Annotated in this window: 104 protein-coding genes, 1 rRNA gene, 1 other RNA gene, 2 pseudogenes and 3 riboswitches (2 of these 111 only partly in view); of the genes and pseudogenes, 74 read left to right on the top strand and 34 right to left on the bottom strand. The window is 47.0% G+C overall.

The features are described from left to right. The 9 genes from ACBP55_RS37030 to ACBP55_RS36990 all read left to right on the top strand — a co-directional run. Positions 1-839, top strand: partial view of an S-layer homology domain-containing protein gene (locus ACBP55_RS37030; protein ID WP_464648536.1) — the 3' end only. It extends 1,522 nt beyond the left edge of the window; only the last 839 of its 2,361 coding nucleotides appear in the window; its start codon lies off the left edge, out of view; its stop codon occupies positions 837-839. A 209-nt stretch (positions 840-1,048) separates the two neighbouring features. Next, positions 1,049-2,305 carry a threonine ammonia-lyase IlvA gene (gene ilvA / locus ACBP55_RS37025; RefSeq protein ID WP_464648535.1) on the top strand — a complete coding sequence of 419 codons (1,257 nt, stop codon included), beginning with the start codon at positions 1,049-1,051 and terminating at the stop codon, positions 2,303-2,305. 61 nt (positions 2,306-2,366) lie between these two features. Next, positions 2,367-2,455: riboswitch (cyclic di-GMP riboswitch) on the top strand. 86 nt (positions 2,456-2,541) lie between these two features. Next, the gene (locus ACBP55_RS37020) at positions 2,542-4,080 is read left to right on the top strand and encodes a putative bifunctional diguanylate cyclase/phosphodiesterase (protein WP_464648534.1); all 1,539 of its coding nucleotides are present in this window, start codon (positions 2,542-2,544) and stop codon (positions 4,078-4,080) included. Between the two features lie 257 nt (positions 4,081-4,337). Further along, positions 4,338-5,411, top strand: a complete 1,074-nt coding sequence (locus ACBP55_RS37015; protein WP_464653561.1) for a BMP family lipoprotein — start codon at positions 4,338-4,340, stop codon at positions 5,409-5,411. 129 nt (positions 5,412-5,540) lie between these two features. Continuing rightward, entirely contained in the window at positions 5,541-7,082 is a 1,542-nt protein-coding gene (locus tag ACBP55_RS37010) for an ABC transporter ATP-binding protein (protein ID WP_464648533.1), read from the top strand. Then, entirely contained in the window at positions 7,075-8,154 is a 1,080-nt protein-coding gene (locus tag ACBP55_RS37005) for an ABC transporter permease (protein ID WP_464648532.1), read from the top strand. The genes ACBP55_RS37010 and ACBP55_RS37005 overlap by 8 nt, the downstream gene beginning before the upstream one ends. Before the next feature lies 1 nt (position 8,155). Further along, entirely contained in the window at positions 8,156-9,139 is a 984-nt protein-coding gene (locus ACBP55_RS37000) for an ABC transporter permease (protein WP_464648531.1), read from the top strand. 109 nt (positions 9,140-9,248) lie between these two features. Next, positions 9,249-10,133, top strand: a complete 885-nt coding sequence (locus ACBP55_RS36995; RefSeq protein WP_464648530.1) for a cache domain-containing protein — start codon at positions 9,249-9,251, stop codon at positions 10,131-10,133. Next, positions 10,075-10,530: a methyl-accepting chemotaxis protein gene (locus ACBP55_RS36990; protein WP_464648529.1), complete on the top strand. Its 456-nt coding sequence runs from the start codon at positions 10,075-10,077 to the stop codon at positions 10,528-10,530. The genes ACBP55_RS36995 and ACBP55_RS36990 overlap by 59 nt, the downstream gene beginning before the upstream one ends. 119 nt (positions 10,531-10,649) lie before the next feature. On the opposite strand, the gene ACBP55_RS36985 is transcribed toward ACBP55_RS36990, so the two are convergent. Continuing rightward, positions 10,650-11,414, bottom strand: a complete 765-nt coding sequence (locus ACBP55_RS36985; protein ID WP_464648528.1) for an SDR family oxidoreductase — start codon at positions 11,412-11,414, stop codon at positions 10,650-10,652. A gap of 265 nt (positions 11,415-11,679) precedes the next feature. Next, entirely contained in the window at positions 11,680-12,537 is an 858-nt protein-coding gene (locus ACBP55_RS36980; RefSeq protein WP_464648527.1) for an AraC family ligand binding domain-containing protein, read from the bottom strand. A 231-nt stretch (positions 12,538-12,768) separates the two neighbouring features. Between ACBP55_RS36980 and ACBP55_RS36975 the strand changes: the two genes are divergently transcribed. The 3 genes from ACBP55_RS36975 (at position 12,769) to ACBP55_RS36965 (ending at position 16,646) form a co-directional block, all read left to right on the top strand. Continuing rightward, entirely contained in the window at positions 12,769-13,950 is a 1,182-nt protein-coding gene (locus ACBP55_RS36975) for a galactokinase (protein WP_464648526.1), read from the top strand. A gap of 1 nt (position 13,951) precedes the next feature. After that, positions 13,952-14,938: a UDP-glucose 4-epimerase GalE gene (galE, locus tag ACBP55_RS36970; RefSeq protein ID WP_029197515.1), complete on the top strand. Its 987-nt coding sequence runs from the start codon at positions 13,952-13,954 to the stop codon at positions 14,936-14,938. Positions 14,939-15,068: 130 nt separating this feature from the next. Further along, on the top strand, positions 15,069-16,646 hold the full coding sequence (locus tag ACBP55_RS36965) for a UDP-glucose--hexose-1-phosphate uridylyltransferase (RefSeq protein WP_464648525.1): 1,578 nt from the start codon (positions 15,069-15,071) through the stop codon (positions 16,644-16,646). Positions 16,647-17,268: 622 nt separating this feature from the next. On the opposite strand, the gene ACBP55_RS36960 is transcribed toward ACBP55_RS36965, so the two are convergent. The 3 genes from ACBP55_RS36960 to ACBP55_RS36950 all read right to left on the bottom strand — a co-directional run bounded on the left by ACBP55_RS36960 (position 17,269) and on the right by ACBP55_RS36950 (position 19,102). Continuing rightward, positions 17,269-17,883, bottom strand: a complete 615-nt coding sequence (locus tag ACBP55_RS36960) for a GNAT family N-acetyltransferase (RefSeq protein WP_464648524.1) — start codon at positions 17,881-17,883, stop codon at positions 17,269-17,271. Further along, a complete protein-coding gene (locus ACBP55_RS36955; protein ID WP_464648523.1) occupies positions 17,873-18,418 on the bottom strand; it encodes a hypothetical protein in 546 nt (181 codons plus the stop codon). Before ACBP55_RS36955 ends, ACBP55_RS36960 begins: the two co-directional genes overlap by 11 nt. Before the next feature lie 78 nt (positions 18,419-18,496). Further along, positions 18,497-19,102: a TetR/AcrR family transcriptional regulator gene (locus ACBP55_RS36950; RefSeq protein WP_464648522.1), complete on the bottom strand. Its 606-nt coding sequence runs from the start codon at positions 19,100-19,102 to the stop codon at positions 18,497-18,499. A 521-nt stretch (positions 19,103-19,623) separates the two neighbouring features. Here ACBP55_RS36950 and ACBP55_RS36945 point away from each other — a divergent pair. From ACBP55_RS36945 to ACBP55_RS36930, 4 genes are read left to right on the top strand one after another with little or no spacing between them, the layout of a single operon-like run. Then, entirely contained in the window at positions 19,624-20,613 is a 990-nt protein-coding gene (locus ACBP55_RS36945; RefSeq protein ID WP_464648521.1) for an acrylyl-CoA reductase family protein, read from the top strand. 50 nt (positions 20,614-20,663) lie between these two features. Next, positions 20,664-21,521, top strand: coding sequence for a carbon-nitrogen hydrolase family protein (locus tag ACBP55_RS36940; protein WP_464648520.1), 858 nt, complete (start codon positions 20,664-20,666; stop codon positions 21,519-21,521). Between the two features lie 32 nt (positions 21,522-21,553). Beyond that, positions 21,554-22,264: a GNAT family N-acetyltransferase gene (locus ACBP55_RS36935; RefSeq protein ID WP_464648519.1), complete on the top strand. Its 711-nt coding sequence runs from the start codon at positions 21,554-21,556 to the stop codon at positions 22,262-22,264. Between the two features lie 21 nt (positions 22,265-22,285). Beyond that, positions 22,286-22,957, top strand: coding sequence for a GNAT family N-acetyltransferase (locus ACBP55_RS36930; protein ID WP_464648518.1), 672 nt, complete (start codon positions 22,286-22,288; stop codon positions 22,955-22,957). A gap of 265 nt (positions 22,958-23,222) precedes the next feature. Here the strand turns inward: ACBP55_RS36930 and ACBP55_RS36925 are convergent, their stop codons facing one another. Further along, on the bottom strand, positions 23,223-23,672 hold the full coding sequence (locus tag ACBP55_RS36925; protein WP_029197964.1) for an SRPBCC domain-containing protein: 450 nt from the start codon (positions 23,670-23,672) through the stop codon (positions 23,223-23,225). Between the two features lie 89 nt (positions 23,673-23,761). On the opposite strand from ACBP55_RS36925, the gene ACBP55_RS36920 reads away from it, so the two are divergent. Beyond that, complete coding sequence (locus ACBP55_RS36920) at positions 23,762-24,565, top strand: DUF6597 domain-containing transcriptional factor (protein ID WP_464648517.1); 804 nt, start codon at positions 23,762-23,764, stop codon at positions 24,563-24,565. A 64-nt stretch (positions 24,566-24,629) separates the two neighbouring features. Here the strand turns inward: ACBP55_RS36920 and ACBP55_RS36915 are convergent, their stop codons facing one another. From ACBP55_RS36915 to sigY, 6 genes are all read right to left on the bottom strand, one after another. Beyond that, positions 24,630-26,384 carry a methyl-accepting chemotaxis protein gene (locus tag ACBP55_RS36915; protein ID WP_464648516.1) on the bottom strand — a complete coding sequence of 585 codons (1,755 nt, stop codon included), beginning with the start codon at positions 26,382-26,384 and terminating at the stop codon, positions 24,630-24,632. 330 nt (positions 26,385-26,714) lie between these two features. Next, entirely contained in the window at positions 26,715-27,449 is a 735-nt protein-coding gene (locus ACBP55_RS36910) for a CPBP family glutamic-type intramembrane protease (RefSeq protein ID WP_464648515.1), read from the bottom strand. A gap of 90 nt (positions 27,450-27,539) precedes the next feature. Then, positions 27,540-28,325, bottom strand: a complete 786-nt coding sequence (locus ACBP55_RS36905) for a CPBP family intramembrane glutamic endopeptidase (RefSeq protein WP_464648514.1) — start codon at positions 28,323-28,325, stop codon at positions 27,540-27,542. 23 nt (positions 28,326-28,348) lie between these two features. Continuing rightward, entirely contained in the window at positions 28,349-28,567 is a 219-nt protein-coding gene (locus tag ACBP55_RS36900; RefSeq protein WP_464648513.1) for a sigmaY antisigma factor component, read from the bottom strand. Next, a complete protein-coding gene (locus ACBP55_RS36895; protein WP_464648512.1) occupies positions 28,560-28,940 on the bottom strand; it encodes a YxlC family protein in 381 nt (126 codons plus the stop codon). Before ACBP55_RS36895 ends, ACBP55_RS36900 begins: the two co-directional genes overlap by 8 nt. Next, positions 28,941-29,462 carry an RNA polymerase sigma factor SigY gene (gene sigY / locus ACBP55_RS36890; RefSeq protein WP_464648511.1) on the bottom strand — a complete coding sequence of 174 codons (522 nt, stop codon included), beginning with the start codon at positions 29,460-29,462 and terminating at the stop codon, positions 28,941-28,943. It lies immediately after the preceding gene. Between the two features lie 331 nt (positions 29,463-29,793). Here sigY and ACBP55_RS36885 point away from each other — a divergent pair, with 331 nt between their 5' ends. Beyond that, entirely contained in the window at positions 29,794-30,642 is an 849-nt protein-coding gene (locus tag ACBP55_RS36885) for a LamG-like jellyroll fold domain-containing protein (protein WP_464648510.1), read from the top strand. 163 nt (positions 30,643-30,805) lie between these two features. On the opposite strand, the gene ACBP55_RS36880 is transcribed toward ACBP55_RS36885, so the two are convergent. After that, positions 30,806-33,052, bottom strand: a complete 2,247-nt coding sequence (locus ACBP55_RS36880) for a helix-turn-helix domain-containing protein (RefSeq protein WP_464648509.1) — start codon at positions 33,050-33,052, stop codon at positions 30,806-30,808. A 291-nt stretch (positions 33,053-33,343) separates the two neighbouring features. Here ACBP55_RS36880 and ACBP55_RS36875 point away from each other — a divergent pair, with 291 nt between their 5' ends. The 10 genes from ACBP55_RS36875 (at position 33,344) to ACBP55_RS36830 (ending at position 44,082) form a co-directional block, all read left to right on the top strand. After that, positions 33,344-34,372: a Gfo/Idh/MocA family protein gene (locus ACBP55_RS36875; RefSeq protein WP_464648508.1), complete on the top strand. Its 1,029-nt coding sequence runs from the start codon at positions 33,344-33,346 to the stop codon at positions 34,370-34,372. A 44-nt stretch (positions 34,373-34,416) separates the two neighbouring features. After that, positions 34,417-35,328, top strand: coding sequence for a Gfo/Idh/MocA family protein (locus ACBP55_RS36870; RefSeq protein ID WP_464648507.1), 912 nt, complete (start codon positions 34,417-34,419; stop codon positions 35,326-35,328). Between the two features lie 84 nt (positions 35,329-35,412). Next, a complete protein-coding gene (locus ACBP55_RS36865; protein WP_464648506.1) occupies positions 35,413-36,414 on the top strand; it encodes a GNAT family N-acetyltransferase in 1,002 nt (333 codons plus the stop codon). A gap of 21 nt (positions 36,415-36,435) precedes the next feature. Then, on the top strand, positions 36,436-37,230 hold the full coding sequence (locus tag ACBP55_RS36860; RefSeq protein WP_464648505.1) for a glucosamine-6-phosphate deaminase: 795 nt from the start codon (positions 36,436-36,438) through the stop codon (positions 37,228-37,230). A 6-nt stretch (positions 37,231-37,236) separates the two neighbouring features. Beyond that, positions 37,237-38,451, top strand: coding sequence for an N-acetylglucosamine-6-phosphate deacetylase (locus ACBP55_RS36855; RefSeq protein ID WP_464648504.1), 1,215 nt, complete (start codon positions 37,237-37,239; stop codon positions 38,449-38,451). Positions 38,452-38,476: 25 nt separating this feature from the next. Beyond that, entirely contained in the window at positions 38,477-39,442 is a 966-nt protein-coding gene (locus tag ACBP55_RS36850) for an ABC transporter permease (protein WP_464648503.1), read from the top strand. A 15-nt stretch (positions 39,443-39,457) separates the two neighbouring features. After that, positions 39,458-40,324: a carbohydrate ABC transporter permease gene (locus ACBP55_RS36845; protein ID WP_464648502.1), complete on the top strand. Its 867-nt coding sequence runs from the start codon at positions 39,458-39,460 to the stop codon at positions 40,322-40,324. Between the two features lie 82 nt (positions 40,325-40,406). Beyond that, entirely contained in the window at positions 40,407-41,963 is a 1,557-nt protein-coding gene (locus ACBP55_RS36840; protein WP_464648501.1) for an extracellular solute-binding protein, read from the top strand. A gap of 47 nt (positions 41,964-42,010) precedes the next feature. Next, positions 42,011-42,994: a Gfo/Idh/MocA family protein gene (locus tag ACBP55_RS36835; protein WP_464648500.1), complete on the top strand. Its 984-nt coding sequence runs from the start codon at positions 42,011-42,013 to the stop codon at positions 42,992-42,994. 203 nt (positions 42,995-43,197) lie between these two features. Further along, positions 43,198-44,082: a GNAT family N-acetyltransferase gene (locus ACBP55_RS36830; protein ID WP_464648499.1), complete on the top strand. Its 885-nt coding sequence runs from the start codon at positions 43,198-43,200 to the stop codon at positions 44,080-44,082. 715 nt (positions 44,083-44,797) lie between these two features. Here the strand turns inward: ACBP55_RS36830 and pyrH are convergent. The 3 genes from pyrH to ACBP55_RS36815 form a co-directional block, all read right to left on the bottom strand. Further along, a complete protein-coding gene (pyrH, locus tag ACBP55_RS36825) occupies positions 44,798-45,532 on the bottom strand; it encodes a UMP kinase (RefSeq protein WP_029197956.1) in 735 nt (244 codons plus the stop codon). 174 nt (positions 45,533-45,706) lie between these two features. After that, a complete protein-coding gene (locus ACBP55_RS36820) occupies positions 45,707-47,032 on the bottom strand; it encodes an MFS transporter (protein ID WP_464648498.1) in 1,326 nt (441 codons plus the stop codon). A 175-nt stretch (positions 47,033-47,207) separates the two neighbouring features. Beyond that, complete coding sequence (locus ACBP55_RS36815; protein WP_464648497.1) at positions 47,208-50,090, bottom strand: ATP-binding protein; 2,883 nt, start codon at positions 50,088-50,090, stop codon at positions 47,208-47,210. A gap of 205 nt (positions 50,091-50,295) precedes the next feature. Between ACBP55_RS36815 and ACBP55_RS36810 the strand changes: the two genes are divergently transcribed. Then, positions 50,296-51,483 (top strand): EAL domain-containing protein, encoded by a 1,188-nt coding sequence (locus ACBP55_RS36810; protein WP_464648496.1) that lies wholly within the window; start codon positions 50,296-50,298, stop codon positions 51,481-51,483. A gap of 1,101 nt (positions 51,484-52,584) precedes the next feature. Here ACBP55_RS36810 and ACBP55_RS36805 read toward each other — a convergent pair. Next, the gene (locus ACBP55_RS36805; RefSeq protein ID WP_464648495.1) at positions 52,585-55,461 is read right to left on the bottom strand and encodes a DEAD/DEAH box helicase; all 2,877 of its coding nucleotides are present in this window, start codon (positions 55,459-55,461) and stop codon (positions 52,585-52,587) included. Further along, the gene (locus tag ACBP55_RS36800) at positions 55,449-57,047 is read right to left on the bottom strand and encodes an SWIM zinc finger family protein (protein WP_464648494.1); all 1,599 of its coding nucleotides are present in this window, start codon (positions 57,045-57,047) and stop codon (positions 55,449-55,451) included. The genes ACBP55_RS36805 and ACBP55_RS36800 overlap by 13 nt, the downstream gene beginning before the upstream one ends. Before the next feature lie 212 nt (positions 57,048-57,259). On the opposite strand from ACBP55_RS36800, the gene ACBP55_RS36795 reads away from it, so the two are divergent. The 3 genes and pseudogenes from ACBP55_RS36795 (at position 57,260) to ACBP55_RS36785 (ending at position 59,731) form a co-directional block, all read left to right on the top strand. Then, on the top strand, positions 57,260-57,553 hold the full coding sequence (locus tag ACBP55_RS36795; protein WP_464648493.1) for a hypothetical protein: 294 nt from the start codon (positions 57,260-57,262) through the stop codon (positions 57,551-57,553). 39 nt (positions 57,554-57,592) lie between these two features. Beyond that, positions 57,593-59,400: pseudogene (gene recQ / locus ACBP55_RS36790) on the top strand (DNA helicase RecQ). A 19-nt stretch (positions 59,401-59,419) separates the two neighbouring features. After that, positions 59,420-59,731 carry a 4a-hydroxytetrahydrobiopterin dehydratase gene (locus ACBP55_RS36785; RefSeq protein ID WP_464648492.1) on the top strand — a complete coding sequence of 104 codons (312 nt, stop codon included), beginning with the start codon at positions 59,420-59,422 and terminating at the stop codon, positions 59,729-59,731. Here ACBP55_RS36785 and ACBP55_RS36780 read toward each other — a convergent pair. Next, positions 59,720-60,244, bottom strand: a complete 525-nt coding sequence (locus ACBP55_RS36780) for a GNAT family N-acetyltransferase (protein ID WP_464648491.1) — start codon at positions 60,242-60,244, stop codon at positions 59,720-59,722. The genes ACBP55_RS36785 and ACBP55_RS36780 overlap by 12 nt on opposite strands. Positions 60,245-60,271: 27 nt before the next feature. Here ACBP55_RS36780 and ACBP55_RS36775 point away from each other — a divergent pair, with 27 nt between their 5' ends. The 10 genes from ACBP55_RS36775 to ACBP55_RS36730 all read left to right on the top strand — a co-directional run bounded on the left by ACBP55_RS36775 (position 60,272) and on the right by ACBP55_RS36730 (position 69,326). Next, positions 60,272-60,931 carry a hypothetical protein gene (locus ACBP55_RS36775; RefSeq protein ID WP_464648490.1) on the top strand — a complete coding sequence of 220 codons (660 nt, stop codon included), beginning with the start codon at positions 60,272-60,274 and terminating at the stop codon, positions 60,929-60,931. Positions 60,932-61,012: 81 nt separating this feature from the next. Continuing rightward, on the top strand, positions 61,013-61,486 hold the full coding sequence (locus ACBP55_RS36770) for a GNAT family N-acetyltransferase (RefSeq protein WP_029197946.1): 474 nt from the start codon (positions 61,013-61,015) through the stop codon (positions 61,484-61,486). Between the two features lie 30 nt (positions 61,487-61,516). After that, positions 61,517-62,353: a sulfurtransferase gene (locus ACBP55_RS36765; RefSeq protein WP_029197945.1), complete on the top strand. Its 837-nt coding sequence runs from the start codon at positions 61,517-61,519 to the stop codon at positions 62,351-62,353. A 913-nt stretch (positions 62,354-63,266) separates the two neighbouring features. Further along, complete coding sequence (locus ACBP55_RS36760) at positions 63,267-63,605, top strand: hypothetical protein (RefSeq protein WP_464648489.1); 339 nt, start codon at positions 63,267-63,269, stop codon at positions 63,603-63,605. A gap of 54 nt (positions 63,606-63,659) precedes the next feature. Then, entirely contained in the window at positions 63,660-64,142 is a 483-nt protein-coding gene (locus tag ACBP55_RS36755) for a MarR family winged helix-turn-helix transcriptional regulator (RefSeq protein ID WP_464648488.1), read from the top strand. A gap of 53 nt (positions 64,143-64,195) precedes the next feature. Next, positions 64,196-64,957 carry an SDR family NAD(P)-dependent oxidoreductase gene (locus ACBP55_RS36750; protein ID WP_464648487.1) on the top strand — a complete coding sequence of 254 codons (762 nt, stop codon included), beginning with the start codon at positions 64,196-64,198 and terminating at the stop codon, positions 64,955-64,957. 311 nt (positions 64,958-65,268) lie between these two features. Continuing rightward, complete coding sequence (locus tag ACBP55_RS36745) at positions 65,269-65,427, top strand: hypothetical protein (protein ID WP_464648486.1); 159 nt, start codon at positions 65,269-65,271, stop codon at positions 65,425-65,427. A 323-nt stretch (positions 65,428-65,750) separates the two neighbouring features. After that, complete coding sequence (locus ACBP55_RS36740; protein ID WP_464648485.1) at positions 65,751-66,422, top strand: ArsR/SmtB family transcription factor; 672 nt, start codon at positions 65,751-65,753, stop codon at positions 66,420-66,422. Continuing rightward, positions 66,401-67,705 carry an MFS transporter gene (locus ACBP55_RS36735; RefSeq protein WP_464648484.1) on the top strand — a complete coding sequence of 435 codons (1,305 nt, stop codon included), beginning with the start codon at positions 66,401-66,403 and terminating at the stop codon, positions 67,703-67,705. The genes ACBP55_RS36740 and ACBP55_RS36735 overlap by 22 nt, the downstream gene beginning before the upstream one ends. 49 nt (positions 67,706-67,754) lie before the next feature. Beyond that, positions 67,755-69,326, top strand: a complete 1,572-nt coding sequence (locus ACBP55_RS36730) for an ABC-F family ATP-binding cassette domain-containing protein (protein ID WP_464648483.1) — start codon at positions 67,755-67,757, stop codon at positions 69,324-69,326. Positions 69,327-69,382: 56 nt separating this feature from the next. On the opposite strand, the gene ACBP55_RS36725 is transcribed toward ACBP55_RS36730, so the two are convergent. Further along, positions 69,383-70,039: a DUF2306 domain-containing protein gene (locus ACBP55_RS36725; RefSeq protein ID WP_464648482.1), complete on the bottom strand. Its 657-nt coding sequence runs from the start codon at positions 70,037-70,039 to the stop codon at positions 69,383-69,385. Positions 70,040-70,266: 227 nt separating this feature from the next. On the opposite strand from ACBP55_RS36725, the gene ACBP55_RS36720 reads away from it, so the two are divergent. Further along, positions 70,267-70,902, top strand: coding sequence for a TetR/AcrR family transcriptional regulator (locus tag ACBP55_RS36720; protein WP_464648481.1), 636 nt, complete (start codon positions 70,267-70,269; stop codon positions 70,900-70,902). 16 nt (positions 70,903-70,918) lie between these two features. Next, a complete protein-coding gene (locus ACBP55_RS36715; RefSeq protein ID WP_464648480.1) occupies positions 70,919-71,428 on the top strand; it encodes a DUF4188 domain-containing protein in 510 nt (169 codons plus the stop codon). Between the two features lie 451 nt (positions 71,429-71,879). Here the strand turns inward: ACBP55_RS36715 and ACBP55_RS36710 are convergent, their stop codons facing one another. Together ACBP55_RS36710 and ACBP55_RS36705 are read right to left on the bottom strand one after the other, a co-directional pair. Further along, entirely contained in the window at positions 71,880-72,191 is a 312-nt protein-coding gene (locus ACBP55_RS36710; protein ID WP_464648479.1) for a DUF3817 domain-containing protein, read from the bottom strand. Between the two features lie 53 nt (positions 72,192-72,244). Then, complete coding sequence (locus ACBP55_RS36705; protein WP_464648478.1) at positions 72,245-73,006, bottom strand: exodeoxyribonuclease III; 762 nt, start codon at positions 73,004-73,006, stop codon at positions 72,245-72,247. Between the two features lie 706 nt (positions 73,007-73,712). Between ACBP55_RS36705 and ACBP55_RS36700 the strand changes: the two genes are divergently transcribed. The 3 genes from ACBP55_RS36700 to cysK all read left to right on the top strand — a co-directional run bounded on the left by ACBP55_RS36700 (position 73,713) and on the right by cysK (position 75,588). Next, the gene (locus tag ACBP55_RS36700; RefSeq protein WP_464648477.1) at positions 73,713-73,853 is read left to right on the top strand and encodes a hypothetical protein; all 141 of its coding nucleotides are present in this window, start codon (positions 73,713-73,715) and stop codon (positions 73,851-73,853) included. A 28-nt stretch (positions 73,854-73,881) separates the two neighbouring features. After that, positions 73,882-74,160, top strand: coding sequence for a hypothetical protein (locus ACBP55_RS36695; protein WP_464648476.1), 279 nt, complete (start codon positions 73,882-73,884; stop codon positions 74,158-74,160). Positions 74,161-74,655: 495 nt separating this feature from the next. Next, entirely contained in the window at positions 74,656-75,588 is a 933-nt protein-coding gene (gene cysK / locus ACBP55_RS36690; RefSeq protein WP_464648475.1) for a cysteine synthase A, read from the top strand. A gap of 90 nt (positions 75,589-75,678) precedes the next feature. On the opposite strand, the gene ACBP55_RS36685 is transcribed toward cysK, so the two are convergent. From ACBP55_RS36685 to ACBP55_RS36675, 3 genes are all read right to left on the bottom strand, one after another. Further along, complete coding sequence (locus ACBP55_RS36685) at positions 75,679-77,214, bottom strand: MDR family MFS transporter (protein WP_464648474.1); 1,536 nt, start codon at positions 77,212-77,214, stop codon at positions 75,679-75,681. A 131-nt stretch (positions 77,215-77,345) separates the two neighbouring features. Further along, positions 77,346-77,852 (bottom strand): hypothetical protein, encoded by a 507-nt coding sequence (locus tag ACBP55_RS36680; RefSeq protein ID WP_464648473.1) that lies wholly within the window; start codon positions 77,850-77,852, stop codon positions 77,346-77,348. A 651-nt stretch (positions 77,853-78,503) separates the two neighbouring features. Then, on the bottom strand, positions 78,504-79,286 hold the full coding sequence (locus tag ACBP55_RS36675) for a lipase family protein (RefSeq protein ID WP_464648472.1): 783 nt from the start codon (positions 79,284-79,286) through the stop codon (positions 78,504-78,506). 149 nt (positions 79,287-79,435) lie between these two features. Between ACBP55_RS36675 and ACBP55_RS36670 the strand changes: the two genes are divergently transcribed. The 4 genes from ACBP55_RS36670 to ACBP55_RS36655 all read left to right on the top strand — a co-directional run bounded on the left by ACBP55_RS36670 (position 79,436) and on the right by ACBP55_RS36655 (position 84,417). Beyond that, a complete protein-coding gene (locus tag ACBP55_RS36670; RefSeq protein ID WP_464648471.1) occupies positions 79,436-81,151 on the top strand; it encodes an ABC transporter ATP-binding protein in 1,716 nt (571 codons plus the stop codon). Between the two features lie 145 nt (positions 81,152-81,296). Further along, positions 81,297-82,367 carry an ABC transporter permease subunit gene (locus tag ACBP55_RS36665; protein WP_464648470.1) on the top strand — a complete coding sequence of 357 codons (1,071 nt, stop codon included), beginning with the start codon at positions 81,297-81,299 and terminating at the stop codon, positions 82,365-82,367. A gap of 2 nt (positions 82,368-82,369) precedes the next feature. Further along, a complete protein-coding gene (locus ACBP55_RS36660) occupies positions 82,370-83,326 on the top strand; it encodes a hypothetical protein (RefSeq protein WP_464648469.1) in 957 nt (318 codons plus the stop codon). 197 nt (positions 83,327-83,523) lie between these two features. Further along, entirely contained in the window at positions 83,524-84,417 is an 894-nt protein-coding gene (locus ACBP55_RS36655) for a methyltransferase domain-containing protein (RefSeq protein WP_464648468.1), read from the top strand. A 252-nt stretch (positions 84,418-84,669) separates the two neighbouring features. On the opposite strand, the gene ACBP55_RS36650 is transcribed toward ACBP55_RS36655, so the two are convergent. The 4 genes from ACBP55_RS36650 to ACBP55_RS36635 form a co-directional block, all read right to left on the bottom strand. Further along, a complete protein-coding gene (locus ACBP55_RS36650) occupies positions 84,670-84,855 on the bottom strand; it encodes a hypothetical protein (protein ID WP_464648467.1) in 186 nt (61 codons plus the stop codon). Between the two features lie 361 nt (positions 84,856-85,216). Beyond that, positions 85,217-85,492, bottom strand: a complete 276-nt coding sequence (locus ACBP55_RS36645) for a hypothetical protein (protein ID WP_268617544.1) — start codon at positions 85,490-85,492, stop codon at positions 85,217-85,219. Between the two features lie 71 nt (positions 85,493-85,563). Next, positions 85,564-85,884: a quaternary ammonium compound efflux SMR transporter SugE gene (sugE, locus tag ACBP55_RS36640; RefSeq protein ID WP_171693204.1), complete on the bottom strand. Its 321-nt coding sequence runs from the start codon at positions 85,882-85,884 to the stop codon at positions 85,564-85,566. A gap of 89 nt (positions 85,885-85,973) precedes the next feature. Next, positions 85,974-86,075: riboswitch (guanidine-I (ykkC/yxkD leader) on the bottom strand. A gap of 118 nt (positions 86,076-86,193) precedes the next feature. Then, positions 86,194-86,328 (bottom strand): FAD-binding domain-containing protein, encoded by a 135-nt coding sequence (locus tag ACBP55_RS36635; protein ID WP_464653559.1) that lies wholly within the window; start codon positions 86,326-86,328, stop codon positions 86,194-86,196. 13 nt (positions 86,329-86,341) lie between these two features. Here ACBP55_RS36635 and ACBP55_RS36630 point away from each other — a divergent pair. Then, a pseudogene (locus tag ACBP55_RS36630) lies at positions 86,342-86,446 on the top strand (hypothetical protein); the annotation flags it as partial. Positions 86,447-86,556: 110 nt separating this feature from the next. Here ACBP55_RS36630 and ACBP55_RS36625 read toward each other — a convergent pair. The 3 genes from ACBP55_RS36625 to ACBP55_RS36615 form a co-directional block, all read right to left on the bottom strand. Then, complete coding sequence (locus ACBP55_RS36625; protein ID WP_464648466.1) at positions 86,557-87,033, bottom strand: C40 family peptidase; 477 nt, start codon at positions 87,031-87,033, stop codon at positions 86,557-86,559. A 3-nt stretch (positions 87,034-87,036) separates the two neighbouring features. After that, a riboswitch (cyclic di-AMP (ydaO/yuaA leader) is annotated at positions 87,037-87,175 on the bottom strand. Between the two features lie 167 nt (positions 87,176-87,342). Then, positions 87,343-88,161 carry a hypothetical protein gene (locus ACBP55_RS36620; protein ID WP_464648465.1) on the bottom strand — a complete coding sequence of 273 codons (819 nt, stop codon included), beginning with the start codon at positions 88,159-88,161 and terminating at the stop codon, positions 87,343-87,345. Positions 88,162-88,267: 106 nt separating this feature from the next. After that, entirely contained in the window at positions 88,268-90,268 is a 2,001-nt protein-coding gene (locus ACBP55_RS36615) for a M1 family metallopeptidase (protein ID WP_464648464.1), read from the bottom strand. A 148-nt stretch (positions 90,269-90,416) separates the two neighbouring features. Here ACBP55_RS36615 and ACBP55_RS36610 point away from each other — a divergent pair, with 148 nt between their 5' ends. Both ACBP55_RS36610 and ACBP55_RS36605 read left to right on the top strand, forming a co-directional pair. Further along, complete coding sequence (locus ACBP55_RS36610) at positions 90,417-90,944, top strand: hypothetical protein (protein WP_464648463.1); 528 nt, start codon at positions 90,417-90,419, stop codon at positions 90,942-90,944. 130 nt (positions 90,945-91,074) lie between these two features. Then, a complete protein-coding gene (locus tag ACBP55_RS36605) occupies positions 91,075-91,566 on the top strand; it encodes a YwhD family protein (protein ID WP_029197205.1) in 492 nt (163 codons plus the stop codon). 172 nt (positions 91,567-91,738) lie between these two features. Here the strand turns inward: ACBP55_RS36605 and ACBP55_RS36600 are convergent, their stop codons facing one another. Further along, positions 91,739-93,838 (bottom strand): transglycosylase domain-containing protein, encoded by a 2,100-nt coding sequence (locus ACBP55_RS36600; protein ID WP_464648462.1) that lies wholly within the window; start codon positions 93,836-93,838, stop codon positions 91,739-91,741. A 376-nt stretch (positions 93,839-94,214) separates the two neighbouring features. Here ACBP55_RS36600 and speE point away from each other — a divergent pair, with 376 nt between their 5' ends. The 3 genes from speE (at position 94,215) to argS (ending at position 97,795) form a co-directional block, all read left to right on the top strand. Then, positions 94,215-95,042: a polyamine aminopropyltransferase gene (gene speE, locus ACBP55_RS36595; protein ID WP_029197206.1), complete on the top strand. Its 828-nt coding sequence runs from the start codon at positions 94,215-94,217 to the stop codon at positions 95,040-95,042. A 663-nt stretch (positions 95,043-95,705) separates the two neighbouring features. Further along, positions 95,706-96,116: a YwiB family protein gene (locus ACBP55_RS36590; RefSeq protein ID WP_047682791.1), complete on the top strand. Its 411-nt coding sequence runs from the start codon at positions 95,706-95,708 to the stop codon at positions 96,114-96,116. A gap of 5 nt (positions 96,117-96,121) precedes the next feature. Further along, positions 96,122-97,795 (top strand): arginine--tRNA ligase, encoded by a 1,674-nt coding sequence (gene argS, locus ACBP55_RS36585; protein ID WP_464648461.1) that lies wholly within the window; start codon positions 96,122-96,124, stop codon positions 97,793-97,795. A 541-nt stretch (positions 97,796-98,336) separates the two neighbouring features. On the opposite strand, the gene ACBP55_RS36580 is transcribed toward argS, so the two are convergent. Continuing rightward, positions 98,337-99,497: a S8 family peptidase gene (locus tag ACBP55_RS36580; RefSeq protein ID WP_464648460.1), complete on the bottom strand. Its 1,161-nt coding sequence runs from the start codon at positions 99,495-99,497 to the stop codon at positions 98,337-98,339. A 516-nt stretch (positions 99,498-100,013) separates the two neighbouring features. Between ACBP55_RS36580 and rpoE the strand changes: the two genes are divergently transcribed. The 17 genes from rpoE to ACBP55_RS36495 form a co-directional block, all read left to right on the top strand. Continuing rightward, a complete protein-coding gene (rpoE, locus tag ACBP55_RS36575; protein ID WP_029197211.1) occupies positions 100,014-100,595 on the top strand; it encodes a DNA-directed RNA polymerase subunit delta in 582 nt (193 codons plus the stop codon). A gap of 379 nt (positions 100,596-100,974) precedes the next feature. Beyond that, positions 100,975-102,576: a CTP synthase gene (locus ACBP55_RS36570; RefSeq protein ID WP_464648459.1), complete on the top strand. Its 1,602-nt coding sequence runs from the start codon at positions 100,975-100,977 to the stop codon at positions 102,574-102,576. A gap of 158 nt (positions 102,577-102,734) precedes the next feature. Continuing rightward, positions 102,735-103,127 (top strand): response regulator, encoded by a 393-nt coding sequence (locus ACBP55_RS36565; RefSeq protein ID WP_464648458.1) that lies wholly within the window; start codon positions 102,735-102,737, stop codon positions 103,125-103,127. A gap of 129 nt (positions 103,128-103,256) precedes the next feature. Further along, the gene (gene fba, locus ACBP55_RS36560) at positions 103,257-104,111 is read left to right on the top strand and encodes a class II fructose-1,6-bisphosphate aldolase (RefSeq protein ID WP_029197214.1); all 855 of its coding nucleotides are present in this window, start codon (positions 103,257-103,259) and stop codon (positions 104,109-104,111) included. 439 nt (positions 104,112-104,550) lie between these two features. Then, on the top strand, positions 104,551-105,810 hold the full coding sequence (locus tag ACBP55_RS36555) for a UDP-N-acetylglucosamine 1-carboxyvinyltransferase (protein WP_029197215.1): 1,260 nt from the start codon (positions 104,551-104,553) through the stop codon (positions 105,808-105,810). A gap of 62 nt (positions 105,811-105,872) precedes the next feature. Then, complete coding sequence (gene rho, locus ACBP55_RS36550; protein ID WP_060647390.1) at positions 105,873-107,168, top strand: transcription termination factor Rho; 1,296 nt, start codon at positions 105,873-105,875, stop codon at positions 107,166-107,168. 136 nt (positions 107,169-107,304) lie between these two features. Then, positions 107,305-108,579 carry a radical SAM family protein gene (locus tag ACBP55_RS36545; RefSeq protein WP_464648457.1) on the top strand — a complete coding sequence of 425 codons (1,275 nt, stop codon included), beginning with the start codon at positions 107,305-107,307 and terminating at the stop codon, positions 108,577-108,579. A gap of 120 nt (positions 108,580-108,699) precedes the next feature. Continuing rightward, positions 108,700-108,897 carry a 50S ribosomal protein L31 gene (gene rpmE / locus ACBP55_RS36540; RefSeq protein WP_029197218.1) on the top strand — a complete coding sequence of 66 codons (198 nt, stop codon included), beginning with the start codon at positions 108,700-108,702 and terminating at the stop codon, positions 108,895-108,897. A 91-nt stretch (positions 108,898-108,988) separates the two neighbouring features. Then, positions 108,989-109,399, top strand: a complete 411-nt coding sequence (locus tag ACBP55_RS36535) for a hypothetical protein (protein ID WP_029197219.1) — start codon at positions 108,989-108,991, stop codon at positions 109,397-109,399. A 56-nt stretch (positions 109,400-109,455) separates the two neighbouring features. Beyond that, an RNA gene (gene ffs / locus ACBP55_RS36530) (signal recognition particle sRNA large type) lies at positions 109,456-109,719 on the top strand. A 184-nt stretch (positions 109,720-109,903) separates the two neighbouring features. Further along, on the top strand, positions 109,904-111,337 hold the full coding sequence (locus ACBP55_RS36525) for an ATP-binding protein (RefSeq protein ID WP_464648456.1): 1,434 nt from the start codon (positions 109,904-109,906) through the stop codon (positions 111,335-111,337). 78 nt (positions 111,338-111,415) lie between these two features. Then, positions 111,416-113,167: a DNA polymerase III subunit gamma/tau gene (dnaX, locus tag ACBP55_RS36520; RefSeq protein WP_464648455.1), complete on the top strand. Its 1,752-nt coding sequence runs from the start codon at positions 111,416-111,418 to the stop codon at positions 113,165-113,167. A 20-nt stretch (positions 113,168-113,187) separates the two neighbouring features. After that, positions 113,188-113,499: a YbaB/EbfC family nucleoid-associated protein gene (locus tag ACBP55_RS36515; RefSeq protein ID WP_028555044.1), complete on the top strand. Its 312-nt coding sequence runs from the start codon at positions 113,188-113,190 to the stop codon at positions 113,497-113,499. A gap of 43 nt (positions 113,500-113,542) precedes the next feature. After that, complete coding sequence (gene recR / locus ACBP55_RS36510) at positions 113,543-114,139, top strand: recombination mediator RecR (RefSeq protein ID WP_173184832.1); 597 nt, start codon at positions 113,543-113,545, stop codon at positions 114,137-114,139. Between the two features lie 166 nt (positions 114,140-114,305). Beyond that, positions 114,306-114,563: a DUF2508 family protein gene (locus tag ACBP55_RS36505; RefSeq protein ID WP_051253696.1), complete on the top strand. Its 258-nt coding sequence runs from the start codon at positions 114,306-114,308 to the stop codon at positions 114,561-114,563. Further along, complete coding sequence (locus ACBP55_RS36500) at positions 114,564-114,833, top strand: pro-sigmaK processing inhibitor BofA family protein (RefSeq protein ID WP_464648454.1); 270 nt, start codon at positions 114,564-114,566, stop codon at positions 114,831-114,833. It begins immediately after the preceding gene. Positions 114,834-115,135: 302 nt separating this feature from the next. Beyond that, positions 115,136-115,343: ribosomal RNA gene (locus tag ACBP55_RS36495) — 16S ribosomal RNA — on the top strand; it runs 1,334 nt beyond the window's last position.

Raw genomic sequence — 115,343 nt, 5'->3', positions numbered from 1 at the left:
TTTGGCTCGCGCAGTTCGACATTAAGTTGAATTATATGGCCCAAGGCAGCGGGTTCATCGGTGGAATTCCGCTAGAGAAGTACAGAGTGATGGTGGCAGCTGGGGATGTCCCCCAATCCATGGATATGAAGACAGACGGGAAACTAGATGCTAAGCTCGTCTATTCACTCGTTCCCAAATTTAACCGTGAACCTTTTCTCTTGGATGCGCAAACCGGTCAATGGCGGAATAGTGAAACGGGTGATGTGATTTCCTTGGATAAAGTGACAGTAAGCGATATTGACAACCACTGGGCTAAAAATGAACTTCAGCTTATGCTGGATTATCAAGCGCTGGATGTGAAGGATGGCAAAGTGAATCCGGATCAAACCATTCAACGTGGTGAGTTGGTCAAAATGCTCGTTATTGCCATGAATGGCGGTAACGGTGGTATTTATTACGGGGCGGAACGGAAGGCATCTTTCGCTGATGTGAGCAAGTCTTCTCCTTTTTTTGCCTATGTCGAAAATGCGGTTGATCGCGGTTTGCTGGATGTAGGTGCTGATTTCAACCCGGAAGCTGCGATGAATCGGGAAGAAATGGCACAGCTAATTGTGAAGGCGCTTGGCTATAAGAGCCTGACGAAGTTCGACGGTATTTTCAATAGTAATTTCGCAGATGCTGCTAAGCTTAAGCATGTGGGTGACGCAGCCATTGTGGTGGGGTTGAATATTATGTCTCTGGACGAGGGACAATTCGTACCTGGGCAAGAAGTGACGAAAGCACAGGCGGCCAGCGCCTTCTACCGCTTCTTGCAAAGACGGTCTGAGCTTCAGGAACAGCCTCGTTACTATTACTAAGTGAGGAGATTTAGTTCATAACCATTACAAGAAGCCTCTAATCCACTTATTAGTGGGTTTGAGGCTTCTTGTGGTTGAGCGGGCTATAGATGTTATCGTACACTCTCTGATAGAGGTGCCAATATTATTTTCGTACAGGTGGCGAGAGTTGTGCTACAATAATCTTTAAAACTTTAATTGCACAATGTGGAGAAAGGAAGTAAGAGAAAATGGTTGTTTCCAGTAAAGTAGGTTTGGAAGATATTATTAGGGCCAATCATGTGCTCAGCAGGGTGATCGAACCATCGCCTTTGCAACGCAATGAGCTGCTCTCTAACTTGTATGAATGCAACGTTTATCTTAAACGTGAAGATATGCAAATTGTTCGTTCTTTCAAAATTCGTGGAGCGTATAACGTGATTCAAAGCTTAACGCCGGAGGAACGCGAAGCGGGTGTCGTGTGTGCGAGTGCCGGCAATCATGCGCAGGGCGTGGCTTATTCCTGCAAACAGCTTGGTATTGAAGGCAAAATCTTCATGCCGACGACAACGCCTAGACAAAAGATTTCCCAAGTTAAGCTTTTTGGCGGGTCTTTTGTTGAAGTTATTCTCACAGGGGATTCCTTCGATGATTCCTCTAACCAGGCCAAAGCCTACTGTGCTCAAGAGAATAAGGTATTCATTCATCCCTTCGATGATGTCCGTACGATTGCCGGGCAAGGCACAGTTGGCCTCGAAATTTTGAATCAAATGCCCGAAACTCCAGATTTTATCTTCGCAACGATTGGCGGAGGCGGTCTTGCAGCGGGAGTTGCGACCTATGTGGATAGTGTTTCTCCACGAACGCGCATCATCGGTGTTGAACCGGAGGGCGCGGCAAGCATGACGGAAGCGCTCAAGCAGGGGAAGGTCGTGACCTTATCCACGATCGAGAAGTTTGTAGACGGCGCGGCTGTGAAGCAAGTGGGCGAGCTTACTTTTGACATTTGCAAAGAAAAGCTGGAGGATATCGTTATTGTTCCTTCCGGCAAGGAATGTACAACTATTCTGGAGCTTTACAATAATAACGCCATTGTTATTGAGCCCGCTGGCGCACTTCCTGTTGCAGCACTTGATGCTTATCGGGAGCAGATTCGCGGTAAGAATGTGGTCTGTATCATCAGCGGCGGCAACAATGACATTGACCGTATGCAGCAGATTAAAGAAAGATCGCTCGTGTATGAAGGCTTGAAGCACTATTTTATTCTTAATTTCCCGCAGCGTGCTGGGGCCTTGCGCGAATTTCTGGAAGAAGTCTTAGGGCCCACAGACGATATTACCCGATTTGAGTATACGAAAAAAAATAATAGGGACGATGCTCCGGCGCTGGTCGGCATTGAGCTCAAAAATAAAGATGATTATGAGGGGCTTATTGAGCGCCTTTCCCAGAAAGATTATGGCTATATAGAAATAAATAAGGACCCCAAACTCTTTAACTTGCTTATTTAAGCAAAAATAGCCAAACGTGGAATGAGTATGATATAGTTAATAAGTCCCATTTAATTCCTTAATATCGTAAAGGCAAACTTATCGAAAGGTAAGGACGCAAAGCTGCAGATCTAAGGTTGCCCTCGCAACAATGATGGCTGGGCTGCCGACAGGTTGCAGTTTACCTAAACAGGTATACCTACGGCTATTCCGATTCGGAATAGCCTTTTTTTCATATCAGATAAGGAGGTTCGAGAATGAGAGGCATACTTTCTAAGTGGATACAGCATATGAAAGCGCAAACGCTAGCCTATTTAGGCGTACTGGGCTTCTTTTTGTTGACCATTAATCTACTTGCTGTTTCCTCTTTCTCCTTCTCGCCTTATGTTTTCATTAGTATGCTTGTTCAAGCGCTAATCTTTCTATTTTTTGCAAAGTGTATCCATCGCTTGCTGCTTACAAGTAAAGAGCAGGAAGAAAAGAGCAAACAACTAGCCTTTCTGGCCTATCATGATACATTGACGGGATTACCTAATCGCCGATTGTTTAATGATAGATTGGAGCGGGCACTTCTGCATGCGCAGCGTAATGAGCAACTCGCAGCTATTATGTTCTTGGACATGGACAAATTCAAGGACGTCAACGATTCATTAGGTCATGCCTACGGTGATCGTTTAATTCGCCTTGCAGCAGAACGTTTGGTGGGCTGCCTGAGGGGATCGGATACGGTGTACCGGCAAGGTGGCGACGAGTTTACTATTTTACTGGAATCATTTGCAAAGCCTGAAGATGCAAGAGTAGTAGCTTCCCGAATTCAAATGGCTCTGGAAGAGCCTTTTATCCTAGATGGAATGCCAGTAACTATAACAGCTAGCATAGGGATCGCTCTGTATCCGTTAGACGGTAAGCAGCCTGAGCAGCTCATGGCGTATGCAGATGAAGCGATGTATGCGGCCAAAAACCGGGGACATAACCAGTTCCAATTCTATGCCTCTGACATCGATGCCATGGTGAAGAGCAAAGCTCACATGGAGAAAGAGCTGCGACAGGCCTTAGACAACAACCGGTTTGAACTCCTATATCAGCCTCAATATGAAATAACAAATCGGAAATTAATCGGAATGGAAGCGATTATTCATTGGAGCAGGGGAGACGACCTCCTCGCACCGAGCATGGATTGGAAGAAAGCGGCCGAGGAAATGGGCTTCATGATACCTATCGGGAAATGGGCTGTACGAACGGCGTGCCGACAGATGAGAACCTGGCAGGACGAGGGCTACTCACCGCTGAGAATGACCCTGGCAGTTACATCTTCACAGTTTAAAGATGAGCATTTTATTGAGGAAATTGCCGTCGTTTTGAAAGAAACAGGTATTGATCCGATGTTAGTGGAACTGGACCTTACAGAAAGTATCACATCGTCCAATGTACAAGAGGCTAGCGAGAAACTGATTATGCTGAAGAAGTTCGGTGTGCGTATCGTGATGGATGACTTGTGTACAGGCCTATTTACAAGAAGCGGGCTCGAAGGAATGCCGCTCGATAGCGTTAAATTGGACAGCACATTAATTCGGGATTTAGTAGACGACGATGAGAATCAGCTGCTGGCTGCTGCCATTATTCGCATGGCTCACCGGCTAGGCCTGAATTTAATTGCAAAGGGTGTCGAAACGGAAGAACAACTGGAGCATTTGAGACTTTTGCAGTGTACGGAAGTGCAAGGAATGCTGTTCAGCAGCCCTTTAGGTCCCGAGGAATTCATGAGACTAATGAACGATAAAATTAACAAAGGGTAATCTAGATTTTATTAACCAGTGGTAGTATAATAAATAATTGGGGCTTGGAACCTATATTGTAGGGGCTTACAAAAAGGCCATGTCAACTTGTATGACATAACGAATTATGTTGTTTTGCTGGTGTATCGCTTTTATCTTGGGTTTCAAAATGATACACTCATGCTATAGCCAGTCTTACATAATTTAACTAATTTTGGTCAACCTACAATGTAAGAGTTCATGGTTTTAAATTAAATGATTCTATGGGGGTAATAATGATGAAGAAAATGCTTTCGACAGCTCTTATGGCTGTAACGGTTTCTGCATTGGCTCTTTCCGGCTGTGCCAAAAAAGATACAACGAATCCGGCGGCTTCAGCAACTCCGGCTACTTCAGCGGCTGCAACAGCTTCAGCAGCACCTAGCAACAACAGCGGTAAAGACTTCAAAATCGGTATGGTTACCGATATTGGTGGCGTCAACGATAAATCTTTTAACCAAAGTGCATGGGAAGGCTTGAAGGCGCTTGAGAAACAAACAGGCGTTAAAGTGAAAAACCTGGAAAGTAAAGGCGATGCAGATTACACGCCTAACTTAAACCAATTCGTTAAAGACGGCTACAACCTGACTTGGGGTATCGGCTTCTTGATGGGCGATGCACTAAAAACAGTTGCCACACAAAACCCAAATGCTAAATTAGCGATCATTGATAACGTCGTTGAAGCTCCAAACGTAGAATCCGTAACATTCTCTGAGCAAGAAGGATCTTACCTTGTTGGGGTAGTTGCAGGTCTAACAACAAAATCAAACAAAATCGGTTTCGTTGGCGGTATCGACATCCCGGTTATCAAACGTTTTGAAGCTGGTTTCGTAGCTGGCGTTAAAGCGGTTAATCCAAATGCTAAAATTCAAATTAACTATACAGGCGCTTTTGATAAGCCTGACCTTGGTAAAGCAGCAGCAGCAACGATCTACAACGATGGCGCTGATGTTATTTTCCACGCAGCTGGTTCCACAGGTAATGGTGTATTCAACGAAGCGAAAGACCGTGTGAAAAACGGTAAAAAGGTTTGGGTTATCGGCGTAGATAAAGACCAATCCCTTGAGTTCGGCGATGAAGTTACACTGACTTCCATGTTGAAACGTGTTGACACAGCAGTTGTGCGTGTTTCCAAAGATATTATCGACAACAAATTCCAAGGTGGTAAAGTGGTTACACTTGGTCTGAAAGATGACGGTGTAGGCCTTCCTGAAACTTCCAAGAAAAACGTATCTGCGGAAATCTTGAAAAAAGTAGATGAGTACAAAGCAAAAATTATTAGCGGCGAAATCAAAGTTCCTGAAAAACCTTAATTTAGGTATAAAAGGCGTTGCGGTTACGAACGATAGGTTTGCTTCTGTTCAAACAAGGCTAGTTATAATAACTAGCCTTGTTCTTTAGTTTTAGAGGTAATTAAAAAAATTGATCCTTAGGGTGATCTGATGAGTGAAGTAGTCCCTGTTGTTGAACTTAGCAACATTACGAAGCGGTTTCCAGGAATAGTGGCGAATGATGCCATTAGTTTAAAGCTGATGAAGGGTGAAATTCATGCCTTGCTTGGCGAAAATGGCGCGGGTAAATCAACACTAATGAACATTGTATTCGGACTTTATCAGCCGGATGAAGGTAATATTAAAGTGCAAGGCAAGGAAGTCTTTATTGATAGCCCGAATCGAGCTATCGAGCTTGGCATCGGTATGGTGCATCAGCATTTCAAGCTGGTTCAGCCATTTACCGTGACAGAAAACATTATTTTGGGTATGGAGCCAAAAAAAGGGTCGAAAATCGACTACAAAACTGCGCAAGACAAAGTACGCAAGTTATCGGAGCAATATGGTTTGCGTGTGGATCCAAAAGCGAGAATTGAAGATATCTCCGTTGGCATGCAGCAGCGAGTGGAAATATTGAAAACGCTGTATCGCGGCGCCGATATTCTTATTTTTGATGAACCTACAGCTGTACTAACGCCGCAAGAGATTAGTGAATTGATGGTCATTATGCGCAATCTTGTCCAAGAGGGCAAATCCATCATTCTCATTACACATAAGCTGAAAGAAATTATGGAGATTGCCGATACCGTGACAATCATTCGTAGAGGTAAAGTGATTGATTCGTTGGAAATTTCGAAGACGAATCCACAGATCCTGGCGGAGAAGATGGTCGGGCGCGATGTCTCCTTCAAAGTGAACAAGCAGGATGTGAAGCTTGGAGAACCCGTTCTTCAGGTGCAAGAACTAGTTGCGCGTAACCAGCAGGGCTTGCCTGCTCTGAAAGGGCTTAACTTTGAGGTGAAAGCCGGAGAAATTCTGGGCATTGCCGGTGTTGATGGCAACGGGCAGAGTGAATTAATCGAGGCGTTAACGGGGCTTCGTTCCATTGATAGTGGTCGTGTGCTTCTGATGGGAAGCGATATTACCAACCATACGCCGAGAGAAATCTCCGAGGCTGGATTGTCGCATATTCCTGAGGACAGGCACAAGCACGGACTCGTGCTCGATTTTACAATGAGCGAGAACATGGTGCTGGAAACGTATTTTCATCCTGCGTATAACAAAGCTGGCTTCTTGAATTATGAAGCTATCGATCGTCATGCGGAAGCGTTGATTAAGCAGTTCGACGTTAGAACGCCAAGTATCTACAATAAAGCGCGATCTTTGTCGGGTGGTAATCAACAAAAGGCGATTATTGCCAGGGAAATATACAAAAATCCTAATCTTCTCATTGCTGCGCAACCGACGCGGGGATTGGATGTCGGTGCAATCGAATTCGTGCATCGCCAATTGATCGAGCAGCGGAACAAAGGCAAAGCAGTTCTGTTGATTTCTTTTGAGTTGGATGAAATTATGAATGTATCGGATCGCATTGCCGTCATCTATGAAGGACAGATTGTGGGAGAAGTGCTGCCGCAGGAGACGAACGATCAAGAGATTGGACTACTCATGGCTGGCAGTAAGCGCACAGAGAAAGGAGCTGCTCATGAATAAGGTTGTTCGCATTTTTACAAGTGAATCAACGGTGAATCCGATCGTGGCGATTATACTTGGGCTGTTATTCGGAGCACTCGTGATGCTGGCAGGCGGATATAATCCAATTGCCGCCTATGGAGCGCTATTTTCTCGTATTTTCGGTAATGCGTATGATATGGGTGAGGCCATTCGTGCGATTACCCCACTTATTTTAACGGGACTATCCGTTGCATTCGCTTTTCGTACAGGCTTGTTTAATATCGGTGCCGAAGGGCAATTCGTCATGGGCATGACGGGAGCTACTTTTATCGGTGTCAAAGTGACAGGTCTTCCGTGGATCATTCATGCTCCGTTAGCTGTTATTGTCGGTGCACTTATTGGCGGACTGTGGGGAGCTATTGCGGGCTATTTGAAAGCAAAGCGTGGAGTTAATGAAGTTATTACAACGATTATGTTGAACTGGATCGCCTTGTTCCTGTCGAATTATATCATTAATCAATTTCTTCTAGAGCCGAAACAGCAGCGCTCATACATGATTCAAGACTCGGCATCTCTGAGCATCACGTGGCTGTCGGCCATGCTAGATAATGCGAGGATGCACTGGGGTACACTCATTGCGATACTCGCAGCGATTGTATTCTATATCATTTTGTGGAAAACAAAGCAAGGCTACGAGCTGCGCGCAGTTGGTCATAATATCGATGCCGCGAAATATGCCGGAATGAATGTGAAGAAGAACATTGTTAAAGCAATGTTTATCTCGGGCGTTTTTGCGGGGCTTGCGGGCGTGTTTGAAGTCCTTGGTGTATTCCACTATCAAGTTGTTTCAGCAGGCTTCCCAGGGTACGGGTTTGATGGGATTGCGGTATCTCTGCTTGGTGCTAACAATCCAATAGGGATTGTGCTTGGGGCTGCACTGTTCGGTGGATTGTCTTACGGTTCAGCAGGCATGAGTTTCGGTGCGGATGTGCCGCCGGAGATTATTCGTATTGTCATCGGTTCGGTCATCTTCTTCGTCGCAACCCAAGGTATCGTTAAATGGGTGCTCATCCCGTTCTATAGTAAACGCAAGAAAGAGAGGGCTACGTAACATGGACCTGCTCACCATGCTTAACGCGTTTTTCACGAAATTTAGTGAACTGATCAACACGACGCTCGTCTATTCGACGGCGCTCATCTTTGGAGCCTTGGGTGGGATTTACTCGGAGCGCTCCGGAGTAGTCAATATCGGGATTGAGGGCCTCATGGTTTCTGGGGCATTTGCTTCAGCGGTGGGTGCTTATTATGCACAAGAGGCGAATATGGGTATTTGGTCCCCATGGATCGGTTTACTGACTGCCATGTTATTTGCGCTTATTTTCGCTCTGATTCATGCAGTAGCAACGATTTCCTTCAAAGCCAATCAAGTCATCAGCGGTGTAGTGATTAACTTCTTGGCAGCAGGCGTAACGTTGTATTTGGTCAAAGTGCTGTTCAATGGTGCTGGTCAAACAGAAACGTTAAAAGAAGTGTTTTCCAAATGGGAAATACCGATTTTGTCCAAAATACCGTATATCGGATATGCCTTCTTCAATGCCTATCCGACAACTTACATTGCATTGATTCTCGTCGCAATTACTTACTATGTGCTGTTCAAGACACCATTCGGTTTGCGCCTCCGTTCCGTTGGGGAACACCCGAGTGCCGCGGATACTGTAGGGGTTAAAGTAAAGCGCATTCGATACATCGCTGTATTGATTAGTGGTCTGTTAGGCGGACTTGGCGGGGCGACCATTACGCTTACGACAACAAGTGCCTTCTCGCATAACACGATCTCAGGTCAAGGGTTTATAGCGATGGCTGCGATGATTTTCGGTAAATGGCATCCAGTTGGCGCCTTAGGCGCAGCAGTCTTCTTCGGAATGGCGCAGGCGCTCAATAACTTCATGCGTTTGTTCGAATTCTCGAAAAATATTCCGCAGGAATTCCTCTACATGCTGCCTTATGTACTGACTATTTTAGTGCTGGCAGGCGCAGTAGGTAGGGCTAAAGCACCATCAGCCCTTGGTGAACCTTACGATCCAGGTAAGCGATAAAATTAAAAACATGCATGGCTATGGGAGTAATCCCGCGGCTGTGCATGTTTTTTTGTTCTTGCTAATGTCAATAATTACCACGCTTGACGTGTCGGGAAATACAGGGGAAATGTCGAAACATGGCGAGCTTAGTACGAGCGAGATCAATGCCTGGCTGAATGGCAAAATTGCTTCGATTCAATCCGTTGTTAAAGCCCATCCAGAGTTCTTGAATGGGAAGTCAAACACGATCTTGCCCGTGCTGAAAATTATGGCGGAGAGCGATCCGGAAGTGTATCGATTTGCCTATATTGATCCGCAAGGCATGTCCATTGACACAGCTGGCGAAAAGCTGGACGCTAACAAATTTGATAATTTTAAGAAAGCTACTGTGGATAAGAAAGTATCGGTATCCGAAATTATCAAGGAGGAAAGCAGCGGCAAAAATATTATCATCATCGATGTCCCGCTTGTGGACAGCAAAGGCGATTTCCGCGGCATCGTGCAATCTTTCCTCTTTCCTGAACAAATACTGTCCATCATCAACCATATCAAATTCGGCGAAACAGGTTACGGCTACCTTCTCTCACCAAGCGGTACATATCTCGTTCACCCGAAGAAAACGGGGCAAAAGCTAGAAGAATCATCGACGGCTGAGAAGATGGCTCTTTACAAGAATACGGTGTTCAAGGATAAGAGCGGGTATATCCTATATACAGAGCCAGATGGCACATTGAAGTCAGCTGCTTATCAAACCATTGAAGCCACGGGCTGGAAGTTGATTTTGACTGCCGAGCATTCGGAAGTATTCAAACAGGTGACTCTTTTAAAGAAATTCAGCCGTTATGCTAGCTGTTTCTGCGCTGGTTGTCAATGTTATAGCTATGATCGTCTCACAGATGATGATTCGCCCAATCACGACAATTTCATCCCTCATGCAGCGAGTAGGGCAGGGCGTGCGGTGTTCCGAAGCCAACTACCAGGCATCCGAACAAATTTCGACCGCGATGGGTGAAATGTCATCGGGCGTGCAGAAAATTGCCGAATCATCCACGAATGTCTCGGAAACAGCGCAAAACGTCGTTCAAGAGGTTGGCCGTGGAAACGGGGAAATTCAACAAGCCATTACCCAAATGCGACAGGTCAGTCATGTCGTGGAACATACTGCCGAACTCGTACACGGCTTAGAAGAGAAATCCGAGCAAATTCGCCAAATTGTTAGCTTTATATCCGAGATTGCGTCACAAACCAACCTGCTTGCCTTGAACGCTTCCATTGAAGCGGCAAGGGCTGGCGAACATGGCAGAGGCTTCGCCGTCGTCGCTAGCGAGGTTAAGAAGTTGGCAGAGCAAACTAGCAGTGCGACCGTGAGCATCACCTCCATTATCGGTGAAACAATCAACGCAACCTAACGTACTGCGGCCAGGCACGATTTCGTAGGTGTTTCCCAAGCGGATTCGAATGCGAAGTAATGGTATGAAACCAATACGGTTTAAAAAGCTTGGCGCATCCGCCAAGCTTTTTAGTCTTTTTATATATGAGATCCGCCGCTGGCATCAATCAATTGCCCCGTTATCCAGCGGCTGTCCGAAGAGGCAAGAAAGGCAGCGATATCGGCCACATCTTCAGGCTGCCCCCATCTTTTAAAAGGAGAGAGACTGGCTGCGAACTGCTGCCCACTCGGATCCTGCAATGTTCCGGCATTCATATCGGTATCGATGATACCGGGCAAGATGGCGTTTACCGTAATGCTGCGATCCCCAAGATGCTGAGCTAAGACGAAAGTGAGTGTATTGAGCGCACCTTTCGAAATGCTGTAGCCCAGAAAATTAGGGAAAGCCAAACGGGTAACAGCCGAAGAAATATTGATGATCCGGCCCTCATCTCTCAGACGAGGTAATGCTTGTTGGATGAGAAATAGAGGTGCTTTGACATTGAGGCTCAGAACTTCGTCAAAAGATTGTTCCGTCGTCTCCTCGATGGTTCCACCTTGCCCAATTCCGGCATTATTAACAAGAATATCAAACTGACTGCCACCAGTGTGCTTCTCGAGGGCTTCGTCCAAGCCCGCATATAAATCGTGAACGCCGTTTACGACATTCAAGTCCGCACCGAGTGTAAAGGCGGATCCGCCTTTATGCTGAATTTCACGAACCACCTCCTCTGCAGCATCGTAATTCTTTCCATAATGTACGACGACAATAGCCCCATCCTGCGCTAGACGCAGAGCAATCCCGCGTCCAATCCCCCGGCTTGCACCTGTTACTAAAGCGATTTTACCTTTCAGCATGCTCATATCCTCATCTCCTTCAATGTTTTCATGCTTAGTTTTATCACAGAGTGACATTCGAAATGTTGCTCTCTCATTCGCAGACACGACAAGAAGACGCCATTCGTAAGTATACTTTTACGATCGAAATGGGTAGATTTAGGATTGGGATTGAGGAGTACTGATATTACCAGTACCCCTGTATGAGCATGCTTCAGGAGCTGTTTGAAGGATATTATTCAATGCTTACGGAGTGGCGAATCGTTGACTTGTGACAGATAGGACGTTAATATCAAAGGGATTTGATTTGATTCCGGTACTCGCTTGGCGAGACGCCGTACCAACGTCGGAATTGCTTAGAGAAGTAAAGTGGATCGTAGAAACCGACGGATGACGCGATCTGTTCGATGGTTAGTTCCAGCCGTTCTCGAAGAAGAAGGCGAGCTTTATCAACACGCAGTTTCAGAAGAAACGTGACGGGTGTTACTTTGGTATGGCGCTTGAACATGCGCGATAAATACGCGCGGTTGTAGCCCAAGCTCTCGGCCATCAGCTCAATGGTGATAGGCTCGGCGTATTGGGTGGACAGGTAGTGAATCGCTTGCTGCACGATACGGTCACTCTCGGCTTCCGTGACCACGCCAGCCAATGTGGAAGCTGACAATGTTTCACAGTATTCACCGAGTAACAAATGTAGGTATCCGATGGATTTCAGCTGTGCGTTCGCTTTTTTGGCTCTTAATGCTTGCTGGATATGACGAAAAAGCACAGGGATATGGCGGTTGCGCTTGGTATGAATAATGGGCTGCAGGGGATTCACTCCTGTAGAGCTGACTAACGACGCGGCCTGTGCACCTGTAAAAGCGATCCAGCAATAATGCCACGGATCTGTCTCATCGGAGACGTAACTTATAAGCTGTTCGGGCTCGATGACGAAGCTGTCTCCGGCGCCAAGTTCGTACTCTTCGCCTTGCGAAGAGAATACCCCTTTCCCAGATATCACATAATGAATCAGGTAGTAGTCGTATACTTTGGGTCCTAACCGATGCTCAGGCTTCGTCTGGCTCTCACCCGCAAACAGCACAGTTAGTTCACTTTCTTGGGAAGGTAGTGGATTCGACACAACGTAATAGCTCTCCGTCTTTGGCATGCCTACTCTTCATCTCCGATCGACGCATCTTCATGTACCTTCACTTTATCATAAACTTAACATAAGCAGCGAATGTGAGATCACATTTTTCCATGTGAAAATAACATGCCTCCATAGCTAATCCTACGTTCTTCTCGTATACTGAAGTTACAAAGACACCAAGCATAAACGACTCCATCATCCTCAGATGACGAGCGAAATCACTTCAAAACCACTAAAGGCGGTGCCAGAATGGCAGATTTGCAAGCTCTAAAAACCACGTTTATTGAAATTTACGGGAATTCTGCAACGGCAATTTCAGCTTTTCATGCTCCAGGTCGGGTCAATTTGATCGGTGAGCACACGGATTACAATGGCGGTTATGTTTTCCCGGCAGCGTTAACGTTCGGAACGACTATGATCATTCGTCCAAGACAAGATCGTGTAATTGGATTTGCATCGACAAACCTGGCACTTCGCAAACAAATTTCCATAGATGACTTGTCCTATCAAGAAGAGGACGACTGGATCAATTATCCGAAAGGTATCTTCTTTCACTTAGCGAAAGCAGGGTTCCCTGTTACACAGGGGTACGATCTTTTGTTCCATGGTGAAATCCCGAATGGTGCCGGACTTTCGTCCTCGGCTTCCATTGAAGTCGTTACAGCTTTTGGCTTATTAACACTTGAAAAGTATCCGATTGATACCGTGAAAATCGCGCTGCTCGCGCAAAAAACAGAGAACGAGTTCGTTGGCGTCAACAGCGGCATCATGGATCAATTCGCTGTAGCCAATGGCAAAAAGGATCATGCCATCCTGCTCATGTGCGACACGCTTGAGTATCGCCATGTACCTTTTCAAAGCGGCAGCTACAAGCTGGTTATTGGGAATACGAACAAACGCAGAGGTTTGATAGACTCCGCTTACAATGAGAGAAGAAGCCAATGTGAACAGGCTGTGACCTATTTGCAAAAGCAGTTTCCTTCAATCACTTTGCTCGGTCAACTGAACCTTGCGCAATTTAATGAATTCAAACATCTAATTCCAGACAAAACCATCCGCCAACGAGCGCAGCATGTTATTGAAGAAATTGACCGTGTTCTCAAATCCATTGAGGTGCTGGAAGCGAACGACCTCGAATCTTTCGGTAAGCTGATGATCGGGTCCCATGACTCGCTTCGTGATCTTTATGAAGTAACAGGGGTAGAGTTGGATACGATGGTTGCGGCAGCGCTAAAGGTTCCGGGTGTGCTTGGGGCACGTATGACAGGCGCAGGTTTCGGCGGATGCACGGTTTCCTTAGTTCACGAGGACAGTGTACAGACTTTTATCGATCAAGTGGGTAAAGAATATACGGAAAAAACAGGCCTGACACCAAGCTTCTACGTTTGTGATATCGGCAATGGTGTCGAACAAGTCGGGGAGGCGTTATAAAATGGCCATTCTAGTAACGGGCGGAGCAGGCTATATCGGATCTCATGCGGTAGCAGAGCTGCTAGCCAAAGGTGAAGAAGTTGTTATCGTTGATAATTTGCAGCAAGGGCACAGAAATGCTGTGCTTGGGGGCAAGTTGTACGTAGGTGACCTGCGTGACGGCGAGTTTCTGGATACGGTTTTCACAGAGAACAGCATTGATGCTATCATCCATTTTGCAGCGAATTCGTTAGTTGGCGAGAGTATGACCAATCCTGCGAAATACTATCATAATAACGTATACGGAACGCTTTGCTTGCTTGAAAAGATGACCCAATACGGCGTGAAGAAAATTGTCTTCTCCTCTACGGCTGCGACGTATGGTGAGCCTGAAAATATTCCAATTCTAGAGAGCGATCGCACCCTGCCGACCAATACGTATGGCGAGACGAAGCTGGCTATGGAAAAAATGATGAAGTGGTTCGACATCGCGCATGGTATCAAATATGTATCACTTCGCTATTTTAATGCAGCTGGGGCTCATGCCGGCGGCAAAATCGGAGAGGACCATAGCCCAGAGACGCATTTGATCCCTATCATTCTTCAAGTGGCACTTGGTCAAAGGGCGCATATTTCTATCTTCGGAGAAGACTATGCAACAGAAGATGGCACGTGTGTACGTGATTACATTCATGTAAGCGATTTGGCAAGCGCCCATGTTCTTGCGGTTGAGAAGCTGCGTGGCGGAGCAGAAAGCAATATTTATAACCTAGGCAATGGCACAGGTTTCTCGGTCAAAGAAGTCATCGATATTGCCCGTAAAGTAACCGGCCATGCAATTCCTGCCGTCATCGAACCGCGTAGAGCCGGAGATCCAGCAACACTAATTGCCTCCTCTGAGCGTGCAAGAGCTGAGCTGGGTTGGAAACCGACACGTGATTCTTTGGAATCCATTATCGAGAGCGCGTGGAACTGGCACCAAAATCATCCGAACGGGTACGAAGAGTAGGGTTAAAACGGTTAGAACAGCGCAAAACAGGGTAGAACAGTGCAGAACAGTACAGATCAACGCAGAACAGGGTACAACAGTGCAGAGTGGAGCTGAAAAGAGGCTTATTTTGTAGAAAGGAATGTGGCACATGGAACGGATAGTTAAAGCGCCGCAGCATGCGGCGTTGATCATAGAAAGGCTTCTTCAGTTCGCTGTGCAGAAGGGGCTGATTGAACACCTTGACGTCTATACTTCACGAAATGCTTTGCTTGATTTATTCGGTCTTGCTGAACCTTATCAAGGGGAAGTGGCGACAGAAAAATTGAACAGTCCGGTTGCACTGCTAGAAGAATTGCTCGATGCAGCTTTCGAAGCAGGCCTCTTGGAAGAGAATACGACCACGTACCGTGATTTGCTGGACGCTCGGATTATGGGGCATCTGATGCCTCGTCCATCCGAGGTTGTACATCAATTCTGGAACACAGCCAAAACAACGAGCATTGAGGCAGCGACGGATTACTTCTATAAGCAATCTATCGACTCCAACTATATTCGGATGGATCGCATTCAGAAAAATGCCTACTGGTTGGCCGAAACAACGTATGGCGATCTGGAAATCACGATCAACCTTTCGAAACCGGAGAAAGATCCGAAGGAAATTGCCCTGCTCAAAACACTGCCGCAAAGCAGCTATCCCTTGTGTCTACTGTGCGTAGACAACTTAGGGTACGCAGGTCGTGTGAATCACCCGGCAAGGCAAAATCTACGGGTCATTCCGTTAGAATTAGATGGCGAGAAGTGGTACTTCCAATATTCGCCGTATGTGTATTACAACGAGCACAGCATTATTTTCCATGAGAAACACATTCCGATGAAAACGACGTCGCACACGTTCTACCGTTTGCTGGACTTCATCGATCAGTTCCCGCATTATTTCATCGGATCGAACGCGGATCTGCCGATCGTCGGTGGTTCTATTCTGAACCACGACCACTTCCAAGGCGGGCGCCATAAGTTCCCGATGGAAAAAGCACCAAGTGAGAAGGCATTCTCACATGCTGAGTTTGCCGGCGTGAAGGCCGCCATCGTCAAGTGGCCGATGTCCGTGCTTCGCCTGAGCGGGCATAACAAGCAGCAGATTTATAAGCTGGCGAGCAAGCTGCTCGAAGACTGGCGAGCCTACAGTGATGCGGAAGCGGACGTCCTCGCTTTCAGCGAGAAGGACGGACAGCGGGTCCCGCATAACACGATCACCCCGATCGCCCGCAACAATGCACGCGGCGAGTACGAGCTTGACCTGGTGCTGCGTAACAACCGCACCAGCGAAGAGCATCCGGATGGGATTTTCCATCCGCACCAGCACTTGCACCACATCAAGAAGGAGAACATCGGCTTGATTGAGGTTATGGGGCTGGCGGTGCTGCCAGGCCGCCTGCAAGAGGAGCTGGCGGATATCGCCAAGCTCCTCACCGGCGAAGCCGCATTCGGCCGCGAGATCCGCGAAGAGGCCAGCCATCCGCTGCATAAGCATGCGGAATGGATCGGAGCGCTGCTCGCGAAGCACGGCGCTGCGCTGCCGCAGGAGCAGGCGAGTGCGGTGCTGCAGGCCGAAGTCGGCAGCAAGTTCATGGACGTGCTACTGGACGCAGGCGTGTTCAAGCGTGATGAAGCCGGGCAAGCGGCTTTTGGACGGTTTTTGGCAGCTGCGGGCTTTGCGCAGCAATAGGAAAAGTTCAACCAACTCCTTGAGGCCTTTGGCCAGGGGAGTTGGTTTTTTTATTGGGCCGAGCCCCGGAAACGGATGTATCCATCGCTAAAGTGCAGGGAGTGCATGGAAGTGACTTGATAGTGTGAAAACATGCTTAAAATCGGAGGATCCGTCCGGAACCTCCGTAATGTCTACTGTCTAGGAGGCTCTAAAGGAGCGAAAGTAGCGCGAGACGTCTGAAAGGAACCTCTCAGCTGCTCAGAGAAGGCGAGTTAGCGGATTTGCAGCCTGAGAAGGCAGAAAAGGCTGTCTAGGAGGCTCGAAAGGAGCGAAAGTGGCGCGAGACGTTTGAAAAGGACCTCTCAGCTGCTGAGAGAAGGCGAGTTAGCGGATTTGCAGCCTGAGAAGGCAGAAAAGGCTGTCTCGGAGGCTCGAAAGTAGCGAAAGTAGCGCGAGACGTCTGAAAAGAACCTCTCAGCTGCTGAGAGAAGGCAAGTTAGCGGATTTGCAGCCTGAGAAGACAGAAAAGGCTGTCTCGGAGGCTCGAAAGTAGCGAAAGTAGCGGGAGACGTCTAAAAAGGACCTCTCAGCTGCTGAGAGAAGGCGAGTTAGCGGGTTTGCAGAGGCTATCGTTTCTGACTCACTTCGGCTTAAACATGCAATAAATAATCGTATCTCCTATTTTTTTGGTTTCAACGATGTGATATCCAAAGCGTTCATAAAGCTTCACATTTTCCGGATTCTCAGTATCTAATCCAATACCAATTGATGAGGGATCCATGTCTACCAACTCGTGTATATACGTTAAAAGCGTTTTTCCGACCCCTCTGCCCTGATGAACAGGATCGACTCCAATACATACCAAATAATGATGAGGTGCTGTTGGTCGGACGGACGTAGTGAACTGCATATAGGGATTGATAAAAGCAAACGCACCCTTAGGAAGCTGAACATATAGTTTTATTCCCCGATATATAAATAGTGGTCTTAAAAGAAGGCCTGCTCCCTTAACGCTAGTTGGGAGTTCAATACTTGCAACACCTCTTAGCTCATTGTTTTCTTTGATGCCAATCAGCCTCTCTTGCAATAACATGCTTTTATAAAATATAAAGTTAAAAAAAGTTCGAAGGTGTTTGGAACGGTTTCCATCTGGAAACAAGTATTGGAACATGGGGTCATTTGCAAAAGCCCTAAGCAAAATGTCTACTACTTGAGGTTGGTGTTCTTTTCCCAAGCGTATAATTTCATTTGGCATAATGATCCACCGCAAAACTGTATACGACTTTGAACAAGAAGAACAGCAGTGTGATGAGAAGAAATTTTGGGATGTCATCAAAAAACATGAGCAGTCCACCAAAACCAAGGGATACAAAGACAGCGGCGATCGTTCTCTGCGCAGGATGTTGGATGAGTGCATTTACGGCAAGCGTTGAAACCATCGTGTATCCCCAAACAAATAGACAAGGAGCGAAATAATTCCATAGCGTTAAAGCTAAAATAATCGGCTGGACATGAATCAGTATAAACGTCAAACGTGCAGATGGATGATCCTTATAGTGGTTATTTGTCGAAAGTGTAAAATTTGCAATCACTCCGCCGTTGATGTCCAGCGCTAAAAGCGCGATAATGGCAATTTTCCAAATTTCAAGATCCCGCCACTCCGAATATGTGAAAGCAAGAAGAAAACTGCTCATCCCTACACCAAAAAAAAGGATTAAGCTTAGCTCTAATACGGTTGACCTTTTTCCAAATACTTCATGAAAAAATGTCGGGATATTTACGGTTTTCATAGTGATTCCTCCATTGAATTCAATGTGACCGTCCGTGCGGTCAGTTTATTTCGGATAATACCCAACCTAATCTGGGCATTAGTGTTCGGATAAAAGTCGGCAGATCCATTGCACTTGAAGGCGCCACGCTTCTTCATAGTGAAGGCTTTCTCCATTGAGCAAATAGTGCAAGCCCATACCGTCTATCATCGTAAAGAGAATGATTGCTACGGAATCGAGTGTTTCTTGCGCAGCGGGATTTGGCGTCAATTGGGTAAGTTGTTTACTTATGAGCTTAGTCATTTGGCCTGTATAGGAAGTTAGTACTTTTTGATATTCCGAGTTAAACATCCCTTCGTGATAAAAGGAGAAGAAAGCTTTAAACAGGTTTAAATGCTCCTCGGGTATATGAAATACGGATTGACCTATCGACTTTAGGAACTCCTCTAAATCCTGATATTCCATAGTCATCGGTGTAAGGAGATCGTTGAAAAGGATATGGAGTACGCCAATCAGAATATCATCAATCGATTTGAAATGATGGAAAATGTTGCTTTTACTTACGCCTGTGGCAGTGGCTAATTTGGCAGCAGATACTTCTTTGATACCATTTTCAGCAATGATTGTTATGGCGGCGTTTAGGATGCGTGCTCGTGTCTGTTCGCCTTTTTCCATGCGTTTATCTATGATGCTATTTTCCATCATGAACCTCCTTTCATTGCATTATATAACTGACCGTTCGAACAGTCAATATATTTTGAGGTTTATATATATTATCCCTATTTTTCTTCTCAAAAGGAATCAAAATTTAATATTTTCATTTCTTATAGCAGGATTTCTTACGCCCCCTGTCATCAGGTATCAAATAGTAGATGCCGTGACCAGACGCCCAATCACAAACGCTGTAACTGTAAGTGGAACCCGTACGTTTGTGCTGGCCTTTGTTGTCCCTGCAGGTACAGACCGAATCCGAATCACAAACGTTGGAACAACTCCAGCCGAGGTTAATGGTATTGTGTTAGTCTTTTAATGATGCAAAAAAATAAACCCTGCTCACTTTTGTATATAGGGGGGCAGGGTAATTTTATCTTAAAATCATACATAGGTCTATCTGAAATCAAAACTGTACCTCCCACATGTGAGAAGATTGGAAACCGCTGGGTGAATTTAGTAAACTGAGAGAGTAGTTGAACATTTAGCAGGATGATCGTTGAAGGAGGAATAGGATGGATAGCTTTGAAGCGTTGGTGGTGGATCGAACAAAGGAATCTTTTGCAGTGGTAGTAAAGGAACTTAAGCTCGATGATTTACCTGTTGGCGAAGTGACGATCCGAGTGTTATACTCCGGCATTAATTATAAAGACGCGTTGGCTTGCAGTCCTACCGGACGCGTTATGCGTGACTACCCGATGGTACCGGGGATTGATTTGGCCGGAACTGTCGTAGCTTCGTCAGATGGTCGGTTTCGTGAAGGCGATGAGGTGTTGGTGACGAGCTACGAGCTGGGTACAGGGCATTATGGCGGATTTAGCGCCTTTGCGCGTGTGCCGGCTGACTGGGTTGTGCCTCTTCCCAAGGGATTAACACATCGCGAGGCGATGATATTGGGCACGGCGGGATTTACCGCGGCGCTCTCTATACAACGCATGGAGGAGAATGGGCTAAGCAAAGAGCAGGGACCCGTGCTAGTTCGTGGTGCAACTGGCGGAGTGGGCAGCAGCAGCGTGTCCATGCTGGCAGCGCTCGGTTATGAGGTGGAAGCTAGCACAGGGAAGTCGGCGGACCATCAGTACCTGCTCGATTTAGGGGCTAAGCGGGTATTGACGCGGGAAGAACTTGCTCCCTCTGTTAGCAAGCCGCTGAATAAGGAATATTGGGCGGGCTCTGTCGATCCTGTTGGGGGCGACTCCCTTGCCCATGTGTTAAGCCGGATCAAGTATGGCGGTTCCGTTGCCCTGAGTGGTTTGACAGGTGGCGGTGAGTTTGCCGCGACGGTGTTTCCTTTTATCATCCGAGGTGTGAATGTGTTAGGTATTGATTCAGCTGCTTGCCCGATGGCGGTTAGAAAGCCTCTATGGGAGCGTATTGCAAAGGAACTGAAGCCTAAAGGCCTGGAACAGACTGTCTATAAAGAGGTTATGCTGGATGGAGTTGCGGAGGCTGCTAAGCAGGTTCTGGAAGGGAAGGTCAGAGGGAGAGTGCTTGTTCAATTGTAAAAGGGGAATCAGGCGCTTCTTCCATTTCGCGAAATAAGGAGAGATTAACGTTGAAAATGCGCGTTTCTGCAGTGCAATATCATTTGCATACGATTGATAGTTTCGAAGAGTTCGCTGCGCAGGTGGAGCATTATGTGAAGGTGGCTCAGGAGTTTGAGGCGGAATTTGTGCTATTTCCTGAACTATTTACGACCCAGTTAATGTCGATAGGTGATGAAAACGGTAAGGCGCTGCCCATCGAGGCATTGCCGTCGTATACGGAGGCTTACCGAACACTTTTTCAGGGGTTGGCGAAGCAAACGGGGATGCACTTGATCGGCGGCACACATATTACCTCCGAGGAAGGCAAGCTGTATAACACAGCTCATTTATTCTATCCAGACGGGCGGATTGGGGAGCAGAAGAAGCTGCATATTACCCCGACCGAAGTGAAGGAATGGAATATGGGGGCTGGGGATTCCTTGCAGGTTTTTGATACGGATAAAGGCCGCATTGCGATTCTGGTCTGTTATGATGTGGAGTTTCCGGAAATCGTCCGGATGGCGAGAGCCCGCGGAGCGGATGTGCTGTTTGCCCCATCGTGCACGGATGACCGGCATGGATTCCATCGGGTACGTTATACGTGTCATGCTAGAACGATTGAAAATCAAATCTACGTGGTCACGACGGGGACAGTCGGTGCATTGCCAACAGTTGATTTCATGAGGGGGAATTTCGGACAGGCCGCGGTGATCACGCCGAACGATGTGCCTTTTCCGCCGAAGGGAATACTGGTAGAAGGCGAGATCAACGGTGACATGGTTGTCACGGCTGATTTGGATCTGGAGCTGCTGAACCTCGTTCGGGAAAAAGGCTCAGTCACCACGTGGCGTGACCGTAGAACCGATTTGTACACAGATTGGTCCTAATGAAGTGAGATCAAGGGGGCTTACAGTGCACTATGGATTTAGAAGCTGCCAAAAAAGTTATTGATCCAGGAAAGTTGTACGTCAAAAAATTATACGTCTTCGACGGGGATAAACCGATCGAGGCTGTGATTCGCAATTATGGAAAAGCCGATTTTGACGCACTTATTCGCGTTCAGCAGGAAAGCTTCCCACCGCCTTTTCCATCCGAGCTATGGTGGAATGAGGAGCAGCTCACGGAGCATATCACCCGATTTCCCGAAGGGGCCCTTTGTGTAGAGGTGGCCGGTCAGGTTGTTGGGTCTATAACAGGGCTTCGCGTAGAATATCAGGAGCAGCATGCAGCTGACCATAGTTGGTCAGCTTTGACGGACGATGGGTACATCCGAACGCATCGTCCAGAAGGCGACACTCTCTATATTGTAGACATATGCATTCTGCCGGCTTACCGCAAATTTGGTCTCGGCAAGCTGATGATGGAGTCGATGTACGAAGTTGTCGTGCACCTAGGTTTAAGAAGGCTGCTTGGAGGCGGGCGGATGCCAGGTTATCACAAGCATAGCGCCGCCATGAGCGCGGATGACTATGTGAGGGCTGTTATGGCAGGCGAGTTGAAGGATCCGGTTATTACTTTTTTGCTGCACTGCGGCCGGACGCCTGTGCAGGTTGTCCCTGACTATTTGCAGGATGAGGAGTCGCTTAACCATGCACTTTTGATGGAGTGGCGGAATCCATTTCGAATCTGATGAAGGAGTGAAGTTCACATTATGGAGTATATACGGATTACAAGCATAGACAATCCCTTGTTTCGGAGCATGCATAATCTGATGAAGGAGGTATTTCCACCGGAAGAGGTGCTCGAATACGCATTGTGGAAAGAACCGCTCGAGGACCCCGGTATCCGGGTATTCGTAGCCGTTCATGAAGGGAAAGTCGTCGGTACAACGGAGTATCGTTACTATGATGACTTCCAAGTGGCGATGACGGACTTCACTATTATTGGTCAAGCCGGGCTTGGTATCGGTCGGTTCCTGGCACGGAAACGCTGGAACGATCTGGAAACATTGGCGGCCGAATCTGGTAAGCCAATGCTGGGGATGTTTGCTGAGATTTATGATCCCTATCGGATCGAAGAGCATGCTTTCGGAGGCGTGAAGCCGATGGATCCTTTCGTGCGGCGCGAGGTTTTGTCACATCTGGGCTATAAGCGGATCGACTTCCCATACGTTCACCCCTCTTGGGAGAACAATGGGGAAGCGGTTGAGGAACTTGATCTCTGTTTCTTGCCGACAGATGAGGATCAAGCAGAGTTGGACGCAGGAATTGTTGCGAAGTTCTTGAAGCGCTATTATTCCGTTTTGGCGAATAAGCCGAAGGCGTGGCATGACATGGTTGAGGAACTCGAGGGGAAAGTGACGTTGGCGCTTAAACCTCTTTAGTAGGGGTGTGAATAGGAGACTCTAGAGGCTTCTAATTCCTCAGAATAAGGTGAAAGTTTGTGGATAAGAGTCTTTAAAGGCTGTTATTGGGAAGAATTTTTTGAAATGTTTTCTTTTTAGCATAGATAACAGTCTTTAGAGGCTTCTATTTTATTAAAAGCTACTGAAAATGGAAAAATAGGAGTCTCTACCGACTCCTATTTTTGTTGAGAAGTTCAATATTAAGTGCTCTGTACAACACCACGAACTGCTGCTCCTTTACTCCCTACCAACCAAAATCCAAAGTCTTGCCAGTCTCCGCCAGCGTCTTGATATTGCTCAGAATCATCCACCAACTAGCCTTGGTAGTCTCGAAGCTTGGGTGGTTAGGTGTCCAATTATCATTGACCAACGTTAGTTTGGTGCAGCTCCCAACAGTTTCAAGTGATAACGTCATTCTAGATTCAAAGTCCGCATGATTCGGGTTGTAAGATGGACCGGCATGTTCGGTGCAACTGATGAGTTTTTCCGGTTCGTAAGCTAAAATCTTACCGTATACATGAACGGTTTCCTCACCGTCATTACCTGGCCCCACGTATGCATAATCGGACCCAATCTCAAAAGTGGACTGGAGCACACTGCCAAAAAGAATCTTACGCGTCCCCTCCGGAGTCACGAGAATATCCCACACTTCTTTAGTTCCTGCACCAATGTAAAATTCGTATTTAAGTTCCATATACTTCCGCTCCTTTGGTATGTGATAAGATTAAGAATAGATGATCGTACAACCTATGTATTGTAAAAACGCGACAAGGAGTGAGCGAAGTGATTCCCAAAGCCTCCAAGCCCAGCCTAGGTATTATGAATCTACAGCAAGGCGAGCAGAAATTCCAGCTTTCGCGACATACCCCCTCCGAAGATTTGGCCTATTTCATCCGACATTACTGGATAGTTAGATGGGATTTAACTGGCCAGGAGCCTTATTTGCAGCATGTTATCCCCAATCCCTGCGTTAATCTCCTCGTTGAGCCGGGACGTACGGCTATCTATGGTCCAGGTAAAGAGAAGTATGGGCATTATCTGCAAGATCAGGGATGTGTGTTCGGCGTCAAGTTCAAGCCTGGCGGTTTTTATCCTTTTATTAGGGAGCCGATTTCCGGTTTGCTGAACAATCCGATGAGCGTCCAGAGCATATTTGGCATAGATCCACGTCAACTTGAGACGGATGTTTTTGCTCAAAAAGAAGAACATCTGATGGTTTCACATATCGAGCAGCTGATCCGTCCCAAGCTTCCCGAACAGGATGAACAGGTCGCTTTTATTAATCAGATCATCGATGATATAAATCAGAAGCCCGATCTCACTAAAGTCGATACCCTCTGCGATTACTTCAATGTGAATAAAAGAACGCTGCAGCGCCTGTTCGACCACTACGTCGGAGTTAGTCCCAAGTGGGTAATTAAGCTAGCGCGCATCCAGAACGCTGCCGAGGCGACGGATCTAAGCCAGAGGCATAACTGGTCCAAGCTCTCCATGGATCTCGGTTATCATGATCAGTCGCATTTCATCAAGGACTTCAAGTCCATTATCGGCCAAACTCCTGATGAATATGCTCGACTTACGGTATGAAAAAGAAGGACAGGCCGCTTGCTGCCTGTCCTTTCTATTTGAAGGGGATACTTTATCCTGCTGCTTATAGTTTAAATCGGTGAGCCATAAATTGCATTTCTGAGGACATGATTTCCAATGATTCCGAAGCGGATGTCAACTCCTCCATTGCTGCGAGCTGCTCTTCCGTAGATGAGGAAATCAGATGTGCCAAATCATTGGTCTGGTTCGCCATTCGTTCGATTTCTTGCAAGGAAGCGGCGATTTCCTGCGAGCTGGCAGACATCTCTTCAGCAGCTGCCGAAGCTTCCTGCACTTGATTCACAACGCTCCGCGTTGCGTCGAGAATGCGAACAAAAGCTTGACCCGTATGCTGTATTGCGCTCACACCCGCAGAAACCTCTTGCTCGCCTTTTTCCATCGCCTCACCAGCTTGCTTCATATCTAGTTGGATGTCTTGGATCAGCTCAGCAATTTCAGCAGCTGATGCCGTAGAACGCTCAGCCAGCTTTTTCACCTCGCCAGCTACGACTGCAAATCCTCTGCCTTCATCTCCAGCGCGTGCAGCTTCAATGGATGCGTTCAAAGCGAGCAGATTAGTTTGAGTGGAAATATCTGTGATCACTTGGACGATGTCCCCAATATGCTGAGAACGTTCCGTAAGTTTCTCAACAATCTTCGCGAGATCGCCCACTGTAAGACTTACAGCATTCATTTGCAGGGTTGTCTCCTTGATCAGGTGGTTACCTTGCTCCGCTTCCTTCAGCGTCATTTCTGATGCTTCGTAGGCGGCAGACGAGGTGGTCGCGATCCGCTGAATTCCAACAGCCATTTCTTCCATCGCTGTCGAGCTTTCATTGACACTGCGGGCCTGCGTTTCGTTGCTTATGACCATATCTTCAATAGAGGTCGAAATTTGATTACTCGCTGTTGTCGTTTCCCCAATAGACTGGCTTAGTTCATGAGATGAGTCCGTTAACTTATCTGAATTAGCTAAGAGCCCTGAAACAATTTGGCGCAAATGGTCGTGCATGAATTGAAAAGAAACCGCGAGTTCACCAATTTCGTCGTTATTGCTTACTTTGCATTTGGTTGTACGAAGATCTCCCATTGCTAATTGTTCCGCTTGATGGGCAAGCCGCTTAATCGGTCTGGAAATATGGAAGGCAAATAACGTCATCACCACGACTCCGATTACCGTGCAGCAAATCAACGTAATTAGCATCGTGTGCAAAATATGAGCTTGTCCCGAATTGTAATCCTGCATATAAGAGCCTGCCGAAATGATCCAACCCCAATCCGAGTTCGTGGCCTCAACATACGAAATTTTTTTTCCTTCTTTTGTAGAGTTGGGAAGCGGCCAGTTATAGATCGTGAAATCTCCTCCGCTTTTTCCTTTTTGAATCATATCCTTGATGTAATAAAAGCCGTCTTTCGTCTGTTTATCTATTATGTTTTGACCTTCCAAAGATGGATGTGCCAGCAAGTCGCCGTTCGCATTCAGAATGAAGAAGTAACCGTTGGCACCGAGATTAATGTTAGCATTGATCGAACGCTTTCCATCCTTCTTTGCTCCAATCAATAGTTCCTTCACTCTTTCCTGAGCATCTTCTTTCGACATCGTTCCCTGTTTCGAAGCTTTTTCAAAAGCCGACGTCAGTTCCAAAGCCATCTTGACCGAATTTTTCAAATTGCTTTGAATCAATTTATCGGATTCTTGGGTTGAAACATTATAAGTAATGGCACCTAACACTAATATGGGCGTTAACAGTAAAAGCAGAGAAACCAACATTAGTTTTTTGCGTATGGTTAATCGCCATATTTTTTTATTTTTCGACATCTATACCCCTCCTCAGGTCCATGACTATAGGCCTAATTGTAAAATAAGTGTGAATTTTTTGCCATTGGTTTCTTAGCCAATATGACGTCACTTCATGAACTTTTTGTGAAATTTTACCTATTGTTTGTGAGAGAGGTGATTAATGAGCGTGGATCGGAGAGAGTCAAAGGGGTGATTACGATTCGTACTTTCGCATCTGGTCTACAAGCGGCTCATCGTGGAGCAGGGTCACAAGTATAAGTGAACAATCAGCTCCTCTTCTGATGGACCTTTCAAGAAATTAAAGAACGGGGTGCCGGCATGAAATTGCCGGCACCCCATTCTTTGGTATCAAGCGGTCGCACGCCGAGCGACGCGGAGATCCAGCGGCAGCCATGCTGCGTGCACGAGCATGTGTGCCACGATGGCAGCGGCAAGGCCATGCTGCCAGAACAGCCAGCCGCAGTAAAGCGATACCCACAGGTTCAAGACGAGCATCGCCGTCCAGAACCTAGGGGTGAGCTTGCAGCCTGCGGCAGCATACGAGGGCGCGTGCCCCGCTGCGAATGCGATGCCGCTCACGAGGATCGAGAGCCATACCCCTGTGGTGGTAACACCGCCGCCGGGGGTTAGGAGCGAGATCAACCACGCAAGGAGGCTCAGGAGCCCCCAGCGAATGAGCACTTCCTCGACGACGCCGCCGTAGAGCACGCGCGCTGCAATTCCGCTCTGCAAGCGGAACTGCTCCATGCTGGCGACGGTGGCGTCGTCAAGCCAAGGCCGGAATACGAAGTAGTATCCGGCCAAGAAGACCGCGGCTCCTGGTACGCCGACGAGGAGCCCTGCGAGGAGCTGCGGGCGCAGAAGCTCCCAGAGTCTTGTACCGCCTTCGCCTTGCGCGAAGGCGAGAAGGAAGGGATCTTCGAGCCCGGCGCGGGGCGCGAAGTAGGCGCCAACGATGGCCAGCAAGGCAATGAGCAGGCCGGTCTGGGCAAAGACAAGCAGCCGCAGCATAGGTGCAGGCGGGAGCTTCTTGCCTTCCGGCATCGGAAGGCGGCGTAAGGTATGCACGATGCCGTAGGACATCAGCGCCAGCCCCGGGAGGCAGCAAATAAGTAATATAAATACAACAGACCATTGAAACACAGAGCATCATCCTTTTCTAAACGTTTACAATCAACTAAAAATCGATGACCAAACAACGTGCAAGAAGAAGTCCCCAACCATATGAGAAAGGATGGCATATTCCAATCCTTTTTTCCAATACAGATATCCGAAAAAAATCCCTAGAAGTCCGTTACTGATGAGTGCTCTGACGATTAATACAGGAGTAAGCTCACCGAATAGTATTTGCGTTGCCGGTAAATGTCCAAGTCCGAACAGGAGAGCTGCCACGATGATAGCGATCCCATACAGATAAGCCGGAATATGTGTACGTTCTCTGAGAAATCTGGAGAATACCCATACGAGCAGTGTCATTAGACACAGCCGCACCAGCACTTCTTCGACGATACCGCCATAGAACAGCGTTAATGCACCCTTCCATAAGGCTACTGATGGAGCGACAGGGATTGCAGGAAGAAAAGGTTGAAACAAGTAGATTTCCAGAACCAAAACCAACAGAGTACCGAGAAAACTCCCTAGGAAAGAGATAACAAGCCATTTTTTTGAAAAGCCAATGAAGCGGCCTTCATTCAACCAACTTCTCCATATCGGCAGATCGAGCCCAACTTTAGCTGCAAGCGAAAGACCAACCCAACTTGCAATCAAGGTCATGACAGTAACCTGAAAGACCATCAGAGCGATGATGACGCCAAATGGAAGGCCGGCTTGATCCATTGTTTGACTCAAGCCGCCTGACATTATGGACATCTGATACGGAAGCACAGTGATTCCGCCAAATGCGCCGAGCAAAGTAAGAGATAATATAAGCCGTCTATTTTTATGAAGTGGAATTGGCATTTGTTCACATCCTTGTACGATTATTATTTGCGTGACCAGTTTCGGTGTATTTTACGGACTGCGAATAGATAGACGATGAAGGGGAACGGCACTTGAATGATCCCCCAGATCCCCCAGAACCATGGGTATTTCGCGCTGCGTTTACGTGCATCCATGAACAGCCACGTGCTTTGCGCGAGTAGAAGAAGGGGGATAGCGATCCATGCCCAGAGAGGCAGTTGATCCCATTTTGGATCATTCATAGTGGTGTTCCTCCTGTTTGCGAACGAGAAGCCAGACCAGAGGCGCTACAACAGCGAGAACTTGAAAAGTGATGAAAACAACCGGCTGTGCATGCATCATTGCATATAAGAGGGAGAGCAGCAGTAGAGCGGCTATCCACAATATGAGCAAGTCTCTCCAGAGCTTTGAACGCTGTTTGTTTTGTGTTTCAACGATTTGCTGATCAAACCAAGAGGGGCTTGGCGTGAAAGCCGGAAAGAGTTCATCGAGCCTTTGAAGCCCTTCTTGCAGCTGTTGTGCTGTCCTCTCATCCGTACTCTCTAGCCCTCGATAGACGTTCTTGCTCCCATCGTTCTTCAAAACTTCCCTTTTCTTCGGGTCTTCCGGTTCCATCTACGCCAGCTCCTTTCGTAATTGCTTCAGTGCATGATGCACTCTCGATTTGGCTGTGCCCTCTGCAATGGAGAGCATCTGCCCAATTTCCTCATACGTGTAGCTATAGTAATGCTTGAGAATAACCGGGATACGGCTCTCCTGCGGCAGCTCTGCCAGGGCATTCAGCACATCAGGCCAAGCCTCATGTTGATGTCCGGCCTGCCACTGCATCTGACGTATGGATTGCTGCTGCTCATGCTCCTGCCAACGCTTCTCGCGTTTGCGCCGTCTTCCTTGATCAATCAACAAGTGAGTGGCAATGGTTATGAGCCAAGATGAGAATTTGGACTTCCCGTTGTACAGCTTTATTTTTTCGATACATCGGATCATGGTTTCTTGCGTAATATCCTCAGCCATCGGTGGATTAAGCGTTATTTTCAACAGATACTTGTAAACAAAAGCATAGTGCTGCTGCAGCAGCAAGGACAGAGCGGCATTGTCTCCCTGTATGGCCTGACGAATTAAATCGTGCTCTTCCAAATGAATGAACATCCTCTCTGCCTGAATTCCTAGATAATACGAACAGCTCCAATAAATCGTTCAATGCGCACGAAAATTTATGTAAAATTATTTATTAGCTTACCACGCCATAGTTCCGACATGTGAATATCCCCGGTAGAAGATCTATTGAAGTCAATAGGTGAATCTTTCGCTTCTTCTTTTTTTCTACTCAGTTAAAGATCAGTGAATAAGTGAAATATACAGCTATATCATTCCTAAGGTTGGCCGTCTAAGCTAAGCGAAGAGCCCTGTAGCTCAAGCGCTAAGGCGCCGGCTGGGAGCTTAACTATACGAAGGAGGTAAGATAAGGATGAGCTTAGTGATTTCGAAGAGCAGCAAAGGTCATGTTGTAAAATGGGTAACTGCCATGGTGCTTGCTGCAATGCTTGTGACGCCGGGTAGCTTTACAGGCAAAGCATTTGCCGTAACTACCTACGATGCCGCGATTCTGGCGGACAACCCCGTTGGGTATTGGCCGTTGGCGTCAGGCGTTACCACAGACCAATCCGGTCACAGTTTGGACGGTTCCTTTACAGGCAGCCCAGTGGGAACTACCCTGCCGAACGGGGATGCGGCGATTGTGTTTAACGGCTCGAATCAGTATTTCACAGTTCCGGACAATGATTATCTGGAAGTGACACGGACGGGAATATTGACGATTGAGGCGTGGATGCGGCCGGATGTGCTTCAATTCACCAATTACGAAGGCAGCGGCTACGTGCATTGGATGGGAAAAGGGGCATCCGGACAGCACTCTTGGGTTGCCCGAATGTACAATTTTACGAACACCGAGAATCGTCCGAACCGGATCAGCGGCTACTCCTTCAATCTGAGCGGCGGATTGGGAGCCGGCTCTTACTTCCAAGATACGGTAACGGCTGGGCAGTGGATCCACTACACGCTGGTCATCAATACCGTGAACACGAGCCCCACGTACCCGACCGGCTACACGAAGCTATTCAAGAACGGTGTGCTTCGCGATCAAGATAGCTTGTCCGGCTACAGCATCGTTCCCGGTAACGGAACGGCACCTATGCGGGTAGGTACTCGCGATCTGTCCTCGTTCTTCCAAGGCGCCGTAGGCAAAGTTGCTCTGTACGACTATGAATTGACTGCAGCTCAGCTAACTGCCCACTACAACAACATGACGACTCCGTGACGCATTCACTTCCGTGTTTATTTCCATATTCCAATCTACCTTCACATCCTTGTCTACATACACATTCATCCAGACTGATACTCATCTAACCTTGCAGTGAACAACAAGAAACCGCAGTTCCCGCATGAGTTGTATGCGAGGAAGCTGCGGTTTTTTACAAACATTAACTGACGGATCGACGGTATTCACTCGGGGTCATCCCACTGTGCTTCTTGAACATCCGGTTGAACGATGCCACAGTATAATAGCCGACAAGACCGGCTACATCTTGTACTTTGAGATCGGTTTTTTGCAGCAGCTCTATCGCCTTGTTCATCCGAACCGTATTGACGTAGTCGCTGAAATTCATATCGTTTTTCTCTTTAAAGTAAGTGGACAGGTAAGTCCCCGTGATGTTCAACTTCTCGGCAATCAGCTCCAGCGATAGGTCGCCCCCAAAATGATTCTCGACGTAACTCATAACGAAGCTAGTGATATAATCGGTATTTCTTTTCTTTTGTCGTACCGCTACTCCAGATTGTGTCAGCAGATTTCGGAAATAGTCTTGAAACTGCTCCAACGTACGGCAGTCCTTCAATAGCTCGGCGGAGGAGCGCTGCTCGTTCAGACTAGGCAGAGGGATGTTTAACGAAACCATCGATTTGATAATTAGATTTTCGATTTCCTTGGAGAGCTCATACATTTGATAGTAGGAGGCCTGCTCCTTACAGGCCTGCTCCAAGAGTCTTATGGCCAGCGGAATCGTGACGGCATCATTGCCGGTAGCCAAATTGGCTGTAAAATCATTGACCTTGGCAAGCTGAAACCATAGCTGCTTAGAGGATACGGGAGTATCTCCGTCGATCACCTGAACCCCTTCACCCAGACGGCGCTGCTTCAGTAGGCTCGAGACGTGCTCAAAGGCGAGGTTGAACTTCAAAGAGTCGGTATTCACCGGACTTACCGCAATGCTCACATCATAATAATCTGAATCCGGTGCGAGAAATTGTTTGATTTTCCCCAGGATGCCGGTTAAATCCGAGGTAGCGTCATCCACGAACAAAAGGGTCAAAATTTGATCCTTCTCAATTTGAAAAGTAACCGAATTCGAAAAGGACTGCAGGAAGACCGAGTGTATAAATTCTTTAATGTAATAGGAAGCCATATTAGGGTCCAACTCCAGATCCTGCAGCAGCCGTTCTTTGAACATAAGCTGAAACAGGAGCAGCCGATACGGTTTATCCGTGTCAACAGGTATTTTCACGTCCTGAATATTGGTATGAATCATCTTCACTTTGCTTAAATAGGCGAATTGCTGCAGAAGTGAATTTTTGGCATGGAGATCTTTATGGATATCTTCGTTCCTTTTAAACAGATCGTGGAGCTTTTCGCCAATGACATTAAACTCCATGATTTGGCTTCGGGCAGGCCCTTTGGCGGTATTCGCCTGTTGAATGGATTGGATAATAGCCGTCAACGGATTGTTAAATCGGACCGCAAAAAAGATCGATACAGCGATGCTTATAATGATAGAAACGACGAGCAAAAGCGCCATTATGAGGTTTAGACGCGTAATTTGATCGGAGATGGATGCGAAAGGAACGGTCAACACATACGTTAATCCGCTTTCAGAGCTCTTTTGATAAAAGTAATAATCGGTTCCCTGTAAATAGTAGCCTGAGGAAGTGGTGAAATGGCTCATCGTTTCCTTGGCAAGGGTTCGCTTAGAAACCGAGAAGAGGGTTTGGTTATGATCGTCCAAAATACGAAAGTCATGATCCGGCGGAATTTGATTGAACGAATCATACATCCGGGTGCTGTCCAGAAAAGCGATAATGGCAAAGTTCGGGTCTCTCGAGCTCTTGAACAAAATCGGATTAAAGGTACCTAAACGATGCGATGAGAAGCTGGTCTGCTCTTTGAAGTCTGAGGCAGGATACACATGAAAAGTCGGTGCGTTCTGAAGTTCGCTTTTCCAAAATGCAGCAGGGTAAAGATCGGATTGGAGGAAATTCTCGAACATCGAATTCACGGAGCGCCCGCCATCCTTGTCAAGCACATAATCCATATTAGGATAGTAATAAATGACGTTATGTAAGTAGAGCTGGGTATTTTTCAGCGTGTTTTGCAAATCCTTCTGTACTTGACTTGCTATGTAATAATCCCACTCGTTTTTATCGGTCTTCAAAAGCTCTGTTCGGTTACTGGAATAAAAGCTGATCATCATGCTCTTTATGAGGGAAATGTGTTTTTCATAATTGACGGCAGTGCTATTGAGACTTAGGCTGCTGTTCTTAAACATTTCTTGACGGATATTGCTGAGGAAAAAGGTGTAGGTTAACACATTAAATGAAACCAGCAGCAGAATGACGACCGCAAAACTGGCCAATAGGCGGTATAACAGAGATCCGCTGTATGTTGTCTTAAACATGCTATCCCCTGCCTTCTTGTGATAAAAGGTTGTATATGAAATGAAGGAAGCTTATCACGATTAGAGGTTAACGTGTGGCTATTATAGCATGGCGCATTTTAGAAAGGAATAAGAGTATCCATGGGCTGAGCTTCATAAATCTTGTGATTCTTATCATTTTTAATGATTTATGAAGATATGTTAAGGATCTCAATACGTAGTTATAGGCTCCGGTCTTAGAATCGTTATAAGATCGTGGCATAGGAAGGGCAAGTTCAAGTTTGCAGGATTAACTAATAAGGAGTGTTCGCTATGTCAGAAAAGTTGAAGTTCGCTATCGTAGGAACCGGCGTTATCGCCCATTTTCATGCCAAAGCTTTGGCTCATTCCATAGGAGGAGAGCTTGCAGCAGTTGCTGATAATCAGCTAGAGGCAGCCCGCCAATTTGCACAAACGTACGGTGTCCCTTCCGTCTATTCCGATTATGAGGACATGCTGAAGCAGGAAGATATCGACTGTATCTGCGTCTGCACGCCGAGTGGGCTGCACGGAGAGGTGGTCATCGCAGCCGCTCAAGCAGGAAAGCACGTCATGTGCGAAAAGCCGCTGGAGATTACTTCCGAGAAGATGCAGCTAATGATCGATACGTGCCGTCACCACAAGGTGAAGCTGGGCTGCGTATTTCAGCGCAGGGTCATGCCAGCGTCGCTCTTTGTCAAGAAGGCGGTTCAGGAGGGCAAGCTAGGCAAACCGCTGCTTGGCGATGCCTATCTGAAGTACTATCGCAGTCCTGAGTATTATAGAAGTGCCGGTTGGCGGGGAACGTGGGAGCTGGACGGAGGCGGAGCGCTGATGAACCAGGGGGTTCATGGCGTTGATGTGATTCAGTGGCTGATGGGCGATGTGCAGTCCGTATTCGCCTACTCCGCAGCGCTGGTAAGAGAGATTGAAGTGGAAGACACGGCAGTAGCTGTCTTGAAATATAAGAACGGAGCGTTCGGGGTCATTCAAGGCACGACATCCGTATACCCCGGTCTGGAAACGAGTTTTGCGCTGCATGGCGAAAAGGGCTCTATCCTATTCGCGGATAGCGGAATCAAGCAATGGTCCTTCCTGGGAAGCGACGAGCCGATACCTCAGGTGGAGGGCAGGGTGAACTCTAGCAGCGACCCGTCCAACATTGCAAGCGACGGTCATTTTGTTCTATTAGAGGATTTCATTGAGGCGATACATAAGGACCGAGATCCCCTGGTTACAGGTGAAGAAGCGAAAAAATCAGTTGATCTCATTCTGGCTATTTACGAGTCTGCCAGGACAGGGAAAGAAGTTCAGCTCGCATAGTAAAAAGTGTAATGAATAATCAGCGGAGAGGATGGAAGCGCCGAATGTCACTAGAATTGAAAATCGGAATGATTGGGCTGGATACCTCTCATGTATCGGCTTTTACCAAATTATTGAATGATACGACCAATGAGTATCACATCTCCGGAGGGAAAATCACGGCGGGTTATGCCGGAGGCTCACCTGACTTCCCGCTCAGTATTTCACGCGTGGACGGGTTTACAACAGAGCTGCGGGAGCAATACGGGGTAGAGATCCTCGATTCCCCTGAAGCGGTAGCGGAGCGTTGTGATGCGCTGCTGCTGGAGTCGGTGGATGGGCGCGTGCATCTGGAGCAGTTCCGCCGCATCGCCCCATATGGGAAGCCAGTGTTCGTCGATAAGCCGTTCGCGGTTAGCTATGATGACGCGAGAGCGATCGCCGAGCTGGCAGGCAAGCATAACGTGACCTTCATGAGCTGCTCTGCGCTCCGATTTGCCGAAGGGTTAACGCAGGCTTTGAACCGAACGGAGCAGGGTGAGATCATCGGTGCGGATGCCTTTGGGCCGATGGAGCTGCAGGAGACACAGCCGGGCTTGTTCTGGTACGGCGTGCATACGGTGGACATGATGTACCGGACACTAGGCCAAGGCTGTCGACAGGTGCAGGCGGTCTGCAGCTCAGACCACGATGTGGTCGTAGGCGAATGGGCAGATGGACGCCTCGGCTCAATACGCGGCAACCGCAGAGGCAATAAGCGATTCGGGGGAGCCATCCATCGTATGGATGGAACGGATTACATCGATATTTACGCGTACTCCAAGCCCTATTACGCAAGTCTGCTGGAGCGTATTATGACGATGTTTAAATCTAGCGAGTCCGGGATTCAGCCCGAGGAAACGCTGGAAATCATTCGATTTATGGAAGCTGCGAACGAGAGTCGTGCTGCCGGTGCAGGAAAACGCGTGAAGCTATGAAGCGGCGGTTTCGGTTAGGCATCCTTACGGTTTTGCAACTGCTGAATGAGATGGGCTTAGAAAATGAAAGGAGGTAACGAATCGATGAAGTATGAAGCGATCACGTCCGATCGCATACCGGAGTTAAAACGGCTATGGAATGAGGAATGGGGAGAATTGTTTCCTATGCGGGAGTCGATTCTGGAGCAAAATATAGGGTCTGACCCTAACGTAGAGGCGGCAGGAACATGGATCGCGGTTGATGAAGCGACAGGCCGGGCTGTAGGGTATGTGGTCTCCAAGGCTTGGAAGGATGAGACATCCGGTTTCGATTTCGGTCAGGACGACGGCTACATTCACACGTTATTGGTGGCACCCGCTTACCGCAGCCGTGGTATTGGGAGTGAATTGCTGCGTCGATTGGAAGCCGCATTGCGGGGGCAGGGAGTCAAACGGGTGCAAGTGGGCAACGATTTTCATCTGCGTATCGTTCCAGGCGTTCCCTCGCCCAGCAACTATACTTCGGATTGGCTGGTGAAGCGAGGCTATGAGCGACAATCCGATGTGTATGATTTATTCCACGACGATGGGGACAACGATGACGATAATAGTGGTCAGCAGGAGTCCCTGCCTCTGGAGCTGCATCAGGACGAGGGAGTTATCTTCCGCTTGTTGAGGCAGGATGAAGAGGAAGCTCTAATGGTATTCATGCGGCGCTGCTTTCCAGGGCGATGGGAGTACCAGACGATGGATTATTGGAAACGCGGAGGGAAGGGGCGCGAATTCGTTGTCTGTGAGAAGTTAGGCGAAATCATTGGTTTTTGCCGAATTAACGATTGGCATTCTCCTGTACTGGCGCAAAACATGTATTGGTCGGAGCTGTTCGGTGAACAGGAGCTTGGCGGTATTGGCCCCTTGGGCATCGATGAACGGTTTCGCGGTTATGGATATGGCCTCTCTATCGTCAGAGCGGGAGTTCACTTTTTGCAGCAGCGGGGAATTCATAAGACCGTCATTGATACAACGTCATACGTGGATTTTTATGGAAAATTAGGATATCGCATTTGGCGAAGCTACACGCGTTACCGTAAGCAGCTGGACAATTGATCCTACGAAGGGGGAGAAAAAATGCATTCCAATGCGAATTTGATGCTTGAATTTCATACCGATCAGCTTAAAGTCGAGGTATTTCCCAATAGAGATGCCCTTGGAGCGGTCGCTGCAGAGCACGCTTCGAAGCAGATTAAGGAACTGCTGGAGCAACAACCGCAGGTAAGGATGATCTTTGCGGCAGCACCGTCACAGAATGAATTTTTAGCTGCTTTGATCGATTCACCCGGGATTGATTGGTCCCGTATAACTGCCTTTCATATGGATGATTACCTCGGCTTGTCGGAAGAGGCACCGCAGCGTTTCGGCCGTTTTCTTAAAGACAAACTATTTGATATTGTACAGCCCGGAGAGGTGCATTATATCCAAACGGCTAATGGAGTTGCTGCTGAATGTGACCGTTATGAGCAGTTGCTGCGGGAAGCTCCGATTGACATCGTCTGTCTCGGAATCGGAGAGAACGGTCATATCGCTTTCAACGATCCGCCGGTAGCCGATTTTCAAGATCCCGTCTGGGTCAAAGCCGTTACCTTGGACGATGCCTGCCGACAGCAGCAGGTGAACGACGGATGCTTCCCCAACTTCGAGGAGGTTCCTGATACGGCGCTTACGCTGACGATTCCGGCCCTGCTGTCAGCATCCCACCTGATCTGCATGGTGCCGGGACCGACCAAACGAGCGGCTGTTACCCGAACCCTCACAGGACCAATTGAAACGGCCTGCCCTGCATCTATATTGCGGCAGCATCTGAATTGTACCCTTTATGTAGACCAGGATTCGTATGATCCGGCTTGCCATGCGGGGAAAGGTTGAACCGGGATGAACGGAACGGAGCCACAAAACCACCAATCGATGCAGGTGCAATTGGAAGGCATTGATTACCGGACAGGAACACCGGTGCGAGTAACTTGTGAGAATGGACGGATATCGAGTATTGAGCCTCATCCGATGACACAACCGAATGACCAATCAGGGGGGCAATGCTCTGAATGCACGCTTCCACTTATCTGTCCGGGACTTGTCGATTTGCAGATCAACGGCTTTAAAGGTAAAGATTTTAATACGATGCCATTGACGGAACAAACGTTATCCGAGGCCGTGCTACTTTTATGGCAGGAAGGCGTCACCTCATTTTTTCCAACTCTTATTACGAATAGCAACGAAGCGATACAATCCGCATGCTCAGCCATCACGCGTGCTTGCTCTCAGGATCGGGCTGTACAGGATGGCATCGCCGGAATTCACCTGGAGGGACCGTTCCTGTCGTCAGAAGACGGAGCGCGCGGTGCACACGATGCCCGCTATGTCCAAGCGCCGAATTGGGAGTTGTTTCAGCAGTGGCAGGATGCCGCCGAGGGACGAATCCGCATCATCACCTTGTCACCCGAGTGGCCTAACACTTCGGATTTTATCCGCCAATGCGTTGCAACCGGCGTCGCTGTATCCATCGGGCATACATCTGCCACGTCGGAGCAAATCAAGGAAGCCGTGGCGGCAGGAGCATCCCTATCCACGCATTTTGGCAACGGCGCGCATACGATGCTGCCCCGTCATCCGAATTACTTATGGGAGCAGCTCGCCTCGGATGAACTGTGGACCTGTTTGATCGCTGATGGATTTCACCTGCCTGACTCGGTGTTGAAAGTGGCCTTGAAGGTAAAAGCAGAACAGGCCTTGTTAGTAAGCGACGCGGTGATGCTGTCGGGCATGCCGGCTGGCGAATATGAGACGCATATCGGCGGCCGAGTCGTGCTGACCCCGGAAGGAAGGCTGCATTTGGCCGACAATCCGAAGCTGCTAGCAGGCTCGGTGCAGCTGCTCCCTTGGGGCATCGCACATTTAGTAAAGCGTGAGCTGTGCAGCTTTGCCGAGGCATGGGAGATGGCCTCTATCCGACCTTCCGCCAAGATGGGGATGCCTACTGGACAAGGGCTAGCTGTAGGGGCTCCGGCAGATTTCGTGCTCGCAGAGTGGGACGGCCAGACGGTCAACATTCGGAAAACGTACAAAAGCGGCGTATGTGTATACAAATAATTTGAAGAAAATGGGGGTGATGCCAATGGATAACAACATCTTAGCTTCAACGAAAGCCCCTCCTCGTGCTGAGCTGCGCAAGACGGAGAGGTCTCGCTGGCAGCAGTGGAACAAGGGAAAATATTTGCTGCTGTTGTTTTTGCCGACCTTCATTTATTTCGTACTCTTTAAGTACGCTCCGATGTTCGGTCTTGTCATTTCTTTTAAAAACTACAATTTATTCAAAGGCATTTGGGCCAGCGATTGGGTGGGCTTTAAGTATTACCTCATGTTTTTCCAAAATCCGGATTTTTTCAAATTGCTGCGAAACACGATGCTGCTGGGTGTATACAAGCTTGTCTTCGGGTTCCCGGCCCCTATCATCCTGGCAATTTTGCTGAATGAATTGAAGCAAGCCTTCTTCAAACGATTCGTGCAAACCGTAAGCTACCTTCCCCACTTTATTTCTAACGTCGTGACGGCCAGCATGGTGCTGATGTTCCTGTCCCCCTCGAGCGGGATCGTGAATCATCTTCTGAAGTCGCTGGGCTTGGATACGATTAATTTCATGGCGATGCCTGAGCTGTTCCGATCGATCTATGTTGTCTCTGAAATTTGGCAGCATGTTGGTTGGGAAACGATCATTTATTTGGCGGCATTAACGTCCATCGATACGCAGCTTTACGAGGCGGCAGGCATCGATGGGGCGAACCGTTGGCAAAGAATTGTCCACGTCACCCTGCCAGGGATTGCTCCCGCCATCGTCATCTTGCTTATTCTGAATGTCGGCCATGTGCTCGATATCGGGTTCGAAAAAGTATTTCTGATGTATAATCCGGCTGTTTATGAGACGGCGGATATTATTAGCACCTATGTCTATCGGACGGGGATCGGGCAAGGTAATTACAGCTATGCGACAGCCATTGATTTGTTCACGGGCGTCATCAGCTTAATTTTCATTTATTCCGCGAATTGGATCGGACGCAAGGTTGGTGAGACCAGCCTGTGGTAGAAGGGAGAAGTCATTATGAAAGCAAAATTCGGAGTTGTGGACCTGGGGATTGTCTTCCTTCTGCTGTGCGTAGTCGTGGCGACGTTATACCCATTTGTGTATATGATTGCTGTATCATTAAGCGATGCCGTCTATGTGCTGAAGAATGAGGTCACGCTGTGGCCCAAAGGATTCAACCTGAAAGTATACGCCATTGTACTAGAGGACCCGAGAATATCGATAGCCTATGTGAACACGATAATTTACACCGTGGTAGGTACCATTCTATCGCTGATCATTACTTCCATGGGGGCATTCGCCATCTCTAAAAAAGAGCTGCCGTTGCACAAAACATTTACGATGATGATCGTCTTTACGATGTTCTTTAGCGGCGGTATGATCCCGACCTTCTTGGTGGTCAAATCGCTTGGGTTGATCGATACCTTATGGGGGATGGTACTTCCGACGGCCATCAGCACATGGAACTTGATTGTGATGAGGACATTTTTCTCCGCCATGCCGAAGGAGCTGGAGGAGTCAGGCAAACTCGAAGGATTGACGGATATCGGCGTTTTTTTCAGGCTCGTGCTTCCACTTTCCAAAGCCTTGTTGGCGACTATCGGTTTGTTCTACGCTGTAGGGATGTGGAACAATTTTTACTCCGCGCTGCTGTATCTGCGTGATCAATCGTTATTCCCTCTGCAAGTCGTGCTGCGCAATATAGTCCTGCAGGGGCAGGTTATTTCCTCCAATGTGTCGAGCGTTGGCGGAGATAATCTGGTTGTGGAGGATACGTTGAAATTTGCGACTATTATGGTATCCACCTTGCCGATTCTACTGATCTATCCATTTTTGCAAAAGTATTTCGTTAAAGGGGTGATGATCGGTTCTGTGAAAGGGTAAGAGTCGTCGGGACAATTGTATCAGACGAAGGCTATGATCATCATTATTTACTTTTACTTTAACTTAGAAGGAGTCGATCTGTTTGAGAAAAATATTGTCGCTATTATTGGCAGGGGGCTTGACTTTATCCCTCCTTGCAGGTTGTACGCAAAAAAGTCAGACCTCTCCGAGCGAGAAGGCCGCTGGGGATAGCGGGGCAACAGCCTCTGCACCTGCAACCATCAAACCGCAGACGTTCACGTTTCTCGATAATTCCCATCCGAGCTGGCCTTACAGCAAGGACGCTCCGTTTTGGAAGATGCTGAAGGAGAAAACCGGTGCAACACTGGAAGTACAAATTCCTTCAGGCAGCCTCCCGGATGCTTTGAGCATGGCGATTGCCTCAGGCAATATGCCGGATTTGATGTTCACACTGGACAAAAAGCTGGCAGACAAATACGGCCAACAGGGCGCACTGGTCAATCTGTTGGATTATGCGAAGGATATGCCGAATTTCAAGAAGTGGATGAGTCAAAATCCGGCCGAAACGCAGAACGCGCTTGCTGCGGATGGCAAAATGTATATTTTTCCAAACAAAGGGATTGGTGAGACGAATCGGATGAACTGGCTGTACCGCGAGGACGTGTTCAAAAAATTGAATCTCAGCCAGCCGCAAACGTGGGATGAGCTGTACACGGCACTGAAGAAAATAAAAGAAGCATACCCGAGCAGCTTTCCGTTTGCTTGGCGTGCCGGAACGGACTCCGGGATTTTATATTTGCGTAATTTTGTGCCGGCTTTTTCGACGGGCTGGGATTATTACTACGATTATGATAAAAAAGAATGGCGTTACGGCCCGACCGAAGATAATTTTAAAAAGCTCATTGTGTACTTGAACAAGTTTTACAAGGAAGGGTTAATTCCTCCGGATTTCCTTACAGTGGATACGAAGCAGTGGCAGGATTTGATGTCTACGGAGCGGTCGTTTGTTTCCGTGGATTATATCGGTCGGATTGATTTTTTCAATACGGCTCTACGGAAGGCTAATCCGACTTACAATTTGGCTTTCATGGCAACACCTGCCGGCTGGAGCGGGGCACCCAGGAAGAACGCGTTTACTCAATTCGTAGAAGCCGGCATGATGGTCTCCACCACCTCCAAGAAGATTAAAGACGTGATGCAATTTATGGATTTCTTCTACAGCGAAGAAGGTAAAACTTTGGCAAGCTGGGGAAAAGAAGGAGAGACCTTCAAGACGGAGAACGGCAAGAAGCAGTTTATTGAGAAATATGCCGACGTCGCTGATCTGCGCAAAAAGACAGGACTGTCTACCGATGGAGCCTACGTCTTGTTCGATTATGATGCCCATCTGTCGCTCTCTTCTCCGGAGCTGAAGACGGCTTACCAAGAAGCGCCAAAATACGATAGTCAAATGCAGCCGCGTCCTTCCTTCACTGCTGCCGAAACGGAGACCTTGTCGACGATCGGAGACGCTATTAACAAGAAGCGGGATGAGAACCTGTCTAAGTTTATTATGGGCACCCGGAGCTTGGATGAATGGCCGAAGTATGTGGAAGATATGAAAAAGCTGGGCATCGATAAAATAAACGAGATTTATAAAACAGCCTATGAACGTTCGTTGAAGTCGGCTCAAAAATAAACGGTCTAGCTCATCTTGCCAGATCGAATGGCAGCGGAGGGGAAAATATGAGCTTTCGCGTAGCTTTAGTGGGGGGAGGCGGCATCGCCGTCCGCCATTTGGAAGCCATGGCAATGACAGTAATGAAGGGGGCTTTAAGTCCAGTGGCCGTTGCCGATATCCGGCAGGAGCGTGCCGAGGAGCTGGCCTCTCCGTACGGCATTCATGCCTATACGGATTACCGTCTCATGATCGAGCGGGAGAAGCCGGACATCGTTATTATCACGTTGCCTCATTATCTCCACCGTGAAGCTGCAGTATTCGCAGCGGAGAACGACTGCCATGTAATGCTCGAGAAGCCGATGGCTTTGACTGTGCAGGAATGTGATGAGATCATGGTGGCCGTCAGACGAAGCGGGGTCATCCTGATGGTCGGTCACACGCAGCATTATATCCGCGAAAATTTGGCTGCCAAAGCGATTATTGATAGCGGAGAGCTTGGGGAGCTCGTCATGATCTCCGATATCCGGCATGTTGCGTACAATCGGCCCGAGCGGCCGGATTGGTTTTTTGAGCAGGCCAAAGCAGGCGGTGGCATTCTCACCAACCTTGGCTCCCACACTGTCGATAAAATTCAATGGTTAACCCATTCCCGTATCGTCAAGGTCAATGCTTCGGTCAGCTATTTGATGGATCGGGGAGATGTGGAGGGCGGAGGCATGGCTTTCCTTGAGACGAGTAGGGGGATTCCAGCCACCCTAACTCAGTCCGGCTATACGGGCGCGTCTCGGAACGAGACGGAGCTTATCTTCACCAAAGGCATGCTGAAGCTGCTAACAGGGGATAGTCTTTGGATCAGCCACGGCGGACCTTACCGTCAGATGGCTATGGAGCAAGCGGAGCTGCCCTTCGTTCTGCAATTCCGCGAGCTACTGGATTGTATCGCTGAGGGCCGGGAGCCTGAATGCTCCATGGACTACTCGCGCAGCATAGTGGCAGTTGTGGATGCGATGTATTCATCGCATCGGAGGAAGGAACCGGTTAGTTTGTAAATTGACCGGATGTAATGAGGGAAGTAAGTGTTCTTGAAAAACCTGGCCATCCTCGGTCAGGTTTTTTGGGTTTTTGTAAGAAACTCCTGTTACGTAAGAAAATTTGTGTAAAATTATTTATTAGCTTACCACGCCGGTGCTTAGACATGTATAATGACAGCAGGCAAGCCAATTACCATTTGGAAATCATGGAGGACAGCATAATGAAACAAGGAATCATGCCAAGAGCAGGACTGTCACCGCAGGAGCTGGAGGAAGTTCGGAAGCTTTGGGAAGCTTGTAATAGCCATGACCATATCGAGATTAAACTGAATTGGAGCACATTATCGGACCGTCCGTCAGGCGTGACGAATGACTTTTTATTTTACCAAAATGACCGTATTGTCGGCTTTTTGGCCATATATAGCTTTATGTCGACCGAAGTAGAGATTAGCGGGATGGTGCATCCAGAGGCGCGGCGCCAAGGTATTTTTGGTCAATTGGTTCAAAATGCGATAGCGGAGTGTCGGCGCAGGGAAGTCCCGAAGCTGATTTTCATTAATGAGCGCGGGTCGGAGAGCGGCAAAGCTTTTCTTACGAAACTAGGCGCAACCTACAGTTTTTCTGAATATGTCATGGAGCTTCAAGAGCAAGCAGGAGAGACTCCGCAAGATTTAGATGATAATATTGCCATTCGTTTGGCGAATGCGCAGGATACGGAATTGTTGGTTAAGCTCAATATGTCAGGGTTCAACATGTCGGAGAACGACACGAGAGAGTATGTCACCCAAACCATTACCGGCGATAAAGAGCGGACGTGGATTGCTGAGCTTGGAGAGAAGAGAGAGCCTATTGGGAAGATTGGAGCCATGGTCGAAGCGGAAGAGAGTGGATTCATCTATGGTTTTTGTGTAGTGCCTACGTATCGTGGCAAAGGCTATGGGCGGCGTATTTTGAGCCAAACGATAACGGAATTAAAGCAGCAAGATCATACTAGTTCCATTAAGCTGGAGGTCTCCGTTGAGAACGAGAAGGCCTTAGGTTTATACGAATCATGTGGCTTCAAAACGAAGAATGCGAATGACTATTACGTGCTTTTACTTAGCTAAAACGTCCCTATCAAGGAAAAGGATAGAGCGGCTGCCATGAGCTGTAGCCTGAAAGAAGCATCCGAAAGAAGTGCTGGAAAGAAGAACCTGAAAGAATAACCCGAAAGAAGGACCCGAATAAAGCGCCCGAAAGAAGGACACTTTGGAAAAACCTCTCTCGGGTCTTTTTGCTTTTATAATCAATGGATAAAAGAGATTTAGAATTCCATATGGAAAATAATGGTGGTTCGAGGTGGCGGATGAAGCTATCATCTCAACAGAATGATGTTGTAGAAAGTACTACAATTCTGCCTAAATCCCGCCTTTTTCCCCTCGATGTTGCATTATGTACAACAATTTAGCCCCATACAGGTGATTTCACGACAAATGGGTTCGAATTGTTGTACAAACTACAACTCTAACGTACAAAATAGCCTTTGGGCATGTGAATTGTTGTAAAAATTACAACATTCATAATCGCTATAGCCCATCTACCTCACCAAGCTGCTGAACGACTCTAAAATGGAAGTTTAAGGTTATGACTACCAGTTTTAAAGCATCACAGATAATCGCTATAGCCAATCTACCTCACCAAGTTGTTGAACGACTCTAAAATCGAAGTTTAAAGTTATGACTACCAGTTCTAAAGCATCACAATGAATAGACAGTCTCTATCAACCAGCATTCAAGCTAGCTGTGGTTAAGCTTAACAACAGAGCACCATCTGAGCGCTTTTTTAATGAAAAATGAGTTCGGATGAACCACTGATGATCGTGCCTGTATTCTGGCCTTCACAAATCTCTTTCATGGAGCCAGGCTTATCGAAATTGAAAACATGCATGGGGATATGATAATCACGCGCTAGAATGAAGGCAGATTGATCCATGACCTTGAGATCATTTTGGATAACGTCGTTATAGTGGAGTGATTTGTACTGAAGAGCTTCCTTATGGTGCTTCGGATCTTTGTCGAAAACACCGTCAACCCCCTGCTTCGCGACGAGAATCGCTTCACAGTTGACTTCAATGGCTCTTTGGACCGATGGATAATCGGTGGTGACAAAAGGCTGTCCATTGCCGCCAGCGAAAATAACGATGTATCCTTTTTCCAAGTGATGAATGGCCCTCAGTCGGATGAAAGGCTCCGCCACGGAAGCGATCGGAATCGCTGTCATGACGCGCACTTCAGCTTCGCTCTTTGCTTTAAGAACACCGCGCAGCATCAAGCTGTTGATAACGGTAGCAAGTGTACCGATGTTATCAGCCTCTGCCTTCTCGATTCCCCAGCTCTCGCCCATATTCCCGCGAAAAATATTGCCTCCGCCGATCACGATGCACACTTCGACACCTAGATTGACAACGGTCATAATCTCATTGGCAATGTGATTAAGCTGCGTCGGATCGAAGCCAAACTCACTATCTCCAGCTACAGCCCCGCCACTAAGTTTAATTAGGACCCTCTTGTAACGCATATCCATCTCTCCTCCCAAATGAGTAAATTTGTACCCATAAAAAAACACTAAAGCAATGAATGCTTTAGTGTTCCATGAGTGAGAAATAGGAAAAGACCACGTTTCTAATATCAACTGGACCCTTCATACGCCTCACACACCTTCCGTCTTTTATTAAAAGTTATTGTACACGAATCAAGAGGAGGAATGCAATTTCTGCGGCACGCGCATATGAACCAGCAGACCAATCACGACAAGGACCAAGAGAGAGCCTAAGGCTACGCGACTAGCTAGGTTGCCAGATGACGCTAGCGCCCAGGTAATCGATCCATAAAGAGCGGGACCAACGATCGAGGATACTTTACCCGAGAAGGCAAACAATCCGAAGAATTGACCGCGTTTCTCTTCCGGCGTTAGCTCAACAATCAGTGTTCGGGAAGTGACCCACATAGCGCCCATAGATACCCCATACAAGCTGCCGGCAACCCAGAATACGCTCTGACTAGTTGCAAATGCCGCTAAGGAGATCGCAATAATAAGGATGAAGGCGACGATGGTCACCGCTCTTTTGGGGCCGATATTTCTGGTCACATAGCCGAAAAGGAACGAACCGATGATGCTCGATACCGTCGAAACGAGGTAGAGCAGAATGAATTGCCCCGTGGTGAAGCCCATAACGGTATTCGCATAAATGGCCATCACGGCAATCGCCGTGGCAATCGCATCGTTAAAGAAGAAGTAGGCGATCATGAATAAGAAGGCAGCTCGGTACTTTCTTGCTTCTTTGAACGTATCCCAGATCTCACGGTACCCGCTGAGGAGCGATTTTTTCTCACTGACGGTTTTCTGAGGCTTCTCTTTGTAAAAAAACATGATAGGCAAAGAGAAGATCAGAAACATGAGCGCGCTAGGGATGAACGTATTTTCAAAATGATTGCCATTGATCAGTGGGAACACGACAAGTCCAACTAATGTGCCGACATAACCAACCGCTACGCCAACTCCAGAAATGACGGGAATTTCACGAGCATTACCCAGATCCGAAATCATTGAATCGTAGAAGATTAAACTTGAATTGTAAAAGAATTTGGCGACCATAAAGAAGAAAATTACGCCTAGTAAGGAGGTGTTGAGTCCCAACCACTGCTGATCGGTGTGCCAAAAGGCCGAAGCGCCCATGAGTAGAGTCGCCGCGATAGCAATAAGCGTGAAGGGGACAAGGTAAGCCTTCTTTTTGCCCGTCCGGTCAATCCATACCCCGAATAAGGGAGACAACAACACGAGGAAAAAGCTGGATATCGCATTGGAGTAAGTGATGAAAGTACTGGCAATCTGATTCAATTCTTCGCTCTTGCCTAACGTTTCTTTTAAATAAAATGGATAAAACACAGTCACGATATTGGAGGAAAAAATCGTGTTCGCGAAATCGTACATCGCCCAAGCGAATATCGGCAAGGAGAAGAACAGGGTCCAAACTTTACGTGCTTGCACCTTGTTGGAAGCGGATTCAAGCTTTGCCACTAGGGTCACACCTTTCCTTCTCATCAAATGGTATTTCTCTAGTATATTGGCTACAAGGCCGGGAAATCCCTCTGTCTTTACAATAAAAAAACGCTCCCCCTAATCAAATTAGAAGGAGAGAGGGGATGCCGCAAAAGTTGCATGGAATGTCTAACCGAAGGCTCACTTTGGTGCATTAGGTATTCGATTGGGGCTTCTTGATTTCGACCTCGATCATATCGATGCTTTCTTTCATTTCAAGCACATCAATACCGTTTCGCTGTAAGGTGGTCGTGAGGTTCTCTTTATTTTGGGCTGGAAAAACGTATGCGTTACTTTGCTTATTATCAAGCAGACGCTTCGCTACCTGGACGAGACGTTCCATGGTGAACGGCTTTTTGAGATATTTCTCAATCTCTTTCTCATGATAATCATGAGGCGGATCCAGTGCTGTTGAAACGATAACAGGCGTCTGATAGTGCACCGGATGACGGTATAGATCAGCGATGAAATCCCAACCTGTCTTGGCACCTTCCAGATGAATATCGACGATGAACAGAATCGGTCCCTCGCCTTTACAGCGATTCAGCGCGATAATGCCCTCTTCGGCCGAACGAAGCTGCATGGAGGGGAGCCCCAGCTTATTCAGCGCAACTTGAATTAATTTAGCCAGATTATCGTCATCCTCGAAAATAACAATTTGACCATCCATATTAGAAATCTCATATAGATCGAACTCAATTCGGAAGGTCGTGCCTTGTCCCATTTCGGAGGTGTAGGAGATATGTCCGTTGTGTCCTTCAACAATCTCTTTCACAATAGCGAGACCTAAGCCAGTACCGCCAATTTGACGCCGGTCTGAGTTATCGACACGAAAGAACTTGGAGAACATTTGGTCACGGGCATCCTCTGGGATGCCCAGCCCGTAATCTTGAATCGCTATAGTGATTTTACCTTGATCGACAGTTAAGTGGATATCAATGTGATCTGCTGCTGGCGAGTACTTAATCGCATTGCTGATCAGGTTGTCGAAGACTTGACGAATACGATCTGCATCGGCTCTCACATATAATTCTGCTTCTTGCTGATGAATGAGAATCTGATGGCTATGCTTATCCTGCCACTGCTCGGCGATCTCTTGCAATGTAGGCAGCAGATTGACTGGGGAGAAATGATACAGTTGTCGACCTGACTCCATCCGCTGTAAATCAAGGAAATCGTTGATTAGGTTCGATAAGCGATGTGCTTCTTTATAAATGGTTTCCATGTATTTCTTTTGTTTCTCTTGTGAAAGCTCCCGATGCAGCAAGATCTCGATAAAACCAAGCACACTGGCAAGAGGAGTTCGCAGCTCGTGAGAGACAATACTAATGAATTCATTCTTCATTTCATCAATACGCTCTTCTTCGGTGCGATCACGAAATACGAATAAGTAGCCTTGCTGTTCGGTATCTTCACTGACTACGGTCGCATATAGCTCCGCGTGTTGGACCTGGTCCTCGAGCTCGAAACTAAACCGTTGTGTGAGATTTGACAGTGAGCCATCAATCAACGCTTCAATAGATGAGGCGACACCAATAAAGCTCGGCGAATCGGCAGCTATTTCGTGACTGCTATCAACCAGGTTCTCACCTATGCGTTCGTTTAAACTGAAATACCGATTCATTCGATGATTGGAGAATAGGATGGTTCCTTGCGAATCACACATCATCATGCCTTCATGTGCGGATTCCAAAATATTTTGAATCAGATCGCGCTGTCCTTCGATGAGCTGCTTCTCTGTTATCAATTGATCATTCAACTCTGCTAAGCTGGCCGCTTGCCCCAGCCTCTCATCGTTCATAACTTGCGCGTAGAAGGCAAGACCGAACTGACGAACCAATCCTTTGGTCAATCGTTCATTATTTTCTTGAAAGAGGGAGCTTTGATAGCTAGTAAGCAGCAAGAAGCCAATAACCTTCTGTTTATCGTCCAAGAGAGGAACATATTGATCGACAGCTCGTGTCATTCCTCCGTGGACGCCTTGCTCATGACCTGATACATCTCGTGTATGAATAATAGGAGTCCCTTCGTCGAAAACACGCCTAGCCGGCCCAAAAAGCTCTCTCTGATTCAAATTAATATGTTCTTTCGGATAACCAATGGAATGGATGACTTCATAAGAAGTAGAGTCCTCTGCGTGACGTTCCATGACGACCAGAGCCGCATCTTGGGACAATGAATTGAGCAGGGCTGGCAGTGTATGTTTCAAGAAATCTTTCAACTTCACATAGCCTGTAAGCTTCTCCTGATAGGACGAGATAAGTTCCAAATCCCTTTCACGTTCGGATAGCTTCGCGAGTGTGATCTGCTGCTCTTCCTGCTGGGCCATAATCTCCTCATTTTGGGTCTCCAAGCTCTCAGCCATATAGCGATACGTTTCCTCGCTTCTACGAATCTCTTCCTCAGCCTGATAGGCTCGATAGGAAATGAAAATGGACATTCCACCTGCAATTAAGGCAATAATACTGCCGACCATTGTAATCATACGGGAGGTTTTACCGGCTTGAAGGGAAGCTGAATAGGCATCTGACGTGATTTGGTCTATGGTCTTCTCGATGCTTGTATGAACAACTCGGTAGCGATCCATCATCGTTTTGCCGGACGCTATTCGAGCTTTCGCCTCATCTAATTTACCTGCTGCCACCAATTCGTATTGTGTGTCAAAGAACTTTTGTAAATTATTAATGGCTGGTATGGCTTGCGTATCCATAATAAGCTGCAAAGTGGGATACTTTTTATCGTATTGGCTGATCGTGCTCAGATCAAATTCCAGCTGCTTTTTACCAGATGTATAGGGCTCCAGGAATTGCTCATTCCCTGATAATTGAAAACCGCGGATAGCCGTTTCTTGGTTAATTAAATCTTTAAGCAGGCTGTTCGTTGTGTTTGAAATCGGAATGGAATCGTGCACGATAGCATCGCTTTCCGTTTCCATATTTCGAGAAGCGATAAAATTGGATACACTCACAAGAACTAGTAAAACGACAATTAAAACAACGTATAGCATGGAGATCCGAGATCTCGTGAATGACTTCATAGCAATCGGTCACCTAAATTCTAATAGGATGAAAGGATGTACTAAAAATTCGACATGACGCAATAAACTCCTTTTAAAAACGATCATGTTATGTTTTCTTCCATCAATGCATTGCAAGATAGGGGAATGTCGTTTAAAATATGATTCATTACACGATTGATGTTAAGTTTTAAGATCATCGAAGTTTGCTTGAGGAGGGCGCACAGTGCAGGTAAAAGACAGCAGGATTCCGCCACTACACGAAGTACGTCCATTCTTTCAACCGATACTTTCACTTCAGAGCCAAGAAATCATCGGCTACGAAACACTGGGAAGACGAATTCGGGAGAGTAGTGTCGAAAGTTTGGGGCCTTTTTTCAAAAATCCTGACATTCCCGAAGACATGCAGCTTCTTATTGATCGGCATTTGAGGGAGCAGGCGATTGAACGGCTAGCTTCGGCTCAAGATGAGAGTTCCTTATTTATCAACTTAAAACCTTCATGGATCTATCAGACCTATAAGCGCACAGGTGTGCTGCCGACTATCGAGCTTTTAAGGAAATATCAAATAGATCCAGCGCGTATCGTGATCGAAATTACCGAAGAGGAATTCACAGGGAAGCTTCAGGAGCTGACGCAAATTGTAGAATTATATCGAGAATTCGGCTGTACGATTGCCATTGACGATGTGGGCAGCGGGTTTAGCAATTTCGACCGAATCGCTAGTCTGCAACCAAAGATATTGAAGATCGATCTTAATATTTTGAAAAAAAGCGTCATCCACGCCGGCTACAAGGCGCTGATGCAATCCTTTTCCATTCTAGCGGCTCAAATGGGAGCCTCCCTGCTCGTCGAAGGGGTGGAAACGAAGCAGGAGCTGCACAGTGCTCTTCAAGTCGGAGCAAGATATGTGCAAGGCTATCTCTTCTCCAAAGCTGAACCGCAATTGCAGCGCCGAGATGCCTTCAAGTCCATGCTGAAAGAGGAAATGAAACTCTTTGGTCAAGAGGAATTCGGGCGCTATAGACGCCTTTTGACCATTCATCAAAGTCTAGATGAGCTTATCTATTCTTCTGTGTGTATTTCAACAGCTGAAGAGGCAGATCGTGTCATCGAAAATATCATTAGCAACGCGTCGGAAAACTGTATACGTATGTACATATGTCGGGAGGACGGCTATCAAATCTCGTCCAACTACAGCCGCAAAGACGAAGCATGGAGCAAAGACGAGAGCTATCGCGGGGCAAACTGGACATGGAGACCTTATTTCATCTCCAACATCATGATGATGAACCTGCAAAAACAAGGGATCCTATCGCAAGCGTATACAGATTTGGATACCTCGTATGAGATTCAGACTTATTCCTGTGCATTGGGAGAGGGCTTTTATTTGTTTGGGGATTTGATGATTTGATTTGAGAGATTGAAAGAGAGTGAAAGAGATGGAGAGAGATGGAGAGAGATTGAGAGGGATTGAGAGAGATTGGGAGAGACTGAAAGAAATTGAAAGAGATTGAAAGAGATTGAGAGAGATTGAAAGAGATTGAGAGAGAGATGAAGAGAGTGCGTAAGAGCAAGAGCGTAAGAAATAGTACGTGAAAAAAAGTGTTTAAGAGAGGGTACGTTGATAAGAGTGCGTAACAGCTAGTATGTTGCAAGCGAGTGTTTTGGGAGAGGTTACCCCAGGTGGCCTTTTTTGTGTTGAAGTAAGAGTCTTATCCGTCAGATATTCGAGCACCAGACTCACACAGCTCCATGAGCTGGAGCTAGAGCTAGAGCTAGAGCTAGATCAAAAGCAGAGCCGGAGCCGAGCTAGAGCGAGAGCCAAGCAGATTCAGAACGAGAGCCAGAGCCAGGGCCGTGTCAGTCCTAGCCATACCCAGTCCAGACCCCGACCCCGACCCCGACCCCGACCCCAAATCCAAATCCAAATCCAAACCCAAACCCAGCTCTAATCCCAAACTTAAAGAACCAGCTACTCCAAGTAATCTAAAACTCCGCGAACGAGCTAATATTGGCAGGCTGGGTGGCAACATGATGCTGTAAAAAGAACATGCAAAAAGTGCATCAAATGAGGGGGGAATGTTCATTTTCGGATGAGAAGATGCATTTGTGCATCAAATATCCGTGTTTTGGTTTAAATTGGGCTGTATGCGTCGAATTTGCTGTAGTTTTTGCATCAAAACTCTTGAAAACGCGGGTTATCTGCTGAAAGAGATGCACAATTTGCATCAAAGTGGGCGATAGGCAAAGTAGCTTTTATAATTTGAGGTTAAATTCGTTCATTCGAGTCGAATATACGCGCAAAAAGAAATCCTGCACATGACTATGCAGGATTTCTTGACTGAAAATGTATATATGCGACGTCGTGAGCCTAAGACCGAACTCTGATCCAAGCGCGAATCCAATCCCAAGCTAGGACAAGGCAAGCCCACGGCCAGAAGCTCGGATCCGGAACCCCAAACCCCAAACCGCGAACACAAGCCCCGAGCATGGAACCCGGAACCCCAAATCACTAAGCCTCGACCCACTCAAGGCGCAGCGAGAACAGATCGCGCAGCTCGTCGGTCGACAGCTCGGTGATCCAGTTCTCGCCGGAGCCGACGATTTGCTGGCTGAGGCCTAGCTTGCGCTCGATCATCTCATCGATGCGCTCTTCAAGCGTGCCCAGCGTCACGAACTTGTGCACCTGCACATGGCGCGTCTGGCCGATACGGAAGGCGCGATCCGTCGCTTGATTCTCGACGGCGGGATTCCACCAGCGATCATAGTGGAACACATGGTTCGCCGCCGTCAGGTTGAGCCCGATGCCGCCGGCCTTCAGCGAAAGAATGAACACATTCCGCTGCTCGTCGACCGGCTGGCTGACGTCTTGGAAGTGCGCGATCATCTCATCGCGCCCATTCTTCGGTGTTCCGCCGTGCAGGAACAGCACTTTCTCGCCAAGCTCCTGCTGCAGCACATGCTGGAGCAGGCTGCCCGTTTCCACAAACTGCGTGAAAATCAAGCATTTGTCGCCTTCTTGGCGCAGCTCCTGCACCATCTCGAGCAGGCGCTCCAGCTTGTTGGAACGTCCGCTCCACGGCGCGTGGATGCCTTCTTTGAGCAGCAAAGCAGGGTGATTACACACCTGCTTCAGCTTCGTCAGAGCAGCGAGAATGAGACCTCGCCGCTCCATAGCGGAGAGCTTATCCAGACGATCGAACATGTCTTGGATGTAGTTCTCGTACAACGAGCCCTGCTCGGCGGTAAGCGAGATGAACGTCTTCGACTCGTTCTTCTCCGGCAGATCCAGCTGGATCGCGGGATCTTTCTTCTCGCGGCGCAGCAGGAAAGGGCGGATCAGCTTCTGTACCTTGCCGATCGTCTCACTATCGCGCGTCTTCTCGATGGCGTTCACATATCGGTGCGTAAATTCGCGAACCGTACCCAGATAGCCCGGGTTCGCAAAATCAAAGATCGACCACAGCTCAGTGAGTCGATTCTCAATCGGTGTTCCCGTTAACGCTATGCGATGGTAACCATCAAGTCGACGAATAGCGGAAGCTTGCTTCGTATAAGCATTTTTTATATTTTGGGCTTCGTCCAAACAGATGGAATTCCAGGCAATTGAGCCTAGCTCAACCTCATCCAGATGGGAAAGCGTATAAGATGTTAAAACTAAATCGACCTTGCCCACGACTTCTTCATTAAAAGCAGGTCCCTTCAATCGTTGAGGGCCATAGTGAAGATGAACCTTCAGAGACGGCGCAAAACGCTTAAGCTCCATCTGCCAGTTTCCAAGCACGGACGTCGGACATATCAGGAGGGAAGGTGTGTCTGGCTGCTCGTTTTCTTTCACGGTGAGCAGATAGGTGATCCACTGGATCGTCTTCCCGAGCCCCATGTCATCGGCCAAACAGCCGCCTAGGCCGAAACGGCGCAGGAACAAAAGCCATGAAATACCGTCCACTTGATAGTGGCGCAGCGATCCTTGAAAGCTGGGCGGAGGCTGTATCGTCGGAATCGACTCCGCCTGCGTAAGCTGATCGACCATGTGGCGCAGCTGCTCGTTCAGCTCTACCTCCATCTCGATGTAGCGCATCGCTTCGGGGTCATCCTCAGCCGGCAGCAGCCCGCCAGCATCGCCCGCGAAGTGAAGCTCCAGCACATCGCGGAAGGAGAGGCCCTGCTTCTTCTGCACCTGCTTCATAATCTGCTCGACCTGTGCCATGAACAGCGGGTCGAGCTGAATCCAGTTGCCGCGAATCTGGATCAGCTTGCGCTTCTCCTCCAGAAGCTGCCGGAATTCCTCTTCCGTCAGCTCCAAATCTCCAACAGCCAGCTTCCAGTCGAACTGCATCAGCTGGGTCAGCCCGAACATCGTCTCCCGTCCAGAACCGACGGAAGACTTGATCTTCGCGCGCAGCTTCGGCTTCATCTTGCGGATGCGCTCCCACCAAGCAGGCAGGAACACACTCGTTCCTGCCTCAACAAGGCGGACGCTTCCCTCTGCGAGGAAGCGCCAAGCCTCTTCCTCCGTCAATGTCTGACGGAGCCCAGCACCCTCGCCCGCATCCAGCCACGGCAGGATGCGTACCCACTTCGCCGCGTCACGTTCGACGCGGCCAAGCTCTGGCAGCCACGCCTCCGGCAGCGGCAGCTCACCCACGACCGGCTCGCCGCTGGGCGTTACCGTACGCAGCACCTCCGGCGCAAGCCGGTCCTGCAGCAGCACGCGCAGCTGCCAGCCCGCGCCGTGCGCCAGGTCCGGCTCCACGAGCTGCAGACAAGAACGCATAGGCGACCGGTCTTGGCGCCAACCAATGGCGACGAGCCAATCCTCCTCGTCTAGCCATAGATCAGCGCCGATCTCACCGCGGCGCATCAACGGGTGCGCCGCTTCGAGCTTGCGCAGATTGTCTTTCATAAGGCCGTCGGCGTCCACCCACTCGGGAATCAGCGCATGAATCCAGCGCGATACGGCTGGGGATTCCAAGGCTTGCAGTTCTTCTGGAAGCTGGAGCTTCCAGCCGATCTCGCCGGCTTTCCACTTTTCATAGTCCGGCATGAAACGACCGGACGCCAACGCCTCTCGAACAGCCGGAGCAAGGCGCATCAAATCCGCACAGTCCTTATGCCAGCTAAGCTGTAGATGCTGCACAGGCTGCGGATCGCTGAAATAATCGAGTGCATCGAGCGGTTGCAGCTCGATGCCTTCCCGATTGTGCCACTCGCTGGGCTCCATGAACGTGCCGAAAAAAGAGGCGCGATGCCAAGCAAACAGCATATTTTTCAAATCAAGAGCATCCCAAATTCCGCCGTTCTCGCGGGTACCCCATAGAAATAAAGAACCATTAGGTATGGAGCTAACGTGAACTGTCAGCGCGCTGGTTTCGATCATCGAATCCATTTTCCTTTCTTGAGCTCTTCTTGGAAAGCACGCAAGCGTGAGAATTTATCCGCTAGTCGATATACATAATGCTCCCAGCGGTCGTCCTGGCCTAATTGTTTATAGATGCTGTGCAGCTTCTTAAGCAGTCGAACAGCCGTCTTATAGGAAGCCCTATTTTTCTCCAGAACAGCCCGTTCGGCCGCTTGGTGATAGAGGGGGAGGAGTAAAGCCGAATCATGCTCTTCAATCGCTTTAAGCTCCATGCCATATAAGCTCAGCGGTGATATGCGGTTCGCTAATTGTAAGTCCACCCACTGCCGATACCGTTTCGTTTGCAATAAATAGGCCGTGTAATAATAGTAGGAACGAGGCAGCAGGGACTCCATCACCTGTACCCATTCGCTATCGGATTCTAGATGCTTGGTCGTATCGAGCCAATATTGGCAAAAGGTCCGGAAATCATCATGATTTGCATTCGCAATCGAGGTGAATAGCCAACGCAGCCAAACAAGCATGTTGTCCCACTGTTTATCGTTGTAATAATAATTCAGGTAAAGGAAGTAATCCTTCGCATTGGGATGAGTGAGCTGCCCCAGACGCTCAAAGGCGCTTGCCGTATCCCCCTGCATAATATCAAAATGCGCTCTTGCCGCCAGAAGCGTATCCTTCTTCCGAGCTAAGAGGTCCTTCTTCGTAAGAAGTGTGTCGAGACGCTGAATTTCCTCTTTTTGTGCCGCAGCTTGATTCGTCAGCTTCCACCAAATGAAGCGGTAAACAAACAGCCAATCAATCGGGCTATCTTTGCCCTGCAGAGCGAATTCTCCGAGCATTTTCATAGTTGTTAGCCAGTGTTTGGGTTCCGCCTCGAAAGAGGTATTCACATCCGTACGTTCCACGAATTCAACCAGCTTATCCTCACAATTTTTCGCGGCAATTTTGCAACCGTTCTCGTGATAATAAGACAAGTAGGAGCTTTTCGTTTCTTGATAAAATTGTTCGATTTTCCGCATCATGAAAAGCACGATATGGAACATGTAGAGCTCGCGGGTTGAACTTCTCCAATCTGCCGCATAGCCAGGCAAGGACTCCAGTGCGGAGTCGTAGAAGGTTTCGATCGAGTGCTGGTGAGAAATGGAGAATCCATGGAACTTCCCTTCAAAAAAACGATGCCAATCTACAGGCATGGCCTCTTCAAGAGGCACGTTGGCCTGTGCGGCCGCAGCAGCTTTGCGTTCCTGAATCAAGGTTGCCCCGCGTGCGGGTTTTTTCCTTGTGTGTATTTGTTGTTTTAACTGTTGAAGCAGCAGTTCCGGACGTCCATAAGGTGCATACAAGCTGAAGAAAGTGGCACCGATATGTTTACAAAAGCCTTCATAGGAGCAGCTGCACTCACTAGAGGCGAAATTTTCTAAATTGAGCATGGTGCTCAGTATTTTTTTGCCTGCGACGGTCGCCTGAACATTCAAGCCTTTCAGATCGACTTCGGTCACACGGCCTTTATGGTAATACTCCCAGCCCTGCTCCAGAACGACGGCGTCGAAATGAAGTGGGATTTGCTTGATTAGGTAGTTCATTCGATTTTTGGGAATCTGCAGTTTCAGCATGTGTGCTTTCCTACCCTCCGAGCGGTACATTCCTTCTTCCATAGTAACAGATTTTTCCCGAAATTGCCCATTTCCACAGTTTATGCCAAAGGGGTTTTTTTTACACATCCGAAAATAAGTTCTCATCGAGTTAATAGGTGTTAACTCTGCATTCCTGCCTATAATATGATAAAGTGAAGCTATACGAAATGCTTTTGAAGGGAGACTGGGCAATGGGCATTAAATTTGGCAGAGAATACAAGGACATTGTCACTGATTTTGTGCGTGGCATTGAGCTGGTTGATGGATTTTATGAGCTGTTGGAAATGAATGCGGACGACTGGCAGGAGCTTGAAAAGGACGAACAGGAAGAATGCCTGCGAACGCTGGCTGACGATATTTTTTACGGATTAGGAAATGCGCCTGTGATGCAGATAGGAGCGGGCTCCGTTCGCCATGATCCGAATAATCATGTGCTGAAGGTTCATGACGGGGAAAAGTTGGTTTCCGTCATCTATTTGGTCTAAATCAGGCAGAAGTGTGATATAGAAAGGTGTATGGAAGTTATGCTGGATGGAGCAAGAAAGGTCTTACAACAAGTTTATGGGTACCCGGAATTTCGCGAGGGCCAGAAGAATATCATTACGAATCTGCTTGAAGGGCGAGATACGCTAGGCATTATGCCGACGGGCGGCGGTAAATCGATCTGTTATCAGGTTCCTGCCATGCTCATGGAGGGAGTGACGCTGGTTATTTCACCGCTGATCTCCTTGATGAAGGACCAAGTGGATGCGCTTCAAGTGCTTGGTGTTCCGGCAACTTTCATTAACAGTACGCTGGAAGCCAAAGAAGTGGAACAGCGGATGCAAGGAGCCATGCAGGGCAAATATAAATTGCTCTATATCGCGCCCGAGCGGCTGGAGTCGGAACGATTTCGTGCTCGAATGTCTGCGCTGAATCTTCCGCTTGTGGCTATTGATGAAGCGCACTGCGTGTCGCAATGGGGGCATGATTTTCGCCCGAGCTATGTGTCGATTGCTCCGTTCATTCGCGAGCTGCCCAATCGTCCGATTGTCGCAGCATTCACAGCTACAGCTACCGCCGAGGTCACAGCCGATATTGCGAGACTGCTTGATTTGGATCAAGCGGGCATATTCGTTAATGGGTTTTCACGGGATAATTTGGAATTGACGATTCTTCGCGGTGAGAATAAACGGGATTACATTCAGAATTATGTGAAGGAACATACGCATCAACCTGGTATTATTTATGCCGCTACGCGTAAGGATGTGGAAGAGCTGTATGAAACGTTACGCAAAAAAGGCTTCGCCGCAGGGAAGTATCATGCAGGTTTAACCGACGAGGAACGCTCCTACATGCAGGAGGCGTTTCTATATGATGACATTCGCGTGATGATCGCGACGAACGCTTTTGGGATGGGCATAGATAAGTCCAATGTCCGTTATGTTATTCACTACAATATGCCGAAAAATATGGAGGCATACTACCAAGAAGCCGGTCGTGCCGGTGAGATGGAGAGCCGAGTGAGTGCATTCTGCTGTTCAGTGCGCAGGATATTATGACGCAAAAATTTTTGATTGAGCAGAATCAGCTCTCGCCGGAACGTAAAGCGAATGAGTATAAAAAGCTGCAGACGATGATCGACTTTTGCTATTCGCCACGCTGCTTGCGGAACGTCATTCTGCACTATTTTGATGAAACGAATATTAAAGATACTTGCGGCAATTGCAGCTCGTGCAAAGATGATCGCGATACGGTAGATATCACCGTCGAAGCGCAGAAGATTTTCTCCTGCATCCGCAGGATGGGGGAGCGTTTCGGCATCTCGATGGTCGCCTCCGTGCTCAAAGGCTCGAAGGCCAAGAAAATTGTCGACTATCGCTTCGATCGTCTGCCGACCCATGGCATAATGCGAGATCTGCCGGAGAAAGAGATTTCGGATCTGATCAACGTGCTGATTTCAGAAGGGTATTTGCAGCTATCGGATGGTCAATATCCTGTCGTGAAGCTGCTGCAGCCTGCAGCAGAAGTGCTTCAAGGGAAGCTGCAAGTATACCAGAAGGTACGTAAGCAGCAGGTTAAAGCTGCCGCTATCGATAACACCTTGTTCGAGCAGCTTCGCCTGCTTCGTCGGGAAATTGCCGCACGCGAGAAGGTGCCGCCTTATATTATTTTCGCGGACAGCACGCTGCGTGAAATGAGTGAGATTTGTCCGACATCGGAATCCGCCATGCTGCGAATCAAAGGTGTCGGCGAGGTGAAATACCGAAACTACGGGAAGCCGTTCCTGGACCTCCTTCGCACGTATGCGGGAGAGGGCGAATTGGGCGCGGTCGCCTATGATTTTGATTAAATCAGAGGAGTGGTGATAGGTGAAGCTTGGGAACACTGACATCGATCAGAAGCTTGCGGAGGTGACGGGCTGGACGACAGACGATCACAAATGGATTGTGCGTAGATATCGCTTTGCGTCATTTATGCAGGGCATAGAATTCGTGAATAAAGTCGCCAGATTAGCAGAAGCCGTTAACCATCACCCGATGATCGCCATCGACTATAAGATGGTCACGCTGCGACTTACGTCATGGCATGCAGGCGGCTTAACCGATTTGGATTTCGAATCTGCTGCTAAATTTGATCAGGCTTTTACTGACATTGCTGCTGGCTGCGGATCACCGGATTAAGCTCGGTCCGTTATATACCATGCAGTGAAAGGCAGCGATCCCAGTGGGAGTCCACTTATCATACGTGTCTGTAATTATAAAACCAGCTCTCTCGTACGTCTGAATCGCACGTATGTTCCAGACAAGAACTTCTAGATCAATCTCCTGCTGAGGCATCCGGCGCTGGGCTTCTTGAACAAGAAGTCGGACGAATTGAGTGCCGATTCCGCTCCCTTTCCCGCAGAGATCCGGTCGAAGTCCTAGTCCTATGCGTGTCACCCCGACGATGGGGAAGAACTGAACGAACCCAGTTAAAAGTCCGTCTTCATCCACGACAGCTCGATACTGCTCAGCCCGAATTTGCGGGTCAGCGAATTCAGCTTGATCTTGAAGCATATTCTCCCACGGAGACCAATTGTATAAATCGTATGGAGGCGAATACCTCCAAGTGCAAAGTTCATGGCAATTCGCTTCTGTTAGGGGAACGACGCGCCATGGTAAGCTTGCATATATCTTTTTGTTCGTAGTTATCATCCTTTCATCTATTGGTTGGAGGTTCAAATGGATTGGTATAGTCATATTCCAATTGGCACAATAACTCTATTTTCTATGCTCGTGTTGGGACTAACCCTATTCCGGATCTCGGTAAAAACAAAATGGCCGCTTGTGCTGCTTGCTTCCTTCGTTATTTCTTGCTTATTTAAATTATTTTTATCTCAGCCGTGGGTGGAGAGCTTGCAGCCTATGCTCATTATTGTAACGGAAGCGGTTTGTATTCACTATATATTTCGCATGCGAAAGCTTCATGCGCTCATGGTAGCGTTTCTCGGCTCACTTGGCTATACAATTTATTTGGCCATAGTTCTATTTACAATGCCGCTCATTACCCATATTTCACTGGATACTTATCTTGAGGGGCTTGATTCCTCTTATCGTGCTTTGAAAATGGTGGCCGCATTGCTTACATACCTCACGGCTTTGGTTTTGGTTAAGAAACGCCTAGGATTTACCGTTCGAATTGAGTTAAGCTCCAAAAGTGCTTGGCTTCCACAGAAAAATATCCTGCTGCATGTGTTTCTGTTCGCATTTGTCCTGTTCTCATTGGCATATTATGGGGTTGCGTTGAAAATAACGTCCATATTCTATTTTGCAGCAGGCTTATGCCTCCTATTAGGATGGATCATTTATCTCCTGTATCGGAAGGAAATGGAAGATATGTAACCGAGATTACTTTTCATCATAAAGGTAAGATTTGGGGTACAATGAGTATATAGACTTAATAGGAATAGGAGGTCACCCTAAATGACCCAAGTTACGATTCGTGAAGCGGTAATGCAAGATATTCCGCAGTTGAAAACCTTAATGCTCGCTTATATCGTGGACTTCTACCAGTATCGACAACCCGAGGATGAGAAATTGAACGGATTGATTCACCTGCTGCTTGAGCAGAAGGAAGGTATTCAATTCGTAGCGGAGACGGAAGAGGGGACGCTGGTCGGCTTTGCGACCTTATATTTTACCTTCAGCACCTTGCGTGCTTCCAAAATAGCCATTATGAACGACTTATACGTCATCGAGGCTGAACGTGGTCAGGGTGCAGCAGCGAAACTATTTGCTGCTTGCAAAGGCTACGCCGCGAGAAATGGATATGCCAATTTAACGTGGACAACAGCCAAAGATAACTTCCGCGCCCAAGCATTTTACGATAAAATGGGTGGAGATCGCAGTGATTGGCAGACATACTCCGCTAATCCGACGAGTGGAATGGGCGATTAATCGAACGACGAAAGATGGTGGCATGAACCTGTGGAAAATATCGTAAGTCAGACATGGCTGTTAGATCAGCTCGGCGATGCGAACATCGTGATTGCGGATTGCCGCTTTGCGCTAGGACAACCAGAATCAGGCAGACAGAATTATGAGAAAGACCATATAACAGGAGCTGTGTATGTAGACTTGGAGAAAGACCTATCCGGTGCCAAAATGGCGCACGGAGGCCGGCATCCGCTCCCTGATCTAGGTGCCTTCTCTATCCTCGTGGGCAACCTCGGGATCGATGGCACGAAGACCGTCGTGGCTTACGACGATCAAGGCGGAGCCATGGCTTCGCGGCTATGGTGGATGCTGAAATTCCTCGGTCACTCCGAGGTATACGTATTAGATCAAGGGTATTCAGCATGGAAAGCTGCTGGCTACCCGGTTACCGATGAAGTGTCTGCTGTGTTCCCGCGGACCTTCTCACCGAAGGTGCATCGCGCTATGCTTGCGAGCATGGACGAGGTCAAGGACAAGCTCGGCCGTCCGGGCACCGTGCTCGTTGACTCGCGCGAGGAGCGCCGCTACCTCGGCTTGGAAGAGCCGATCGATGCGGTGGCCGGCCACATCCCGGGCGCGCGCAGCTTCTTTTGGAAAGGCGTTCTCGGCGAGAACGGCGCTTGGTTGTCAGCTGCGGAGCAGGAACAGCATTTTGCCGCGCTGCGCGATGCCGATGAAATCATCGTCTATTGCGGCTCCGGCGTGACGGCTTGCCCGAACGTGCTGGGCCTTAGCGAAGCGGGCTTCGATAACGTGAAGCTCTACAGCGGTAGCTGGAGCGACTGGATTTCATATGAGGATAATCCGATTGCGAAGGGCGAAGAGTAAGAACTGAGAAGCCGCGTCATACGCGGGTTTGAGGGCTGTGACAGGTTGCCGAGAGGTGGGCTGTTGCAGCCCTTTTTGGGCTTATTGTTCAACAGTTTGCAAACAAGAAGTTGGGGAAAACAGTTGCAGAAACCCCGGAACTGGCCACAGTTGGGCAGTCTGGTCAGGTGGTTGTTGAATGTTCGTCCACTCTGCTTCCGTCCATACACAGTCACAGCGACCAAAGCGGAAGTTAGTTGTTCGTGTGTTGCTATTGGCATTTGAATCGTCCCGCTCATCTTTATTATTAAATTCTGGAAATCCAAATGGACAAGATATCTAAGTATATAACAAGAAAAGTTGCTAAGCTAAACAGGTAGTTTAAGGCAGCATATCGAGCAACAATTTAGTTGACTATCTACTTTTACACACATATACTTAGGTAACCTATTTAATTGTTTACCAATTTATTTAGTGATCTATGTATTTTAAAAGCGAAAGGAGTTAGTCCATTATGCGCATGCATGGATTGACCTATGACACGGGATTTCTAAGTGAAGGAACCAGCACACACCATGGTAACGGGGGCCGAACTCATGCTCTATGCCCGTGGCTTCTTTCCTGGCGAGACTCTGCAGGATCGCATCGCGGCTTTGTCCGAACCGACGGTTAGTCGTGCTGCGTTCGCTAATCTGCCGGCACTGCTCAACGGCTTCCTAGACGTCGTGCGAGCCCGGTTCGGGGGTCGCACGACATACGCTGCCCTTCCTACCGAACTGTAAACTGGGAACCTTTCGACTTTATCGCTGTCGATGCCTACAACTCTTCTGAGATTGCGGATCTTTATGCGGATTCAATCAAGAAGCTGGCCAACTCGAATAAGCCTCTGGTGATCTCCGAGTTCGGATGCACGACCTTCAAGGGCGCATTCAATTTGGGTGCACGGGGAATGTTCATCGTCGAGTGGGATGGCGCCCGCGCCGTTCGACTTAAGGGGATTTACGAGCGCGATGAGTCTGAACAGAGCCAATATTTCAACGATAGCATCAACGTATTTGAAGAAGCTGGAGTCGACACGGTATTCTGGTGTACCTTTGCTTGCCACAATTTGCCGTACGACGAAGACCCCAATCGCGATTTTGATCGAGCGTCTTACGTAATCGTGCGGGTAATGAAAGATAGCCATGGCACGACTTATCCCGACATGCCTTGGGAGCCAAAGGAAGTATTTTACACCATCGCAGCGCGATATGCAGCCGTAAAGGAGTCTTAGCACAATAGCGTCATTTCATCTGGAACCGATATTCTTATTCAAGGAGTGAATGAATTGTCGAATGAGCAGAAGGAAATCGCAAAGCAGTTAATGGAATCGTACTTCCAATCGCAAGTTAGCGGAAATATGATGCAGAATCGCGCGATATACAATCAAAAGCCAGGCGAGATCATGGTTCTCTATTTCATCAGCATGAATGTCAAGGATGACGGTCCGGGATTGATGGTTTCGGAAATAAGCGGAAAATTGAATGTTACTTCGCCAACGGTAACGCAGCATATCAACAGTCTGGAAGCACAGGAACTTGTCGAGCGTCATGCCGATCCTACCGATCGGCGAGTGGTCAGAATCCAGCTTACAGATAAAGGTAAAACGTATATACAACGCATTAATGAGGCCCGCCTTAATATGTTCGTTGATCTCGTTAACCATCTTGGGGAGGAAGAAAGTCTGCTCTTTGCCGAGATGATGAGAAAAGCCTCGGATTATATGCTCAAACAACAGGAATTTTATATCCGGAGTTTCTTTGTGGAGTAGTTCAATGAAGGAATCAAAACAAAGCGATTGATTAAAATTCAGGAGGAACGTATATGAAATATACGGTGATTACGGGGGCCAGCTCAGGAATTGGGTATGAAACGGCTCTTGCTTTTGCGGCTCGTGGAAAAAACTTAATCCTAGCAGCTCGCAGAACGGAGGAATTGGAAAAATTAAAATCAAAAGTGGCTGACCTTAACCCAGACCTGGATGTTATCATTCGAACGGTTGACTTATCCGTTACTGAGAATGTTTATGAATTCTACGAAAGTCTTCAGGATTATCGGATCGAGACCTGGATCAATAATGCCGGGTCTGGAAGCTTTGCTTCCGTTGGGGAACAAAATTTAAATAAAGTTGCAACGATGCTTCACTTGAATATTGAAGCCTTAACCGTTTTGACTTCTCTTTATGTGCGTGATTATGCAGATGTTGAAGGGACGCAAATCATCAATATTTCTTCGGGAGGAGGATACCAAATTGTCGGCAATTCTGTGGCATACTGCGCGACAAAGTTCTATGTAAGTGCCTTTACAGAAGGTATCGCGCAAGAATTGAAAGAAAAAGGAGCTGCCATGCAAGTAAAAGTCTTGGCTCCTGCTGCAACTGCGACTGAATTTATAAAAAGCGCTTTGGATTTAGATTCGTTTCATTATGAAGGAGTTGTTCCCAAATTTCATACTGCAAAAGAAATGGCTGGATTTATGATAGATCTTTATGATAGCGAGAAAGTTGTTGGCATCGTGAATGGAAATACGTATGACTTCGAATTAAGAGATCCGATTTATCCGTATGTGGGGAGGACAAGAAGCTAGTTTTTGAAAATCTATAAAAGGGGTATACTTCCCTGGCTCGAAACATACAACAAATGTTATAACCAAGGAAATGACCTATCCTGCAAACAACCATTCAACAACAATCTGCAAACAACAGTGTTACAGCACATCCATCCTTCCGGGTGCTACCTTGCTTCACTTGGCTTTTGTTGGCGTTCCTTTCGACTTGACCCGGCCACAGGAGGATAACTCGCCTTGGCTCAAACCATACTGTTCCGCTAGCCCCGTCGTCTACGGGCATCTTGCTCTAGAGTTGCTCCCAAGCGTAGCCAAGGGAGGTCGTTGCACATATGCGTTGGCGTATCCTCCGAGGCATTCCCGCCGCGTTGATCGAAACCCCTACTTTTGTACGTTGGAACCCTCCGAACATAGGGGTTCGTGGGGGAGTAAGAAGCTGGAGCGATTGGATTTCGTATGAGGATAATCCGATTGCGAAGGGCGAGGAGTAAGAACTGGGAAGCCGCGTTGGACGCGGGTTTGAGGGCTGTGACAGGTTGCCGAGAGGTGGGCTGTTGCGGCTCTTTTTTGTTGTATAGGAAATTATGATTTTCGAAGGCTGTGGATAAGATGTGCATAAAATTGGGGATAAGTGGTTTTGCTTCATCACCCGAAGGGTGATTTTATTCGAGGCTGCATGATTAAGCGCGTTTTCCGCGCTTATACAGTACGGATGCGCAGGACGGTCAGTTGAGAAGTCGATTATCTCTTGACGAACAGCCTACTTACATTCTAATATTCAATTAATGAATTGAATACGAAAGGATGAACGATTATGGAATCTGTACCTGAAGCAATCCCTTCTGCAAAAGAATTTAAAAATGAACTATTTCAGCAATTAGCCCGTGTGGGGAAGTGTCTATCCAGCGACAAGCGGCTTGAAGTCTTGAGCTTGCTTGCTCAGGGGCCAAAGTCGGTAGAGAAGTTGGCCCAAGTCACGGAGATGAGCGTGGCTAACGTATCCCGCCATCTGCAGGTTTTGCTCGATGCCAGGCTAGTGAAGTTCAGCAAGAAAGGTACATATGTCATCTATTCGTTGGCTGACCCTTCCATTGCCGCGTTTTTGTTTGCTTTGTGGCAGATTGGCGAGAGTCAGCTTGCGGAGGTTGCGCGGATTAGACAGGAATTTTTACACCACTATGAGGATGTGAGGACGCTTTCTTTGGAGGAAGCGAGGGCGAAGATAGAGACCGGAGAGATCATCCTGCTCGATGTACGATCGAGAGACGAATACGAGGCCGGTCATCTCTCGGGAGCCATCTCCGTACCGATGGAGGAGTTTGAATCTTATCTTCACAATCTGTCTGGGCCCGTTGAAGTTGTGGTGTATTGCAGAGGCCCCTACTGCATCAGTTCGACACAGGCTGTTGCCAAGTTGCAGCGGGAGGGGATCACGGCATACAAGCTGGAGGGGGGAGAGCATGAATGGCGGAAGGAAGCGAATTGATTAAAGAATACATTCATTCTCCTGAGAGACAGCAGCAGCTCTATCGGAGAACGCTAACGATCGTGATCATCGCCCAACTATTCGGCGGAGCGGGACTCGCGGCAGGCGTCACGGTCGGAGCACTGCTTGCTCAGGATATGCTCGGGACGGATAGCTTAGCTGGAGTCCCTTCGGCGTTGTTAACGCTGGGCGCGGCCTCGTCAGCACTGCTTGTCGGACGGCTTTCTGGGCGTCTCGGCCGTCGGGCAGGCCTAACCGCAGGTTTTCTTGCAGGGGGGATCGGCGCGATCGGAGTTGTATTCGCAGCCATCGCTAATAACCTTCCGCTTTTGTTCGCTTCGATGCTGATCTATGGCGCCGGCACGTCGACCAACCTGCAGGCGCGTTATGCGGGAACCGACTTAGCTCAGCCTAAGCAGCGTGCGAGAGCTGTTAGCTTAGCCATGGTATTCACGACCTTTGGTGCGGTTGCGGGGCCGAACCTGGTAGGGGTCATGGGACGATTTGCGACATCTGTCGGCGCCCCTGCTCTGGCGGGCCCGTTTATGCTGGCGGCAGTCGCTTTTATACTGGCAGGTCTGGTGATATGGGCATTTCTCCGCCCAGATCCGTATATCGTCTCTAAAGCTATCGCCGAAGCGCATCAAGCGAATCCATCCAAAACGGCGGTTGATGCGGATCTCTTGGCGCCAGCAGTCCGTAATCGGGGGATCATCATCGGGACGACCGTGATGGTCTTAACGCAGCTCGTGATGGTCGCCATCATGACGATGACGCCGGTCCATATGAAGCATCACGGACATGGGTTGAGCGCGGTGGGAATGGTGATCGGCATTCATGTCGCGGCGATGTTTCTGCCTTCCTTGGTAACGGGAGTTCTCGTGGACAAAGTCGGGCGTACGTTCATGTCCTACGCATCGGGGATCACGCTGCTGCTAGCCGGACTGCTAGCCGCATGGGCGCCGGCCGATTCGATGGTCTGGCTCATCGTCGCTCTGGCGCTGCTAGGACTCGGTTGGAACTTCGGTCTGATCAGCGGCACTGCGCAGATCATCGATGCGACATCCCCGGCAACGCGCGCCAAGACGCAAGGAACAGTAGATGTCCTTGTATCCTTGGCGGGGGCATCGGGCGGAGCGTTGTCGGGCATGGTCGTCGCCAATTCCAGCTTTGCCTTCCTCTCTCTTGCGGGCGGGTTCCTGTCTCTGCTGCTGATCCCGGTTATGATCTGGTTGCGCAGGGATCGGTCGATAGATCAAAACGAGAAGAGATTAGCACAGTGATCTAGTGTTATAATCACGCTAGACTGACGGAATTAGAAGGGTGATAGACATGAGTGTAATTCGTTTGGAAAACGTCACTAAGAAATATGAAGAGTCCCTGATCTTTCGCGATATCTATTTTCGCGTGACCCAAGGAGAGCGAATCGGCCTTATCGGGCGGAACGGTGCCGGTAAGTCGACGGTTTTTAAGCTGATTATGGGTAAAGAAGAGCCAACGTTCGGAAAAGTGGACATAGATCCGCAGGTTAAAGTAGGGTACTTCTCCCAATTCTCGGAAATGCGCGGAAGCCTGTCCGTACAGCAAGAGCTGGAAATGTGCTTCGAGCAGGTTGTTCTTATTGAACGGGAGCTGCAGGAAGTTGGAGAAAAGCTGGGTTTGATCACCGAAGACGGTGAAATGGATAGGTTGTTGACGAGGCAGGCAGAGCTATTCGAACAAATGGATCATTTGGATGGCTGGAACGTATCTGTCGAGATTAACACCGTTCTTACGAAGCTGGGGTTCAACGAGAGATCGCGCCATCAGCCTATCGACGAATTGTCCGGAGGTTGGAGAAACCGTGCTGCGCTTGCCAAGATGCTCATCGAGCTGCCTGATGTCGTTTTGCTCGACGAACCGACGAATTATTTGGATATGGAAGGTATAGCATGGTTGGAGCAGTGGTTGTATCGGTTCAAAGGCGCTATGATTCTAGTGTCTCATGACCGGCAATTTATTGACAAAGTAGTCACGCGAACGATCGAGATCGAGAACTATCATTTTCAGGAATACGAAGGGAATTATACGGACTACATTCGCAAAAAGAAGATGCGCAAGAAGGAATTGGACCGCCAGTTCGAGTGGGAGGAAGAGCTTCTTCTCATGGAGTCAGAAGCCATCGACAGCCGTGCAAGCAAGAAATCTTCAAAGGACCGTCTCTCCCGCCAGCTGGCGGATAACAAAAAGCGGATAGAGCCGCATCCCGTAAATGTTCTAATCACGGATATTTATGAGAAATTGCGCTTTCCGGACAAGCTGTGCGAGGTCAAGAAAATCGGACAGACCTATGATGATCGGCTGATCTTTCAGAACGTTAGCTTCGACATTCAGAAGGAAGACCGTTTAGTCATCGTTGGCCCTAACGGAAGCGGGAAGTCCACGCTCATTAAGGTGCTTACGGGTCAGGAGAAGCCTGAATCCGGCGAGGTGATTTGGGAGAAGGGCGTCAGCTACGCCTACTTCAACCGGATGTGGGAGGAGCTTAATCCTAAGGATACCGTCAGCCATGCGGTGAATACGTACGGTCTGGGATTGGATGCCCCGCGGAAAAAGGTGAACAAATTCCTATCCATGCTGCAATTCTCAGAGATGGATCTGAGTAAGTTCATCGGCAACCTATCCGGAGGACAGAAGGCCCGGGTCGCGCTAGCGAAATGCCTTCTTTCCGGTGCGGCGGTCATCATATTGGATGAGCCAACCAACCATCTGGATTTAACGAGCATTCAGGTTATGGAGCAGGCACTGATCCATTTTCCTGGAGCCGTCATTACGGTAAGCCATGATCGGTTCTTTATTGATAAAATCGGGACGAAAATGCTGACCTTTGATCCGGCTTTGGGAATAAGCGAGCAGAATTTATAGGACAGAGGGATGGCTCCTATTATTATAGGAGCCATCTTTTTAATGTCCACTCCTAACTACCGCACCAACGTCCTTCCGGTCGTACGCTTCTTTTCACCAATGAAAAGCTCTGCGAGCAACAAATTCGGTATCCAACAAATCCAGGCGATAACGAAAAAAGTATCGTTCGTATCGGTCAGTCCCAGAAATACCGCAGCCAGCGCGGTATATATCCGTAGGGTGATTGCCGCACAGCTGAGCGCGTAATTACGTACCATCCAGCGGCCATGATCGGCCTTGTCGCGATCGACGATGATGCTCTTTAGACTACGGAAGAGTGTGTAAAGCCATAGGACTGACAGCGATCCGAAGCCAAGTTGCGCGAACCAACCGCCATTCGCATAGAAAGCTAAGTACAGACCAGTTAAGCCCCCGATTGTAATCATTATGGAGTACATATAGCCAATCAAACGGTGAATGTTCGGTGCATGGTGGCGAAGCTTCTTGATAAACTGTAGCCAACCTATTGCAAGTGCTACTCCAGCTGAGATGGCATGAGCCCAGAGGATGTTGTACCACAAATCGGGCAAACTGCCTTTTCCCGTTACTAGCGGCTGCTTACGGAGGTGGTCAGGCGATCCGTACATGATCAAAGCATAAGCTCCAATTGCCAAAGCCAAAAAAACCAATAGTCCAAATGCCCAAGCGCGAATCGTACTTCGTCGTACTCCCATTATTTATCCCTCGCATTCGTTCTTTTTATCACTGAGTTGATTCTAACACCAAGGTAACCACCTTCAAAGCGACTTCAGACGGAGTGAAGGCCCCACCCAAAGTCGGGGATGGAACTGCAATGAAGCCTTTTTTAGGGGGCATTTTATAAATTACTTTATCTTGACAAAATAACTTAACTCGTGTTAAATTATTTACTGAGGTTAACTGTAATTATAGGAGATAACTCATGGACAGCTCAGCTATTTCATTAAGGGAATTAAAAAAGGCTAGAACCAAAGTGGCCTTGTATGAAGCCAGTTTGTCACTAATAGGAGACAAGATGTTTCGAGATATGATGCTCGACGATATTTGCCGCAAAGCGGAGGTATCCCGTGTTACGTTCTTTAAGTTTTATCAGAAAAAGGAAGACTTGCTCGTTTATTTTATGCGTGTTTGGTTAACGGAACGTATCATTGAGATCGAAACGGAGGGTAAACGCGGGTTCTCGGTTATCCAGCATGTGCTCCATAAAGTGGCGGAAGAGACGGAGGAAAGAGCAGGATTAATGCCAAGCTTGATATCTTTTCTGGCAGAAATGAACATGCATCCTTGCATGCCGGAATTGAGTGAAGCAGAGGTTCATCTGTTGTTCCCTGATCATGAGGAAGTTGGCGCGCAGACACCTGATATGTTCAATCTTTTTCATCGCTGCATGACGGAGGCGGAGGCTGAAGGAAAGCTAAGAAAAGAATTTACGGTAGAAACAGCGGTAAAAGTTTTGTTTACGGTGTTTTACGGAGCATTTCTGACCGCTCAACTATATGGTTCCAAGGATATTAAGAGCTTTTATAACACCCATTTACAATTGCTTGAAAATAGGTAAAAGGAGCGATGAATGAATGAGCAAAGTAATTCCAGGCAGATTTACGGCGCAGATGGATGGTCCTTTCGTTGTCTTTATCATCGGGATGAGAGTGAACAAATTATGGGCTCTTCATAAGTGGCTGCCTGTGGCCAAGGCAATGAGTCCGATGCTTCAAGAATTGTATCGCAACCCTGAATTAGGCTTTTTGGATGCCAGTTTTCATCTCTCTTGGCGAGGCGTGACCCTTGTCCAGTATTGGAAAACGTTTGAGCAATTAGAGCACTATGCTAGGCATGGTGCAACCCATTTAGAAGCGTGGCGTAATTTTAATAAAAAGGTTGGAACGGACGGCGTGGTCGGGATCTACCATGAAACCTATCTGATTCCTGAAGGAAATTACGAGTGTGTCTATAACAACATGCCTGTCTCTGGTCTTGCAAAGGCTGGAAGTCACGTCCCCGCTGTCGGAAAACGAGAAACGGCAAGCAGAAGGCTTGGGCGGGATGGAGAGCCGGCTGTTCCAACACCTTCTAATCCGATATAAGTGATTTCGGCGATGGATAAGTCGTGGCCGCGATGATTCCAATAGGCTAATCTTTACGGACTGTGATAGGCTGCCTTCGGGTAGGCTGTTGCAGTTCTTTTTGTCATGGAGGAAATGCTTCAGATGCGGATAGTCAGGGGATATCCCCCTCTCTAGTAAAATTTTGTAGAATCTTGACCTAATTTGTCATCTAAATATGCTAGAATAATAGAAATGCATGGCTATAAATCCGTCAGGTCTTATATTCGCAGTCGAAATTCACGTCGTAATACATACGGATATTAGTTGTGCGGTTTTGTAGGCTGTGACAGTTCGCCTTTGGGCAGGCTGCTGCAGCCTTTTTGTTTTGCGAAAGTCTTGAATTTTAAGACTTAATGAATAGCAAAAGAACCCCAAAGAAGGGGTTCGAAGAAGTGCAATGATGAAATAAAGCGGCATGAACATCGTCTGTCTAAGCCCTCTTTTTCGGGTCAACTGGACGACTCTTCTTTAGCTCCAACTCCTCGTTATGGATCATACGATCTTGTTTGATGAAGAGGAACGGGATGAAAATACAGCCAATAATAAGGAGTGCCCGGTTCAAGTTCCAACGTCGTTGCACAAAAGCTTGCACCGCCGTTAAGATGTAAAGCACGAACATCACGCCGTGAAACATACCTCCGATGGAAACGAGTTGAGGCTGGTCCAAAAAGTATTTAAACGGCATGGCTATAAGCAGTAGGAAAAGATAAGAAATACCTTCAATATAGCTTGTTAGACGCAAACGTCCTAAGGATGTGGTTAGAATAATAATCGCTCCAATCTCGTTTTCAACGTTTAAGAGGTCAAATCGAGCTCTAATACGACAGGGCAATGATCGCTGCCCAATATTTCACAGTCAATTTGTGCATCAACGATCTTAGGACCTAGTCTGGTAGAAGCAAGGAAATAGTCGATTCTCCATCCCACATTCCGCGCTCTTACGCCTGGCATATTAGACCACCACGAATAGACATCTGTCCGATCAGGGTAGAGGTGTCGGAACGTATCGATAAATCCTGCATCCAGCAATTCTGTCATTTTGCCGCGTTCCTGAGGGGTGAAGCCCGAATTATTGAGATTCCCTTTCGCATTCTTGATGTCAATTTCATGGTGGGCAACATTCAAATCGCCGCAAACGATAACTGGCTTTTGGGCGTCCAATTGCAAGAGGTAGCTGCGAAAACGATCTTCCCACTCCACCCGGTAATCCAGCCTAGAGAGATCACGTTTCGCATTAGGTGTATATACGGTCACGAGGTAGAAATCGTCGAATTCCAACGTGAGTATCCGACCCTCCGGCTCTTCGTTCTCCTCCATACCATATCTCACTGAGAGCGGTTGAATTCTTGTGAAAACGGCGGTGCCGGAATATCCTTTTTTCACTGCATAATTCCAATATTGTGTATAGATTTCGCCCAGTTCTAGGTTAATTTGTCCTTCCTGCAGCTTCGTCTCTTGAAGACAGAATATATCTGCATCCGTTTGCCCGAAATAATCAATAAACCCTTTATTGACGCATGCTCTTAACCCATTAACGTTCCAGGATACTAGTTTCATTTTCATCTTTTCCCCTTGCTTCTCACCGTCATATATAGTTCAGTTTACCATAAGTTCATCCTCGTCGGCGATTTCTGAGGATCGGAGAAACTTTATACATCCTTGCACGCGCACTACCTTCTACTAGGCATCCACAAGCTCCGTTTCTCCTAGACATACACATCAATTCATCTACTATTTCTCCTTCCACTCCCTCGACATATCCGCCATTGGATTATATACAATAGATTTCTGTTTCCTACACGGAATCTGCAAATAACTTTTTGAGAGTCCATTACTAAAAGTAAGTTAGTATTAAAGGTGAGCATGTATAGAGAACGCATAGGCGATGAAATTTCCGCTTAAATCGCCAAAAACCCGCGCCGTTATGTGGATTGTCCCTCGCTAGAGCGAGCTAACTCTTCCACAATGCTGCCTATACTAACTTTCAGCATAAATTTAATTAAATAGGAACATGTCCGTGTCCTTTTGCTTGATTTTATCATTAACTAAATTACTACTTTAAGTGAGGTGTTATAAATGAGCGACCGAGCATCTGAGCTCCTCAAAACTATTAACAAATTAACCAAAGAGCAAGAGAAAGAAAAAGAGGAACTTAAAGAAGTAAACCACAAAATAAGGCAACAAGTGAAACGGCTTATCCCTTTGCTTCAAAAACTGCTTTGATGAAGAGCTTGCCACATACTTGTACGAGGAGGGGATTTAAATGAGCACTAAGCTTGCCAGGGCGATTCGCAAATTAAACCATGAGGCTAAGGAACTCAGTGAAACTATTGAAAAAGAAGAACGGAAAACAAAAAAACTAACGAGAATAGCCGAACGCTTGATTAAACAAATTATCGAATAATTCAATTTCAACGGAAGGAGGTTCTTTCATGATTACACCAATTCAAAAAGACCTTTTAGGTGCAATTTTACGGATACTTATTGACATTGACAAGACCATTGAACGCGCTGAAATTGATCAACGTCTTATTAGAAGAGCAATCGTTGAGGGAGCAAAACATGAGAATGAAGGTGAATTAAGGTTAGCAGAAGGTGATTTCAGAGAAGCATCTGATTTAAACCAAAGTTTAAGAGAAGATAGGAGACACCTGGAGAGACTATTGAGGGCATTTAGTCTCTTGAACGATGCATTATTCAGAACCCTTTAATAGTAGCAAGCTCAAAAAGCATCCTAGCGAGCTTTTCATGGGTTCGTTGTTTTTTTGTGTCATTCAGCATTTGCATGGAGGGATACGGAACTCTTCTGAGAGTTAGAATAAAATACAGCTTATCCTGCATTTTGCATCACCTAATGATCATCTGCTGCAAAACGACTTAATATACCGGATTCCTGTGGCAAACTGAGTTGATAACAAACGGCTTCCCTGTCCCTAACAAGATGGAGGAAGCCTTTTTTGCGTCTTTTATCGGTATCGTAACTTAATAGCTTGTACCTCCTCTGAATATAAAAAAACGCCCTTTCGCCACAAGGCTAAAGGACGTTCTTCGTCTACGGTGATTATACCAAATCAGCATAATATAAGAAAATAGCTTACCAATCTATCAGCATTATTGATTTATTTTTCCACTGGCATGCGTGATATACTGTATTTATCCGATTAAGTTCATGGGTTTAATATACAAAAGGAAGGCGAGGTTTTCTTATGACGAAAATTTATAGCAATTTGACAGAGTTAATCGGTAATACGCCGCTGCTCGAGCTCTGGAATTATAATAATCGGCATGGCCTTGAGGCCAAGGTCGTTGCGAAGCTGGAGTATTTTAACCCGGCTGGCAGTGTAAAAGATCGTATCGGTTTCGCCATGATTAAAGAAGCTGAAAAATCAGGAAAGATCAATAAAGAGACTGTCATTATTGAGCCTACCAGCGGAAATACAGGAATCGCTCTTGCTTTTGCAGCGGCTGCGCTAGGGTATCGATTAATCATTATATTGCCAGATTCTTTTAGTATAGAACGCAGGAAATTATTAAAGGCTCTAGGTGCAGAACTTGTTCTCACTCCAGCCTCTGAAGGCATGTTAGGAGCAATTCGAAAAGCAGAGGAATTAGCTGGCAAGATGCCAAACTCATTTATACCGCAGCAATTCAGCAATCCAGCTAATCCGGAGATTCACAGAAATACCACGGCCGAAGAAATATGGATAGATACAGACGGTAAAGTGGATATAATCATCGCGGGCGTCGGTACGGGAGGGACGATTACGGGTGTGGGTGAGATACTGAAACAGAGAAATCCATCCGTTCAAGTGATAGCCGTCGAGCCCGCGGATTCACCCGTTTTATCAGGTGGCAGTCGTGGCGCACATCATATTCAGGGCATCGGTGCCGGGTTTGTTCCAGATAATTTCAGAAGTTCAGTTGTCGATGAGATTTTTACAGTGAGCAATGAGGATGCCGTAACGACGGCCCGTGAACTTGCCAAAACGGAGGGTCTGCTGGTCGGTATCTCATCCGGCGCAGCTGCTTACGCAGCAAGTGAAATTGCCAAACGACCTGAGAATAAAGGGAAGACCATCGTGGTTATCCTGCCAGATACCGGTGAGCGGTATTTGTCTACGAATCTATTTGATGAGTAATAAGCTAAGCAAAAGAAAGATCAGGAATCCGCGGTGGATCTCTGGTCTTTCTGTGTTCCGCGGTTTTGAAGGAACTTGCCTTAAAGCCTCCTAATGCGATGCGACCGCGAACGTTTCTTTCTCCTTTTCGATCACGAGCTTCTCTTTGCTCATGGCAAAAGCGGCTGCTAAAGCGAGTACTGCAGGGATAAGTCCCCACGCAAATGTGGCCACGATGGAGGAGGAGAGTCCTTCTGATATTTTCCCGAGGACTTGCTCTGGAATTTGAGTGCGAGTCGCCGGGTCAAGCAGAGCATGCGGGTCTTTAAAGTCTAAACCATTCGGCATCGCGGATTGACCGTTCCCCGCGAAGGCATCCGATAAATGCCGGGTTAACGAATGGCTTTGAATAATGCCGAAGATGGTGATTCCGATCGTCATGCCGAGTGAGCGAAGGAAATTCAGCGTAGAGTTCGCAGCCCCTCGTTGACTGGCAGGTACGGAATGAATAGCAGCGTTACTGAGCACAGAGAATGAAGCGCCGATTCCCAAGCCGACTAATATCATATAGGCCGTGATAAGCAAACGCGATGAAGCTGGGGTCAACGTAATCAGCAGTGCCATACCAGCCACAAGCAAAATGAGGGTGGAGATCAGGATGGCTCGATATGAAAATTTACTAATGAGGAAGCCGCCTGCAGTAGCTGTAACTACAGTGCCAAGCATCATAGGCAGAAGTACGAGACCTGAGTTCGTTGCGTTTCCTCCGAGAACACCTTGAATGAAGATCGGTATATAGACAGATGCCGTAATGAAGGCTGCTCCGCTTAACATGGCGATCGCATTGCTTGCCGAATAGAGGCGATCCCGGAACATCCGGAAGGAGATAATCGGCTCCTCTGCCCGCGTCTCCGCATAGAGGAAAATTACTGCGAGAAGAGCAAATCCAGTAAATAAGCTAATGATCTGAACGGAGTTCCACGCAAATTGCTTACCGCCAAGCTCCATGGCAAACATTAAGCAGACGATGGCACCTACAAGCGAGAATGCGCCGGCCCAGTCGATACGCTGTTTAGCATGCTGGAGGGATTCCTTATAGAAAATGGCGATCATCAGGAAGGAAACCAGTCCTAGTGGTAAATTAATATAGAAAATCCATTCCCATTTGATATAGTCCGTCATATAAGCGCCAAGGAGCGGCCCGAAGATGCTGGACATACCGAACACGGCTCCAAACAATCCCATTAGCTTGCCTCTGCTTTCCGGTTTAACGGCATCGAACATGATTGTGAAAGCGATGGGAACCAAAGCACCGCCGCCAATGCCTTGTATAGCCCGGTACAAGCTTAACTGTACGATTGAGGTGGCTGTTCCACAAAGAGCAGATCCTAACATAAACATTAAGATACCAAAGATGAAAAAACGCTTACGTCCATACATATCCGATAATTTACCAAAAATCGGCATTCCTGCCATTTCAGCGACCATGTAAGCCGATGTAACCCAAACGAATTTATCGAGTCCACCGAGGTCTGCGATAATGGAGCCCATGGCGGTTGCGACGATGGTATTGTCCATCGAAGCCATTAGAATGGCTAGCAGTAATCCGGCTATAACAATGCCGGTTTGATTCGTTGATTTCGTCATGTGATCATTTCCCTTCTTTACTCATTCATTTGTATAAACCGATTATAAACAAATAACCCTGACAAGAGTCTGTCAGGGTTGAAACCGAGTGTGGAAAAGAATTGTGGAAAAGAATGTTTTGTAGAAGTAGTCTATGAAATCGTCTTACGCTTCGGAAAGAGCACCAGGTAAAGGGATAAATGAATAGATTGCAAAAATAAATAGATCGGTATGGAATAAACGAGCTGATACCCATGCTTGTAATGAAAAATACCAACAAGTACGCTAAACCACTCGACACCTATGCCCATAGACGTCCAGAGTAAGATGTAGGGTATCGTGTAAAAACCGCGTACACCCCATTTTTCGTAAAAATAAATAAATATATAACCAAATGGTGCATACATCAAATAGGAGAAAATATCAAACAGCTGATAACGGGATTCGTCACCCACATCGTAGAAATCAAAGGGCGGGACGGCAATGGTATGATCAAACATAAGACCAAAAACGACCCCAATCAACAAATTAAACAAGCTCTGTGTTAAGGTAAACTTTTTCGGTAATAGCCAAATAGCAAGGGTCCCTATGACAATCATCGCAATGACGAACCATTCATTTCCGTTAAATCTATTATCGTAAATGATTACGTCGTTCATAGAGATCGCTCCTTTTGCTGTAGATGTTTTAACATACGGCCGATCCAATAAGTGAGAACCATCATTGATACAATGAGTAAGCACTCATAGAAAATGTTCCACCTCTCATAGGTTATTGCACCATTGAATCTTAGGAATTGGCCTATGCACATGATAAAAGAGAATGTATACAGAGATATGCCTATTTTTGTGCTTCGTTTCAATGTGGTCAGATAGACATTAGCAAAAGTGAGAAGGGTTATTGAAAAGGTGAAGTCCCTATGTAAAATAACCGAAAGGAATTCAGGTACCTTTTTGCTCAGATGGAAAACTCCTACAGTGTCACTTAAGATCGTTAATTTGTTAATGTCCACGATAGCCAAGAGCATGTACAGAAGCACGTTCGTAACGACAGACAACTTATTGGGCAGAAAGGCAAATAAATGGATACTAAACCAAACAAAAAGCAGGCAAATGACTAGAATCAAGGCAGGGCTCCTTTGCGACAAAATAGTCGAATAGTGTAAAAAGACGCAATTCAGTATCGACTCCTATTTTTACCTTTATTGCGTTGTTTAAACCATCTATTAGGAGGGAGCAGTTGACCTCTAAGTAAACAAAAAAAGATTACCTTTAACCCTTCCTTTCTTGGCCAGGTGGTTGGCAATCTTTTCAGTTCGGGCAAAATCCCGGAGTCTTAGCGTATAACTGCTTCGTGAAGCGGGGATCCAGCTTGGCAAGTTCATTAAAATAGTTGCTAATCGAGTGATTAGCGGAGACGGAACCTCCTTGAAAAGTTAATTCAACTCCCTTTTTTACATGAATATAGTGATAAACCTGATCCGTTCGAGGAGATTTATAAATGAAGGGCGGAAGTAAGGGGACGACGTCGTTGGTATTATAGATCCGATAGTGAGGCCCGGTCCTGCGGTCGAAAAGACTAGCGAATGCCTGATTTCCAACACGCGGTGAAGCATAGGTATATACGGAAGGATTTTGAAATTTCGTGTTTGTGGAAATATCGGCCGCGCATAAAGCAGCGAGAGCTCCTCCAAGACTGTGGCCTGTGATGTATAGCGTTTTCTCCGTAGAAAGTTTGTTTAGTGTTGTCACAATCGATTTGCGGGCTGATCGGTAGATGTCGAGAAATCCCTCGTGTACGAGGCACTGCTCTTTTGAGTAAGGAAACTGGGTTTGCCTAGCAATGGCATCGGAAATCCAATCGGAAGTCGTATGCGTGCCTCGAAATACGATAACAATTTGTCGATCAGATTCGGCAATAAAGCCGAAAAACCTTTTTTTACTCAGGATGGAAGTCGCCTTGAAGGAGGAAACCATCCGGTAATTGTTTGGCAAGATAACGCTTTCGGGACCATTTTCAAATTGGCCATAGCTTTGGCTGCACATAGCTGCTAGAAAGATAGCCGTCCGTGTATCTAATGAGTTGCTGAGCATAAGTCCATTCCTCCATACACACAGGATGCCGTTTCCCTATATATATGAAAAGATTGGACACCTGTCCTCGGACAATGGCCTATTTTCTAGAAGGCATTCAGCTGGCAGACCCTATCAGGTATAATAGGCGAAGGAAGGTGGGGATACATGTGTTAAAACGCTTTTTTTCGTATTATCGGCCCTATAAGCACTTATTTATTTTGGATTTTACCTGTGCGGTTGTGGCTGGGCTACTAGAACTGGGTTTCCCGCTTGCTGTTAATCAGGTCGTTGATAAATTGCTTCCTGCCGGGAATTGGAATTGGATTCTTTGGGCTTGCGCGGGTTTGCTTGCTGTCTACGGACTCAACACGGTGCTAAATTTCATAGTCACGTATTGGGGGCATAAGCTAGGGATTAATATCGAGACGGATATGCGAAAAAAGATGTTCGATCATCTGCAGAAGCTCTCATTTCGGTTCTATGACAATAACAAAACGGGTCAATTGATGTCCCGAATGGCAAACGATCTGCTTGAAATAGGTGAAGTTGCGCATCATGGTCCAGAGGACTTGTTCATTGCGGTTATGACGCTGATCGGTGCACTTCTGCTTATGCTTCATATTAATATGAAGTTAGCGCTCTTAACCTTCGTTATCGTCCCATTTTTGCTATGGATAGCGGTGTATTTTAATCAAAAAATGACTAAGACGTTCCGTCGAATGATGGGCGATCTCGCCGATATTAACGCAAGAGTCGAAGATAATATTGGAGGGATTCGTGTCGTTCAAGCTTTTGCAAATGAGTCCTATGAGAAGAAGCTGTTTGAAGATAACAATGGACGGTTCCGGCTGACAAAGCTGCTGTCCTATAAAATTATGGCGTGGAATGTCTCGCTGAGTTATATTTTGATGCGTTTGGTAACGGTTTTCGTCCTTATTTGCGGCACTTGGTTCGTAATCGACAAGCAGATTACCTATGGTGAATTTATTGCTTTCGTTCTCTTAACGAATGTTTTTCTGGGCCCTATTCAGAAAATTAATAATGTCATTGAAAGCTACCCAAAGGGAATTGCCGGCTTTAAACGGTATGTGGAAGTCATTGATACGGAGCCTGAGGTATCTGATCAGCCGAATGCTGTGAAGGTTAGTCATCTCGAAGGTCAAATTACGTTCGACTCGGTGTCATTCGGCTACGGGGATGAAGCCCGTGTATTGAATGAGATCAGCTTATCCATTCGCGCAGGAGAAACCGTTGCTTTCGTGGGACCATCGGGCGCTGGAAAGACCACGATCTGCAGCTTGCTGCCCCGATTCTACGATGTGAGCGCGGGCAGCATTTCCATTGATGACCTCGATATTCGCGGCATCCAGTTGGAGTCGCTGCGCCGTCAGATCGGCATCGTGCAGCAGGATGTGTTCCTGTTCTCCGGCACGTTGCGGGAGAACATTGCGTACGGCAAGCTTGGCGCGACGGATGAGGAAATCTGGGAAGCTGCGCGGCGCGCGCAGCTGGCGGGTTATATCCAGACGCAGCCGAAGGGGCTGGATACGGTTGTCGGAGAGCGCGGCGTCAAGCTCTCTGGCGGTCAGAAGCAGCGCCTCGCGATCGCGCGGATGTTCTTGAAGAATCCGCCGATTCTCATCCTCGATGAGGCGACGTCGGCGCTCGACACGGAGACAGAGGCGGCGATTCAGCAGTCGCTAGCCGAGTTGTCGCGTGGCCGCACGACGCTAGTCATTGCTCACCGGCTGGCGACGATCAAGAATGCCGATCGTATCGTCGTCGTGACGGCGCAAGGCATTACCGAGCAGGGCGGACACGAGGAGCTTATCGCTGTGGGCGGTGTTTACAGCCGCCTGCACCAAGCGCAGTTCAGCTCTTAAGCCGGGTTGCAGCGAGCTAGCTTTGGCTAGTTTCGTTGCGGCCTCTTTTTATTTCCAAGTATAGGATAGATCTTCCAAATGAATCGTGATAAACTATGAAAATAGTTATCTACCATCGGTGAATAATAGAACGAGGTGACAATAGTTGAAGTCGATATTTCGGTGGCTGTTGCTTGGCTTATTTACACTCGTGTGCATTTTCTTTCTAAGCAATATCCGTAATGCCTTCTTATCTGCGCAGCCAGATCAGATTCGGGTCGCAATAGGTCCGGATACGAGCATCCAGAAAATAAGTGAGCAGCTGCCTGGCAGTCAAGTTCTAAATGAAAAAGCGGGCATACTGTCTGTTCCTTATGGAAAGTCGTGGGACTATATCGGAAAGACATTGTCGATCAAAGGCATATTTCGTGCGACCACTGTGCCTCTCGAGCATCCCATTATTTCCTGGCGTTATTACGGTTATTCGCTGAAAGAGCAAATCATAGGATTCGCACAGGGGGATTTAGGTAAATTCCGCAGTCCTTTCAATAGGAAAGAGGTTGCTGTTCTTGGGGAACTCCCCAACATGCTTCTTCGTACATGCACTTATTTCATTCCTGGTTTATTGCTCGCGATTGTGCTTAGTGTGCTATTTGCGATGATAGCCTCCATGTTCCGCCGATTAGGTGCCTTGATGGATGGTGCGCATGGCCTGCTTGTCGGCTTGCCTGATTTTTTCTTAATCGTTCTCATCCAATTGGGGGCGATCTATGCGACGAAATATTTGGGGCATTTTGTGCTGCTTATTGTTCAAGTCGGCGATAAAACGCCGTTCCTCATCCCGTTTCTCACGATCGCACTGATTCCCTCGGTCACCATCTACGGCACCCTTCGCATTGCGATTGCGCGTGAGCTTGGGCAGGATTATGTCGTTACCGCATTAGCCAAAGGATTAACCCGCAGAGAGGTGCTCGTTTCTCACGTTATGCGAAATGTAATGCCTGATTTGCTGGCAATCTTACCCAAAGCGACCACACTGGCACTCGTCAGTATGGCTGTTGCAGAAGCAATCTGCGGAATCTCAGGTTTGGGAGGCTTTATTGTATCCCCAGCTTTACAGAGTGTTTCTTCTATGTCGGCTATCTGTATGGCGCTTGCACTAGTCGCTATGGCTTTTCATGTGTTCTACGCACTCTTGCGTAGGAAGTTTATTGTTCGTACAGGGGAGGCGGTTTGAAGATGATGAAACGCTCCTCAACGGCTTACTACTGTTCGATTGCACTCATCGTGCTCATTCTGCTTGTGATGATATTCGGCTCATGGCTGGCGCCCCATGGGATTACGCCGGATGACAAGATTAATATGATCCAATATCAAGAAGACGGTAAAACGAGATACAGCATACCGCCATATGCGCCGAACAGCACCTTCTTGCTGGGCACCGATCATAGGGGTTTTGATGTGCTGAGCTTATTGCTGAATGGGTTGAAATATACATTGGGTACGGCGTTAGCGTTAACCTTGTTTCGCTTTGTTTTTGCTCTCCCATGGGGATTGTGGAGCGGAACCACAGGCAAGGGATGGGGCATTCTTCGCTCCATGCAGTGGGTCGTTTCCTCGATGCCTGCCTTTGTCTTCTTGTTCCCGCCTTTAGCAGGCATGTACTTTGGGCTGCGGCTTGATCAGGGGCTGAAGGCAGACCCGCATTACCAGCTGCTGTTCACGGTTACTTTTGTCAGCCTAGTCACATTCATTGGGATATTCCCTTTAGCCCATCAGGTGGCAGATCGGACACGTTATTATAATGAACGGCTATTTATTGAAGCGTCCCGTTTGATGGGCGGTTCTTTCTTCCACCGAACGATGCGACATTTGGTTCCCTGTATGAGAAATGAAATGTTGTTCATCTTCCTAAGCGAATTCATGCAGGTGCTCTTCTTGTTAGGGCAGTTAGCTGTATTTAACATTGTACTTGGCGGCATTGAGACCATTGGTGATAGCGATGCTGGCTATTCCATCGCCATTACCACATCGGGTGAATGGTTATCGCTAATCGCCTATGGCTCAAGGTACATTCGATTGCATCCATGGATTATTCTGAGTGCAGGTACCAGCTTCGCAGGACTATTCCTAGCGCTGCAGTTTTTCTTGAATCAGCTCAAACGCCGCTACGGCAGTGAACGTCAATTGATGTGAAGTAGAAAAGGTCGGGGTTCCATCCTAAGGATGGGCTCCCGACCTTTTTCCATGCGAATTATTGTAATGAGCTGAGTCGAATGTCCAATCTAGCAGCTACGCAGGCATTATTCTATTTTTTATTAAAACGTAAATTAAATGTTACTATAACACATAATATGTGTTAAAATAATAAAATCATAAGGAGGGTACCTAACGTGGAGGACAAAAATGATAAAACCAAAAGACTCTCTGTGTACTTACCGGAGAAAGTAAAGTCGGATCTCGAGCAAATGGCTGACGAAACGGGTCTGTCGATGACACAACTAATTGTGATGGCCACGCATGGCTTGCTAGCCAATTACTCCGCACAGGGAGGCGCTATTTTTGCTGATTTATTGGCAGCCAGACAGCGGATTATCCACGAAGTGAAGGATAAGCATCAGCTTTTAAACGAGGAAAAAGTAAAAATGCAAGACTACTACGGCGCCCGAGCGGAAGAGTATGAACGGATTTACCACCGGGAGGATGCTGAATTCCAACAAGAGCTTGCCCTTCTGGCCGAAATGATTAGGAAGCAGGTGGAAGGTCGCAACGTTCTTGAAGTAGCCTGCGGGACCGGGTATTGGACCGAAATTGCTGCGAATACGGCTAAGCACATCTTAGGTGTTGATATTCGTCCTGAAGTGCTCCAAATTGCTAGATCGAAGCCTTGGCCAGCTTCCAATGCAGTATTTGTTCAGGGGGATGCGTACCAGCTCTCCGAAATGACTGGGGCATTCGACTTTGGTCTTGCCAACTTCTGGTTTTCGCATATTCCGAAGAATCGGATCGAGTCATTTTTGCAGAGTTTCCACCAACGTCTAGGCACAGGTGCCCGCGTCTTTATCGCTGATAATGTTTATGTACCTGGAAGAGGCGGAGAGCTGATAACGAATGAACATAGTGAGGATACCTACAAAAGACGCGAACTAGCTGACGGATCCATGCATGAAATTATCAAAAACTACTACTCGTATGAAGAACTGAACGATATTTTTAAGCCTCTATCGCAGCATTTACGCATATTTGTGGGAAGCAACTTCTGGTATGTTAGCTACACAGTTGCTTAAAGAGTATTAGGTGAAATATTCCATGTCTATCTTTCGCAAATAGAGAACTTGTCGGAACCGAAGATATTGCTCTTTTCGCGCCAGTTGGTAGCACTTTTCTATGGGATTCCATTTCAGGCTTGAATCGCAGACGTTGCTAGAAGCTTATATGATAGTGTAGATCGCTTATTGGTGGCAATTGATCGAGATAAACATTAGAAAAGCTTAGTCAAGGCCCTGCGGCGGCTTTCTGACTAAGCTTTTTCCATATGATTATTTATTATTTTTATTTTCATTTTGTCGTTTTTTCATGACATTATTCACTAAGTTTTGAGTTGCGTCTTGTGTGGATTCAGCTACGTTTTCAATGGCGTTCTGTACATAATTCGTTGCGGATTGAACCCCGTTTTTAAAAATACTCGTTTTGTTTACATCAACGTTATTCGTATTGTCAGACATCGTTCATACCTCCAATGATAGTCTTGAGAGACAGTCGATTGATTCATTATGCTTTCTCACATCTGGTAGACATACTCCAAAAGTTGATTTTAGAGTTAGTTTTCATGAGGTAGATGAGCTATAGCGGTTAGCGATGTTGTATTTTATACAACAATTCACACGCCAAAAGGCTATTATGCACCCTGAAGTTGCATTTTGTGCAACATTTCGAGCCCATTTGTAGCGAAATGGCCAATATTGGACCAATTGTTGTACATTATGCAACAACGAGGGGAGAGAGGCGAGATTTAGGCAGCAATTGTTGCACTTATTACAACAATCGACGGTCTCCTAGATGTAATATGTGAACTCTCGTTTGACATTACCTATTGATCTTATCGTCTTCCGTAGTCTCGTTTAACTCTTGCTCTGCATCCATATCAGCTGCAGCATCGAAGACATTTTCCTTTGGCACCTGAGTCATATCTTCCTTTTGCTGTACCCAATAACCGACGTTCCGGTACCAGTACTGAAACGAATCATCCAATTGTTGCTCTCGGTTGCGATCCTCGTTAACATCGGAATCAACTTCTAACCCCTCCCCGAGAAACACGTCATTACGAATCTGTTTTTGATTGATATCATCAGATGTATTCACGTTGAATTTCCCTCCTTGTATGGATTAATCTGCATAGATAGGGATCGATTTATTCAATTGTTATTGAACTCTTAATGTCCAGAAGTAAATTTAAGGCCGAGAACGCCAACTAAGATCAGAATCATGAACAAGATCCTTGTTAAACTAATGGGTTCATCTAGAAAAAGGGTGCCGATAATAATCGCACCGACAGCGCCAATTCCGGTCCAAGCCGCGTATGCCGTGCCGATGGGAAGAGTTTTTGTTGCTACCGCTAAAAAATAGAAACTCACAATCATCCCTGCGATCGTGACGAGGGAAGGAACTAAACGTGTAAAACCATTCGAAAATTTCAACGAGATCGCCCATAGTACCTCAAATACACCTGCAATAACGAGATATAACCATGCCATGATGAGTCACTCCTCCTAAATTTCTTATACGTACCTATTATGCCGCAAAAAAAAGAAAAAGCCTGGAAGTTATATCGCTAAAGCGATATGACTCCCGGGCTTTTTCCCCTCCGTGACACAGCGTATTCGCTGCGTGTTTTCCCTTGGACCAGTCTGGCGATGAACGCCACGGAACCCTAGAAAACGACATGCCGTTATTATAGAATGGCTGACATGCGATGTCAAGTTACAAGAATTAGCATGTTGGGATAACTACTCTTGCTCGCTTCTCAGTACTCGCTTGTAGATCTCAATGGCCATAGCTCTCGACTACTTCAAATCAACAATGGCGTGAGGCTGAGGGAGATGGATCGTCTTATCACTCAATCCAGCTAACTGTGGCAGCCATCTGCGAATGTACTGTCCACTTGGATCGTAGGTGACCGGCTGCGTGACCGGATTCATGATGCGGAAGTAGACCAAGAACCTACTGTGTCCTTTCACGTTAGGCGAGCAATATTTTCGCTATAAGCTAAACGATTACGATAATACACTTAACCGCGGCGGCTGGCTCTGGTGCGCAGGAACATAGCGGTAATCATTCGCAGGATGTCTCCGAAATGAATAAAAGCCCTGAAAGCTGCTCATTCGAGCGGGGCTTGTCTGGGCTTTATTCATGAATCGTACAGTAATTTACTTGGATTCAGCAGTTAATTGGTTGTAGATATCATCCCACAGAACACGTCGGGCTGATACATACCGCTTCGCGTAATAAGATTGGCTAAGTTTGTTTTTCACGATACCTTCATTGGATGCAGAGTGAACGAATTCACCATCTCCAAGGTAGATACCTACGTGAGAAATACCTTTGCCGCCGCTAGTGTCAAAAAACACAAGATCACCTTTGCGAAGATCCTTTTTGTCAATCCAGTAGCCTTCTTTATTCTGAGATGCTGAGCTATGCGGAAGGTCAATGCCGAATTTGTCGAAAACGTATGCGGTGAACCCAGAGCAATCAAAGCCTCTAGTTGTCGTTCCCGCATCTCTGTACGGAATTCCGAGCAATCCGTCAACCGTTTCATCCAAAGTGGATTGTGACGCAGACACACTTCCTAAACCTACACTCAAAAACAAAACAAGACTAAAAACAAGAGCAACAATCTTTCTCAACTGCTTGTCTCCTTCCGGTGCCTACGAGGTTAGCTGGAGGGTTCGGTTGAAGGTTCCCTATGATCCCTGTCTTGCAAGATCAATTCACCCGGTGTGGTTCCCCCGTTTCCCCAAGAAATGAGGAATTCGGCATGAAATATTTGGTTTTTTGATGCTAGTCCTTGTAATTCGTCATAAATATTTAAAATCCTCCTTTTCTATGAGTCTACTCATTAAAATATGCAAGTTTATTAGGGAAATAAACAAAAAAAAGCCCCTTTTGCAAGGGGGGAGAAGAAAATGTGCTAATATCAGCTTATTTATATGCACTTAGCCGTTCATTTTGGCAGATAGAAGCTGATATTGGGAAGTTATGGCCCACATTTGGAAGAAAATGTGGAATAGCGGGAAGAGCTGATAAATGATTAGCGCTACCAGACCTGCCCATATGTAAGTTGCTGTGACTGTGACCCCTGCCAATAGTCCCGAGGCAAGTAGGAGGATGAGCGCAAGCCCGATAATAGGAAGCAAACTGCGAACGAAAGTGATAACTGTGGACAAAATGCCAAGTTTGGCTGCGATCGCGAACTGCACATACATAAAGAGCAGATGTAAGAGAAAGCCATAGACCAGCAAGCCCAGAAGCCAAGGCAGCAATTGGAGGGCTGCTTGCTCATATGATGTGGTATGTGCGAATTGCCTCTGCGCCTTGGGAAACAGCCAAATGAGCGGCAGCAGGGAGAGCGAGATTCGGACGACATATGCGATTAGGAATGGGAGCATGAGCTCCTTGATACCTCGGAAAAAGCGGTAGCCGGCATTTTGCTGGGAATGGGTCAGCGAATAGTAGACGCCGCTATTCAACATGGGGGTGAGCAGCATGCGCATAACAAGTAGAGCAGCCAGCCACCAGAGATAAGGATGGGTAAGATCGGTTTTGACCAGTTGGAACTGCCCTTCTGCTAGAAATAGCTGCAGCGCTTGCTTCGGCTGATCGCCACCTGGATAGCGGTGCATGAGAGGGACGAGAACACCCTGTACAAGCTTATACAGCAGGATGCCCCAGCCCATCTGATACAGGAACAAGACGATCGTGGCGAAAGGTTGCCGTAATGCCGCCCTGAAGCCAGACTTGATATAAGTTGCCACAGTTGTCCCTCCTAAGAGTTTTCCGTAGGAAAACTTTCTTCGTAAGCATTAGCTGAGTTTTGCTTTAGCAAAACTGGCATCGTAAGCATTGGATAAGCCTAGCCGCTTACCAAGCGACCCAGCCGAAAATGGCTTGCAGGAATTGAATGATACCGAGATTCCAGCGGATTTTCCACTTCGTATCCACTTGGGTTTGCATAAAATTATTAATATGTTTATTTTCCAGCACGAGCGAGTAGTTAGGATCAATTCGAACCCAGTCTACAGGAGTCTTGTGGGTAAGTTTGAACTCGATACTGCTTTCTTTACCATCCCACGTTTTATCCAGCACAGTGCCATCTGAGAAATGGAATTGGATTGGCACCTCGGGCGAATTGCCGCCTTTTTTGGAGATGAGAACAGTACTTTCGTAGGACTCTGCCCCTTTGCTGCCCACGGATTTGACGCGAATGCTCTCCACGGTGTAATCCATCATCATGGCGCCGTAAACATATTGATTGAAGAAATCATCCCACTTCGTTTTGGTCACTTCTTCGACAACGTTCTGGAAGTCCTTCGTAGAAGGATGTTTAAATTCCCAACGTAGGAAGTAAGTGCGCATAATTTTGTCCATCGTTTTGGTGCCAACCTGCTTCTCAATGGCTTTAAGTACGAGCTTGCCTCGTGTGTACACATTCTCTGCGTATTGATCATGTCCCGCATAAGCCCACGAGTTCTGATTCAGGGTGTGTGGAGAGGTAATAAAGCTGGATTCGACAGGTAAATTAGGGGATACCCCGTACTCCGATTCCATGACCTTGTCCTCCGCATAGGAGGTAAAGCCCTCATCCAGCCAAGCTTCTTCGAATTCATTGCTTGCTACCATTCCATAGAAGAACTGATGTCCAATCTCATGAACAACGACACGTTCTAGCTCTAGATCAGGTTTCTTGTCGCTAGCATCCCACGACGTTACCAAAGTCGGATATTCCATACCGCCTACACCGTTGCCTCCTGGGGGAGGTACGACAATCGAAAGGGTCGAATAGGGGTACGGTCCGTACCATTGGCTGTAGCGGGAAAGTGCCTTTTTGGCGGCATACATATAGCGGTCCTTCAAGTCCTGATGATTGGGATCGAGATAGAGCTTAATCTTGACCCCGGGTATTTGTGCGGTCGAGTAGGGTTCTTCCACATAAACGAAATGAGGCGATGCCGACCAAGCGAAGTCATGCACATCATCGGCATAAAATTGGTACGTCTTCATCCCGTTGTCGGTCACAGCGGGCTTAACCGGGAAACCGGTAGCTGCTACGATGTAGTTCGCTGGCACTTGAATTTTCACGTCATACATCCCGAAATCGGCATAAAATTCCGAATTTCCATGGTACTGGTGGAGATTCCACCCCGGCTCCGTACGTCCTCTTGTGCCAACACGCTCATAGGCAGCAACTTTAGGGAACCATTGTCCGGCCATGACGAAGTCATCCACATAGCCCATTCTTGCGAAGGCGGATGGCAGCTTGACGAGGAATTCCGTCTTGATCGTAACCTGCTCCCCGGCACCTACCGGTTTAGGCAGCGGGATTTTGAGCAGCGTTTGATCGTCCTTGTTGCCGTCATCGGGCTGCACGAACGCCATGCGCATAGTGAGATCCTCACCGTCAACCGTTTTCACAGAAAGCAACTTCATGCTGCCACTGCTGTCTGCCTTGGCCTCATCTTCACGCAGCTTACCACCTGATTCGCGCATAAACGTCGTTTTCTTTGAGGCAAAAGCATTGGGATACAAATGGAGGTAAAGCTCTTGTACAGGAACGGTTCCTGGATTTTCCCAAGTCAACGTTTGCTGTCCATTGAGCTGCCTCGTTTCGGGCGTGTAAGTAACGCTCATGTGATACTCCGCAATACGATAGCTAAGCGCTGTTGGCGCTTGCTTCTCTAATGGCTTACCGTTATCTGCAGGCTGCATGTCCGGCGCAGGAGCAGACTTTTCATCCTTAGAGACGACTGGAACGGCCAATTTACTTGCAGATGGGAGCAAATTTTCAGACAGCAGGACAGTGCCTGCTGCAAGGAGCATGACAACGAACCATTGAACCTTGCGGTTTTTGAATAGAACACTCATGATATCCACCCCGCCTAAACAAGCATCTACAGCATGTATATGTAGACAACCTAGGGAATATTTCTGAGGTTGGAAAAGAATTGTTAGAAGGAGGGGGAACGAAGTGGCTAAACAAGGAGTCTATAAGGTATAAGGGGTGTGGAAATTGATGAATAAATTTAGAAAAGTGATCGTTGTTTTGAGCTGTTTCGTTGGTCTGATTGTTCTCATCACTGTGCTTTCTCAATTTTCATGGTTTCCTAAAGCAGTTAACGTACAATCTCCGGAACAGGTTACGCCGGCCGCGGAGCTTGATAAGGCCAAGGTAAGCCCGCTTTTTCAAAGTGGCAGCTATCAATTGCAGGGTGAGAAAGGAAAGATCGGCCTCCTGAGTCCAGGTGGTTATAAGGTCAATACGCCTAACAAGTATATGTGGCACATATGGAAACAAGGCGAGCCTTTGCAAGGGAAGAAATTCCGCGTTGAAGCAGTAAGTGTTGCAACCGGAGAGAAACAGCAAGTGCTCCTGCTGAACGGAGCCTTGGTCGAGGAAATGAATTGGCCGGGAATGGCACCGATCAATGGAGCGGATGCGGGGTTCCCCGTGCTGATGAGGTTTGATGATCCGGGATTGTGGCGTTTGGATGCTTTTATAGATGAAAGAGCCGTCGGAAGTATCACGGTAGAAGTGAAGTAGCGGAGCTGCAACCAGCAAACCGACTCCAAGAGCGCCACCAACAGCAACCAGCCCTTGTTCTGGAGGGTGACTTTAGCTACAATGAGAGCAAAGCGTCATTTTAACATTACGAAGACTGGAAGGTGCCCTCATGGAAGCGGATAAAAAGAAGCTGGCCTTAAATATAGTAAGTTCTAAAGTGAACCATAAAGGATTCGGTGCCGGAGCAATCGACTTAAGCAACGTATCTGGTGTCATTATTGACGGGGATGAAGCCTATCTAGACGAAGGTACTCTTCATGCCAAAAGCAAGATCGAAAAAGGCATCAAATTCTCAACGAACAAAGAAGACGTGCCTAATGGCCGTAAAGCTTGGATCGTTTGGGTAGCGGTAGACCGTACGGAAGAAGGAGCCTACTACGCTGGAATGACAGCTTGCGAAATGTTAATCGACACCGAAGCTCGCAAAGGATGGAAAATTCTGGCGGAGCACGTAAACAAGATGGATGCTGCAATGAAACGTAAATTCATCTTCGACGGCTTGGATGACAAGGAGCGGGCACTGCTCAAAAATCAGCTAATCGGGCACAACGAAGAGTGGTGGAATCGCTCGGATCAAGCATTGAAAGATGCACTTTCCTAAGCGATCCAACGCAAAAACCGAGATTATGAACATTATGTGTCATCCATTGTTACGATTGGGTGAACCGAGTATACTAGACCCTAGTGTATGTTACCTCATATACTAGGACAGCAAAAAGGCAGACTAAGACGCGCTTAGTTCTGCCTTTTTGTGTTCTCTGGAAACGGGCGGATCAGTCGTTCCACCAGCGTTTGATATCATTCCACCAAGAGCCGTTTTGACCTTTGGGTGTGCCCTTTGGATCATTGTTCGTAGCTGGCTTCGCGGGTTTGCCTGTACAGTATGTTGTCGGCTCCGTGCCAACCAGGAATGCCTCCATATGTGAGTTCGGACAGTCTTCATTGGACAGCTTGCCGCTCACCGGATCAATATAGACACTGCTTACCCCTTCAGGAATCGGGAACAGCTTAGGCGGTATCGCCTCTAAGGTTTGTTCCGTGAATTCCGCGAAAATAGGTGAAGCCAAATGAGACTCAACCGTGGAAATATCCCTGCTCTTGTCATAGCCGACCCATACGGCGGTCGCGAGCTCAGGTGTGAAGCCAACCAGCCATGCATCGGTGTCTGTCGTACCGGTTTTGCCGGCTATCGGACGCTTAATCGTACTGGCTACGCGATTGCCGGTGCCGCCCTCTTCGAACACGCTCTCCATTAGATTCGTCATCACATAGGCGACAGCCGGATCAAGCACAGGCTCCGCTTTCGGGGTCGCTTCATATAAAATTTTACCGTTCGCATCCTCTATACGCACAATCGCCGTCGTCTCCTGATGAACACCTTGATTCGCAATTGTACCGAACGCGGACGCCATCTCGAGAGGGCTTACTGGGAAGGAACCCAGAGCCAGTGACGGCAGCGGCTTCATCGGAGAGGCAATACCCAACTTCCGGGCCAGGTCGATAACCTTCGCAGGACCGACATCCAGAATCGTATGCACCGCATAGATGTTGTCCGACTTCGAAATCGCCTGCCGCATATCAATATTCGCATTCGCATACTGATCGTTGAAGTTGCGGGGGGTGTACCGACGGCCTTCATCGTAAGTGAACACCGTCGGCTCACTTTTTACCTGCGTCACAGGTGTATAACCATTTTGCAAAGCAACCATATAAACAATGGGTTTAAAAGAGGACCCCGGCTGTCTCGTATTCGAGAGTACGCGGTTGAACTGATTCTCGGAATAGTCGCGACCGCCGACCATCGCTTTAATTTCTCCTGTCCTAGGGTCGATTGCCACTAGAGCGGCTTGAAGGTCTGTTTTACCCGTGAGCTGCTTGGTAATAACACTCTCAGCGATTTGCTGCGCATTTTTATCGAGCGTCGTGTAAATGCGAATGCCGCCTTCATCGAATTGCTCCTCGGGTATGCCCAGCTTATCCGTTGCCAGTGCCCGCACATAATCTCGGAAGTAGGGGGCTGCGGCTGGTTTTTTCTTCGTAAGCGGCTGGATCGTCAGCTTCTCTTTGCCTGCGGCGTCAGCGGCGCTTTGTGTAATGAAGCCACCGCGCACCATCGTTTGCAGGACCACCTTTTGCCGATCCATAGCATTCTTCAGATCATAATACGGTGAGTAGTAACGAGGTCCTTTAGGGACACCGGCGATCATCGCGCTTTCCGCCAACGTTAATTCACTGGCATGCTTGCCGAAGAAAAGCTCGGAAGCCGTTTCGATCCCATACGTCGAATGACCATAGTAGATTTGATTCAAATAATTCGTCAGAATTTCATCCTTCGTCAGCTGCATCTCCATTTGGATAGCGAACACGGTTTCCTTGATTTTGCGCGACCAAGTCCGGTCATGATTTAAATATAAATTCCGAGCTAATTGCTGAGTTATCGTGCCTGCACCTTGCACCTTAGCCATGGCTTGTACATTGACAACAGCGGCCCTGGCCACAGCCTTCACATCCACGCCGAAATGATCATAGAAATGCTGATCCTCCACAGCGAGCGTTGCTTTAATGAGATAAGGCGATATTTCGCCCAGTGAGACGACCTGTCGATTTTGCCCGGAATAAAAGGTGTCAATCAGTTCACCATGGGTATCGTACATTTGGGAGGTTTGCAGCATTTTGGTGACGGGCAGTGTTTGAGCACGCAAATAGACCAGACAGCCAGCGGCAACGATGAGGAGCAGGACGCAGGAAGTGAATAGGAATGAGAACATCTTTTTGATACGACGCATCCAGCGCATAGACGCAGGTACCTCTTTATCCCTAGGTGCTTGTGGTGTGCCTGTGGATGGCTGACGATGGTTCTCGTTCTCGGACATCTCTTCTTACCTCCTTTCTCCATGCTCTAAAGCCTTATTACCCAGTATGGAAAAGCATGGCAGTCCGTATTCAACGAATTGTAAATATTTTTTGTTAAATGGTGAAAAAACCTAGGAAAATATTGCATTTTGGGGGCAATGAACTATAATACAATTTGTGCGTTGATAAAGGATAAGTTCGTAACTTAACTTGCTTCGCATCAACCTTGATAAGCTCACACGTCCAAATGGACGGAGTAAGCCGTTATCCTTGGTATAAAATGACTGGAAATAACAGCGCCGCTTCGCATGACTTTTTGGGCTGGTGGAACACTGTTAGAGATAACGAATGTCAGGATTTATTCATTCCAATATAGCAGCGAAAGAAGGTATAAACATGGAACTGTGGTACACAGAGAAACAAACGGATAGCTTCGGCATTACAGCTAAAGTAAAAGAGACATACGTAAGAGAGCAAACGGACTTCCAAGACCTTTCAATGATCGAAACCGAAGAATGGGGAACCATGCTTACCCTGGACGGTATGGTTATGACAACGGTAAGAGACGAATTCGTTTATCATGAAATGGTTGCGCATCCTGCACTTGTTACCCACCCGAACCCAGAGTACGTGCTTGTAGTAGGCGGCGGCGACGGCGGAGTAATCCGTGAAATCATGAAGCACCCGAAGGTGAAAAAGGCTGTTCTTGTTGATATCGACGGTAAAGTAATTGAGTACTCCAAAAAGTACCTGCCAACCATTGCCGGCGAATTAGATAACCCTCGTGTAGAAGTTATTGTTAACGATGGCTATATGCACATTCACGATCACAAAAACACTTACGACGTTATCATGGTCGATTCCACTGAACCTGTTGGTCCAGCGGTCGAGCTGTTCTCCAAGGGCTTCTACCAAGGTATCTTTGATGCGTTAAAAGAAGACGGGATCTTCGTTGCACAAACGGATAACCCTTGGTTCAAAGCCGACCTGATCCAAACGGTTAACCGTGATGTCAAAGAAATCTTCCCAATCGTTCGTGTGTACAGCGCGAACATTCCTACGTACCCAAGCGGTCTATGGACCTTCACGATGGGCAGCAAAAAGCACGATCCACTGCAAGTGGAGGAAGCGGCAATTCCGGAATTCCCAACGAAGTACTACACACCACGCCTACATAGAGCGGCATTCGTGCTTCCTAAATTTGTAGAAGATTTGATTAAATAATGAAATTGAACCGCCGGTTGTTTCTGTGCTTGTCACGGGAACGCTGGCGGTTTTTGTTTTGGCGGCTCTAGGTGGCGCGTCATCTTTGTATCTGGTGCTAACTGTCTTTTCTGTTCCAACTCTTACTGTCGCCGTCGCCATGCTCGGCGTCAGGTGTTCCAACCCACACTGTCACCATCGCTCGTGTCCGGCCTCAGGTGTTCCAACTCCCACTGTCTCAGTCGCCATGCTCGGCAGTCCCATATTCCCAGCTCTACGCCCCTGGTTTGCCCCTCAGCTAACTTACCTGCATTTTGTGCATCAAATTGGTTCGAAAATCCTTTTTTCAGCCATTTAGCTGCAAAAAGTACATTAAATTTCAGCGAAAGGAGCCCGAAACGTAAAAATGGCTCAAATTTGATGTAGGAAATGCATCTTCTCACATCAATTCCAACCATTTTGTCAAAAAGCCTGCACAAAATTCATCTAATCCATTTTCTCAGGAACTAGTGGGTTCTAATTTCCCAAACTTACATAGTAGCGAATTCGATGATAACCCCGCTATGTGTGCTGATCTCCCGTAATACATTGAATTTAGCGATCCTTTCATATAAACTAATACCTAACTTGCCTTATTTGACATAAGGTGCAAACAGGTATTGCAGAATAGGAGAATAACGGACCATGACGGCTAAGCAACGCGTGCGGATCCGAATTGAAAGTCGAAGCGGGAGTGAGACAACCGTGCAGAAGGCGCGCGGGGATCTTTATCGTAAAGGCAATCACACGTACATCCGCTATGAAGAAGAACCGAACGAGCTTGGACGAACAGTGACGCTCATTAAGCTGGAAGACAATCAGATACGAATCGTCCGCCAAGGAGACGTGCAAGCTGAGCAGACATTTCTGCCCGGTGAGAAGAGGATTGGTTTTTATCAAACACCTCAAGGTAGATTGGAACTCGAAATCGAGACACATGAGCTGACCTCGGAAGCCGTGCATGGCATCGGTATCACAAGGTGGAGCTATGATTTATATGCATCAGGCACTCATGCGGGAACATACAGGATCAAGTTGTTAATTCAGGAGGAGTAAGACGAATGGATGTACTAAACGAAGTCAAAGCCATAGTTAAACAAGCCATAATAGAAGCAGTTACTGCTGCAGGTATCGTGGACGCGGCGCAAATACCGGAGATTATTCTAGAGGTCCCGAAAGAAAAAACGCACGGGGATTTCGCAACGAATATCGCGATGCAGCTAACCCGAATTGCTAAGCAGAACCCAAGGCAAATTGCCGAGCAAATTATCGCTAACCTGCAAAAGGATAAAGCCAATATCGCGGAAGCGGAAATTGCGGGGCCTGGTTTTATTAATTTTAAAATGAACAAAGTGTACCTATACCCGGTTATTGAAAATGTTCAAAAAATGGGTGATCGGTACGGTGCGACGAATGTCGGCCAAGGGCTTAAAGTGCAAGTGGAGTTCGTAAGCGCGAATCCAACGGGTTCTTTGCATTTGGGACATGCTCGTGGAGCGGCAGTGGGAGACGTGCTGTGCAACGTGCTCGATCTCGCTGGATACGACGTATCCCGAGAGTACTACATCAATGATGCCGGCAACCAAGTGGTCAATTTGGCCAAATCAATCGAAGCCCGCTATTTGCAGGCGCTCGGGCAAGAAGCAGAGATGCCGGAAGACGGATACTTCGGTGAAGATATCAAAGGCTTTGCAGCTGATCTTGCTGCGGAAGAAGGGGATCGCCTTCTAAGCTTGCCAGAAGATGAGCGTCGTGCTTATTTCCGCACCTATGGACTGAAAAAAGAACTCGATAAAATCAAACGCGATTTGGGTCGTTTTGGTGTTCATTTCGACAACTGGTTCTCCGAGACGTCGATTTATGAAGATAACCTCATTCCACCCGTTCTCCAAGAGCTGCGGGATAATGGGCACATATATGAAGAAGAAGGCGCGACTTGGTTAAACACAACACCACTGGGTGACGACAAGAATCGCGTTCTGATCAAGAATGACGGTTCCTTTACGTACCTTACTCCGGATATTGCCTACCATCGCAATAAATTTGGGCGTGGCTTTGATCGTTTGATTAATATTTGGGGCGCGGATCATCACGGCTACATTCCACGGATGAAAGCGGCAATGACGGCGCTTGGTTTTGAATCGGATCGCCTCGTTGTGCTAATTGCCCAAATGGTGAGCCTTTTCCAAAATGGGGAAAAGGTGAAAATGTCCAAACGGACTGGCAAAGCCGTCACGATGGAAGATCTCATGGACGAAGTCGGCGTAGACCCGATTCGTTATTTCTTCGCGATGCGCAGCATGGACTCGCATTTGGACTTTGACATGGACTTGGCGGTTTCTCAGTCTAATGAGAACCCTGTGTTCTATGTGCAGTACGCACATGCACGGATTTGCAGCATTTTCCGTCAGGCGGAAGAGCAGAACATCCAGGTGCTGCCGCTTGCGCAGGTAGACCTTACCCAGCTTACGTCGGAAGCTGAGTTTGACTTGCTGCGCAAGATGGGCGAGCTTCCGGAGGAAATCGCCATTGCGGCCGATCAATATGCGCCGCATCGGCTTATCCGCTATGTTTATGAACTGGCGAGCCAGTTCCATAGCTATTATAGAGGCCACTATGTCATCACGGATGACGCGGCCTTGACCCAGGCACGCCTCGCCTTGCTCAGCGCGCTTCGCATTACCTTAGCCAACACGCTTCGCGTTGTTGGCGTATCCGCCCCAGAGCGGATGTAACATCCGCTCTACAAACTGAAGGGACGATCCGTATGTCTACTATGACATGAGAGATCGTCCCTTTTTTGTTAATACCAGAAGTATAAGTCTGGTGGACTATAACTTGTTGAGCATCTACTTTGACAAACGTTTCGCACCACGAAGACGTTTATCCCGCCATTTTAGAGTGTGAACACACCCTAGCGCATTTTTTCTAATTTGTTTTAAGTCCTTTTATTCTTAGCATGCGAGTGGAATTGTTGTGAAATGTACAACAATATCCCTAATATTTCGCTCTAAGTCGAGAATTGTTGTATTCCGTGCAACAAAATAGCTGTATTTCGCCCGAAATGGCCATTTCTGGGCGAATATGTTGTATTTTGTGCAATATTAGCAGGATTAACCTAGTTTATGATGACTAAAGTTGCACTTTGTACAACTTTATATCATCTGCAGAATGTGCCGGCGGGTTTGCTCCCGCACTTGCTTCTGCACTCGCTCTCGCTCTTCGCACTGCTCTCGCTCTCGCACTTCGCACTTGCTCTTCGCTCTCGCTCCCGCCTCAAACCTGCCGCGCCGCTCGGATCGCGCGTCGAGCGTTCAAATGCCCGGGCTTCCAGCGCGTGCTATCTCGCTTGCTGAGACCGGTCGTGCAGCGACGCAGCGCATTTTTAATCTGCAGCGGCGACATCGGCTTGATCGATAACATCAAAGCGATGACGCCGCTGACATGAGCGGTGGCCATCGAAGTGCCACTTAGCTCGTTGTATTTGCCGTTAAGCCAGGACGAGTAGACTCGCTCGCCTGGTGCGTAAATATCAATTTGCTTTCCGCGGTTGCTGAAGGGGGCGATTTTGCCTAGCCGCGTTGTGGCTCCAACGGAGACAACCTGGGGGAAGCGGGCGGGGTAATCGACCGTTTTCTTTTTACCGTCATTGCCGGATGAAGCCACGATGACTTTACCTCTGTAGTACGCATTCAAGACTGCTTGCTCGAGAGAACGGTTGTATGTTTTCATACCGAAGCTCATATTGATAATATCGAGGTCGTTATGAACACACCAATCGATGCCCGCAATAATGTCCGAGACATAAGCGCTTCCTGCGTAGTCAAATGCTTTTACCGGATGAACGATAGCTCTAGGAGCAACACCGACAATCCCTGTATGGCGGCCAGCTGCCGCGATCGTTCCGGCGATATGCGTGCCATGCCCATTGTCATCAAAGGGCAGCATACTGCGGTTTAGTAAATTGATGCCCCGTGATATCGAATTGCGTAAGTCAGGATGATTGTAATCGATTCCGGTATCAATGACGCCGATCCTAATATTCTGACCTACCGATCTGTTCCAGACTTCAGGTGCGCCTACTTGATCGATGCCCCAAGGTATCGTGTGATAGCCCGATAAATTGCTTGATCGTCTGGAGGTAGTTTTGTTGCTCATCGCTTGGTGAACGGATATCTTGGTATCCTCTTCGATGATTGGCACACCGGAGATGCCTCTGAGCTTAGTGTCGGGACGAAGCGTGCAGGAGAAGGCGTGAATGATACTTAGGTCGCGAACCTTGGAGAGGTTTACGAACTGAGATTTCATTCGTTTCAGCGCTGATTTGCATGCGTAGTAGTCCTTAGCCGATGAGAAATGGATGATATGCTTCTTGCCAGAACGCTTGGTGAGACCGATTTCCTCATGAAGCAAATGAAGAAAGGTGGCTATATCCATCGTGCCATCCCCCCATGACAGCTTAGAATCGAATCTCCCCTATCTTATGTACAGGTCACCCCGTATGACCGTGTTCTCGCCTTTATAGAAATAAATGGGTGCGAAGCCGTGTCAGATGCGTAGGTTTTACATAGGATAAATAGAGAGGCGCGGGCAGGAGTGTCTCTTTCTCAGGTAGTGGAACGGCTGTGATTCATTCACACCGCTTCCTTAGGATACAGTCACAAGCGGAGGGGGACCTTCGCTTGTATTCATTTTAGGGGGAACGCTTTCTTCCTTACGACGGGGTGTATAAGGCATCTGCTTGAAAGGTTTCTAAGTTGAAAAGAAAGTATAAATTTTATACGCTTGCTCCGTATTAACCTTGACAAACACGCTCGTCCTCAGGACGACGAAAATAGTTTATCCTTGGATAGTTGCATTTTTAGAAAAAATAGGTTTTACTTAATGAAGATATTGGATAAGGTAGATAGAAGAACTGAAGATACGATCACGATCGAAAAGGATGTGCCTTAGATGAGTAGCGAATACACACTCAAAATCACCACAGAGCAAGCACGCGAAATGCCCATGGTGGATTTGGCGTTTGAATTACTGAAGTCGGCGAATACGCCGTTTTACTATCGTGACCTGATGGCTGAAATTGCTAAAATAAAAGGGCTGTCCGAGCAGCATGTTATGCAAGTGATTGCCCAACTATATACGGAAATCAACATCGATGGACGTTTTGCTTGCGTGGGTACGAACCTATGGGGGTTGAAACGCTGGTATCCTGTCGAGAAATCAGACGATGCGGTTGGTAACGCGAAGCGTCCAAGAATCATTAACGACGAAGATGACGATCTGGATGAAGACATCTACGCGGAGGAAGAAGATACATACGCAGAAGAAGATGAATACGATACATTTGGTACCGAAACCGAAGAGGAAGAAGCGGAAGAGGATACTGAATTCTTCGAAGATGAAGAGATCGAAGAGGATCTTGGCGAAGCGGGTATTGAAGAATCAGACGAAGATAGTGATGACGATTTAGATGAGGATTCCGATGAGGATGACGAGGAAGACGATTTGGATGAAGAGGCTGAAGACGACAAATAACTTGTCTTGACAGTCCCTATCTGTTCAGAGTAAACTATTGCATGGGCTTTAAAAGAATCTTAACAATTCGCTCAAGCGTTCAAAAAGTGCCCCGTCACTACGGGTGTCACTTTTTTTGTTTTTTTTAGTGTTTTTTTTGTGTTTTTTCACTTTATTTTCATGAAAACCCCTATTTAGCAGAAGCTAATGCTTACAAAGTCATTTTTCTGGCAAAAGATAAGCTTATGCCTTACGTCGTAAGTTTCTTAGTAGATAAGAAAGTATAAGTTTTATACTTTTGCTTCGCATCTACCTTGACAAACGCGCTCGTCCTTGAAGGACGACGGAGTCGTTTATCCTTGTATTACCAACCATACTAAAACTCTAGGAGGCGTACATAGTGACAAAATACATTTTCGTTACGGGAGGCGTAGTTTCATCCCTTGGCAAAGGAATTACAGCAGCGTCCTTAGGGAGATTGCTCAAAAACAGAGGTTTAAAAGTTACGATTCAAAAGTTTGACCCTTACATTAACGTGGATCCGGGAACGATGAGTCCTTACCAGCACGGTGAAGTGTTCGTAACCGACGATGGGGCAGAAACGGATCTGGACTTAGGTCATTATGAGCGTTTTATTGATATTAATCTTTCCAAAAGTTCCAACGTAACCTCAGGCAAAGTTTACTCCTCCGTTATTACTAAAGAGCGCAGGGGCGAATATCTGGGTGGTACGGTACAAGTGATCCCGCATATTACGAACGAAATCAAAGAACGTGTGATTCGCGCTGGTCGTGAAGCGGGGTCCGATGTTGTAATTACCGAAATTGGTGGTACGGTAGGAGATATCGAAAGCTTGCCGTTCCTGGAAGCTATTCGTCAAATGAAAAATGATATCGGCCGCGAGAATGTCATGTATATTCACGTTACGCTGATTCCTTATATTAAAGCAGCTGGTGAAGTGAAGACGAAACCTACGCAGCACAGTGTAAAAGAACTGCGCGGGCTAGGGATTCAACCTCACGTTATCGTTTGCCGTACGGAACATTCCTTAACGGAAGATATGAAGCGTAAGTTAGCTTTATTCTGTGATATCGATCCTGCAGCTGTCATTGAGTGTAAGGATGCAGAAACCTTATACGAAGTTCCGATGATGCTTCGCGAGCAAGGGCTTGACGATTATGTTGTCAATCACCTGAAACTGCGTACGAACGAGCCGGATATGAAGGAATGGGAAAGCCTTGTTCGTAAAGTTAAATCATTGACGAAGAAGACCGAAATTGCGATCGTAGGGAAATACGTTGCGCTGCATGACGCTTACCTAAGTATTGTTGAAGCACTAGGTCATGCCGGCATCGATAATGACTCTGAAATTAATATTCGTTGGGTGAATGCAGAAGAAATTTTTGAGCATAACGTCCATCAGCTTCTTTCAGGTGTTCAAGGTATTCTTGTACCTGGTGGATTCGGTGATCGTGGGATTGAAGGTAAAGTGGAAGCGATCCGCTATGCCCGTGAAAAGGAGATTCCATTCTTCGGAATTTGCTTAGGTATGCAGGTTGCTGTTATTGAATATGCGCGTTCCGTTACAGGATTGGACGGCGCGAACAGCTCCGAGATTAATCCTACAACGCCTTATCCGGTCATCGATCTACTTCCAGAACAGAAGGATATCGAGAATTTAGGCGGTACAATGCGTCTTGGTTTATATCCTTGTAAAGTTGTTCCGGGCTCTCTTGCTGAGCAGTGTTACAATGATGAGCTTATCTATGAGAGACATCGTCACCGGTATGAATTTAACAATGAATACCGCGAATTGATTGAATCTGCCGGTTTGCGCATTTCCGGTACGTCACCGGACGGTCGATTGGTTGAGATGGTCGAGCTTCCTGGTCACCCTTGGTTCCTAGCTGTTCAATTCCATCCGGAATTTACATCGCGTCCGAATCGTCCGCAGCCTCTTTTCCGTGAATTCGTTAAAGCCGCTCAGTTGATCGCTCGATAATTCTTGCTATAGCGGTTGTCCCTCCAGATAACCAACTTATTTGTAAAACTTTTCAATTAGTTCTGTTCCCTCAGAAGGAAATCGAAAATGAATAGCGAATACCTTTAGAAACATATACATGGGAATTTGTTATTCGTTTTCGGGAGGGAAATAGGCTGATGAAGAAAAAGGTATTGATTGTCGACGATCAAAATGGAATTCGCGTACTACTCATGGAGGTATTCAGTAACGAAGGGTACGATACCTATCAGGCCTCGAATGGCAAGTTGGCCTTGGAAATCGTGAGAAATTCTTCGCCTGATCTTATTCTACTGGATATGAAAATTCCTGGCATGGACGGTCTGGATATTTTGAAACATGTTAAAGCCATTGATGCATCGATCAAAGTCATTATGATGACAGCTTACGGCGAACTCGATATGATTAAAGAAGCAACGGATTTGGGTGCGATTATGCACTTTACCAAGCCTTTTGATATTGATGAATTGCGTATGGCGGTCAATATGCAGCTTAATAATGAATCTAGCAGCGGTTTTGCAGTGGGATCCTAGTCATAGGGTCTTTTTTGTTGTCGAAATACGAGGGCTTGGTTATCATTTGAAAAGTTATGTGCTATAATAACTCAGGTATGACAAAGAGCGGTATGCGCATCTACTATAGGTTCTAGGAGGAAGAGAAACATGGCATTGGTTTCAATGAATGAATTTTTACCTAAAGCAAAAGCGAACAAATTCGCGGTGGGTCAATTTAATATGAACAACCTTGAATTCGCTCAAGCGATTGTGGAAGCTGCAATCGAATTGAAATCCCCGTTCATTTATGGTGTAAGCGAAGGCGCACTAAAATATATGGGCATCGAGTTTACAGTAGCAATTGCTGAAGCTGCAGCTAAAAAATCCGGTCTGCCGATTGCTCTACACTTAGATCATGGCAGTTCCTTTGAAGTAGCAATGAAATGTATCCGTGCAGGATTCAGCTCAGTTATGTTCGATGGTTCCCACTATTCTTTCGAAGAAAACATTCGTTTGACGAAAGAAGTCGTAAAAGCTGCTCGTGCAATGGGCGTATCCGTTGAGGGTGAGCTTGGAACAATTGGCGGCGTTGAGGACGACATCTCTGTTGATGAAGAGCACGCTAACCTTGCAAAACCAGAAGAAGCTATCCGTTTCTATGAAGAAACAGGTGTTGACTGTCTGGCTATCGCTGTAGGTACTGCACATGGTATGTACGCAGGCGAGCCTAACATTCACTTTGATATTATTGAAGCAGTTTCCAAAGCAATTCCAGTTCCTGTTGTTCTTCACGGTGGATCCGGCGTTCCTGACGAAATGATTCGTAAATCTATCGCAGCAGGCGTTGGCAAAATCAACGTTAACACAGAGAATCAAGTGGCATGCACAGAAAGCATCCGCGCGGCTCTGAACAAAGATGCTAAAATTTATGATCCTCGTAAATATCTCACCCCGGCTCGTAATGCTATGATCGAAGTAGTAAAATCCAAAATTCAATTGTTCGGAAGCAGCAACCAAGCTTAATTCCAATTGTATAGTCAGGGTAGGAAATGCAGTAGGGCACAGACGGAAGATAGACGAAAGAATATCGTCCGTCTGTGTCATTGCGTGCGTTTCCTTCTTCTATTTTTTTGCGCTTATGTTCTCTGAGAGAACCATAGCTATTTTAGTTTGTGAAGCCGCTTTTTTAGTAGATAAGAAAGTATAGTTTTATACTTTTGCTTCGCATCTACCTTGACAAACGCGCTCGTCCCTGAAGGACGACGGAGTCGTTTATCCTTGTATGGATTTATAAGAAATTATTAAATTTATATGCTCGTTCACTTGATTTTGACGATTGCTAGTCTTAAAGGACGCAGTGGAGTCGAATATCTTTGGTAAAGTTTGTGTTGGGATAGGTTGCATTTGTTTGCTTTGATTTACTGCTTAGTAAGTAGGCACCTGGTTTAGGGGGAGAATCATGTTGGAAAAATTAATGGTGGTCGGGGGACGTCCACTACGGGGAACAGTTCAAATTAGCGGGGCTAAGAATAGTGCAGTTGCACTCATTCCAGCCGCAATTCTTGCTGAAACATCGGTTACTTTGGATAATCTGCCTCATCTGAGTGATGTGGCTATATATACAGAAATTTTAACGGATCTAGGGGCTTCCATAGACTGGAACGAAGATCGGATGACGATTGACCCAAGTCGAATGAAGTCACTTCCGATGCCAAATGGCAAAGTAAAGAAGCTCAGAGCATCCTACTATTTAATGGGAGCGCTGCTCGGGAGATTTGGAGAGGCGACGATTGGTCTGCCGGGTGGTTGCAACTTCGAACCGCGTCCGATTGATTTGCATATTAAAGGTTTTGAAGCTTTAGGTGCCGAGGTTAGCAATGAGAATGGCGCATTAAAGATACGCGCCAAGGAACTTCGCGGTGCCAAAATATACTTAGATATGGCGAGTGTCGGAGCAACGATTAACATCATGTTGGCTGCCTCGCGAGCTAAAGGCGTTACGATTATCGAAAATGCGGCCAAAGAGCCTGAAATCATAGATGTGGCAACACTTTTAAACTCAATGGGTGCCAAAATTAAGGGCGCTGGAACAGAGACCATTCGTATCGAAGGCGTAACGGAGATGCACGGTTGCCGACATTCCATTATTCCTGACCGTATTCAAGCAGGTACGTATATGATTGCTGCAGCGGCTACACGCGGCGATGTGACGGTCGACAATGTCATTCCTAAACATATGGAGGCTTTGACGGCAAAGCTTCAGGAAATGGGCGTACATATTTACGAAATGGATGAGTCCATTCGTGTTGTCGGTCAGCCTGAATACGAAAGTGTTGATGTGAAAGCTTTAATTTACCCTGGGTTTGCGACGGATCTACAATCTCCGATGGCGAGCTTACTTTGCCAAGCTAAAGGAGTTAGCATATTAACGGACCACGTTTATAGTAATCGTTTCAAACATATTCCTGAGCTAGTGCGTATGGGGGCAAAGATGAAAGTCGAAGGACGCTCAGCCATCATTGAGGGCTCACAGCTTAGTTCTGCCAAAGTGAGAGCAACGGATTTGAGAGCAGGAGCTTCTCTTGTGCTTGCGGGCCTTAGCGTAAGAACAGGTGGCATCACAGAAGTATCCGGGGTTGAGTTTATTGATCGTGGTTATGAGAACTTGGTATTCAACTTATCTTCACTGGGCGCAGAGGTTTGGCGCGAGAGCGAGGAATAAAGTACCAAGTAACAGGCAATGCTAGAATCCAATTGAAAATTTAATAGTTTGGTGGTTGAAACATGAGCATGCAGCTTGCTGAGCTTGAAGTACTCAAGCTTACTGAATTATATAAACTAGCTAAGAAACATCAGATCCAATACTACGGTACGCTGAAGAAAAAAGAACTCATCTTTGCAATTTTACGTGCACAAGCTGCTGAGAGTGGTCTAATGTTCATGCAAGGTGTTCTCGAGATCCTTCAGGAAGGCTTTGGATTCTTACGTCCAATTAATTACCTTCCAAGCTCGGAGGACATTTATATTTCGGCTTCCCAGATTCGCAAATTCGATTTGCGATCGGGGGACATTGTATCGGGTAAGTGCCGTCCGCCCAAAGAAAATGAGCGATATTTCGGGCTTCTTCAAGTTGAAGCGGTGAATGGAGAGAAACCGGAAACGGCAGCAGAGCGACTTCATTTCCCTGCATTGACACCTCTTTATCCAGACACACGGATAACGCTTGAAACTGAGCCTAACAAGATTTCCATGCGTATCATGGATTTGCTTGCCCCTGTTGGATTAGGTCAACGCGGCCTGATCGTAGCCCCTCCTAAAGCAGGAAAAACATTGCTGCTGAAAGAAATAGCCAACAGTATTTCTACGAATTATCCAGAAATCGAACTCTTCGTTCTGCTTATCGATGAGCGTCCGGAGGAAGTTACCGATATGCAGCGTTCCGTCAAAGGTGAAGTAGTTGCTTCCACCTTCGATGAGCTTCCCGAAAATCATATTAAAGTCGCAGAGCTAGTTCTAGAACGCGCGATGCGTCTAGTTGAACATAAGAAAGATGTTGTCATTCTCATGGACAGTATTACTCGGTTGGCTAGAGCCTATAACCTTGTGGTTCCTGCTTCTGGCCGGACGTTAACGGGTGGTATAGACCCTGCTGCCTTTCATCGGCCTAAACGTTTCTTCGGGGCCGCCCGTAATATTGAAGAAGGCGGCAGCTTAACAATTCTTGCTACTGCACTCGTAGAAACAGGCTCACGTATGGATGACGTCATTTATGAAGAGTTTAAAGGTACAGGTAATTTAGAACTTCATCTGGATCGTAAAATGGCTGAACGCCGTATCTTCCCTGCGATTGATATTCGCAAGTCAGGAACTCGCCGCGAAGAAGCACTTCTAGGTAAAGATGAGCTCGAGAAGGTATGGGCGCTTCGCAGAGGGATGAACGATTCGCATGAATATACAGAATCCTTCATTAAGAAGCTTGCCGATACGAAGACTAATCAAGAGTTTTTGGACTCTCTGGCTTCCCCTTCAGCAGGATCAACTGGGGTTAACAAAGGTAAAGTTAAGAATTCAGCTTCCTAAGCCTCAAGCTACATTTTATTGGTCATATATCGTGTGAGATAACAACTTAATCGGTTTCGATTCATCCTGACAAACACGGTCGTCCTTAAGGACGACTTAAGTCGTTTATCCGTGACGCATAAAGAGGAGTACCGTTATGAACTTGGTTTATTCAGATTTAGAAGGAAACGTTTTTGACCATCCTGATTTCTTGGCTCTTGGCCGAAACGCTGAAATGATAACAGAAATTTTGGAAGATGAGTTAATTCCACTGCCTGAGGGATCTACACTAGTCAGTTTGCCGTTTACACGTCCGGTAGGCATTGATGCCGCAACAGGCGATATGAAGCTGGTTGAGGGGGATTATCATGCCGTAGGGGCCTTGCTGCCGCAAGGCTTCACAAGGCTGCTGCTCCCTGGTTATGTGAAATCGGACAAGTCTAAAGCACTGCCCCTTTTCGGATATACGGCTGTCGTTTGGAAAGATGATGGTTTCTATGTAGCCGCCCGTTTGACAGATAATCCTTATTACTGGAATCCCGTTCATTGTGATCCGACTGAGCTTGAGGTAGAGGTCAAACGACTGGTTGCGAAGTATCCGGATAATCGGTTATATGCGCATTTGTCCAACTGTGCACTGGGTTATGAGTGTCTGACAGCTTCGAATACGTTCCTTCAACGTTGGGAGGGTGCCGTTCCGGTCTCCTATTCCTGCAACGCGGGATGCTTCGGCTGTATTTCCGAACAACCGGATGAGAGTGGCTTCGTAGCGCCTCAGACTCGTATGAACTTCAAGCCTAAGGTCGAAGAAATCACTCAGATCATGCTCGAACATCTGCGTACGCCTGAGAGTATCATCTCCTTCGGGCAGGGCTGTGAAGGGGAACCAAGCACGCAAGCCGTGATTATTATCGATGCCATCAAGCAAGTGCGTGAGCAAACGAAGATGGGCTATATTAACATCAACACCAATGCAGGTCTCACGGATCATATCCGCGGCATTGTTGATGCTGGGCTTGATCTCATGCGGGTTAGTACGATTAGCGCGCTGGATGATCACTACAACGCCTACTATAAGCCAAGAGCTTATACGCTCAAGAATGTTGAGAAGTCTCTCCGTTACGCCACGGATAAAGGAGTCATAACTTCGATCAACTATCTCGTATTCCCTGGTGTAACCGATCGAGAAGAAGAGATCGAAGCGATGATCGAATTCGTGCGAAGAACGGGATTGAAATTGATTCAATTGCGCAACCTGAATATTGATCCAGAGAGTTACCTCGGCATTATCCCCAAAGCAAGAGGTGAACTGCTTGGGATGAAGCAAATGATTGAGATTTTCGAGCAAGAACTTCCTGATGTTGTGCTGGGTTCCTACTCGCATACTCCGAAGTTCTATACAAGTGATCGAAATGCCACTACGGTGCTCTAAAAGAAGTCATTTACAGTCTTTTTTCCATTGCATCAAATCTCCCGAATATGATACAATGCATAAGTACGTCCATTAACTCTGTTTCAGCAAATGATTCAGGGCGGAAAGAGGTGAACCATCATGAAAGCAGGTATTCATCCTACTTATCATGCAACCACAGTGACTTGCGCTTGTGGTAACGTGTTCGAAACGGGTTCAATTAAGCAAAATCTTCGTGTTGAGATCTGCTCCAATTGCCATCCTTTCTACACAGGTAAACAAAAGTTTATCGATGTAGGCGGCCGTGTCGACAAATTCAAAAAGAAATACGGAATCTAATTGGCATCAATTACTTTGCTGCCAATCAGCATAAGACAACCTCCCTTGGTCATCCTAAGCTTAGGCTTAGAGTCCAATGGGAGGTGTTTTTATGTTTAGGGATCTGCTTCGGTTTACGGTTGCCATCTTACTCATCACAAGCTTAGTTGGCTGTGGAATTAATTCAGGTAACAAGAACCCACTGTCCGAGAATCCGAATTATAAAGCACAACATTACAAGCAAGACGGGTACTTGGGGCTTACCAGTGTCAATCCGAACGACCCCCTTAACCCTACGTATCATCATTACGAGGATGATTCGAATTTAATGAAGGCCGTGCTCTCACAGCTGCAAGGTATTGAGAAAACGAATATCACCATTAACGGACCGAACGCTAAAGTGAAAATAAAACCAAGACCATCCTTGACGCCTGCACAAGTGGAAGAGCTTCGCTCACAAGCTCAAATGGCACTAAACACCAATATGCCACGCTATAATGTGACCGTAAAAATGGTTCCCTAACAGGTAGATTTTCCCCTCGGTTGCTATTTGCAATTGAATCAGCTATACTATTTTTACCGTGCTAGATGGGGAGGTAGCGGTGCCCTGTAACTCGCAATCCGCTGTAGCGAGGTTGAATTCCTGTTAGCGGTACTGTGATGTGAGGTCTGGCTTTTACACGTGGTGTTGAGAGTCGGGTCCTTCGCAATGAATGCTCATGAACCCGGTCAGGTCTGGAAGGAAGCAGCCGTAAGTGAGATGTTTCATGTGCCGAGGGGTTGCCTGATTTGAGCCAACGGTAAGAGTTCGCTTGTATCACTTTATCAATAACAGGTGCACGGTTTTACTTAATAAATGTGAACTTTCATAATGACATCTAACAAAACGCCAGTAACTAGGGCGTTTTTTCTTTTTTTCAAGGGAAGGAAAATTCTTGCTCTAGAGAGAATGGTTATAACATGTAGATTCATGTGAACGATTGCGCATTTTGCGATTCAATAGAGAGAAAGTGAAGGTGTTGCTGAAATGTCCATTCATGACCCTCAAGATTACATGGTATCCATCGATGAAATGCGGAAGCTATTCAATCATAGCATACAAACGGGTATGCTCGTTGTGGATGAGGACGGTAAGATCATTTTAGCGACAGATCAAGTGTTGAAATACTCGGGTTATTCAGCGGAGGAAATAACGCATATCTCATTCCCTCAGCTTTTTAAAGTGAGGGCATCTTTGCGTGAGCTGTACGAATTTTACTTTAAGAACGATTCCAGTCCTGGGGAATGGCCGCATGGATTTTTAATAGGTAAGAATGGCGAAACGATGTTTTATCAATTCTCGATGTTGAAGCTTATGCGCGGCGATAAGTATATGTATCTCTTGACCATGAAGCATCAGGATAGCTCGCAATTAAGCTTGCTGCAGCGGTTCTCGGACGCTTTTTTGAAAGATATTAATTTAGGTGTGTTATTGATTAGTGTGAGTTTTACGCTTGTTGACGTCAGTGATCGAGCATGTCAGATTCTAGGAATGGATAGGGAGCATATTCTTAATAAGTCGTTAGATGAGATTTTTGCTACGATTCCGAGTCAGCATAAGCTTGTCCAACGAACGATTTTGAATGGTGCTGTAGTCCGCAATCATGCGGTTTCATGGACGAATAATGAAGAGCGGTTTGAGCTGCTGCTGGATTCTAATGTGCTCAAAGATAATCAAGGTAACATTGTAGGGGCTTATGTCATCTTCAAGGATGTCACGAATATGCGCTCGCTGGAAGAAATGGTTCAAAGAAGCGACAGGCTTGCTATGATTGGACAAATTGCTGCTGGCACAGCTCATGAAATTCGAAATCCGCTAACTTCAATCAAAGGCTTTCTTCAGGTGCTTCGGCGCACTTTTGAAGTGAAAGGGATGGAGAGAGAACAGAGCTTCACGGTAGTCATGTTGGAGGAAATCAATCGGATCAACGAGTTGGTTAATGAATTTCTGCTGCTAAGTAAGCCCAAGCATGTTTCTTATGAGAGGATCGATGTGACCGAAGTGCTGCGAGGGATTTTGCCTATTATCAATAATGAAGCTATTCTTTACGATGTGAATCTTCAGTATGAGGCGTCATACCATTTGCCGGAAGTGATTGCTGATAAAGAGCTGCTCAAGCAGGTATTCTTAAATGTTTGTAAAAATGGCATCGAGGCTATGTCGGATGGAGGGGTTTTAACGATTTCAGAGAAAGTAGACACGGTAGAACGAAATGTCTGCATTGACATTCATGACACAGGTTCGGGCATACCGATGTTCGTCATTGACAAAATTTTTGATCCATTCTTCACAACCAAGGATACGGGAACCGGGTTAGGTCTTTCGGTGTGCCAGCGAATTATTCACGATATGGGAGGGACGATACGTGTATCTTCCAAGGGCTATGGAACGACATTTACGATATCGATTCCTTATACTTGATCGTCTATTTCATCCCTAGGTGCGTTATAGTATAATGGATTTAGTCATTCCATGCAGGGATTATTGGAGAGGAACACTATGGCACATATTGCTCTGTACCGAACGTGGAGGTCTCAGACGTTTCGTGAAGTTGTCGGTCAGAAACATATCACGCAGACGCTGCAGAATTCTTTGCGAGAAAATCGCCTTACTCACGCTTATTTGTTCAACGGACCTCGAGGAACAGGTAAGACCAGTACGGCCAAAATATTAGCTAAAGCAATCAACTGCTTAAACGGTCCGTCAGAAGAGCCTTGCAACGCTTGTTCAGCATGTGAACGAATCACCGAAGGTGCTGTCATGGACGTTGTCGAAATCGATGCTGCCTCCAATCGCGGTGTAGAAGAAATTCGAGATATTCGTGATAAAGTGAAGTATGCCCCAACAGAAGTAAGGCAGAAGGTGTACATCATTGATGAAGTGCACATGCTTACGACTGAAGCTTTTAATGCCCTTTTGAAGACGCTCGAGGAGCCTCCGGCGCATGTCATGTTTATTTTGGCAACAACAGAACCGCATAAGATACCGGCTACGATTATTTCCCGCTGTCAACGCTTTGACTTTCGGAGAGTGTCGATGGAAGATCAGGTTCAGCGGCTGCAGTATATTTGTGATCAGGAGCAGATCTCGGTTAGCGAGGAAGCTCTCCATTATATAGCGAGACTATCAGATGGCGGGATGCGCGATGCGCTCAGTCTGCTGGATCAGGCCGCGTCATTTGCGACAGGTGAGGTTCAGCTCTCAGACATTTTGTCCATCACCGGTGGTGTCGCTTCTGATCAATTCAAGAAGCTCGTTCTTTACATCAAAGAGAAGAATCTTGGAGCTGCGCTTGAGCTCATCGATACTTTCATGCAGGAAGGCAAGAGCGCTGACAAATGTATTGAAAATTTGATTAATTACTTCCGTGATTTACTTATGGTTCGCATGGTGCCGAATTCACCTGTCATTACAGAACGTGTTTTTGATATGGGTGACCTTAGGGAAGTGGCGAATCACTTCTCACCGAGTGAAATGATGGCTATGATTGAGACGTTGAATCATTACCAAAGCGAAATGAAATACTCTGTACAACCTCAAACCCTGCTAGAAATATCCATTATGAAAATTAGCGGCGGTCACAGAGGGGCAGAGAGCAGTTCGTCTGTTGGTATCCCTGCTGAAGCAGGAGGACGTGTGCCTCAAGGTAATCTTTTTGCCCAAATGACTCAAAAACTTCAACAACTTGAAGAACAGATAACTTCACTGGTAAAATCGGGAGTAACGGGTGCAGCAGCCGATTCCAATGCGAGGCAAGCAGCCTCTGCCAAAGTGCCGGTGGCCTCAGTTCCTTCGAAGAAATCAGGTATCAAGCTCGATGGTTACTTGAAAGCCGCGGAGAGTCCAGAAACCAAAGCTGCTCTCATGAAGTGGAGTCAAGTATTAGGCGATGTCAAAGAAAAGAAGATTACCGTACATGCTTGGTTCGTTAATGGTGATCTGGTGTCTATGCTTGATGATGTCGTACTCGTTGCTTTCAAGAATGAAATGCATCGCAATACAACGGAAAAGCCAGAAAACAAAGTCATTATTGAGCAAGTGCTTACTTCGGTGCTTGGCAAGCCAATGCGTTTACTTACGATTATGCGTAAAGAATGGGACGACGCTAAGAATGATGCGGCTAGCAGCGCTCCAGAAGTGATGGAGTTAGTGGCTGATGGCGAAGGTAACGGTGCTGCTGTCAAAGAAGAATGGATTTCGGAAGCGATCCAATTATTTGGAGAAGAGCTAGTGACAATTAAAGAAGACTAAATATAAAGGAGCTATCCACGATGAATAACATGAACCAAATGATGAAACAAGTGAAGAAAATGCAAGAGCAAATGATGAAAGCCCAAGAAGAACTAGGTACGAAAATGATCGAAGGTACAGCAGGCGGCGGTGTTGTCACTTGTATCATCAACGGACACAAAAAAGTACAAAGCATCACAATTAAGCCTGAAGCTGTTGATCCGGATGATGTTGAAATGCTGCAAGATCTCGTACTTACGGCAGTAAATGACGCAATGTCCAAAGCCGAAGAAATTGCTAACAAAGATATGGGCAAATTCACAGGCGGTATGAATATCCCTGGATTGTTCTAAGACAACCGAGTGTAACGATTCTGAATGATGAAGGAGTCTTCCTTTGTATTACCCCGAACCGATAGCCAAGTTAATCGATGCCTTCTCCCGTCTGCCGGGGGTAGGTCCCAAAACGGCAGGTCGCCTAGCTTTTCACGTCCTTCGCATGAAAGAAGAAGACGTGATTGACTTCGCGAAGGCGCTTGTCAATGTGAAACGGAACCTTCACTATTGTTCCGTCTGTTGTAACATTACAGACGTTGATCCCTGCCGCATCTGTCAAGATAAGAGCAGGGACGGTTCCGTCATTTGTGTCGTACAAGAACCTAAGGATTTGGTCGCTTTGGAACGTACCAAAGAATTCGAAGGGTATTATCACGTGCTGCATGGTGCGATTTCCCCGATGGAAGGGATTGGACCGGATCAAATTCATATTGCGGAATTACTCAAACGTTTGGGTGATGAAACGGTGCAGGAATTGATTCTGGCTACAAATCCTAATATTGAAGGAGAAGCTACTGCCATGTACTTGTCCAGGTTAATTAAGCCATTCGGTCTTCGAGTTACGCGAATCGCGCATGGACTGCCAGTGGGCGGAGATTTGGAATATGCGGACGAAGTGACTCTGACCAAAGCCATGGAAGGGCGCAGGGAATTATAAAATAAGCTGGCATGATAATCAGGGAGCTGCAAAGCTCTCTTTTTTTCTGCCCAAAAAGTATACTTGAAGTTCTAAAAACTCCTTTTCTCCCATATGGATAAATCAATCCGGTTATATGAGGAATGGAGGTATGCTTGTGCGACCAGCGCTATTAGGAAAGTATGGGATGAAAAACCCAAAGACGAAAACCGTTCAAGAAGAACTGAAAAAGGACAAGCAGATGCTGATCCAAGAGATCCGTACGGCTCATGAGACTTGGGTGGCAGCTCAAGCGCATTTTGAATTTGCTTTGGACAAGGATCAAATTGATTATGCCATCTATGCGATGGAAGCTGCAGAAAAAAGATTTGAAATGCTCATTAAACAAGCCAAAAAGCTAGGGGTAAGTCTAATTGACAGTGACCGGTTAATGGAGGTGAAATAGGTGTATCTTAAATATGTCATATGGGGGGTGCTCATACTCTCATCTCTTTTGCTAGTGTTCCTAATATTTCGTAGTCGCGGCGGAGGAAGGGTATTATCTGGACTGGGGCTGAATGTTGTTGTTGCAGCATTTCTCTTATATTCATTGAACTTATTGAGTACTTATACACAATTTGAACTCCCTATAAATACAGTCACTCTGGGGACAGTTACTGTTCTAGGGATTCCTGGGATCTTACTTCTTGTCGGTTTAAAATTGACTTTGCTCTAGATGGAAGAACATTCAAGTAAATCATGTGTTGACTCCGTTGCAGCATCTGTGGTATCTTATAAAAGTTGCCGCTGAGACATGCGGGGATAAAGAAGTAACTTGAGAAAAACAAGTTGCAAATGAATTGTTAGTGTGTTATATTGGTCTTCCGGCTTTCGAAAGAGAGTAGGACGAACTGTACGATTGATCTTTGAAAACTGAACAACGAGTGAGTAAGCACGAACGAGAAATCGTTCAAAAAAGAGATTGCAAAATCTCGCTAGCAACGCAAATGAGCAATTAAGCTTTCAAATAGTTTACCTATTATGGAGAGTTTGATCCTGGCTCAGGACGAACGCTGGCGGCGTGCCTAATACATGCAAGTCGAGCGGACTTATCCTTCGGGATAAGTTAGCGGCGGACGGGTGAGTAACACGTAGGTAACCTGCCTATAAGACTGGGATAACTATCGGAAACGATAGCTAAGACCGGATAACTGGTTTTCTCGCATGAGAGAATTATGAAACACGG

The sequence above is a fragment of the Paenibacillus sp. WG02 genome, from assembly GCF_055396115.1.
This window is presented reverse-complemented; position numbering and strand designations above follow the sequence as displayed.

Excerpts from the sequence above, each read along its gene's own strand:
- dnaX (WP_464648455.1), top strand. The coding sequence starts at position 111,416 with ATGGCACATATTGCTCTGTACCGAACGTGGAGGTCTCAGACGTTTCGT.
- ACBP55_RS36600 (WP_464648462.1), bottom strand. The coding sequence starts at position 93,838 with ATGTCCGAGAACGAGAACCATCGTCAGCCATCCACAGGCACACCACAA.
- ACBP55_RS36860 (WP_464648505.1), top strand. The coding sequence starts at position 36,436 with ATGCATTCCAATGCGAATTTGATGCTTGAATTTCATACCGATCAGCTT.
- ACBP55_RS36580 (WP_464648460.1), bottom strand. The coding sequence starts at position 99,497 with ATGGATATAGCCACCTTTCTTCATTTGCTTCATGAGGAAATCGGTCTC.
- galE (WP_029197515.1), top strand. The coding sequence starts at position 13,952 with ATGGCCATTCTAGTAACGGGCGGAGCAGGCTATATCGGATCTCATGCG.
- ACBP55_RS36795 (WP_464648493.1), top strand. The coding sequence starts at position 57,260 with ATGGGCATTAAATTTGGCAGAGAATACAAGGACATTGTCACTGATTTT.
- ACBP55_RS36935 (WP_464648519.1), top strand. The coding sequence starts at position 21,554 with ATGGATTTAGAAGCTGCCAAAAAAGTTATTGATCCAGGAAAGTTGTAC.
- ACBP55_RS36515 (WP_028555044.1), top strand. The coding sequence starts at position 113,188 with ATGAATAACATGAACCAAATGATGAAACAAGTGAAGAAAATGCAAGAG.
- ACBP55_RS36850 (WP_464648503.1), top strand. The coding sequence starts at position 38,477 with ATGGATAACAACATCTTAGCTTCAACGAAAGCCCCTCCTCGTGCTGAG.
- ACBP55_RS36960 (WP_464648524.1), bottom strand. The coding sequence starts at position 17,883 with ATGCCAAATGAAATTATACGCTTGGGAAAAGAACACCAACCTCAAGTA.
- rpoE (WP_029197211.1), top strand. The coding sequence starts at position 100,014 with ATGAGTAGCGAATACACACTCAAAATCACCACAGAGCAAGCACGCGAA.
- ACBP55_RS36905 (WP_464648514.1), bottom strand. The coding sequence starts at position 28,325 with ATGCCAATTCCACTTCATAAAAATAGACGGCTTATATTATCTCTTACT.
- ACBP55_RS36925 (WP_029197964.1), bottom strand. The coding sequence starts at position 23,672 with ATGGAACTTAAATACGAATTTTACATTGGTGCAGGAACTAAAGAAGTG.
- ACBP55_RS36815 (WP_464648497.1), bottom strand. The coding sequence starts at position 50,090 with ATGAAGTCATTCACGAGATCTCGGATCTCCATGCTATACGTTGTTTTA.
- ACBP55_RS36965 (WP_464648525.1), top strand. The coding sequence starts at position 15,069 with ATGGAACGGATAGTTAAAGCGCCGCAGCATGCGGCGTTGATCATAGAA.
- fba (WP_029197214.1), top strand. The coding sequence starts at position 103,257 with ATGGCATTGGTTTCAATGAATGAATTTTTACCTAAAGCAAAAGCGAAC.
- ACBP55_RS36590 (WP_047682791.1), top strand. The coding sequence starts at position 95,706 with ATGACGGCTAAGCAACGCGTGCGGATCCGAATTGAAAGTCGAAGCGGG.
- ACBP55_RS36800 (WP_464648494.1), bottom strand. The coding sequence starts at position 57,047 with ATGCTGAAACTGCAGATTCCCAAAAATCGAATGAACTACCTAATCAAG.
- ACBP55_RS36845 (WP_464648502.1), top strand. The coding sequence starts at position 39,458 with ATGAAAGCAAAATTCGGAGTTGTGGACCTGGGGATTGTCTTCCTTCTG.
- speE (WP_029197206.1), top strand. The coding sequence starts at position 94,215 with ATGGAACTGTGGTACACAGAGAAACAAACGGATAGCTTCGGCATTACA.
- ACBP55_RS37020 (WP_464648534.1), top strand. The coding sequence starts at position 2,542 with ATGAGAGGCATACTTTCTAAGTGGATACAGCATATGAAAGCGCAAACG.
- ACBP55_RS36985 (WP_464648528.1), bottom strand. The coding sequence starts at position 11,414 with ATGAGCATGCTGAAAGGTAAAATCGCTTTAGTAACAGGTGCAAGCCGG.
- ACBP55_RS36900 (WP_464648513.1), bottom strand. The coding sequence starts at position 28,567 with ATGAATGATCCAAAATGGGATCAACTGCCTCTCTGGGCATGGATCGCT.
- ACBP55_RS36740 (WP_464648485.1), top strand. The coding sequence starts at position 65,751 with ATGGAATCTGTACCTGAAGCAATCCCTTCTGCAAAAGAATTTAAAAAT.
- ACBP55_RS36545 (WP_464648457.1), top strand. The coding sequence starts at position 107,305 with ATGAACTTGGTTTATTCAGATTTAGAAGGAAACGTTTTTGACCATCCT.
- ACBP55_RS36835 (WP_464648500.1), top strand. The coding sequence starts at position 42,011 with ATGAGCTTTCGCGTAGCTTTAGTGGGGGGAGGCGGCATCGCCGTCCGC.
- rpmE (WP_029197218.1), top strand. The coding sequence starts at position 108,700 with ATGAAAGCAGGTATTCATCCTACTTATCATGCAACCACAGTGACTTGC.
- rho (WP_060647390.1), top strand. The coding sequence starts at position 105,873 with ATGAGCATGCAGCTTGCTGAGCTTGAAGTACTCAAGCTTACTGAATTA.
- ACBP55_RS36865 (WP_464648506.1), top strand. The coding sequence starts at position 35,413 with ATGAAGTATGAAGCGATCACGTCCGATCGCATACCGGAGTTAAAACGG.
- ACBP55_RS36875 (WP_464648508.1), top strand. The coding sequence starts at position 33,344 with ATGTCAGAAAAGTTGAAGTTCGCTATCGTAGGAACCGGCGTTATCGCC.
- ACBP55_RS36685 (WP_464648474.1), bottom strand. The coding sequence starts at position 77,214 with ATGACGAAATCAACGAATCAAACCGGCATTGTTATAGCCGGATTACTG.
- ACBP55_RS36700 (WP_464648477.1), top strand. The coding sequence starts at position 73,713 with ATGAGCACTAAGCTTGCCAGGGCGATTCGCAAATTAAACCATGAGGCT.
- ACBP55_RS36535 (WP_029197219.1), top strand. The coding sequence starts at position 108,989 with ATGTTTAGGGATCTGCTTCGGTTTACGGTTGCCATCTTACTCATCACA.
- ACBP55_RS36915 (WP_464648516.1), bottom strand. The coding sequence starts at position 26,384 with ATGTCGAAAAATAAAAAAATATGGCGATTAACCATACGCAAAAAACTA.
- ACBP55_RS36680 (WP_464648473.1), bottom strand. The coding sequence starts at position 77,852 with ATGAACGACGTAATCATTTACGATAATAGATTTAACGGAAATGAATGG.
- ACBP55_RS36525 (WP_464648456.1), top strand. The coding sequence starts at position 109,904 with ATGTCCATTCATGACCCTCAAGATTACATGGTATCCATCGATGAAATG.
- ACBP55_RS36615 (WP_464648464.1), bottom strand. The coding sequence starts at position 90,268 with ATGAGTGTTCTATTCAAAAACCGCAAGGTTCAATGGTTCGTTGTCATG.
- ACBP55_RS36855 (WP_464648504.1), top strand. The coding sequence starts at position 37,237 with ATGAACGGAACGGAGCCACAAAACCACCAATCGATGCAGGTGCAATTG.
- pyrH (WP_029197956.1), bottom strand. The coding sequence starts at position 45,532 with ATGCGTTACAAGAGGGTCCTAATTAAACTTAGTGGCGGGGCTGTAGCT.
- ACBP55_RS36565 (WP_464648458.1), top strand. The coding sequence starts at position 102,735 with ATGAAGAAAAAGGTATTGATTGTCGACGATCAAAATGGAATTCGCGTA.
- ACBP55_RS36675 (WP_464648472.1), bottom strand. The coding sequence starts at position 79,286 with ATGCTCAGCAACTCATTAGATACACGGACGGCTATCTTTCTAGCAGCT.
- ACBP55_RS37010 (WP_464648533.1), top strand. The coding sequence starts at position 5,541 with ATGAGTGAAGTAGTCCCTGTTGTTGAACTTAGCAACATTACGAAGCGG.
- ACBP55_RS36830 (WP_464648499.1), top strand. The coding sequence starts at position 43,198 with ATGAAACAAGGAATCATGCCAAGAGCAGGACTGTCACCGCAGGAGCTG.
- ACBP55_RS36975 (WP_464648526.1), top strand. The coding sequence starts at position 12,769 with ATGGCAGATTTGCAAGCTCTAAAAACCACGTTTATTGAAATTTACGGG.
- ACBP55_RS36635 (WP_464653559.1), bottom strand. The coding sequence starts at position 86,328 with ATGAATCCGGTCACGCAGCCGGTCACCTACGATCCAAGTGGACAGTAC.
- ACBP55_RS36695 (WP_464648476.1), top strand. The coding sequence starts at position 73,882 with ATGATTACACCAATTCAAAAAGACCTTTTAGGTGCAATTTTACGGATA.
- ACBP55_RS37000 (WP_464648531.1), top strand. The coding sequence starts at position 8,156 with ATGGACCTGCTCACCATGCTTAACGCGTTTTTCACGAAATTTAGTGAA.
- ACBP55_RS36805 (WP_464648495.1), bottom strand. The coding sequence starts at position 55,461 with ATGGATTCGATGATCGAAACCAGCGCGCTGACAGTTCACGTTAGCTCC.
- ACBP55_RS36735 (WP_464648484.1), top strand. The coding sequence starts at position 66,401 with ATGGCGGAAGGAAGCGAATTGATTAAAGAATACATTCATTCTCCTGAG.
- ACBP55_RS36660 (WP_464648469.1), top strand. The coding sequence starts at position 82,370 with ATGATGAAACGCTCCTCAACGGCTTACTACTGTTCGATTGCACTCATC.
- ACBP55_RS36775 (WP_464648490.1), top strand. The coding sequence starts at position 60,272 with ATGGATTGGTATAGTCATATTCCAATTGGCACAATAACTCTATTTTCT.
- ACBP55_RS36880 (WP_464648509.1), bottom strand. The coding sequence starts at position 33,052 with ATGTTTAAGACAACATACAGCGGATCTCTGTTATACCGCCTATTGGCC.
- ilvA (WP_464648535.1), top strand. The coding sequence starts at position 1,049 with ATGGTTGTTTCCAGTAAAGTAGGTTTGGAAGATATTATTAGGGCCAAT.
- sugE (WP_171693204.1), bottom strand. The coding sequence starts at position 85,884 with ATGGCATGGTTATATCTCGTTATTGCAGGTGTATTTGAGGTACTATGG.
- argS (WP_464648461.1), top strand. The coding sequence starts at position 96,122 with ATGGATGTACTAAACGAAGTCAAAGCCATAGTTAAACAAGCCATAATA.
- ACBP55_RS36995 (WP_464648530.1), top strand. The coding sequence starts at position 9,249 with ATGTCGAAACATGGCGAGCTTAGTACGAGCGAGATCAATGCCTGGCTG.
- ACBP55_RS36505 (WP_051253696.1), top strand. The coding sequence starts at position 114,306 with ATGAAAAACCCAAAGACGAAAACCGTTCAAGAAGAACTGAAAAAGGAC.
- ACBP55_RS36705 (WP_464648478.1), bottom strand. The coding sequence starts at position 73,006 with ATGAAACTAGTATCCTGGAACGTTAATGGGTTAAGAGCATGCGTCAAT.
- ACBP55_RS36980 (WP_464648527.1), bottom strand. The coding sequence starts at position 12,537 with ATGCCAAAGACGGAGAGCTATTACGTTGTGTCGAATCCACTACCTTCC.
- ACBP55_RS37005 (WP_464648532.1), top strand. The coding sequence starts at position 7,075 with ATGAATAAGGTTGTTCGCATTTTTACAAGTGAATCAACGGTGAATCCG.
- ACBP55_RS36745 (WP_464648486.1), top strand. The coding sequence starts at position 65,269 with ATGCGTTGGCGTATCCTCCGAGGCATTCCCGCCGCGTTGATCGAAACC.
- ACBP55_RS36605 (WP_029197205.1), top strand. The coding sequence starts at position 91,075 with ATGGAAGCGGATAAAAAGAAGCTGGCCTTAAATATAGTAAGTTCTAAA.
- ACBP55_RS36610 (WP_464648463.1), top strand. The coding sequence starts at position 90,417 with ATGAATAAATTTAGAAAAGTGATCGTTGTTTTGAGCTGTTTCGTTGGT.
- ACBP55_RS36910 (WP_464648515.1), bottom strand. The coding sequence starts at position 27,449 with ATGTCCTACGGCATCGTGCATACCTTACGCCGCCTTCCGATGCCGGAA.
- ACBP55_RS36730 (WP_464648483.1), top strand. The coding sequence starts at position 67,755 with ATGAGTGTAATTCGTTTGGAAAACGTCACTAAGAAATATGAAGAGTCC.
- ACBP55_RS36750 (WP_464648487.1), top strand. The coding sequence starts at position 64,196 with ATGAAATATACGGTGATTACGGGGGCCAGCTCAGGAATTGGGTATGAA.
- ACBP55_RS36955 (WP_464648523.1), bottom strand. The coding sequence starts at position 18,418 with ATGAAAACCGTAAATATCCCGACATTTTTTCATGAAGTATTTGGAAAA.
- ACBP55_RS36950 (WP_464648522.1), bottom strand. The coding sequence starts at position 19,102 with ATGATGGAAAATAGCATCATAGATAAACGCATGGAAAAAGGCGAACAG.
- ACBP55_RS36650 (WP_464648467.1), bottom strand. The coding sequence starts at position 84,855 with ATGTCTGACAATACGAATAACGTTGATGTAAACAAAACGAGTATTTTT.
- ACBP55_RS36895 (WP_464648512.1), bottom strand. The coding sequence starts at position 28,940 with ATGGAACCGGAAGACCCGAAGAAAAGGGAAGTTTTGAAGAACGATGGG.
- cysK (WP_464648475.1), top strand. The coding sequence starts at position 74,656 with ATGACGAAAATTTATAGCAATTTGACAGAGTTAATCGGTAATACGCCG.
- ACBP55_RS36885 (WP_464648510.1), top strand. The coding sequence starts at position 29,794 with ATGAGCTTAGTGATTTCGAAGAGCAGCAAAGGTCATGTTGTAAAATGG.
- ACBP55_RS36945 (WP_464648521.1), top strand. The coding sequence starts at position 19,624 with ATGGATAGCTTTGAAGCGTTGGTGGTGGATCGAACAAAGGAATCTTTT.
- ACBP55_RS36715 (WP_464648480.1), top strand. The coding sequence starts at position 70,919 with ATGAGCAAAGTAATTCCAGGCAGATTTACGGCGCAGATGGATGGTCCT.
- ACBP55_RS36770 (WP_029197946.1), top strand. The coding sequence starts at position 61,013 with ATGACCCAAGTTACGATTCGTGAAGCGGTAATGCAAGATATTCCGCAG.
- ACBP55_RS36725 (WP_464648482.1), bottom strand. The coding sequence starts at position 70,039 with ATGGGAGTACGACGAAGTACGATTCGCGCTTGGGCATTTGGACTATTG.
- ACBP55_RS36930 (WP_464648518.1), top strand. The coding sequence starts at position 22,286 with ATGGAGTATATACGGATTACAAGCATAGACAATCCCTTGTTTCGGAGC.
- ACBP55_RS36720 (WP_464648481.1), top strand. The coding sequence starts at position 70,267 with ATGGACAGCTCAGCTATTTCATTAAGGGAATTAAAAAAGGCTAGAACC.
- ACBP55_RS37015 (WP_464653561.1), top strand. The coding sequence starts at position 4,338 with ATGAAGAAAATGCTTTCGACAGCTCTTATGGCTGTAACGGTTTCTGCA.
- ACBP55_RS36780 (WP_464648491.1), bottom strand. The coding sequence starts at position 60,244 with ATGATAACTACGAACAAAAAGATATATGCAAGCTTACCATGGCGCGTC.
- ACBP55_RS36870 (WP_464648507.1), top strand. The coding sequence starts at position 34,417 with ATGTCACTAGAATTGAAAATCGGAATGATTGGGCTGGATACCTCTCAT.